The organism is Streptomyces sp. SCSIO ZS0520 (assembly GCF_025643355.1).
Taxonomy (GTDB): domain Bacteria; phylum Actinomycetota; class Actinomycetes; order Streptomycetales; family Streptomycetaceae; genus Streptomyces; species Streptomyces physcomitrii.
Genome location: NZ_CP092644.1, coordinates 2,403,252 through 2,518,594, shown reverse-complemented (window position 1 = coordinate 2,518,594; position 115,343 = coordinate 2,403,252). Strand labels below are relative to the sequence as shown.

Below are 115,343 nucleotides of genomic sequence, written 5' to 3'. Positions count from 1 at the left end.
GGGCAATTGTTAATTACGGGGCATGGGCGGGTAAAAGCCGCCTAGCGGTATAGACATGTGCATGCCAGGCGTTGCAGGGTCTGTGCGGGACCGACCGGGTCCCCGCGGCCCCCAGGGCGCCGCGCGTACGAGTGGCTGGTGCCCCCGCCACCACGCAGCGCAAAGGAAGTGCACGTGCGTAGACCCCACATACGCCGTCTGTCCATAGCCGTCGCCGTGACCACGGCCGCGACGCTCACCGCCGGAGCGGCGGGCTCCGCGCTCGCCTCTCCCGCCTCCCCGGCCGAGTCCGCCGCCTCGGCCGGTGCGCGGGGCGGGCTCTCGCAGCAGGCCGCCAAGTCGGCGGTCGCGGCCGCCACCAAGGCCGCCGTCGCCCACGCCGCCGCGACCGGGGTCGGCAAGAAGGACAAGCTCAAGGCCGTCGACGCCCTGGTGGACGCGAACGGCAAGCAGCACGTCCGCTTCGTCCGCACCCACCAGGGGCTGCCGGTGCTCGGCGGCGACCTCGTCGTCCACCTCAGCGCCAAGTCCGCGTACCTGGGCGTGACCCGCGCCTACGCGCACAAGGTCGGCGTGAAGTCGACCAGGCCCGGGCTGACCGAGGGCCAGGCCCGGCAGAAGGCGGCCGAGGCCGCGAAGGGCGAGGCGGGCGAGGCCGAACTCGTCCTCAGCGCACGGGAGTCGGGCACCGCGCTCGCCTACCGGGTGCAGGTCGGCGGCAGCGGCAGCGCCGAGGGCGGGCTGAGCGAGGTCGTCCTCGACGCCGCCACCGGCAGGATCCTCAGCAACGCCCCGGTCGACGAGGCCTTCCTCTCGCCCGCGGTGAAGGAGAAGCTGCGCGCGCAGGGCGACACCGTCGACCCGCAGACCGTGCCCGCCAAGGGCGCCCCGACCGGTGCGGCGAGCGTCAGCCCCCGTACCCCGGCCGACTTCCCCTCGGCCGCCAAGGGCGAGGGGACCTCCTTCTTCGTCGGCAAGGTGCAGCTGTCCACCACGCAGACCGCCGCGAACTCGTACACGCTGAAGGACAGCACCCGCGGTGGCACCGAGACCCGCGACGCGGGCGGCGCCGAGCTGGAGGACTTCGCCAAGGCCAAGGCCTTCACGGACAAGGACAACAAGTGGGGTGACGGCTCGGTCAAGGACCCGGCCACCGCCGCCGTCGACGCCCAGTACGGCATCACCAACACCCTGGACTTCTACCGGAAGACCCTCGGCCGCAAGGGCATCAAGAACGACGGCAAGGGCGCGCACGCGCTCGTCCACTACGGCGACAAGGTCGGCAACGCCTTCTGGTCACCGGACTGCGCCTGCATGCTCTACGGGGACGGCGACGGCAAGGACTTCACCAAGCCGCTGGTCGTCCTCGACGTCACCGGCCACGAGCTGACCCACGGCGTCGTCGAGGCCACCGCCGCCCTGGAGCCCACCCGCGTCGACGGCGCGGGCACCCAGTACGGCGAACCCGGCGCCCTCAACGAGTCGCTCGCCGACATCTTCGGCGCCAACGTCGAGTTCTCCACCGGCAACAAGAGCACCCCGCCCAACTACCTGATCGGCGAACAGCTCGGCCTGGAGCAGAAGTTCCTCCGCCGCCTCGACAAGCCCTCCCTCGACAAGCTCGAAGGCACCATCGACTACTGGTCGAAGGACGCCTACGACACCGAGGTGCACGCCGGTTCCGGGGTCTCCTCGCTGGCGTACTACCTGCTCGCCGAGGGCAGCGGCAAGAAGACCATCGGGACGGTGGACTACGACGCGGCCACCCACGACGGCTCCCAGGTCACCGGCATCGGCCGGGACAAGGCGACCAAGATCTTCTACCAGGCGCTGACCCGCTACATGGTCTCCACGACCGACTTCCACCAGGCCCGCAAGGCGACCCTCAGCGCCGCCGCCGACCTGTACGGGAAGGACAGCACCGAGTACAAGACGGTCGACGCGGCCTGGTCCGGCGTCAACGTCACCGCGGCCAACACCCCCAAGGCCCCCAAGGCTTCCAAGGCCCCCAAGTCCCGTACGTCCCCCTGACGTTCACCCGAACCGGGCCCGGTCGGCCCACCCCCTCCGGCCGGTCCGCCCCGGCGCCCCCTCGCGACCCCCGTGCGCGAGGGGGCGCCGCTTTCGTGAGCGCGGGGGTTCGAGTGGCGATGCGGTGGCATACGTCTCTCCGACGCCGGCCGCGTTCCTGTGCGGAGCGCCGCCGCTGTCCGTGCCGTTGTACGTGCCGTTCGTGGGGAGTTGCCGGTGGAGAGGCTGACCGACTGGGTGCTCAGGCGCCGGTTGCTGGTGGCCGGGATCTGGCTGGTGACGGCCCTGGCCGGGGCGCTGCTCGCCCCGGCCACCACGGACCGGCTGAGCTATACCTTCGCGCTGCCGGGGCAGCCCGGGTACGAGACCAATGTGCGGATCGCCGAGACCTACCGCGGCGGGGGCTCCACCGACCCGCTCGCGGCGGTCGTCGAGGGGGCGGACGCCCCGCGGCGGGCCGCGGCGCTCGGCCGGGCGGTGCGCGAGGCGGTGCCGGGGACCCGGGTGGTCACGGCCGCGGAACCGGGGGCCGGGGCGCTGACCGCGAAGGACGGCCGGACCTCGGTGGCCCTGCTGTATCCGCCGGTGACGCCCGGTGCCGAACCGTATGCCGCCGCCCAGCCGCGGGTGGAGGCCGTGGTCGAACGGGCCGGTGCGGGCGTCGAGTTGACCGGATTCCTGCTGCTGGCCGAGGGCGGGAACGGCGAGGACGACCGGGGCGTGCTCATCGAGGTCGTCCTCGGGGCCGCCGGGGCACTGGTGGTCCTGGCGCTCGTCTTCGGCTCGCTGCTCGCCGGGGTGCCGCTGCTCGTGGCGGCCGTGTCCATCCTCGCCACCTTCCTCGCGCTCCTCGGGCTGACCACCCTCACCGATGTCTCCTTCGTGGTGCAGTACCTGGTCGGCCTGATCGGTCTCGGCGTCGCCATCGACTACTCCCTCCTCGTGGTGACCCGCTGGCGCGAGGAGCGCGCGGAGGGCCGCGAGAACGACGCGGCGGTACGGGAGGCCATGCGCACCGCGGGGCGCTCGGTCCTCTTCAGCGGGGTGACGGTGGCCGTCTCGCTGGCGGCGCTGGTCCTGGTCCCGCTGCCGTTCCTGCGCAGCATCGGGCTCGGCGGCCTGCTCATCCCCCTGCTCAGCGTGGCCACTTCGCTCACCCTGGTGCCCGCCCTGCTCAGCGCCTGGGGGCCGCGCTTGCAGTGGCCGCGCCGCAAGCCCGCGGACGGCTGGTCCCGCTTCTGGGCGGCGATCGCCCGCGGGGTGCTGCGGCGGCGGCTGCGTACCGTCCTCGGCTGCGCCGCGCTCCTGCTCGCGCTGGGCGTCCCGGTCCTCGGCCTCTCGCTCGGCTCGCCGCAGCTCAGCGGGCTCAGCTCGGACAGCCCCGCCTCACGCGCGGCGACGGCGGCGGTCGAGGGCGGGGTGCCCGAGGGGTTCCTGCGGCCGGTCGAGGTGCTGGCGCCGTGCGGCGCGGGTGGTCAACTGACGGGCGAGCTACGGGAGGTGCCGGGGGTCGCCGCGGCGGCGGCCCCGCGCGCGGGGGGCTGGTCGGCGGACGGCGACTGCCTGCTCCAGGTCTATCTGGAGCGCGATCCGGCGAGCGGAGCGGGCAAGGCCGCACTGGACCGGATCCGCGAGGCGGTCGACGAGCACGGCGGCGGCGCGCGGGTGGGCGGCAGCCCCGCCGAGGACGCGGACTTCGTGCACGCCGTCTACCGGGACGTCGTCTGGGTGGTGCTCGCCGTGGTCGTGGTGACCTTCCTGCTCCTGGCGAAGGCCCTGCGCTCGCTGTGGCTCCCGGTGAAGGCGCTGGTGCTCAACGCGGTCTCGCTCGCCGCGGCCTACGGCGTCACCGTACTGATCTGGCAGCACGGCTGGGGCTCCGAACTGCTCTTCGGGCAGCAGGCCAGCGGGGCGGTGACCACCTGGGTGCCGATCGCCGTCTTCGCCTTCCTCTTCGGGCTGTCGATGGACTACGAGGTGTTCATCCTGGCCCGGATGCGCGAGTCCTACGACGCGCACGGGGACACCGGCCGCGCCGTGGTCGACGGCATCGCGCGCACCGGCAGGCTGGTCACCAGCGCCGCGCTGATCCTCTTCCTGGCGTTCGTCGCCCTGGCCACCGTGCCGGCCGTGGAGGTCAAGATCCTCGCCACGGCCCTCGCCCTCGGCATCGTCATCGACGCCGTGATCGTCCGCGGCCTGCTCGCCCCCGCGCTCGTCGGCCTCTTCGGACGGATCAACTGGACGCTGCCCGGCCGGCTGGCCCGGCTGCTGCGCATCGGCGGGACCACCGGCTCACCGGGGCGCCCGGGGTGACCGGGGACCGGGGACTGCTCGCTGACGACCGGTGACCGCTGACCGGTGGGCCGCTGACCGTCGCCGAGTGCGGCCCCGCCGACTGCCGCGTACGCCCCGGCGGGGCCGTGAACCTCAGCCGCAGTGGCCCTCGTTGAGGATCCAGGTGTCCTCGATCCGGGCGCGCCAGGTGACGCACTCGCCCCGGGCGGGGAGGTACACCGGTCCCGCGTACGCGGCTACCATCCCCCGATGAGCGCGATGATCCGGGGAGCCAGCCTGCGCGGTTTCGCGGCCCTCGTCGAGCAACTCGGCGGCGATCCGGGGGAGTTCCTGGCGCGGTTCGCGATCCCGGCCGAGGCGCTGACCTCCGAGGAGGGGCTGATCCCGATCACCGGCCACGACCTGATGCTGGACGCGGTCGCCCGGGACCTCGGCTGCCCCGACTTCGGCCTCCGGCTCGCCGACGACCAGGATCTGAGCATCCTCGGCCGGCTGGCGGTGGCGATCCAGGCCTCCTCCACGGTGGCCGAGGCGCTGGAGTGCGCCTCGCGCTTCCTGTTCGTGCACAGCCCGGCGCTGAGCATCGCCGTGGAGGCGGATCCGCGCGGGCGCCGCGAGGTCGTCGCGCTGACCTACCGCAAGGATCTGCGCGAGTCGCCGTACTCCCCGCAGGCCATGGAGCTGGGGCTCGGACTCTTCCACCGGGTGGCGGTGGCGCTGGTCGGGAGCCTGTCCGGGCTCCGGTCGGTGGAGCTGCCGCACCAGCCGCTGTCGCCGGTCGCGCGCTATACGGAGTTCTTCGGCGCCCAGGTGCGGTTCGGGTGCCCGAGCGCCGCGCTGCGGGTGGAACGGCGGGTCCTCGACGAGGAGTTCCGGGGCGCGGACGCGGCGATCCGGCGGCTCGCCGTCGACTACCTGGCCGGGCACCACACCGACCCGGAAGGCCTGGTCGCCACCCATGTCCGCCGGGCGCTGACCGCGAGCGTCGGCACCACCCCGCCGGTGCTCGCCCATATCGCCCGGCTCCTGCGGATGCATCCGCGCACGCTGCAACGCAGGCTCGCCGCGGAGTCGACCGGCTTCGAGGAGATCCTTCAGGACGTACGGCGGGACCTCGCGCTGCGGTATCTGACCACCACCGATCTGCCGCTCGGGCAGGTGGCCGCGATGGCGGGCTTCGCCGACCAGTCCGCACTGAGCCATGCGGTACGGCGCTGGCGGGGGACCAGCCCCGGCGAGGTACGACGCCGGACGCGCGGCGGGGCTTGAGGGCGGTGACCCAGGAGGCCGCCCCCGCTGCGCAGCCGCTCCGGAGATTGTCGCGCTGGAACAAGTACCGCCCCGCCCGGGCGGGCATCCTGCTGGCCCGACGAGGAGAGCGAGGAGCGGCTCATGGCGACCACCGGCACCGACCGCCCGACCGGGAGCGACCGTCCGACCGGCACCGGTCACCCGCCAGGTACCGGTCACCCGACCGACACCAGCCGTCGGACCGACACCAGCCACCCGACCGGAACCGACCAACTCACCGCGATCGGTGCCCGCCCGATCCCCGAGTTCGACGGCGTCCACGAGGTGTGGCCGCGTGGCGAACGGCTGCGGGCGGTCCGCGAAGCCGCCGCGGCGTACAAGGAGCGCTTCACGGCGCAGGGCCGGGTGCGCGCGGTGCGGTCGGTGGACATCGCCGCGGCGCCCTATCCGGTCAAGTACGCCTTCCACAACGCCGTTTCGGTGCCCACGCTGCCGCTGATCTCGATGATCAACCGGATGATCGTCGTGCAGTACGAGGACTTCGGCGGCCGGGCCCGCACCCTGGTCTTCGAGCCGACGGTGCCGGACGGCTCCGCGGAGGCGCCCTTCTACCGCAACCTGCAGAAGCTCACCGACCGGGTCCCCGGCGGCAAGCTGATCGAGCGCGCCCTCGTCCGCTACTACGCCGAACCCGGCGACGTACTGCGGAAGTTGAAGCTGACCCCGGAGGACATCGACTTCTGCACCTTCGACCATCTGCATGTCCAGGACCCGCGGATGATCCTGGGCTCCACCGAGGTCGTCGAGGGCGAAACCGCCCCGCGCAAGCCGCTGTTCGGCGAGGCGAGGATGCTGGTGCAGCGCCGCGAGCTGGCGACCCTGGAGTCGCTGCACCCGATGCAGTGGGCCTGGTACGTCGAGGGCGGGCTCGGCGGCGTCGACCGGGAGAGGTTCGCCGTCCTCGACGGGGATGTCGAACTCGGCCCGGGCGTCGCGCTGTTGTGGACCCCCGGGCACACCGACGGCAACCACTCGCTGCTGCTGAACACGCCCGACGGGGTGTGGGTCTCCTCCGAGAACGGCATCGCGCTGGACAACTGGCAGCCGGAGCTGTCGAAGATCCCCGGCGTGCGCCGCTACCACGAGGACTTCGGCCGCGAGATCTGCCCCAACGCCAACACGCTTGAGGACTCGCTCGACCAGTACGACTCGATGGTCAAGGAGAAGACCCTCGCCGACCGGTGCGCGGCGGACCCGCGCTGGCTGCAGATCCTGCCCTCCACCGAACTCGCCCCGTGGAAGCGGTTCTGGCCGGTGGTGCCCACCTACGTCCACGGCGGGATCGCCTACGGCGAGATCCAGGGCGGCCGCCGGTGAGCCGCGACCCCGCCGGAGCGGTGGTCACCGGGGCGGGCCGCGGCCTCGGGGGGCTGATCGCCGGTGCCCTGGTCGAGCGCGGCCACCGGGTCCTGGTCACCGACCTCGACGCGGAGGCGGCCCGTGCCACGGCGGCCGCGCTCGGCCCCGAGGTCGGCTGGGCCGCCGTCGACGTACGGGACGAGGCCCAGGTCACCGCGGCACGGGACCGCGCCCTGGCGGAAGCAGGCCGCCTCGACGTCTGGGTCAACAACGCCGGGGTGCTCGCCACCGGGCCCGCCTGGGAGCAACCCCCGGACGTACGCCGCCTGATGATCGAGGTCAACGCGCTCGGCACCGTCAACGGCACGGTCGCCGCGATCGGGGCCATGCGGGAGACCGGCGGCCACATCGTGAACGTGGTCTCGCTGGCGGGGCTGACCGCGGTGCCGGGTGAGGCGGTGTACGCGGCGTCCAAGCACGCCGCCCTCGGCTTCAGCCTGAGCACCCTCGCCGATCTGCGGCTCGCCGGGATCAAGGGGATCGACATCTCCTGCGTCTGCCCGGACGGCATCTGGACCCCGATGCTCCACGACAAGCTCGACGACCCCGCCTCGGCGCTGTCCTTCTCCGGCAAGCTGCTCCGGCCCGAGGAGGTCGTCGCGGCGGTACGCGGGGTCCTCGACCGCCCGCGCCCGGTCACCGCCGTCCCGCGCCGGCGGGGACTCCAGGTGCGGCTCGCGGACGCCCTGCCCTCGCTCGGGCTGCGCGCCCTTCCGCTGGCGGTCGCGCGGGGACGGCGGGTGCAGCGGAGGATGCTGGCGCGGCGCCGGGCGGGGTAGGGGGCCGGTCGCACTTCGCCGCCTCGCCGCACCGGGGGCCCACTCGGCCCGCGCGGACCGGTCTCCGTCCCACCCCTTGTCGATACACGAACGTATTGGATACATTCCCGTATCGGATCCGGGCCTCCAGCTGTCCATCTGTCCATTCATCCATCTGTTCAGCTGTCCGGGTCCGCGCATCGGGCCCGGTCACCGGGTTCGGAGACCGGCTCCGGGGCCACCGCTCCGGGGCACGGCGGCGACGACGGCGGCGGAGAGCGGCACGTATGACATCCCTGACCCGCGGTGAGCGGCCCAAGCGGGTCACCCGGCGCCGCGCCCTGACCCGGCAGCGGCTGCTCGACGCGGCCCTGCACGTCTTCGCCGAGGAGGGCTTCGGGCGCTCCACGGTCGACCGGGTCTGCGAGCGCGCGGGCTTCACCCGCGGTGCCTTCTACTCGAACTTCACCTCCCTCGACGAGCTGTTCCTCGCCATGTGGGAGGAGCGCGCGGCGGCGATGCGGGAGGGCCTGCGCGAGGCGATCGCGGCCACCGAGGGCTCCGGCGCGCTGGACGCGGACGATCCCGAGCGGGTGCTGCGCGCCGTGCTCGACGTGATCCCGGTCGACGACGCCTGGTACCGGGTGACGGCCGAGTTCACCGCGCACGCGCTGCGCAATCCGCCGCTGCGGCGCGTGATGGCGGCCCGCGAGGCGGCGATCCTGGACGCCCTGCTGCCCCTGGTCGAAGGGGCCCTGGCGCGGATCGGCCGCAGCGTCACCGACCGCACCGCACTCGGGCAGGCGCTGATCGCCGTGCACGACGGCACCAGCGTGCAGGTGCTCCTCGAACCCGCGGACCCGGCCGTACGCGCCCGCCGCGAAGAGCTCTTCCGCCACGTACTGATGGCGTACTCCACCGAAGGTCCCGGCGAAGGCGAGGCAGACCAGTGAGCGAGCGGGCAGACGTCGCGGACGTCATCGTGGTGGGGGCCGGGCTCGCCGGTCTCGTCGCGACGTACGAACTCGTCCGGGCCGGGCGCAAGGTCCTCGTCCTCGACCAGGAGAACGAGGCCAACCTCGGCGGCCAGGCCTTCTGGTCGCTCGGCGGCCTCTTCCTCGTCGACAGCGAGGAGCAGCGCCGGATGAAGATCAAGGACTCCTACGAACTGGCCCTCCAGGACTGGCTCGGCTCGGCCGCCTTCGACCACGAGCGCGAGGACCACTGGCCGCGCAAGTGGGCCCAGGCGTATGTGGAGTTCGCGGCCGGACCCAAGCGGAGCTACCTGAACGGCCTCGGGCTGCGGTTCATGCCCAACGTGGGCTGGGCCGAGCGCGGCGACGGACTCGCCTCCGGCCACGGCAACTCGGTACCCCGCTTCCATCTGACCTGGGGCACCGGACCCGAGGTGGTCCGGGTCTTCCTCGAACCGGTCAAGAGGGCAGAGCAGGAAGGGCTTGTGACGTTCCGTCACCGGCACCAGGTCGACGAGCTGGTGGTGGAGAACGGCGCCGCGGTGGGCGTGCGCGGGACGGTGCTCGAAGACTCCGCGGCGCCGCGGGGCGTCAAGTCCTCGCGTGACAAGGTGAGTTCGTTCGAGCTGCGGGCGCAGGCCGTGGTCGTCACCTCCGGCGGTATCGGCGGCAACCCCGAACTGGTGCGCAGGAACTGGCCGGAGCGGCTCGGCCCCGCGCCCGCCCGCATGATCTGCGGGGTCCCCGCGCACGTGGACGGGCGGATGCTGGAGATCACCGAGCGGGCGGGCGGCAACATCGTCAACCGCGACCGGATGTGGCACTACACCGAGGGCATCAAGAACTGGGACCCGATCTGGCCCGACCACGCGATCCGGATCATCCCCGGCCCCTCCCCGCTCTGGCTGGACGCGACCGGTCAGCGGCTGCCCCCGCCCTACTTCCCCGGCTTCGACACCCTCGGCACGCTGAAGCACATCCAGCGCACGGGCCACGCCCACACCTGGTTCCTGCTCACCCAGACCATCATCGAGAAGGAGTTCGCGCTCTCCGGCTCCGAGCAGAACCCGGACTTCACCGGGAAGGACCTGAAGCTGACCCTGAACCGGGTCAAGAAGGGCCCGACCGGTCCGGTCGCCGCCTTCATGGAGCACGGCGAGGACTTCGTCGTACGCCGCACTCTGCGCGATCTGGTCGACGGCATGAACTCCCTCGGCAGCACACCGGAGTTGGACTACGCCCAGGTCGAACGGGAGGTCCTGGCCCGCGACCGGGAGGTGGACCTCGCCTACTCCAAGGACATGCAGCTGATGGCGGTGCGCAACGCGCGCGCCTACTTCCCCGACCGGCTCGCCCGCGTCGCCAAGCCGCACCGGCTGCTCGACCCGGCGCACGGCCCGCTGATCGCGGTGCGCCTGAACCTGCTCACCCGCAAGACCCTCGGCGGCCTGGAGACCGACCTCGACGCGCGCGTCATCCGGCCGGACGGCGAGGTCTTCGAGGGCCTGTACGCGGCCGGGGAGGTCGCCGGATTCGGCGGCGGGGGAGTGCACGGCTACAACGCCCTGGAGGGCACCTTCCTCGGCGGCTGCATCTTCTCCGGCCGCGCGGCCGGCCGCGCCCTCGCCCGGTCGCTCGCGTGAACTTGCGCCCATCGCACGGCACTTCCCCCGCACCTGAGGCGAACCCCCGCCCACCCACAGCCACGTGGCACCTGAGGGAGACGGCATGACCCAGCGGACCGCACTGATCACCGGCGCCTCCTCGGGCATCGGCGGCGCCGTCGCCGCCGCCCTGGCCGCCCGCGGCCACCGGGTGCTCGGCACCAGCCGCAAGCCCGAACTCCTCGACGAGGAAGCCCGGTTGCCCGGAGTGGAGTACCTGCCCCTCGACCTCACCGACGAGGCGTCCATCCTCGCCTGCGCCGAGGCGGCGGGCCCGGTCGACATCCTGGTCAACAACGCGGGCGAGAGCCAGCTCGGCGCCCTCGAAGAGCTGCCGATGGACGCCCTGCGGCGGCTGTTCGAGCTGAACGTCTTCGGCGCGGTGCGGCTCACCCAGCTCCTGCTGCCCGGCATGCGGGAACGGCGCCACGGCCGGGTGGTGATGGTCGGCTCGATGCTGGCCAGCTTCCCGCTCGCCTTCCGCTCCTCCTACGTCGCCTCCAAGGCGGCACTCAAGGGCTTCGGCCTCGCCGCCCGGCGCGAACTCACCCCGTACGGCGTCTATGTGAGCACCGTCGAACCGGGCTCGATCCGCACCGGTATCAGCGAGCGCCGCACCCGCTACCAGGCCCCGGGCTCCCCCTACGCGGCCGAGTACGGCACGGTCGCCGCCAAACTCGACGCCAACGAGGCGATCGGCATCCCCGCCGAGAAGGTCGCCCACACCATCCTCACCGCGATCGAGGCCCAACGCCCCAAGGCCTTCTACGCCGTGGGCAGCAACGCCCCGCTGGTCTTCACCCTGCGCCGCCTGCTCAGCCACGGGGCGGCCGAACGGCTGGTGACGCGCAAGCACGGGCTGTCGTAGGGCTTTTCCGCCGGATCGGGCAGGGCCCGCGCGGGCCGGTGCGCAAGACCGGTGCGCAAGAAAGGAAACGCCCTGGACGGGCGCGGGTCAGTCGGCGGGGGCGCGCAGCAGGGCCTCCTGGGCGGCGGTGGCGACGAGTTCGCCGTCCCGGGTGAAGAACTCGCCCTGGCACAGGGCGCGTCCGTCCGCCGCGATCCGGCTGCGCTGCGCGAAGAGCAGCCACGCGTCGGCGCGCACCGGCCGGTGGAACCAGAGCGCGTGGTCGAGGGAGACGAGCCGTACCGGCGAACCCCCGCTGCGCGGGAAGACGCGGTGGAAGGCCCGGGTCGCGGTCGGCGCCAGCGTCACATCGCTCAGATACGCGAGCGCGCAGGCGTGCGCGGCGGACTCGGGCGGCAGCGGCAGCCGGGTACGGGACCAGGTGTGCAGGGTGAACTCGCCCTCGGGCCCGCCGACTTGGACCTCCTCCTCGGGTACGTACCGCAGGTCGAGCACCTCGCGCAGCGCCGGTGAGCGGTGGCCGTCCAGGGCGTCGGCCAGACCCTCGGGGCCGGGCACCCCGGGCGCCTCCACCTGGCTGCGATGGCCGTCCGGCTCCGGCGACTTGAAGGAGGCGTGCAGGCTCAGCACCTCCCCGGCGGACTGCCGGGCGAGCACCTGGCGCAGCGAGTACGAGCGGCCGTCCCGCATCCGCAGCGCCCGGTAGGCGACCTTCTCCTCGCAGGAGACCGGCCGCAGGAAGTAGGCGTGCAGCGAGTGCACCGGCCGCTGCCCCGACACGGTCCGGCAGGCCGCCGCGAGCGCCTGCGCCAGCACCGATCCGCCGAAGCCCGCACCCTTGCGCCCCTCGTGGCACAGGCCGAGGTACTGGTCTTCGCCGTCCGCCTCAAGGCGCACCTGGTCCGCGAAGGGGGCCGGGGGCGGCTGCTTCGCCGGGGACGCCGGGCCCGCCGGGACGGGCGATGTGGTCGAGGCCGCCGGGCGGGACGGTTCGGGGCCGGGGCGGGGGAGCGGCGGCAGAGCCGAGCCGGGGTCGTGCACCGAGGTCACCGCGGCCTCCCGGGAGGGGGTTGCTGAGCGGTCGCTCAGCGGGGTCGGTAGGTGTAGGAGGCAATCAGGTACGGGGCGCGACGTCAACGGGGCCTGGGGGCCTGGGGGCGCGGGGGTGGCGGTGGGCGGGGTGAGGCCGATGGCGTCCGCCCGCCGCCTGCCCGCCGCCCGTTCGCCAGTCCGGCCCGGTGTCGGTGGCGCGTGGCAGGATGCGGCGCAGTGGTCCGGACGGGAGCGGAGAAGACGAAGCCTGAGAGGGCGAAGAAGCCGGAGAAGGGCTGAGGAGACGGGGAGAACGAAGAGCGCGGAGCGAGCCGAGAGCACGAGAAGAACGACAGAGTGCAGAAGCGCAGAAGTACAGAAGTAACGAGAGAAGGAAGAACGAAGAGGCAGCGGTGGTCCGGGGCGAGCAGGTCCCGGCGGTACGGGTGACGGATCCGGGTGGGTGCACGAGGGGCGTGATGGCGGAAGGCGGCGGGGGCGCAGCGGCGGAGGGGCTCGGGTGGGCCGGTCCCGCCGGAGGGGCCGAGGCGCCCGGACCCGGCGGTGAGCGCCCCGGGCGCGCGGTGGCCGGGCTGCTCGCCGAGGCCCGCGCCCTGGACACCGCCGCCCGGCAGCTGCTCGCCGACCACGCCCGCGCGCAGGAGGCCGTACGCGCCGCGCTCGCCCCCGTCCTCGACGAGTTGATCGCCGCCGAACTGGACCAGATCGCGGTGACCCGGTTGCGCGAGGTCACCGGCGGACGGCTGCGGCTCGGCGCCCTGGAGGACGCCGGGTACACCACGGTCGGCGCGGTGCACGCCGCCAGCCGCCATGCCCTGCGGCAGGTACCGGGCGTCGGCCAGCAGACCGCCGACCAGGCCCTGGCCGCCGCGAAACAGCTCGCCCAGGCGGTCTCCGAGACGGTCTCGGTACGTATCGACGCCGACGCGCCGGACGCCCGCGCCACCGCCCTGCTCCAAGCCCTGCACCGCCTGGTCGAGGCAGGCCCCGAACTGCGCCGCGCCACCGAGTCCGCCACCCGCGCCGCCCGCGAACTCGGCGCCCTGCTCCCGCTCGCCGCCCCCGCCGCGGGCCGGCTGCGGATGCTCTTCGCCCGGCGCCGCACCCGCGAGGCGGCCCTCGGCGCGGCCGCCCGGCTGCGCGCCCTCACCGGTGAGCTGCACCGCGCCGGGACCCCGGGACTGCTCGCCCAGTCCAGCGTCGACCTGCTGCGCGAGGACGCCGAACCGCTCGCCGCGCTGGTCGACTTCGAGCTGCGCTCCGCCGAGTACTACAGCCTGCTCGCCGAGTACACCGGTGGCGGGACCGATGTGGCGGCGGCCGAGGGCTTCCTGCCGGACGAGGTCGCCGGGCGGGTACGCGAGCAGCGCCTCGACGAGGGCCTGCTGCGGGTCTCGCTGCGCGGCTACCAGTCCTTCGGCGCCCGGTTCGCGCTCGCGCAGCGGCGGGTGGTGCTCGGTGACGAGATGGGCCTCGGCAAGACGGTGCAGGCCCTCGCCGTCCTCGCCCATCTCGCGGCCCGCGGCGAGAGCCACTTCCTGGTCGTCTGCCCGGCGAGCGTCCTGATCAACTGGACCCGCGAGATCCGCTCCCGCAGCGCCCTGCGCCCCGTACTGGTACACGGCCCCGCCCGCGCCGAGGCCTTCGCCGAATGGCAGACCGGTGGCGGCGTCGCGCTCACCACCTTCGACGTCCTGCACGCGCTCACCGACGCGGCGCCGGGCAACTCCGCCTCGCGGTCGGCGACTTCCGGCTCGGGGTTGGCTGCCTCCGGCACCTGTCCCGGGGTCTCCGGCACCCCCGGCACCCTCGATACCGCCTTCGCGACCCCGGGCGTTTGGCCCGCGCTCCTGGTCGTGGACGAGGCGCACTACGTCAAGAACCCGGCGGCGCGCCGCTCCCGGGCCGTCGCCCGCTGGGCCGAACGCAGCGAGCGGGTGCTGTTCCTGACCGGCACCCCCATGGAGAACCGGGTCGAGGAGTTCCGGAACCTGGTGCGCCATCTCCAGCCCGCCCTGGTGGACGGCATCGAGCAGGGCGCCGGGGCGGCGGGCTCCCAGGCCTTCCGCAGGGCCGTCGCGCCCGCGTATCTGCGCCGCAACCAGCAGGACGTACTGACCGAACTGCCCGCCCTGCTCAAGGTCGACGAGTGGGAGGAGTTCAGCGCCGCCGACAAGGAGGAGTACGCCGAGGCCGTCGCCGCGGGCAATTTCATGGCCATGCGCCGGGCCGCCTACGCCGCGCCCGCCGACTCCGCGAAGCTGGAGCGGCTGCGCGAACTCCTCGCCGAGGCCGCCGGCAACGGGCTCAAGGCCGTGGTCTTCTCCTACTTCCGCGAGGTCCTCGCCACCGTGCACGCGGCCCTCGGCGAGGACGTCTTCGGGCCGCTCACCGGCGAGTTGGCGGCGGGGCGGCGCCAGCAACTCGTGGACGACTTCGCCGCCGCCCCCGGCCACGCCGTACTCCTGAGCCAGATCCAGGCGGGCGGCGTCGGCCTCAACATGCAGGCCGCCTCGGTCGTCATCCTCTGCGAACCCCAGGTCAAGCCCACCATGGAGCACCAGGCCATCGCCCGCGCCCACCGGATGGGCCAGGTCCGCCCGGTCCAGGTGCACCGCCTGCTCGCCACCGACAGCGTCGACGAACGCCTCCTCGACATCCTCCGCAACAAGGACCGCCTCTTCGACGCCTACGCCCGCCGCAGCGACACCGCCGAATCCGACCCCGAGGCCGTCGACGTCTCGGACCGCTCCCTGGCCCGCCGCATCGTGGAGGACGAACAGCGGCGGCTGGCGGGGGAGTTGGGGCGGGGGGAGGCTTCTGCGCCGGAGGGGTCTTCGGAGACGGCTGCTGCCTCGGCCGAGTCCGCGCCGGTGGAGTCAGCCGCGCCCAGGGAGCCCGAGGACGAGCGGCGCGCCACCTGACACCCGGGGCGGGCACGCCCGGGGCTGCACCCGGGCAGGCTGGGTACGGGTCCCTCCGGGTTGCTCAGCTCGCCTCGACGCCCTCCTCGGCGGCGCGACGCATCAGCTGCTGCACCTGCTCCTCGGACCACCCGGTGATCCGGGCGACCTCGGCGTGGTCGCCGGGCTCGCCGCTCCCCTTCTGCAACGCGGCAATCGCCTCGACTTGCAGATCGGCAAAGGCCCCGTCCAGGGCAGCCTTGGCCTCGCGGTAGCGCTGAGCGGCGAGTTCGAGCTTTCCGGTGTCCATAGGGGGATCTTTCCGTAGGGAGCGGAGGGGGTGGGTTGATTGTGACGTATGGGAGGGGGATCCCCGCTTGCGCGGGGAGCACGCCAAGACCCGCGCCCGCCGCGGATACACGCAGGGACCACCCCCGCACCCGCGGGGAGCACACCAACTGACCCGGGGCTTCAGTACGCCGCACCCCTGGTTCTCGCTACCAGCTTCGCATCCGGCACCACTCGCAAACCGCATTCTTCACGTCACGTGACGTGCCCTCGCAGAATGGCAAGAACTGCCTCGTGGGCTCAGGCCAAGAAGCAGTGAGGCCGGGGGAGGAAGCCCAGCCCCGCCCCCCTACACCCCCCCACCCCCGTCTTCACCCCCGCCCCGCACAGCGGCACCACCGTGCTCGCCCCTGCTTCCTCCTCCCGTACCGCGGCCCAGCAGGCCACGCCGGTCGTCTCGACGTAGAAGCCGCGGGTCGCGAGGTCGCGTTGGGCGGTGCGGATCTGGGGTTCGGTCACCGTCCGGAATTCGCCGCCGGACTCCCGTACCGCGCGGAGGATCTGGCGGGCCCGCGGTGGACGCGGGATCGCGATGCCCTCGGCGAGGGTGGGGGACGCGGGGGTGTCGTCGAGGAGGTCTTCGGCGCCCTCCTGCCAGGCGCGGGCGAGGGGGGCCACCGCCGCGGACTGGACGGCGATCAGGCGGGGGCGGCGGGGGAGCAGGCCCGCGGTGTGGAGTTCGGTGAGGGCCAGGGCGGCGCCGAGGAGGAGGGTGCCGTTGCCGACGGGGACCACGAGGCGCTCGGGGAGGTGGCCGCCGAGGTCCTCCCAGAGTTCGTGGACGTAGGTCTTGGTGCCGTGCAGGAAGTACGGGTTGTGGACGTGGCTGGCGTAGAAGGTGCCCGGGGCGTCCGCCGCCGCGCGGGCCGCGAGGGCGGTGGCCTGGCGGTCGCCGTCGACCGTTTCCAGCCGTGCGCCGTGGGCGGCGATCTGCTCCAGCTTCTTCGGGGAGGTCGCGGCGGGGACGTACACCGTGCAGGGCAGTCCGGCCCGGGCGCAGTACGCGGCGATGGCGGTACCGGCGTTGCCGCTGCTGTCGGCGAGGACGCGTTCCGGGCCGAGGCGGCGGGCGAGTTCGGCGAGCAGGACGGCGCCGCGGTCCTTGAAGGAGAGGGTGGGCATCAGGAAGTCGAGCTTGGCCGAAACCGTGTCGGTGAGCGCGACCAGCGGGGTCCGGCCCTCGCCGAGGGAGACCGCGGGCGCGGCGAGCGGCAGCGTTTCCGCGTACCGCCAGAGGGAGTTGACCCTGCCGGTGAGGGCGTCGAGGTCCGCGGGCCTGCCGTGGAAGTCGAGGTCGAGCGGGCCGCGGCAGCGCGGGCAGCACCAGTCGAGGGAGGCCGCCGGCACCCGGGTTCCGTCCACCGGGCAGACCGAGTCGGGCAGCGGGCCGGGCAGGGCGTCGGGCCCTCGGCCGGGCGGAGGCGGGGAGGGCAGCCGGCCGGAAGTGGCGGGTGCGGGGGGATCGGCCGCGGACGGTGAATTGCTCATGAGGGGAGGCTAGGCCGCGCGCCCACACCTGTCCCGGCACGGCCCCCGCGTCCGCGCTCCTCCTCCGGCTCCCGCACACTTCCCCCGGGCTCCCGCGCTCCTCCTCCGGGCCGCCGCACTCCTCGTCCGGCTCCGCTCCCGACCGGCAGCCCCCGAAACCGAAGTGTCACCAGTGACAACTCACCAGTACGCGGCCAGGGTTCCCGTTCACCCTGTGACATTCCCCCGACCCTCCGAACCTTTCCGCCGGACCTGTCACCTGCGCATACTCCAGGACCGCCGCGCCGTGCACGGTCGGACGGCGAGGGCCGATCGAGAGGGAGCCGATGGAACAGACGACGCCTCATCCGGTCTCCGCGGCAGCCGCCGGTACGTGGCTGCTCGGTGATCTGGAGGTCAACCGGATCGGTTTCGGCGCCATGCGTCTGACCGGCAGTGCCGCCTTCCACCAGGGCACTCCGCGGGACCGCGGCCAGGCGATCGCCACGCTGCGCCGCGCGGTCGAGCTCGGCGTGAACCACATCGACACCGCGGCGTTCTACTTCTCCCGGCTGCGCTCGGCCAATGAGCTGATCAACTCGGCGCTGGCGCCCTACGCCGACGATCTCGTCATCGCCACCAAGGTCGGACCGGCCAGGGACGCCGACGGCGAGTGGGCCACCTCGGCGAGGCCCGAGCAGCTGCGCGGCCAGGTCGAGGAGAATCTGCGGCAGCTCGGTCGCGACCACCTCGACCTGGTCAACCTCCGCCTCATGGGCCAGGACTCGATCAGCGAGCATTTCGGGGCTCTCGCCGCACTGCGCGACGCCGGGCTCGTGCGCCACCTCGGCATCTCCCACGCCCGCAGGGAACACCTGGCCCAAGCCGAGGAGATCGCTCCGGTGGTCTGCGTGCAGAACCGCTACGGCGTCGACGCCCCCGGTGGGCAGGAGATGGTCCGGGCCTGCGCCGAGCGCGGCATCGCCTTCGTGCCCTTCTTCTCCCTCGCCGGGCAGGGGCGCGAGGCCGGAGCCGTCCGGGCCGAGCACGACGAGATCCGGGCCGTGGCCCGCGCGCACGGCGTCTCACCTGCCCGGATCCGCCTGGCCTGGACCCTGGCGCAGGGCGCCCATGTGCTGGCCATCCCCGGGACAGGCGACCCGGAACACCTCGTCGACAACGTGGCGGCGGGTGCGCTGCGCCTCACCGCGGACGAACTCCGGTCCCTCGATTCCCTCGGACGTTCCGCAGGATGAGGCCGGCCACGTCATCCGCGCGCGAGCGAGCCCTCGGAAGCCGCACCTGAGCGAAGAGAGAGGGTCGGGTCAACTCCCTTACGCCCCTTATGCGCCGCTCTTCATGGAGAGAGTGTGGCGGCGGTGTTACGTCCGTGCACGCCACTTGTGGAATTCCTGTGACCGCGCCAATCTTTGGTCAAGGCAGGGTCAATTGTCATGGCCCTGACCTGTTTCGTGTGTCCTTGCACTACCCCCCACCAGGCAACTTCTCCCTCAGAAGGGCCCCACACCATGGCAGTGAAGCGTCACACCCGGCGAAGAGTCGCCCGCCCCGCAGCCCTCGGCGCCACCGGCGGCACGGTCGCCGCGCTCGCGGCGGCGGCACTCACCCTCGGACTCGTCTCGGCACTCCCCGCAAGCGCCTCGGCGCCCGCGGGCGAGGGCCGCATCCAGTACGCCGACGCCCCCAACGCGGTCGCCGGAAGCTATCTCGTCACCCTCAAGGACGGTGCGGCCAAGGCCCGTTCGGAGCGGGGCAAGGCGGTCGCCGAGGCGTACGGGGCGAAGATCCGGCGCACTTACGGCAAGGTGCTCAACGGCTACTCCATCGCCCTCTCCGAGGCCAAGGCCAAGAAGCTCGCCGCCGACCCGGCCGTGGCCTCGGTCGTGCAGAACCGGACCTTCCACGCCGACGCGACCCAGAACAACCCGCCCTCCTGGGGCCTGGACCGCATCGACCAGAAGAACCTGCCGCTCGACAACAAGTACACCTACCCGGACTCGGCCGGGCAGGGCGTCACCGCGTACGTCATCGACACCGGCGTACGCATCTCGCACAGCGACTTCGGCGGCCGGGCGGTCAACGGCTACGACGCCATCGACAACGACAACACCGCGCAGGACGGGCACGGCCACGGCACCCATGTCGCCGGTACGGTCGCGGGCACCCTGCACGGCGTCGCCAAGAAGGCCAGGATCGTCGCGGTCCGGGTGCTCGACAACCAGGGCTCCGGCACCACCGAGCAGGTCGTCGCGGGCATCGACTGGGTCGCCCAGAACCACTCGGGCCCCTCGGTCGCCAACATGAGCCTCGGCGGCGGTGCCGACAGCGTCCTGGACACCGCGGTGCGCAACGCCATCGCCTCCGGGGTGACCTTCGCGGTCGCCGCGGGCAACGACGGCGCCAACGCGGCCAACTACTCGCCCGCCCGCGTCGCGGAGGCCATCACCGTCGGCTCGACCACCAGCACCGACGCCCGCTCCAGCTTCTCCAACTACGGCTCCTCGGTGGACATCTTCGCCCCGGGCTCCTCGATCACCTCGGCCTGGAACTCCAGCGACACGGCGACGAACACCATCTCCGGTACGTCGATGGCCACCCCGCACGTCGCGGGCGCCGCGGCGCTCTACCTCGCCGACAACCCGACGGCCACCCCCGCCCAGGTCGGCACCGCGCTCAACAACGCCGCCAGCTCCGGCGTGGTGGGCAACCCGGGCTCCGGCTCGCCCAACCGGCTCCTGAACGTCGGCGGCGGCACCACCACCCCGCCCGGCAAGTTCTTCGAGAACACCGCCGACTACCCGATCGACGACAACGCGAGCGTGGACTCCCCGCTGGCCGTCAGCGGGGTCACCGGCCGCGCCCCGGCCTCGCTCAGCGTCAAGGTCGCCATCCAGCACACCTACATCGGCGACCTGCGCGTCCAGCTCCTCGCCCCCGACGGCACCGCCTACACGCTGAAGGACTACGGCACCGGCGGCAGCACCGACAACATCAACGCCACGTACGCGGTGGACGCCTCCGCGGAGACCGCCGACGGCGGCTGGAAGCTGCGGGTCAGCGACAACGCCCGCTACGACACCGGGAAGATCGACTCCTGGGGCCTGCAGTTCTGAGCCCGGGGTCCGCGGTTCCGGGCCGGGGCTCATGGCTCCGGGCCCGGGGCCCGCGGTTCCGCGGCGCCGCCGCCCCGCGGTGATCCGCCGGGACCGTACACCGGGGAGCCGAACCCGCCCGGGCCGAGGGCCGGTCGAGGACCGTTCGCGGTCCGTCTCCGGCACGGGGGCCTCGCCCGCGGTGTCCGGCTCCCCTCCGAGTCCCAGGGGGTGTCGTCACCGTCCCGCACGGCGCCCGGCACACACGCTCGCCGCACCGAGCGCACGCACCGAACACCGCGGACACCACACAGGACGGTGACGACACCCCCTAGCCCCCGCGGCGCTCCGGGTCCGCCCGGCCGCCGCGGGGGGCGAGGCGCGTGCGCGGCCCCGCGGCCGTCCCGCACGGGGCGCTGTCGGCGGCTCGGCATACGATGCGGGCTGCCGGAGCCGCGCAGGCGGCGGCGCACCGTGACCCCGCACCAGGAGCCAGCACCCCGTGGACATACCGCCCCCGCCCGGCCCGCAGCAGCCCCCGCCGGGCGGCGCCCCGCAGCCGGGCCCGTACCAGCCCTACGAGACGTACCCGGGGTCGTACGCGCAGCCGGGCGGCTATCCCGGCGGTCCGGCCGGGCCGCCGTACCAGGCCTGGCCCGGCGGCTACCAGCCGTACGTCCAGCCGCCGGTCAACGGGCTCGCCATCGCCTCGCTCGTGCTCGGCATCCTGTGCTTCGTGCCCGGACTCGGCCTGGTGCTCGGCGCGGTGGGGCTCTCCCAGATCAACCGGCGGGGCGAGCGCGGCCGGGGCATGGCGATCGCCGGGATCGTGCTGTCCTCGCTCGGGCTGATGGTGCTCGCGCTCGGCCTGATCGGCATCCTCGTGGGGGACGACCGGGACGGCGGCGGCAGCGCGGGCGGCGGCCCCGGCGGCGAGGAGGTCACCTTCTCGCTGGACGTCGGCGAGTGCTTCGACACCCAGGGCCGTTCCCTCGAAGGGCTCGCCTACGACGTGGACCGGGTGCCCTGCTCCGGGGCGCACGACGGCGAGGTCTTCGCCAACTTCACGCTGCCCGGCGGCTCCTGGCCCGGCGAGAAGCGCCTCGACGCGACCGCCGACGACAAGTGCTTCGCGCTGCGCCGCGGTTACGCGATGGACAGCTGGGCGCTGCCCGCGGACAGTGATGTCTACCACTTCTCGCCGAGCCGGGAGAGCTGGGACTACGGCGACCGTGAGATCACCTGCCTGTTCGGCAACGCCGACGCCACCGGGCGGCTCACCGGCCCGCTGCGCAACGACGAGGGCAGCCTCGACGCCGACCAGACCGCCTATCTGAAGGCGCTCCGGGCGACCGAGGAGGCCCTGGAGAACCCTCCGGAGGAGGAGTACGTCGAGGACGACCTGCCCGGGCACCGGCGCTGGGCCCGCGAGGTCGCCTCCGCCCTCGGCGACCAGGAGCGCGCCCTGCGGGACCACCGCTGGCCGACCCGGGCCGCCGATGCGATCGCCGCCGAACTGCGCGCCGTCAAGGCCGCCCGCACCCAGTGGGACAAGGCGGCGGAGGCCACCGACGCGGACACCTTCTACGAGGCCTACGGCGCCGCCGACGAGGCCTACGCCGACCGCGAGCAGATCCCCGCGCGCAAGGCCCTCGGCCTGGTCGTCACCCCGCCCGAGCGGGAGGACGGCGGCGAGGGCGAGGAGGGCGGCTCCGGTGGTACGGGCGGCTCGGGCTCCGGCTCCGGCGGGGCGGGCACCGCGATCTGAGCGCCGGGGCAGGTGTTCGAGGTGCCGTCCGCGGGGCGGTTCCGGCCCGGGCCGGTGTAGGAAGGCCGGGCGCTGGACAGTGATCAACTCGGCACGCGCTGCCGCCCGTTGGGGACGGTCCACGAGGAAGGTCCTTTACCGTTCGCAATATGGCCGGGTAAAGGCATGTCATCACATCGAGTGATTCCCAGGCCTTGACTTGCGGTCAACAACCCACGGTTGTCAGTCTGTTGCCGTCTGTTAAACGGAGGGGAGTGGCCAGTGGTATTCGGTGGGCAGCCGGCGTATCTCCGCGTCGCGGGTGATCTGCGCAAGAAGATCGTCGATGGCTCACTGCCGCCGCACACCCGCCTCCCCTCGCAGGCGCGAATCCGCGAGGAGTACGGGGTCTCGGACACCGTCGCCCTGGAGGCGCGCAAGGTCCTGATGGCCGAGGGCCTCGTGGAGGGCCGCTCCGGCTCGGGGACGTACGTCCGCGAGCGACCGGTGCCGCGCCGGGTCGCGCGCTCCGGGTACCGGCCCGCGGGCGGCGCCACCTCCTTCCGCCAGGAGCAGGCCGAGGACGGCGCCTACGGCAGCTGGGAGTCGCGCAGCGAGCAGGTGCCGGCCGGGGCCGCCGTCGCGCAGCGGCTCGGCATCGAGGCGGGGGAGCGCGTGATGTGCACCAGCTACCTCTACCGGGACGCGGGCGAGGCCATGATGCTCTCCACCTCCTGGGAACCGCTCTCGCTGACCGGCCGCACCCCGGTGATGCTGCCCGAGGAGGGCCCGCTCGGCGGGATGGGCGTGGTCGAGCGGATGGCCGCCATCGACGTGATCGTGGACAACGTCACCGAGGAGGTCGGCGCCCGCCCCGGCCTCGCCGAGGAACTCCTCGCCCTCGGCGGGGTGCCCGGCCATGTGGTCCTGGTGATCCAGCGGACGTACTACGCCTCCGGCCGCCCGGTGGAGACGGCCGATGTCGTCGTCCCGGCCGACCGCTACCAGATCGCGTACCACCTGCCGGTGCGCTGACGGTCCGTGAGCCCTGCCTCCGTGCGCTGACGGTCCGTGGGTTCACGCTCTGTGTGCGGACCGCCATGAGTCGACCGTTTGCACGCCGACCGTTTGCACGCCGACCGTTTGCGCGTCGGCTGTCTGCGCGTCGGCTGTTTGTGCGCCGAGGTCTCCGCTCGCCGGGGGCTGTCCCGGCCCGGCCCGGGACCGGGCGGATCCTCGGTGCATCTCCGCGGCCTGCCCGGTGCATTTCGGACTGATCCGGTGGCTGTGTCCCGCGCCGGGTCCTATGTGGGCCGGTGCCGGATCCGTGGAGTCCGGCGGAAGGGGCGGAATCACCGTTCCGTCCCAGCGTGCGGCGCCCGCGGCCCTGCTCGGCCCCAGGGTCCCCCGATGCGCCGGGCGGGAGCCTCGCGCGCCTCTCAGGGGGCGCGCGGCCTCGCGTGCGCCCCCTCGGGAGGTGCAGGTCAGGGGGAAAACTGTCCGGAAGAGTACCTCTTCGTAAAAAACCGTATCCGTACAGTGAAGGCCGGGCGTAGGGTCAGGCATATGCGGGATGCGGTTTCCGCTGGGGGCGGAGCCGGGCCGCGTACCGGGGGATGTGCAGGGGGAAGGGACGCGTGATGAGTGAAGGTACGGCCACGCTCACCTGGGTCGTGGTGCGCCAGGACGACAACGGCAACCGCTACCGGGTGGCCCGCTACGCGACGAAGGCGGAGGCGCAGCGCGTCGCCGAGCGCCTCGACTCCCGCGGTCACCAGCAGCTCTACTGGGTCGAGTCGACCACGGGCGGCGCCTGAGCGGTCCCGGGCGGCGGGGCGCCCGGCGGCTGTCCGGCGGTCGGTCCGGCTCCCGTAGGCTCCCGCGCATGACCGCACCCGTCCTGGTCGTCGGCGCCGCCCTCTGCGACGGCGGACGGCTGCTCGCCGCCCGCCGCAGCGCCCCGCCCGAGCTGGCCGGAGGCTGGGAGCTGCCCGGCGGCAAGGTCGAGCCGGGGGAGCGGCCCGAGCAGGCGCTCGTCCGCGAGCTGCGCGAGGAGCTGGGCGTCGAGGCCGAGGTCCGCACCCGGGTCCCCGGCAGCTTCCCGCTCAGGCCGGGATACGTCCTGGAGGTCTGGACGGCCCGCCTGTGCGCGGGCGAGCCCCGGCCGCTCCAGGACCACGACGCGCTGCGCTGGCTGACCCCCGGCGAGATCTGGTCGGTCGACTGGCTCGATGTCGACCGCCCGGCCGTCACCGCGGTCCGGCACCACCTGGCCGGGGAGTGGCTCCCCGCACCGTGAGCCCCGCGGTCTCCACGGGTCGCCGCGGGACTCCGTACGACCGCGCGGGATGCCTACGCGGCGTCACCGCGCCTGCGCCATTCGTGCCGAGAGGTCCCCGTGACCCGGTAACGGGAACCGTACAAGGGGTATGTGCCTCTTATCCGTTATAGAGGAATTGCCCCCTTTGCTGGTCTGTTGGTCTGGGAAGTGGTCGGCTTGATCGACACCGAGAGCACGTGCGCCGAGTGGAGCTTCCCCGCGGACCCGACGGCGGTGCGCACCGCCCGGCTCCGCGTCCGGCAGCAGCTTCACGACTGGGGTCTCGAAGGCCTCGCCGACCTCGCTGAACTGCTCGTCAGCGAACTGGTCACCAACTCGCTCTGCTACGCCTCCGCCCCCATCGGCGTACGGTTGATGCGTCCCGCCACAGCGCCGGGCGCCCTGCTCGTGGAGGTCTCGGACCCGCTTCCCGACCCGCCGTGCGAGCGGAGCGCGGACCCAGGGGACGAGCACGGCCGCGGCATCCAGCTGGTGGCACGTGCCTCCCGGCGCTGGGGGATCCGGCAGGCCGGCACCGGCAAGACCGTGTGGTTCGAGCTGGCCCCGCCGGGTTAGAAGACAGGCGAGTAGCGGTCCGGACGGTACCGATTGCGTCGAGACCGTGCTGTGATCGTGTACGCCGTGTTGCCGGGAGCCCGGGTGCTGGATACTTCGGGATGCCGGTTCCGGTGGTGGACACGGTGAGCTGGAGGGGACGGTTCGCGTGAGCGAGACACCGGCGAAGGCCTCGGTCTCCGAGGGGCCGTCGCGAGGCAATGCCATGTGGCACCACACCACGCCCGGCTCCATGTACGAGTACATCCAGGTCGCGTCCTTCTCGATCGGCCCGGACGGGCTCGTGGAGCAGTGGAGTTCGCGCGCGGAGGAGCTCTTCGGCGTGCCCGCCGCCGACATCCTGGGCAAGGACCCGGTCGAGGAGTTCGTCCCCGAGCACCTGCGCCCGCGCGGCCACCGCAAGATGGCGGAGATCCTCGACGGCCGCGAGTGGACCGGGATCGTCCCCTTCCACGCGCCGGTGCGCCCGGGCCAGGCCGCCAAGGACGGCATCGCCGAGATCTATGTGATGCCCACCGGCACCGCCGCCGGGGAGCAGGCCGCCGTCTGCATCGTCGTCGACGTCCGCACCCTGCGCCGCATCGAGAGCGACCTCGCCGCCTCCCAGGCCATCTTCGGCGACTCCCCCTTCGGCTTCCTGCTCTTCGGCACCGACCTGCGGGTGCAGCGCGCCAACGAGCGCCTCGCCGCCGCCTTCGGCGGGAGCCTGGACACCCACCGCGGCCGCACCGTCCACGACTACCTGCCGCCCAACGAGGCCGACCGCGTCACCGCCGTGCTCCAGCGCGTCCTGGACACCGGGGAGTCCGTCACCGACATGCAGATCGTCGGTACGCCGCCCGGCTCCGACGAGCGCCGCCACTGGTCGATCAACCTCTACCGGGTGCACAGCCCCTCCGGCCGCCCGCTCGGCGTCGCCGGACTCGGCGTGGACGTCACCCGCCGCCACGCCGCCGCCCGCGAGGCCGCGCACGCCCGGCGCAACCTCGCCCTGCTCAACGAGGCCGGCGCCCGGATCGGCAACTCCCTCGACCTGGAGACCACCGCCCGCGAACTCCTCGACGTGACGGTGCCCGGCTTCTGCGACGTCGCCACCGTCGACCTCTACCAAGGGCTGCTGCTCGGCGACGAGAACCCGCACGGCGGCGGCTCGGGCAGCCGGTCCGGCACCGCCGGTGCCGAGATGCGCCGGGTCGGCTTCGCCAGCGCGGTCTCGGACGCCCCGCTCACCGGCGGCCCCACGCCCGTCACCGTCGGCGCCGTGCACCGCTACGCCCTGGACTCGCCCTGCGCCGAGGCCCTGCGCAGCGCCCGGCCCCAGCTCGTACCGGCCCAGGGGCCCGGGCTGGTGCAGTCCACCCTGGTGGTGCCGATGGTCGCGCACGACACCGTGGTCGGCCTCGCCCAGTTCGCCCGGGCCAAGGGCAGCGAGCCCTTCGGCGAACGCGACCGCGCGCTCGCCGTCGAACTGGCCGCCCGCGCCGCCGTCTGCATCGACAACGCCCGCCTGTACCGGCGTGAACACGAGCGCGCGCTCATCCTCCAGCGCTCCCTGCTGCCGCCCGGCGACCCCGAGGCCGCCGGTCTCGACATCGCCTGCCGCTATCTGCCGGGCACCGCCGCCACCGAGGTCGGCGGCGACTGGTTCGACGTCATCGAACTCCCCGGCCACCGCACCGCCCTGGTGGTCGGCGACGTCATGGGCCGCGGACTGCGCGCCGCCGTCGCCATGGGCGAACTGCGCACCGCCGTACGGACCTTGGCCCTGCTCGACCTGGAACCGGCCGAGGTGCTCACCGCCCTGGACGAGACCGCCCGCGGACTCGGCACCCCCGGCGGGCCCTCCGCCGCCTTCGGCCCCGGCAGCGGCGCCCGCAAGTCCGGCCGCCGCGGCGCCCGCGGCGCCCAGGACGAGAACCTCTCCGAGGTCTACCTCGCCACCTGCGTCTACGCCGTCTACGACTCGGTCACCCGGCGCTGCACCTTCGCCAACGCCGGGCACCTGCCCCCGGTCCTCGTCGACCCCGCCGAGGAGCGGGCCGTCATGCTCGACGTACCGCCCGGGCTGCCGCTCGGCGTCGGTGACGAGCCCTTCGAGGACGTGGAGATAGAACTGCCGGAGGGCGCCGTGCTCGCCCTCTACACCGACGGACTCGTCGAGTCCCGGGACCACCCCCTCGACGAGGGACTCGAAGCCCTCCGCGCCTCCCTCGACGTGCCGGTGCCCCCGCCCGGCGGCGAGGAGAAGGCCGCGCAGCCGCCCGCCGCCTCCGGGACGCCCGCCCGCTCCCTGGAGGACCTCTGCGACCACGTCCTGGAGTCCCTCGACACCCACCACGGGGAGGACGACATCGCCCTGCTCATGGCGCGGGTGCAGGGGCTGCCCGCCGAGTCGGTGGGTGACTGGGCGCTGCCCCGCGAGCCGCGCAGCGTGGGCCGCGCCCGGGAGCTGGCACGCGCCCAGCTGGAGTCCTGGGACCTCGAACTCCTCGTCGACACCACCGAGTTGCTGGTGAGCGAGCTGGTCACCAACGCGCTGCGCTACGGCGAGGGCGACATCCGGCTGCGGCTGCTGCTCGACCGCACCCTGGTCTGCGAGGTCTGGGACGGCGGCCTGGTCCAGCCGCGCAGGCGCCGGGCCCGGGACACCGACGAGGGCGGCCGGGGCCTCCAACTCGTCGGCCTGCTCAGCACGGGCTGGGGCTCGCGCCGCACCCCCCGCGGCAAGACCGTCTGGTTCGAACTCGACCTGCCGAAGAACGGCGGCGGCACCACGGACCCGACCGAGGCGCTGCTCAGCTTGTTCTGACCGCGGGCTGTTCCGACCGCGGGCTGTTCTGACATCGACTGTTCCGACCGCGGGCCGTTCTGACCACGGGCCGTTCTGGCCACCGGGCTGCTGCCTGCCCGGCTTCTTCCCTCGCCCGCGCGGCCCCGCCCCTCGCCCACCGGGCCCCGCTCCCTCGCCCGCCCGGCTCCTGCCGCCCGCCCGGCCCCCGTACGCCCGCCCGTCCTCCGCACGCCCCCCGCTGCCCGGGTTCGGCCGCCCGGGTGGCCTTCGAAGGGTGCGGCGCCGTGGCTCCCACTCGCCCCCGGGGCGCTCGCCTTCAGTAGGGGATCACGTCTGATCAGCTGCTGATTCCCCCGAACGGGAGCAGTCCCGCACCAGCTCCCCGGCCCGCGGGCCGGCGGGCGAGCCCCGGAGGTCCACAGATGTCGCACGAAGGCGCCGGCCGGCGCTCGGTGATGCGTTCGGTCGCGTTCCTGACGACGGGTGTCCTCGCGGTGCCCGCCCTCGCCGCCTGCAGTTCCGAGGAGAAGGAGGCGCCGCCCACCGCGCGCCAGGACCTCGGCTCCGCCTCCCGGGCGAAGCTCGCCGACGGCGCCACCGCGCGCTGGGCGGTCGACGCCCTGCCCAAGACCCTCAACGCCTACCAGTCCGACGCCGACGAGGTCACCTCGCGGGTGGCCGGGGCCGTACTGCCCTCGATGTTCCGCCTCGACAAGCAGGGGCGGCCCGCCCGGGACGCCGACTTCCTGGAGTCGGCCAAGGTCGTCGAGACCGACCCCCAGGTCGTCCTCTACAAGCTCGACCAGCGGGCGGTGTGGAGCGACGGCCGGGAGATCGGCGCCGCCGACTTCGTGGCCCAGTGGCACGCCCTCTCCGGGAAGAACAGCGCGTACTGGACCGCGCGCAACGCGGGCTACAACCGCATCGCCGAGATCGAGCGCGGCGACAACGACCTCCAGGTCCGGGTCACCTTCAAGAAGAAGTACGCGGACTGGCGGTCGCTCTTCTCGCCGCTCTACCCGAAGCAGGTGATGGGCAGCCCGGACGCCTTCAACGAGGACGCTCGCAAGGCCCTGAAGATCACCGCGGGCCCCTTCGCCCCCGAGCAGCGCAAGAAGGGCGCCAAGGCTTCCGAGGACCGGCTCACGCTGGTGCGCAACCCGCGCTGGTGGGGCGAGCGCGCCAAGCTCGACAAGCTGGTGCTGCGCGCGGTCCCGGCCGGTCGGCGGCTGGACGCCCTGCGCAAGGGCGAGGTCGACATCGCCGCCCTCGAACCCGGCGACGCCCGGCGGATCTCCGGCGCCGCCGAGGGGCAGGCCGCCGGTGGCGCCCCCGCCGCGGGCCCCGGCGCGGCCCGCGGCCCGGCCCAGGCACTGCGCTCCTGGGCGGTGGTCCACGGCTCCGACGAGGAGGCCGCCGACAAGGAGAAGGAGGTCCGGGCCAAGGCCGAACGCGCCCGGCAGGCCTTCGCCAAGGAGCAGCAGGGCCTCGGCCGCTACGAGATCCGCAAGTCCCTGGAACCCGCCTTCACCCAGCTCGCCCTGAACGGCGCCTCCGGACCGCTCACCGACGACCGGGTGCGCCGGGCCGTCGCCCGCGCGATCGACCGGGGGCGGATCGCCCGCTCGGTGCTCGGCCCGCTCGGGCTGCCCGCCAAGCCGGTGGGCAGCCACCTCGCGCTCGCCGGTCAGCTCGGCTACGCGGACGGCAGCGGCGCCCTCGGCGCCCAGGACACCGACGAGGCGCAGGCGCTGCTCGCCGACGCCGGATGGGTGCCCGGCGGGCCGCTGCGCAAGGGCGGCAAGAAGGACGAGGAGACTGACGCCCGCGCCGGGACCGAGAAGGAGGGTACGAAGAGCGGGAAGAAGAGCGAGGCCGAGGCCCCCGGCTCGGACGGCGGGGACGAGGGGAAGAAGACCGCGAAGCCCAGCGGCGAGGCGGGCGCCCCGGACGACGGCAAGGCCGCCCAGGACAAGCCGCACTCCCAGCCCGGCGGCGCACCCGGCGCCTACGCCCCCAAGGGCACCGCGGCCCCCGGCGGCTCGGCGGCCGGGCTGCTCGCCAAGGACGGCAAGGCGCTCACCCTCCGCTTCGTCCTGCCCTCCGGGCCCGGCTCCCAGTCGCTGCGCGAGGTCGGGGCGGACATCTCGAAGATGCTCGGCCGGATCGGCATCCGTACCGAGCTGGTGAAGGTCGCCGACGAGGACTACTTCAAGGACCACATCGCCGCCGGTGAGTACGACATGGCGCTCTACTCCTGGCCCGCCACCGCCTTCCCGGCCACCGACGCCCGCCCGATCTACGCGAAGCCGGTCCCGGCGGCCGACGGCTCGCTCAATGTCGAGCAGAACTACACCCGGGTCGGCACCGACTACATCGACCAGCTCTTCGACAAGGCGACCACCGAGCTGGACTCCGGTGACGTGGCGGGCCTGATGCGCAAGGCCGACGCCCGCATCTGGGCCGCCGCCGGATCCCTCCCGCTCTACCAGCGCCCCCAGCTCGTCGCGGTGCGCAAGGACCTCGCGAACGTCGGCGCCTACGGCTTCGAGTCCCCGCGGTACGAGGACATCGGCTTCCTGAAGTCCGCAGGTCACGGCGGTCCCGCCGCGCACCGGGGTACGCCGGGCGGCGGGGACAAGGACTCCGGCCGGGAGTCGGGGAAGCCGTCCGCCGAACCCTTTGCCGAGGAGTCCGGCAGGAAGTCCGGCAAGGACGCGGAGAAGAGCGGCAAGGGACCGGACAAGGCGTCGGGGAAGCCCTCGGCCGAGGAGTCCCGCAAGCCCTCGGACAAGGAGTCCCGCAAGCCCTCGGCCGAGGAGTCCCGCAAGGCCTCGGACAAGGAGTCCGGCGCGGCCGACGGCCGGGAGTCGGACAAGGAGTGAAGGTTTGGCGCCCTGATGGGGAACTTGTGGCGAGGGCGGGCGGGGGCCTTGCCGCCGGGCGGCCCGGGCGGGCAGTCTCCTGACTGCCCCGTGATCCCCGGGCCCGCCGACCCCCTCGGGCCCCGCCGACCCGGCCTTCCGTCCCTGCGCAGCGACCCCGTGCACCGCCCCCGACCCCGCCCCTGAGACCCGACATCCCGGCGCCTGCCCGGCGCCCGGCACCGCCCCCGCGGTGGTGCCCGAGAGCACCGTCCCCCCGGCGCCCCGACCGGAGCGCCGGGGGCTCCGCCTGCCCCGCGGAGGCCGGTGCCCGCAGCGCCCCGTACGATGGGGTGAGGCCGTGGCGTGTCCAGCCCGGCAGGGCCGCGTACGGATCTGTACGCGCAGCCGTCCACTCATCCCGGGAGAAGCGCCGCACGTTATGGCTGCAACTGTTGAGCGTCACGACATCCGCAATGTCGCCATCGTCGCCCATGTCGACCATGGCAAGACCACCCTCGTCGACGCCATGCTGAAGCAGGCCGGCGCCTTCGCGGCCCACCAGCTCGAGTCGGTCGACGACCGGGTCATGGACTCGAACGACCTGGAGCGTGAGAAGGGCATCACGATCCTCGCCAAGAACACGGCGGTGAAGTACCACCCCAAGGCGGGCGGCGACCCGATCACCATCAACATCATCGACACCCCCGGCCACGCCGACTTCGGCGGCGAGGTCGAGCGCGGCCTGTCGATGGTGGACGCCGTGGTCCTCCTGGTCGACGCCTCCGAGGGCCCGCTGCCGCAGACCCGCTTCGTGCTGCGCAAGGCGCTCCAGGCCCGGCTGCCCGTCATCCTGTGCATCAACAAGACGGACCGCCCGGACTCGCGTATCGACGAGGTCGTCAACGAGGCCTACGACCTCTTCCTCGACCTGGACGCCGACGAGGACCAGATCGAGTTCCCGATCGTCTACGCCTGCGCGCGCGACGGCGTCGCCTCGCTGACCAAGCCGGAGGACGGCACCGTCCCGGCCGACAGCGACAGCCTGGAACCTTTCTTCACCACGCTCCTGGAGAGCGTCCCGGCTCCCTCCTACGAGGAGGACGCCCCGCTCCAGGCGCATGTGACCAACCTGGACGCGGACAACTTCCTCGGCCGTATCGCGCTGCTCCGCGTCGAGCAGGGCGAGCTGCGCAAGGGCCAGACCGTCGCCTGGATCAAGCGGGACGGCACCATCGCCAACGTCCGCATCAGCGAGCTGATGATGACCGAGGCGCTCACCCGCAAGCCCGCGGAGATGGCGGGCCCCGGTGACATCTGCGCGGTCGCCGGTATCCCGGACATCATGATCGGCGAGACCCTCGCCGACCCCGAGAACCCGATCGCGCTGCCGCTGATCACGGTCGACGAGCCCGCGATCTCCATGGTCATCGGAACCAACACCTCGCCGCTGGTCGGCCGCGGCGGCACCGGCAAGGGCGCGGACGCCAAGTCCGCCGTCAAGGACCGCAAGGTCACCGCCCGCCAGGTGAAGGACCGCCTCGACCGCGAGCTGGTCGGCAATGTCTCGCTGCGGGTCCTGGACACCGAGCGCCCCGACGCCTGGGAGGTGCAGGGCCGCGGTGAGCTGGCGCTGGCGATCCTGGTGGAGACCATGCGCCGGGAGGGCTTCGAGCTGACCATCGGCAAGCCGCAGGTGGTCACCAAGGAGATCGACGGCAAGGTGCACGAGCCGGTCGAGCGCATGACGATCGACGTGCCCGAGGAGCACATGGGCGCGGTCACGCAGCTGATGGGCGTCCGCAAGGGCCGGATGGACAACATGTCCAACCACGGCTCCGGCTGGGTGCGCATGGAGTTCGTGGTGCCCTCGCGCGGCCTGATCGGCTTCCGTACGGAGTTCCTCACCAGCACCCGCGGCACCGGCATCGGGCACTCGATCCACGAGGGCCACGAGCCGTGGTTCGGCACCCTGACGACCCGCAACAACGGCTCGCTGGTGGCGGACCGTTCGGGCGCGGTGACCGCCTTCGCGATGACCAACCTGCAGGAGCGCGGGGTGCTCTTCACCGAGCCCGGCACCGAGGTCTACGAGGGCATGATCGTCGGCGAGAACTCCCGCTCGGACGACATGGACGTGAACATCACCAAGGAGAAGAAGCTCACCAACATGCGCTCCTCCACGGCCGATGTCGCGGAGTCGATCGTTCCGCCGCGCAAGCTCTCCCTGGAGCAGTCCCTGGAGTTCTGCCGCGACGACGAGTGCGTCGAGGTCACCCCGGAGGCCGTCCGCATCCGCAAGGTGAACCTGGACGCCCGCGAGCGCGCCCGCGCCGCCTCCCGCGCCAAGCACGGCTGAGGCGCCGCGAGGGCGGCCTCTGGGGCCCTCAACTGCCCCTGACCGCCCGCCACTTGAGCCTCAGGACCGGGCCCGTACCCCCTGCCGCACGGGGGATACGGGCCCGGTCCCGTTTTCCCGAAGCTCTGCCGGATACTTTTCGGAATCGTGACGCACAGCTGTAACAAGCTGCTGTCACGATGCTGTTCTACGCGCGGAGCTCATTGGATACGCTCCAGGGGCGAGCCCATGATGTGCGGGTGCCGAGCGCACGCGTGCACGGTCTTCGGCGCGGCCCCGGACGAACGCTCCCGCGGGCCCCGGAGGGGGCGTCATGCCGGGGCGCCCGGCGCAAGCGAATTCTCTGGTCCAAGGGTCCGTTATGCGGACGTTGTTGACCGATAGATAGGTAACAAGTCCGTTTCGCGAGCATCTATCTCGGATCGCTTTGTCCGGATTTCGGAAGAAGTGAGCGAGAGGTGTGATCGAATCGAGACCAAAAGACGGTGGTCGGGCAGAACCCCATGGCTGATAGTTGTCCGCGTAGAGCTCGGGTCAATGGGTTTACGCGCTGTGGGGAGCGCGGGCTCACGAGCACACTGGGGCACACGGACTTCGCCGTCAGGGGTGGCGGTGAATCCTCCTGTGCCCTCCTTCGTAGTGGACGAGTGGACTCATGAGGAGGACCCCATGCGCGGTGCCACACGCACCAGATGGGTCGCGTCACCCCAGATGCACGCCATCCGGGCCCACGGGCCCAGCGCTGCGGCCGGTGAACTGAGGAGCGGTGTCTCCGGCCGGACCGGCATCCCCCTGTAGTAGCCCAGACCTGCATGCCGGGCCGGAAGCCCGCACTCGTGCTCTCCGGCCGTCCGGCGCCGTACTCCCGTACCCAGGCGGTGTTCGTGGAGACCGTGCGACGGCCAGCTGTCAGGCGAAGTCCCCGCCAGGGGGCGCCGCTTCGGCTGTCGGCCACCGATACCTGTGAAATGGACGAATCATGACGAGTCCAATCGAGATCAAGGGCACCGAGGCCCCCGTCTTGGACAAAGCCCCCGATCCGAAGGCCGCTCCGGAGGAGAAGAAGCTGGAAGGGCGCTCGCCCGGCCAGCTGATGTGGCGCCGCTTCAAGCGGGACAAGGCCGGCGTCATATCGGCCTGCATAGTCCTCTTCTTCTTCGTGGTCGCCGCGGCCGCTCCCTTGATCGCGAAGGTGTACGGCAAGAACCCGTACACCCTCTACGCGCAGGACGACCCGACGCTCTTCGACGAGTTCAACTTCCCTGCCGGGGCCAACGGCGGTATCTCCGGGGACTTCTGGTTCGGCATCGAGCCCAAGCTCGGGCGCGACGTCTTCACCCAGCTCCTCTACGGCATGCGGACCTCGCTGTACACGGCCCTGCTCGCCACCCTGCTCATGGTGCTCACCGGTGTCCTCATCGGCATCGTCGGCGGCTACATGGGCGGCAAGGTCGACTACTGGCTCGGCCGGATCACCGACTTCCTGCTCGCCTTCCCGAGCCAGCTCTTCTTCGTGGCCTCGATGCCGGTCATCACGACCATCTTCGTCGCCCCGGACGAGGCCACCCCGACCTACGTCAAGGCCTGCGCCATCATGGGCGTGCTCTGGTTCCTCGGCTGGATGGGCCTCGCCCGGCTGATCCGCGCCGTGACCCTCTCCCTGCGCGAGCGGGAGTTCGTCGAGGCGGCGAAGGTCGCGGGCGCCTCCCCCTGGCGGATCATCCGCAAGGAGCTGCTGCCCAACCTGGTCACGCCGATCCTGGTCCAGGGCACCTACATGCTTCCCAGCACCATCCTCTCGGTCGCCTTCCTCTCGTTCGTGGGCGTCGGTTACGACGCGACCACCCCGGACTGGGGGCGCATGTTCGCCACCGGTTCGGAGATCTACGAGCAGGACCCGACCTTCATGCTCTTCCCGGGTGTCGCCATGGTCGTCTTCGTCGTGGCGTTCAACCTCCTCGGTGACTCCGTACGGGATGCCTTCGATCCCAAGACGGGGCGCTGACCCCCACACGAGGGGGGCCGCTGCCACACCCGGGCGCCGGCTGATACCGGATGTGCCAGGCAGCACCCATCACTACTCACAGGCAGGTGGACTGAACTCCATGAGCATCTTCCGATCACGCTCGGCTCAGGCCGCGGTCGTGGCGGTGACCGCGGGCGCCCTTGCGCTCACCGGTTGCGGCGGCGGCGGTGGCAAGTCCAAGGACAACAGCAAGACCAAGAAGGACGCCGCCGCCCAGTCGGTCTCCGTCAAGCTCGGCGACGAGAAGGCGTCCACCGGTCCGGCCGAGCCGGTTCCCGGCGCGAAGCCCGGCGGCACCATGAAGGTGTACAACGCCACCGACTTCTCGCACCTCGACCCGGGCCAGATCTACGTCTCCGACGCGGGCATGCTCGGCAAGCTCCTCTTCCGTGGTCTGACCACGAACAAGGAGGACGAGAAGGGCAACCAGACCGTCGTCGGCGACCTCGCCACGGACTCCGGCACCACCGAGGACGGCGGCAAGACCTGGAAGTACACGCTCAAGGACGGCATCAAGGACGAGAAGGGCCATGTCATCGACTCGGCCGACGTCCGCCACACCATCGAGCGGATGTACGACACGTACATCACCGACGGCCCGAGCTACATCCAGCAGTGGCTGTCCGGTTCGGGCACCAGCTACCGCAAGGCCTACGCCGGTCCCTCCGGGGGCAAGCACCTGCCCGACTCGGTGCTCGAGACCCCGGACAAGAAGACCGTCATCTTCAAGTTCAAGGAGGCCAAGCCGGACCTGCCGCAGGCGCTGGCGATGGTCGGCTACAACATCGTGCCCAAGGGCACGGACACCAAGAAGAAGTACGACAAGGCCCCGGTCGCGGTCGGTCCGTACAAGATCGGCGAGTACAAGCCGGGCAAGAGCATGAAGCTCGTCAAGAACCCGAACTGGGACCCGAAGACCGACGCCATGCGCCACGCGTACGTCGACGGCTTCGACATCGAGTTCAACCACAACGACGACGACCAGACCAAGACCATCCTCGCCGACCGCGGTGAGGCCAAGGACGCGGTCATGTTCACCGGCCAGGTCTCCACGACCCAGCTGCAGAAGGTCGTCGGCGACGCCTCCGCCATGAAGCGCACGATCCAGGGCTACGCCCCGTACGTGTGGCAGATGAACTTCAACCTGGACCGGATCAAGGACAAGAAGATCCGCGACGCCATCTCCTACGCGATGCCGGCGAACGCGGTCTTCAAGGCCGACGGCGGCGCCTACGGCGGTGAGGTCGCGAACAACCTGCTCTCGCCGACCACTCCGGGCTACGACGACTCCTTCGACCCCTTCAACCGCAAGGGCAAGCCGAACGGTGACATCGCCAAGGCCAAGAAGCTGATCGAAGAGGCCGGCGCCAAGGGCAAGAAGATCGTCTACGCGCACGGCAGCGAGCAGATGCGCCAGGAGCAGGCCGTCCTCGTCGAGGACGCCCTGAAGAAGATCGGCCTGAGCCCGCAGAAGAAGCAGATCGACTCCGCGACCTTCTACGAGCAGGTCGGCAAGGTCAAGAACGACTACGACATCTACATGACCGGCTGGGGCCAGGACTGGGCCTCCGGCGCCACGGTCATCCCGCCGGTCTACGACGGCACCCAGATCCAGGACGGTGCCTCGAACTACTCGCACATCAACGACAAGCACGTGAACGCGGAGATCGTGCGGATCCAGAAGATCGTGGACCCGAAGGAAGCCGCGAAGGCCTGGAACGAGCTGAACAAGTACATCGTCACCAAGGTCAACCCGGCCGCCCCGGTGTACTACACCAAGGTGTTCCAGATCGCCGGTTCCAACATCGGTGGCCTGCGCTACTCGACCACCACCAGCTACACCGACGTCACCCGGGTGTACCTGAAGAAGTAAGGACCGGGTCCCGGGGGCGTGTGCGCGGCGGAGCGCACGCCCCCGGGACCGGACCTGCCACTCCCCTCGATCCGCCGCCGTCCTGAGAGCAGCGATCTGCCATGCTTCGATTTCTTCTTCGCCGGACGCTCGGCGCCAGCCTGATCCTCTTGTTGATCAGCGCCTTCACGTTCTTCATGTTCTTCGCCATCCCCCAGGACCCGGCGATGCTGGCGTGCGGCAAGAACTGCACACCGGACGCGCTGGCGATCATCCACAAGAACCTGGGCCTCGACGATCCGGTACCGGTGCAGTACTGGAACTTCCTGATCGGCATCTTCCAGGGCCGCGACTTCGCGGTCGGCCACTGCTCGGCCCCCTGCTTCGGCGTCTCCTTCCGTACCGACGAGATGGTCTGGGACACGATCGTCGACCGCTTCCCGACCACGCTCTCGCTGACCATCGGCGGACTCGTCGTCTTCCTCTTCGTCGGACTCGGCACCGGTCTGCTCGCCGCCGCGAAGCGCGGCACCTGGCTGGACAAGGGCTTCTCCTCCGCCTCGCTGGTCCTCAGCTCGATGCAGATCTACTTCCTCGGCCCGGTCTGCCTCGGCCTGTTCGTCTACAGCACCGGCTGGCTGGACAAGCCCAAGTACGTGCCCTTCACCGACAACGTGGGGGAGTGGTTCATGGGCCTGCTGATCCCCTGGGTCGTGATGTCGGTGATCTTCACCGCCAACTACACCCGTATGTCGCGCTCGACGATGATCGAGCAGCTCCAGGAGGAGCACGTACGGGCCGCCAGAGCCAAGGGCATGCCCAAGCGGTACGTCTTCTTCCGCTACGCCTGGCGGGGCTCGCTGATCCCGATCGTCACCATCCTCGGCATGGACATCTCCGCCCTGCTCGGCGGCGGCATGGTCACCGAACTCACCTTCGGGCTCTCCGGGATCGGACGCCTCGCGATCGACTCCGTCAACTTCAAGGACCTCCCGCTGACCATGGGCGTGATGCTCGTCAGCGCGGCCTTCATCATCGTCTGCAACATCATCGTGGACGCGCTCTACGCCGTGATCGACCCGCGCGTGCGCCTGTCCTAGGAGACCGACCGTGACCACACTCACCAAAACCGAGGGCTCCCCGGCCACGACGGGGTCGGACTCCTTCCTCTCCGTGCGCGACCTCTTCGTCCACTTCACCACCGAGGACGGCATCGTCAAGGCCGTCGACGGGCTCTCCTTCGACCTGGAGCGCGGCCAGACGCTGGGCATCGTCGGCGAGTCCGGCTCCGGCAAGTCCGTGACGAACCTGTCCATCCTCGGGCTGCACAACAAGAAGTCGACCAGCATCGACGGCGAGATCCTGCTCGACGGCAAGGAACTGGTCAACGCCACCGAGTCGGAGATGGAACGGCTCCGCGGCAACAAGATGGCGATGATCTTCCAGGACTCGCTGACCGCGCTCTCGCCGTACTACACGGTCGGCCGGCAGATCTCCGAGCCCTTCCGCAAACACACCGGCGCGAGCAAGAAGGAGGCCCGCGACCGCGCCGTCGAGATGCTGACCAAGGTCGGCATCCCGCACGCCAAGCAGCGGGTCGACGACTATCCGCACCAGTTCTCCGGCGGTATGCGCCAGCGCGCGATGATCGCCATGTCGCTGGTGTGCAACCCCTCGCTGCTCATCGCGGACGAGCCCACCACCGCGCTCGACGTCACCGTGCAGGCGCAGATCCTCGACCTGCTCAAGGACCTCCAGCAGGAGTTCGGCTCCGCGATCGTCATGATCACGCACGACCTGGGCGTCGTCGCCAACATGGCCGACGACATCCTGGTGATGTACGCGGGCCGCGCCGTGGAGCGCGGTTCGGTGCGCGAGGTGCTCAAGGCCCCGCAGCACCCGTACACCTGGGGCCTGCTCGGCTCGATGCCGCGGCTCTCCGGCGACGTGGACGAACCGCTGCTGCCCATCCCCGGCTCGCCGCCCTCGCTGCTCAACCCGCCCACCGGCTGCGCCTTCCACCCGCGCTGCGCCTTCACCGACAAGGTGCCGGGCGACGCCTGCGTGACGGAACGCCCCGTCCTGCCGACCGGACGCGCGGCCGCCTGCCACCTGTCGGCGGAGCAGAAGCAGCAGGTGTTCATCGAGACGATTCAGCCCCGGCTGGGCTGACCGACCAGCGACTGGGGACGAGGACCATGACCGAGAAATCCACCACACCGACGGCGGTCGCCGACACGGTGCCCGAGCCGCGCGACGCCGCGGAGCCCGGTACGCCGCTGATGAGCGTCCGCGGCCTGAAGAAGCACTTCCCCATCAAGGGCGGCTTCCCGATCAAGCGCACCGTCGGTGCCGTGAAGGCCGTCGACGGGCTCGACTTCGACGTGTTCGCGGGCGAGAGCCTCGGCCTCGTCGGCGAGTCGGGCTGCGGGAAGTCGACCACCGGCCGCCTGCTCACCCGGCTCCACGAGCCGAGCGCGGGCACCATCGCCTACCGCGGCAAGGACATCTCCAAGGCCAACCGCAAGCAGCTGGCGCCGATCCGGTCCGAGATCCAGATGATCTTCCAGGACCCGTACGCCTCGCTCAACCCGCGGCAGACGGTCGGCAAGATCATCTCCGGGCCGATGGAGATCAACGACATCGACCCGCCCGGCGGCCGCGAGGCCCGGGTCCGCGAGCTCCTGGAGATCGTCGGCCTCAACCCGGAGCACTACAACCGCTTCCCGCACGAGTTCTCCGGCGGTCAGCGCCAGCGCATCGGGGTGGCCCGCGCGGTCGCCCTCCAGCCGAAGCTGATCATCGCGGACGAGCCGGTGTCCGCGCTGGACGTCTCCATCCAGGCGCAGGTCGTGAACCTGCTCCAGGAGGTCCAGCGGGAGATGGGCATCGCCTTCGTCTTCATCGCCCACGACCTCGCGGTGGTACGCCACTTCTCGCAGCGCGTCGCGGTGATGTACCTGGGCAAGATCGTGGAGATCGCCGACCGCGACTCGCTCTACACCCGCCCGCGCCACCCGTACACGCACGCGCTGCTCTCGGCCGTGCCGGACGCGGACATCGACGCGGACAAGAAGGAGCGCATCCGCCTGGAGGGCGACGTGCCCTCGCCGATCTCGCCGCCGTCCGGCTGCCGCTTCCGCACCCGCTGCTGGAAGGCCCAGGACAAGTGCGCGACCGAGGAGCCCCCGCTCGTGCACATCGAGGGCAACCTCCAGGGCCACCTGACGGCCTGCCACTTCCCGGAGGACCCCACGGTCGAGCGGGACAAGGAGATCGTCATGGACCCGGCGCTCGCCGCCCTGGAGGAGGCCCACCAGGCCACCGCCGAGGGCCAGGAGACCGGTAAGTCCCAGGGCTGAACGGCGCTCGCCCGCCCCGAAGGGCCCGTGGAAGGCACCCGCCTGCCACGGGCCCTTCGGCGTGCGCGCGCCCGTGAGCAGGCCCTTGTGTCCCGCCGAAATCCTTCTGAAGCAGACCCTAAAGATTCCCGAAGCGCTTCCGAAGGGCCATACCGCACAGTGAGTCGGTGTCCCTGTGGGCTCACTGGTGACGGCAGGCCCCGAGGAGGATCGATGGACGACCGCGACCGGCTGCGGCTGGTGATCCTCGTCGGCGCCACCAGGCAGGGGCGCTTCGGCCTGACCGCCGCGGAGTGGCTGGCCGCGCACGCCCGTTCCGGGGCGGACTTCGAGGTCGACGTGATCGACCTCGCCACGGCCTGGCTGCCGGACCTGGCGACCGCGGACACGGTCGTCTCCCGGCCCTCCGCGGTGCGCGACCTCGCACCCTGGCTGGACGCCGCGGACGCCTTCGCCGTGGTGACGACGGAGTACCGGCACAGCTATCCGGCCTCGCTGAAGAACACGATCGACTGGTACGACCGGGAGTGGCAGGCCAAGCCCGTCGCCTTCCTGTCCTTCGGGGGCGCCTCGGGCGGGCACTGCGCGGTCTCCCAACTGCGGCAGGTCTTCGCCGAGGTGGACGCCGTGACGGTGCGCGAGACGGTCAGCTTCCCGGAGTGTCCGGGCGAGGACCACGCGGGCGGGCAGGCCCTCGATCCCGCCGAGGGCCGCGAGGGCGCCCTGCACATGCTGGACCGGCTCGGCTGGTGGGCCCGCGCCCTGCGGGAGGCACGCGCACGCGAACCGTACGAGAGCACGAAGCACTCCGGATTGGAGGACTGAGAGCTTGTCCACGTCAACTGCCGCCACGACCAGCGCCCTTCGGATCCACCCGCGTCTGCCCGGGTGTACGGCCGCCGCCGTTCTGCCGAGCGCCCGGCCGCCCCGGCGCACGCCCGCCGGGACCATAGCCCGGGGCGACCGGGGGAGCGGCTGACCGAGCTGCCGCCACCGGGCCCGCGGAGCACGCCGGGCCCGGCTCCGGCGCGGGCACCCCGCACGCCCGGCGAGGAGAGGGCACCGGAGCCGAGGGCACTCCCCGGCGCATCCGGCACGGCGGAGGGGGCCCGGCCCGGTCCCGCGGCGTCCGGCAGCGCTCCCGCTCCCGCGCCCGGCGGCGGCCTGCCGCGCGGGTCCCGGCCGCCTGACCGAAGGGAGCGGTCCACCGTGCCGGACGACGCCGTCCGGCACGTACCCGAAAGCGCACCGACCGACCATCGGCACTCGCCCCGTCCGGGCGCGAGGGCTTCGTCCGGCTGAAACACTTCATGGGGGATGACGTGGAATTCAGAGTTCTTGGTCCGCTGGCCGCTACCGCGGGGGGACGCAGCCTGCCGCTGGGGGGATTCAAGCAGCGCGCCGTACTCGGCCTCCTGCTGCTCCGCGCGAACCGGGTGGTCGCGACGAGCGAGCTGCTGACCGCCCTGTGGCCCGAGGAGCAGCGCCCGGCCACCGCACGGAAGATCGTGCAGAACGCGGTCTGGGGCCTGCGGGCGCTGCTCGCGGGCCCGGCCCAGGGTCCCGCGGCGGCCGAACTGCTCACCCAGACACCGGGATACATGCTGCGGGTGGACCCCGACCGGATCGATGTGCACCGCTTCCACCGGCGGGTGGCCGAGGGCCGCCGCCGGATCGGCGCCGGGGACTTCGGCGAGGCCGCCCGGTTCCTGGAGCAGGCGCTCGGCGAGTGGCACGGCCCCGCCCTCTCCGACCTCGCGGAGGAGGGCATCGACTGGCCGGAGCTGACCGCCCTGCGCCAGCTGCGCCTGGACGTGATGGAGGACCGCTTCGAGGCCGAACTCCGCAGCGGGCAGCACCATTCGATCCTCGGCGAACTCGTCTCGCTGGCCGACGAGGAGCCGCTGCGCGAGCGGCTGTGCGGCCAGCTGATGCTGGCCCTGTACCGCTGCGGGCGGCAGGCCGAGGCGCTGAGCGTCTTCAGCCGGGTGCGGCAGGCCCTCGTCGAGGAGTACGGCCTGGAGCCCTCGCGCGAGCTGCAGCTGCTCCAGCAGAACATCCTCACCCACGACGCCTCGCTCGCCCCCGAGCGCTTCCGTACCGAGAGTGCTCCCGCGGCTTCCCGTACCGAAGACGTCCCCGCGGATCCCCGTACCGAGGGCGCTCCGACCGGTTCCCGTACCGAAGACGCTCCGACCGGTTCCCGCGCCGACGGCGGCACCCCCGGTGGGGTGGTCGCCCGCGAGGTGGCCGGTCCGCAGGAGTCCGGGCCGGAAGAGGCCGGGCCGCAGGGGGCCGCGCGTCCCGGGAGCGCCCCGGGACCGTCCGCCGCCCTGCGGGACCGTCCGCCCACGGCCCGGGGGACCGTGCCCGCAGGGGCAGGGGCAGGGGCAGGGGCAGGGGCAGGGGCAGCGGCAGCGGCAGGGGCAGGGGCCGGGGAGGCCGCCCGGGGCCCGGCCGCCGAACGCCGCGCGGTCGCGGTGCTCCTGGTGCGGGCGCGGGCCGCCGCCGTCCCGGCGAGGTCGCCGGGGGAGGCGGAGGGGCCGCTCTCGCCGCACGAGACGGTACGCGCGGTCGCCTCCTGCGTACGGGAGTTCGGCGGCACCATGGCGGGCTCGGTCGGCCATGTCTGCGTGGCCCTCTTCGGTCCGGACCGGGCCGCCTCCTCGCTGGACGCCATCCGCGCCTCGCTCGCCGTACGGGAGCGGCTCGCGGCCTTCCCCGGTGCCACCTGCCACCTGGTGGTGACCGCGGGGGACGCGGTGGTCCGGATCGACGCCCGGCACCCCGCGCGGGGCGCCTCCGTCTCGGGGCGCCTGGTCGACCAGGCCCGCGCGCTGCTCACCGAGGTGCCGCAGGGCGAGATCCATCTGTGCGGGGAGGCGGCCCGCGCCGCGCTCGGGCCGACCCGGCACACCGTGCTCACGCACCCGGTGGGGCGGGACGGGGTGCTGCGCCTGGACGGCATGTATCCGCTGGGCGGCATGCCGACGCCCCGGCGCCCCGAGCCCTCCCGGCACTCCTTCGAACTCACCCTCCTCCAGTCCCTGTTGGAGCGCTCGCGCCGCCACGAGGCGCCGCATCTGGTCACCCTGCTCGGCGACCCGGGCGCCGGGAAGACCCGGTTCCTGACGGAGCTGGCGCAGAGCATCGCGGCCGAGCCGCTGCTCGTGGTCCGCCTCGGCCCCACCGCCCCGGGCACCCGCGCGGGGGACAGCGGCACCGTCCTCGCCCCGGCCCCCGGCGGCTCCTCCGACTACCGGCTGCACGAGGCCGTACGGCGGGTCGCGGGCCGCGGCGAGACCGCCGAACGGCTGCTGACGCGACTGCGCTTCCCGTACGGCGAGGCCGGCGCCCGGGGCGGCACCTCCCGCGAGTTCGTGGACGCCTGGTGCGGCTCGCTGCTGCTGCTCGCCCGGGAGCAGCCGGTGGTGGTCTTCCTGGACGACGCGCACGGGGTGCCCGACGCCGTCCTGGACAGCGTGGAGCGGCTGGCGGCGACGGCCCGGGACGTACCGCTGTTCCTGGTCGTCTCGGCCCGCCCCGAGCTCCTGGAGCGGCGCCCCCTGTGGGGCTGCGGGCTGCGGCACGGCGTCACCCTGACCCTGGCGCCCGCCCGCGGCCGGGGACCCGACGAGGAACTGGCCCTGACCGCCCGGGACCCGGAGGTCACCCGGGCCTGAGAGCGGCGCCCGCAGGGGGACTTGGGGGCGGCGGCCGCAGGCGGACTCGGGGAGCTCGCGGAGGTCCTGCGGCTCCGATCCGGCGGGAGGACGGGGGCTGCCGAGACACGGCGGCCCCCGTCCCGCTGTGCCGGGTCGGGGATCCTCCGGGGGAGCGGGAGAGCGGAGAGCAGGGAGAACGGATCCGGGCGTGGCAGAGGTCGTGGCAGGGGCAGGGGCAGGGGCAGGGGCAGGGGCAGGGGTCGGGGCAGGGGTCGGGGTCGGTGTCGGGGCAGGCCCGGGCCCGGACCCGGGTTCCGGTCCGGTGATGACCGCGGACCGGTCCGGCAGTGACCGCCGAATGGCGCGGCTGAGTGAGGGACTTGGTTCGCTGTCCGGTATGGATGACTCTCCCGCTCTCGCACCGGACCCGGGTTCGCAGGTCACTCCCGAACCCGCGCTCACCTACACCGAACTGGTCGGCAGAAGGTTCGCCGAGGCCCTGGACGCCGGACTGCGGCGCTCGGTGCTCACCGGATTCCGCCCGGCCGCCCGGCCCGCGGACCCGGCGGCCGGGCCCCGGCTCCCCGCAACGGCCCCGCAGCAGACCGGCCCCGGCCCCGCGCGCACCGCCGCGGAGCCCGCCTACGAGCAGATCGTCGCCTCCAGCAGGCTCCTCGAAACGGCGGTCGCCACCCTGCCGCCGGGCCACCCGGCCGGTGCCGAGGCCCTGCGCGCCCTGACCGAGGCGACCCGTGCGCTGCGGGCGCATCTGCTGGTCCAGCAGGGCGGCTGACGGCCGGTGCTCAGACCCCTCCGCCCTCCTGCGTGAACAGGTCCCGCAGGAGCTGGTCGAGGGCGTCCCCGGTCCTCGGCGTGAGCCGCAGGGTCATGGCGTGCTGGTGGCCGCCGGACCAGGCGGGGCGGCGGCTGACCAGGGCGAGATGGGCGCCGACCACATTGAGGAAGGGCGCGCCGGGGCAGGAACCGGGGAGCTGCTCGACGGTGTCGAGCAGCGCCTCCTCGGCCCGGTGCAGGTCGTCCCAGACGAGGACCAGGGGCTGGGCGTGCGCGGCCCGGGTCACGAACTCCCGCCAGGCGGCGAGGATCCGGCGGATCTCCGCGGCGGTCCCCGGCGGGCGCCCGCCGGTCACCAGCGGGCCGAGCGCGGCCAGCAGCGGATCGGGACCGGCTCCGCGCGCCTGCCCGGTCAGCTCCGTCAGCGATCCGGCGACCTTGCGGTACGCGCCGTCCGCGCTGTCCTGGTCGGTGACCCCGCAGTACCCGGCGAGCATCTCGGCGGGCGCGGCGAGCGGGTCGCCGGAGCCGGAGACGGCGCCCGTGAGCACCTTGAGCCCGTCCGGGCCCCCGGCCGTGATCCGCCGCTGGAACTCCATGAGCAGCCGGGTCCTGCCGAGCCCGGAGTCGCCGAGGACGGTGATCATATGGGCGGCCGAGCGGCTCGCCGTGCGGCCGAGGAGGGCGGTCATCAGGGCGAGTTCGCACTCCCGCTCGTCGGCGGCCGAGGCGCAGCCCGCCGCCCGCTCGGGGACCGTACGGACCTGCCACTTCGCGGGGGCGCCCGGGAGCCGGTGGTAGGTGATGCGGCACTCGGTGCGGCGGCGGGTCTCGTCGCAGACGTGGATCTCCCCGGGCGGCGTCCCCAGCAGCATCGTCTCGCAGAGGTCCACCGTCTCGCCGCCTATCCACGGCTGCCCGCAGGAGCCGGACCGCGCGTCGGGCCAGTGGCAGACCACCTCGGCCCCGGTGGCCACCGCGGCGTGCACGGAGAGTCCGCCGACCGCCGGTGCCGGCGGGGTGAGCGGCCCCGCGGGGATGGTGAGGCAGTCGCGTACGGCCGCGCCGGTGCGCACCGCGCGGTCCGCGCTGTCCGGCCGGGAGGGGTCGGGCTCGAAGAGGCCGAGCAGGACCGAGCCGACCGAGGCCGCGGCCTGGCCGCCGGCCCGGGTGATCTCCTCGCGGGCGAGTTCGCAGACGGTGTCGAGCGCCCGGTCGATGTCCTCGGCCGGGAGGTCGTCGAACTCGGGGCCGAGACCGAAGCGCAGCATCAGGACGCTGCTGTGCCGGTTCGCCTGGACCTGCGGGGCAGGGGTCCCGCTCTCCCGGGGTTCCCCGGCCGCCGCGGCGACCCGCCCGTGCGGCGCGGGCGGTTCCGGTGCCGTGAACTCCCGTGTCGCTGCCGGGACATGGCCCTCCGGGGCGGGGGACCAGGCGCGGGCCGCCGCGGGTGCGGGGGCGGGCAGGCCCTGCCAGAGGGGGGTTTCCGCGCCCGAGGCGGGCTCCGGGGCGAGGTCGAGGTCCGGGTCGTGGCCGAGGATGGACTGCTGCAGCCGCTGCATCTGGCGGCCGGGCTCCAGGCCGAGCCCCTCCACCAGGGCCGCCCGGGTACGCGCATAGACCCCGAGCGCGTCGGCCTGGCGCCCGGAGCGGTAGAGGGCGAGCATCAGCTGCTGGGCGGCCCGCTCACGCAGCGGCTCGGCGGCGACGAAGGCCTCCAGGTCCCGCAGCGCCGACTGGTGCGCCCCGCAGACGAGTTCGGCCTCGAAGTGGTCCTCCGTCAGATCGAGGCGCTTCTGCTCCAGGGCGGTCAACTCCGGCCAGAGCAGGCCCTCTTCGGCGAGATCGGCGAGGGCGGGCCCGCGCCACATGCCGAGCGCCTCGCGCAGGATCGCCCCCGCCCCGCGCGCGTCACCCGCCGAGAGGGCGGCCCGGCCGCGGGAGGCCAACTGCTGGAAGCAGAGCAGGTCCACGTGTTCGGCGGGCACCCGCACCATGTAGCCCGGCGGCCGGGTCAGCAGCTCGGCCGCCTCGCCGGTGCCGGTCCTGCGGCCGAGCATCCTGCGCAGCCGCCAGACGGCGTTCTGCAGGATCTTGCGCGCGGTCAGCGGTACCCCGTCGACGGGGTACATGGCGTTCAGGAGCTGGCTGGTCGGCACCACCTGGTTGGTGTGCAGCAGCAGGAAGGCCAGGGCGGCGCGCTGCCGGGTGCCGCCCAGCGTCACCAGGCCGCGCCCGTCCTCCACTTCCAGTGGTCCCAGGAGCCGGAATTCCATGTATCCCCCCGCATCGGCTTCGGCCAGTTCGCTGACCACGTGTGACGGTTGCCAGGACCCGCGCCCCGAGGGCCGCGGTTCGAGCGGTGTGACGTCCCGGGGCGGCCGGAGCCGCCCCGGGGGGCGCGTGCGGGGGAAACGCGCGTAGAGCAGGCGGTACGGAACGGACGGGCGGCGGACGGGGAGGGCGGGGACGCGCCGGCCGGGCAGGGGTCAGGAGGCGGCCGGGACGGTGAGCCGCGCTCCGTCCTGGGCGCGCAGCACCCGGCACAGTTCGCGCAGTCCCGCCCCGAGTTGGGCGATCTCGGCGTCGGCGAGCTGGAGCGAGGGTTCGAACCGCAGGGTGTTCACCGCGCTGGCGGTCGGGAAGGTCCGTACCCGGTGCTCGCGCAGCAGCAGTCCGGCCAGGAAGTAGCCGAAGAGTCCGCTGGCGGCGAGCTCCCGCAGGATCTCCGAATCCGCCTGGGACTGGTCCCGGAACTCCATACCGAGCATCAGCCCCTTGCCGCGTACGGCGAGGACCTGGTCCGGGAACTGCGCCTGCACGGACTCCAGTTCGGCCCGCAGCGCCCGGCCGCGTTCGGTGGCCCGGCGGTAGGCCGCCTGGCCGTCCGCCTCCAGGAGCGCGAGGACCGTGCGCGCGATCTCGCAGGAGAAGCTGTCCTTGGCGAAGGTGGAGCTGTGCACGATCTCGAACTCGCGGCGGTAGCGCGCCTCGCGCACCAGCATCACCGAGGTCTTCGCGATCCCGCCGCCCAGCGCCTTGGCCAGGGTGTAGTAGTCGCCGCGCAGTCCCACCTGGGAGGAGGAGAGCAGCGCGCCGGTGCGGCCCATGCCGCTCTGGATCTCGTCGACGACGACCGGGCAGTCGATCTCCGCGCAGAACCGCTGGATCTCCTGCGCGAATTCGGCGCCGAGCACATGGATCCCGCCCTCGCCCTGCACCGGCTCGACGAGGAAGGCGCAGAAGACCGGGAACTCGCGCTCCACCACTTCGACTTGACCGTCCGTCAGCTCCAGGGAGAGCAGTACGCCCCGCTCCTGCGCGTAGACCTCCTTGAGCACGTCCGGCCTGCCGTGCGGGACGAACCGGGCCTGGGCGCCGAGGGACTTGAAGGGCGTGCGGTAGTGCTCGTTGTGGGTGAGCTGCACGCTGGCGCCGAGCTTGCCGTGGAAGCCCCGCTCCAGGGCGAGGAAGAGCGGGGGCCGTTCGAGCTGCCCGGCGTTGGCGCGTTCGAGTCCGGCCAGCACGGTGTCCAGGGCCGTGGGCCGCCCCTCCCCGGCCGCCGCGCCGAACCGCGCCCGGGTCCGCGCGGACAGGGCCACCGTCCCCTCGGCCACGGCCGCGCGCGCCGCCTCGATCTCCTCGGCCACCTGCGCGCCGAGCGCGGCCACGCGCAGGCCCCGGTCCAGCTCGGCGTGTTTGATCGCGGCCTCGACGGCCTCCGCCCCGGTGTTCGCGAAGATCGCGAAATAGGGCTCCTCGTCGCCGAGTTCACGGTGGATGATCCGGTTGAGCTCTGCCGCCAGTTCATTGGCGTACGGGTGCCGGGAGAACTGCGCGTGCACGGGGGAGCCCGCGGCGAGCAGTTCCTGCGCCCGGGCGACGATCGCGGGGTGGTTGTGCCCGAGCAGCACGGAACCGTAGCCCCCGGCGAAGTCGGCGACCGGGATTTCGCCGCCGTCCTCGCCTCGCTGGAACAGGGTGTTGCCCTCGGCGCGTACGTACTCGACGGCGAGTCCCGCGGTGTCCAGGACGGCACGGAGGTACGGCTCGGCGAGTTCCGGTGCGTCAGGTGCAGAGTTCTTGGTCTCCATGGCGCACAGATTGCTCCACCGTGGTCAATACCGGGTCACTGGAGGTTCATGGGCGAAGGGCCCGTACGCGGGAAAAGGCGGTTACCGGAAGATGGGTAGGGCCCGGAAAGGCGGCGGTAGGTTGAGGAAGATCGCTCTTCCGCGCGGCTGGCACCTGTGAGCGCGCGCCCCGCGAAATAGATCGGAGAATTCCGCATGAATTCCGCGCCCGCTGAAATCGATTCCGACTCCGTGAACGCCGCCGCGCGCGAGCCGGTGAAGCCTGCCGAACTGAGGGAGGTGATGGCCCGCTTCGCCACCGGCGTCACGGTGCTCACGGTCGGCGGGGAGCACCCGCACGCCATGACCGCCAACGCCTTCAGCTCGGTCTCCCTGGAGCCGGCCTCGGTGCTGTGCGGCGTCGGCCACTCCGCCGTCATGCACGGGGCGCTGACCTCGGCCGGACGCTTCGCCGTCAACATACTCGGCACCGAACAGGAGTCGCTCGCACGCCATTTCGCCGACAAGAAGCGCGTGCTCGGGGCCGCGCAGTTCGAGCGGGTCGCCTGGCGCCCTGGCGAGCTGACCGGAGCCCCGCTGCTCGGCGGCTCGCTCGGCTGGCTGGAATGTGAACTGTCCGCCGCCCATTCCTTCGGTGATCACACCATCTTCATCGGCACCGTGATCGGGGCGCACCGGAACACGGCCGGAAGCGGCCTTCTCTATGTCGACGGCAAGTTCGGAAAGCCGGAGGTTCCCCGGGGGTGACCCGGTGATTACCCGTCGATTACCGGCGGGTTCCGCGGCTGCGGAGCGATTACGGTGCCGCTTGGTCTAATGGGCTCTGCCAGACCGAGAAGCGAGAACAATTGGAGTTTCCATGGCGGGCACCGACCGTACCCCGGTAACAGTCATCGGCCTGGGGCTGATGGGACAGGCACTTGCCTCCGCGTTCGTCGCGGCGGGGCATCCGACCACCGTCTGGAACCGTTCGGCGGACAAGGCCGCCGCCGTGGTGGAGCAGGGCGCGGTGCTCGCGGACACCCCGGCCGAGGCGGTGGCCGCGAGCGAGCTGCTCGTGGTCTGCCTCCTCGACAACGACGCGGTGCACGCCGTGCTCGACCCGGTCGCCGGCTCCCTCGCGGGCCGGGTGGTGGCCAATCTGACCTCCGGCTCCTCGGACCAGGCCCGGGAGAACGCCGCCTGGGCCGAGGAGGTGGGCTTCCGCTATCTGGACGCCGCCATCATGACGGTGCCCGCGGCGGTCGGCGCCCCCGAGTCGGTGGTCTTCTACAGCGGGCCCCGGGAGGCCTACGACCGGCACAGCGACACCCTGCGCCTGCTCGGCGGCGGCACCACCCACCTCGGCGAGGACCACGCCCTGTCCGCCCTCTACGACGTCTCGCTGCTCGGCGTCATGTGGGGCACCCTCAACAGCTTCCTCCAGGGCGCCGCGCTGCTCTCCACCGCCGAGGTCAAGGCCGCCGACTTCCTGCCGCTGGCGCTGAAGTGGATCGACACGGTCAAGCTCTTCGCCACCGACTACGCGGCCCAGATCGACCAGAAGGACGGCGCCTTCCCGGCCAACGACGCGACCATGGAGGTGCACCTGGGCGCCGTGCGGCACCTGCTCCACGAGAGCGAGGCCCAGGGCGTCAACGCCGAACTGCCGCGCTTCGTGCACGCACTCATGGAGCGGACCGTCGCCAAGGGCTTCGGGCAGAACAGCTACGCCAGCATGAGCGAGCTGTTCCGCACCCCGGAGAAGTAGCCCCCGCGCCGCCGCCGCACCCACGCGCCGGGCCCGGACCGTCTCACGGTCCGGGCCCGGCGTCCGCGCGTGCGGGACTCTGAAGACACCCCCTACGGCGGTGAGTCAGAGGAAGTACGTGCCGGGCTCCAGGCCCATCAGGACGCGGCCCTGCACCTCCAGGTTGGCGCCGAGCTGGACCAGCGCGTGCAGCGAGAAGCCCTGGATGTCGCGGTGGAAGCGCTGCAGGTCCACATCGGAGCGGATGACCGAGCCGCCGCTCTCGCTGTAGAGCAGCTCGACGGCCTCCTTGGCGAGCTGCCCCGCGTAGGCCGTCTGGCCGCGGATGACCGCCTTCTGCTCGTCGGTCGGCTGCTCACCGGCGTCCGCGGCCCGCTGCAGGACCTCCAGCCACTGGCCCGACAGGGCGATCGCCGCGTCGATCTTGTTGGCGGCCGTGGCGACATGCTGCTGGGTGACCGGGTGCAGCCGCTGCTCGGTCCAGTCCGTGTACGTGATGCCGCGACCCGGGAGCCGCTCCAGGAACAGCTCGTGGGCGCCGCGGGCGATCCCGGTCAGCGCCGCGGCCACCGAGGACAGGATGTAGCCGAGCAGCCCGTAATTACGGCCGGTGGCACCGGTGTTGGAGCGTCGGCCGGTGCCGCTGACCATCGCCTCCTCCAGGGCGACGGTGCGGTGGGCGGGGACGAACAGATCCGTGGCGGTGACCGTGGAGCTGCCGGTGCCGGCGCCCGCGGAGACATGCCAGTCGTCCGCGACGGCGAGGTCGGTGGTGGGCACCAGGGTGACCAGCTCCTCGTGCTCGCCGTCCTCCCGCTCCACAGCCGCCGCGAGCATGTCCCAATCGGCCCCGCGGACACCGGAGTTGAAGCGCCAGGTGCCGTTGAGCCGGTAGCCGCCGTCGACCCGCTTCAGGGTGCCGGTCGGCGCGAAGACGATCGACACCCGGGTGGAGCCCGAGGCGAACAGCTCGTCCTGGGTCTCGTCCGGGTAGAGGGTCCCGGCCCAGGCGCTGGTCAGCCACACCATGGTCAGCCAGCCCGTGGAGGGGCAGCCGCGGGCCACCTCGGAGATGACCTCCGCCTGCTGGGCGGCGTCCAGGTCGAGCCCGCCGTACTTGCGCGGCACGGCCGCACGGAACACGCCCGCCTTCTCCAGGAGTTGGATGTTCTCCTCGACGATCCAGCGCTGCTCCTCGCTCTGCTTTCCATTGCGGCGCAGTACGGGAACAGCGCTCCGCACGCCGTCCAGTACCGCATCAAGCTCTTCTCGGGTGGCCATGAACCTTCTCTTTCCTCGCGTGCGAAACCGCGCTCACGTCCTGCGCTACGGTCGGTAATTCAACCCCGGGAAACCCGCGCACTCCCGCCGGTGATCGGGACGGTTCCCCGGTGATTACCGGGAAATTACTGCCGAGTTGGCGCCGCATTCCGGAAGGTCGCCGAAGCGGTCGCCGGAGGGTGCGGGAGACCCCGTTTCCGGGATCTCCCGCACACCCTCAGTCCGCCACCAGGCCCGAGGAGGCCACCGGACGGTCGATCGCCATCAGCCACCGGCCGTCGTCGCCGCGCCGCAGCACATCCGTGCAGACGCCTTCGAGGTGGACCGGCTCCCCGTCGGGCCCCGTGGTGTCGATGGAGTACTCGACGCCGACCAGGGCCACGTCACCGGCGACGTAGGAGTGCGTCACGGCGGCGTGCAGCGAGGGCTTGGCGCTCAGGAACTCCTTGAAGAAGGCCAGCCGGTCGGCGCCGGTCAGGGGCTCGCCGGAGAAGTTCGAGATGGAGTCCTCCCGGTAGAGGCTGTCGAACACCGCGCCGTCGCCGGTGTTGAAGGCCTGCAGGAAGACCTCGTTCTGGATCTCGGTGTCGTCGGTGAGGTCCGGCTTCGCCGGGTCGAAGTCGACGCTGAAGTTGTAGGCCATGGTGATCCGGCCCGCCTTTCCGTGAAGAGGACTTGTCGGTTGGGGACGTGCGTTGAGGACGCGCGCTGAGGTCGTGCGTCGGGAAGTGCTGCTGCCGGGACGGGAGGGGCCGCTCACCGTGCCGCCGCGACCTGTGCGGCCGCGCGCAGCCCGGACTCGACCGCTCCGTCGAGGAAGCCGGACCAGCCGTCGGCGAGATCGCCGCTGGCGAAGAACAGCCGCCCGCTGGGCTCGTGGACGGCCGGGTACAGCGAGGTGAGCTGGCGCGGGCGCCGAAAGGCCCAGCCGCCGCGCGCGTACGGGTCCCGGCCCCAGTCGTGCGCGTACACACCGAGGACGTCCAGCTCCGCGCCGAGCGCGCGCACGGCCTGGGCGACCTGCGCCGTGTCGGTCGGATCGAGGGCGGTGTCGGTGCTGAAGGCCATGTAGAGCAGGCCTTCGGGGGTCTCCTCGAACGGCATCATCATCGGTATCGCCGTGCCGCCCTCGGCGCCCTGCCCGTAGAAGCGGCCTGCGGCGCTCCCCCGGGCGTGGATGTAGAGCTTGGTCGCGTTCGGGACGGCGATGCCCTGGCTCGCCGCCGTGGTGAGCGCGGCGGGCAGCGCGGGTGTGAAGGCGATGGTGGACAGGACGTTGACCGGCACCGTCACCACCGCGTGCGGGGCGCTGAACTGCTCGCCCGTGCGCAGGGTGACATGCACCCGGGTCCCCGTGTCGGTGACCGAGGTGACCGGGGAGTTGAGGCGCACGGTGGGTTGCGCCTCGTCGAGCATGCGGTGCAGCAGGCCGACCGTGCCGGTCTTCATGCGGTAGCGCTGGGTGTCGTTCCACCCCTCGTTGCTCCAGCCGGCCAGCGACCACCAGTGCGCCAGCATGGTCAGGGCGCCCCGGCTGCTGGAGCCGCCCGAGTACACCGAGGTCTGCCCGTTGATCAGCAGCTCCTCGGCCTCGGTCAGGCCGAGTTCGTCCAGCCGGTCGCGCAGCGAGAGGGTGTCGAGGCGCTGCAGCAGATCCGCGCGGTGCAGCGGCTCGAAGGGCTTGGCGAAGTACTCCTCGGACCCCTCGAACAGCCGCTCCAGGAGGGTGCCGATCCGTCCGAAGCCGTCCTCGGGAGTGAACTCCCCGGGGCCCTCGGGAGTCGGCAGGAACACCCGGTCGACCGGCCGCTCCTCCTCCAGGGCGATGCCGTAGCGCTTCAACTCCGCGCCGATGTGCGGCTGCGCGGGCTCGACCCAGGTGCCGCCCATCTCCACCTGGTGCCCGGCGAAGGCGGTCCCCCAGGTGCGGCCGCCGATCCGGTCGCGGGCCTCCAGGACGAGGACCCGCTTGCCCCGGGCGCGCAGCTCCCGCGCCGCCGTGACGCCCGTATAACCGGCGCCGACGACGAGGACGTCGTACTCCTCCTCGGTGGCGCGGTCCCCGGACGGTGCCGCGACCGCCGCGCTCCCGGCCGCCGCCGGTCCCGCGGCCAGCGCCGTGGCACCCGCCGCCTTGAGCAGGGTCCGCCGGCTGGGCCGACGGGCCCCCACCGCCTCCGTGTGCGTGCCGTGCTGGGTGTTCATGTGCTTCTTCCGGATCTCTGCGACGACGGGTGACTGTGGGGGAGGGGACGCGCGGGGTACGAGGGTGAGCGGCCGGGCCGCTCAGTCCTTCTGGCCGTACGGGTCGTCGACGGCGTAGCGCCAGATGCCGTCCTCGCCCAGGCGCAGCACGTCGACGCCGATGCCCTCCAGGCGCTCGGGCTCGCCCTGCTCGTCGACGGTGTCGATCACCCAGTCGACGATCAGCAGCGCGGTGTCACCGGTGACGAAGCGCTGGCGCTGCTTGGCGGTGATCTTCGGCTTGCTCGCCAGGAAGGCCCGCTGGTACTCCCGGCGGGCCTCGCCGGTGAGCGGCTTGCCCGGCTCCCAGACGGCGACCGCCTCTTCGGTGTAGAAGGCGTCGAGTGCGTCGAAGTCGCCCGCGTTGAACGCCTCGACATAAAGATCGGTGTGCTTTTCCAGGCTCTCGATGAGCTGTGACATGGGTGGCCTCAACCTGCCTTCTGCTGCTCTGGTGTCGGTCGGAATTCCGAGGCGAACGCTATTCGGTGCGGTGCAACACCCCATCCATCGCACGGTAATTGGATGCTCTCCGCGGAGAGTGCTCTTCAATTACCGATTCAAGGCCGGGCGCTGGGGTGTGCAAGAGAAACGCCTGCCTACTATCGGGGCACAGGTTCGCCCAAATACTCAGGAGTCTTGGGTAATTCGGCCGGAAAGGCACTCGAGCGCGATGACGAATCAGAACCAGTCCGAGGAAGCCGTGACGCACGAGGGTCACCACGAGGCGATCGCGGTCGTCGGGATGTCCTGCCGGCTGCCGGGCGCGGACGGTCCGGCCGCGTTCTGGGAGCTGCTGCGCACCGGGAAGGACGCGATCACCGGTGTGCCGCGGGGGCGTTGGGAGCCCGCGACCGGTGAGCCGCTGCCCGAGAGCGCCGAGCCGGGCATGCGCCGCGGCGGCTTCCTCGACCGGGTCGACACCTTCGACGCCGCCTTCTTCGGCATCTCCCCGCGCGAGGCCCAGACCATGGACCCGCAGCAGCGGCTGGTGCTCGAACTCGCCTGGGAGGCCCTGGAGGACGCCGGGATCCTGCCCGCCGCCCTGCGCGGCAGCTCCACCGCCGTCTTCGTGGGCGCCCTGCGCGACGACTACACCGCGCTGCTCTACCAGCACGGCGCTGCCGCCGTCACCCAGCACACCATGGCCGGGCTCAACCGGGGTGTGCTGGCGAACCGGGTCTCCTACCACCTCGGCCTGCACGGGCCGAGCCTGACGGTGGACTCCGCCCAGTCCTCCTCCCTGGTGGCCGTCCACCTCGCCTGCGAATCGCTGCGCACCGGGGAGTCCCGGTCCGCGATCGCGGCGGGCGTCAACCTGAACATCCTCGCCGAGGGTGCCGTCACCGAGGAGCGCTTCGGTGGCCTGTCACCGGACGGCACCACCTACACCTTCGACGCCCGCGCCAACGGCTTCGTACGCGGCGAGGGCGGCGTCGCCCTCCTCCTCAAGCCCCTGTCGTACGCCCGGGCCGACGGCGACCGCGTCTACGGGGTGATCCGCGGCAGCGCCGTGAACAACGACGGCGCCACTCCCTCCCTCACCGTCCCCGGCCGGGACTCCCAGGAGCGGGTCCTCCGGGAGGCGTACGAGAAGGCCGGGGTCGCCCCCGAGGCGGTGCAGTACGTGGAACTGCACGGCACCGGTACGCCCGTCGGCGACCCCGTCGAGGCGGCGGCGCTCGGTGCCGTGCTCGGGGCGGCCCGGGTCGGGGGCCGCCCGCTGCGGGTCGGCTCGGCGAAGACCAACGTGGGCCACCTGGAGGGCGCGGCCGGTGCCGTCGGCCTGCTCAAGACCCTGCTCGCGCTGTGGCACCGCCGGATACCGGCGACCCTCAACTTCAGCGGGGCGGGGCCCTCGATTCCCCTGGCCGACCTGGGACTTGAGGTGCAGCGGGAGCTCACCGACTGGCCCGAGCCGGACCGCGAACTGCTCGCCGGGGTCTCCTCCTTCGGCATGGGCGGCACCAACGCCCATGTCGTCCTCGCCGAGGGCCCGGCGGCCACCGGGGAGCAGGCGCGGCAGGCGGAGCCCGGCCAGGACGGCACGGCGGACCGGGGCCCGCTGATGCCCTGGGTGGTCTCCGGCCACGGCGCGCAGGCGCTGCGGGCCCAGGCCGCGCGGCTGCACACGGCCCTGACGGCGGACCCGGACCTGGACACGGACCCGGGCGCGGACGCGGGACCCGAGGCGGACACGGACGCGGAGCCCGAGGCGGACCCGGCGGCACCGCACGGCGCGACGGCGGGCCGGACTCCCCGCGCACAGGACGTCGGCTGGTCGCTGGCCGCCACCCGTACCGTCTTCCCGCACCGGGCCGTGGTCCTCGCCGAGGACCGGGAGGCCATGGTGGCCGGGCTCGGCGCCCTGGCCCGGGGCGAGCGCGCCGGGGGCCTGGTCACCGGAGTGGCGCGCCCCGCGCGGCTCGCCCTCTTCTTCACCGGCCAGGGCGCGCAGCGGATCGCCATGGGACGCGGACTCCGCGCCGATTTCCCGGTGTTCGCCCAGGCCTTCGCCGAGGTCTGCTCCCACCTCGACCCGTTCCTCGACCGCCCGCTGAGCGAGGTGATCGACTCCGGGGAGGGCCTGGACGAGACCGCGTACACCCAACCCGCCCTGTTCGCGGTCGAGGTGGCGCTGTACCGGCTCGTCACCTCCTGGGGCGTGGTGGCCGACCGGGTCGGCGGGCACTCCATCGGGGAGATCGCCGCCGCCCATGCCGCGGGCGTGCTCTCGCTCCCGGACGCCGCCCGGCTGGTCGCGGCCCGGGGGCGGCTGATGCAGCAACTCCCCTCCGGCGGTGCGATGTTCGCCGTGGAGGCGACCGAGGAGGAGGTGCTCGCCTCGCTCGGCGGCACCGGCCGGGTCGCGATCGCGGCGGTCAACGGGCCCCGGGCGACCGTGGTCTCCGGCGAGGAGGCCGAAGTCGCCGCGCTCGCCGGGCAGTTCGCCGAGCAGGGCCGCAAGACCCGCCGTCTCACCGTCTCGCACGCCTTCCACTCCCCGCTGATGGACCCGATGCTCGCGGACTTCCGCGCGGTCCTGGCCGAACTGCGCTTCGCCGAGCCGGCGATCGCCGCGGTCTCCACGGTGACCGGTCAGCCGGTCGCCGACGGCCAGTGGTCCTCGCCCGAGTACTGGGTGGAGCAGGTCCGCCGCCCCGTCCGGTTCCTGGACGCCGTACGCGCCCTGGAGGCCGAGGGCACCACCACGCTCTGGGAACTCGGCCCCGACGGTGTCTGCGCCGCCATGGCCGCCGACTGCCTCAGCGACCCGGAGGCCCTGCTGCCGCTGGCCTCGCTGCGGTCCGACCGGCCGGAGACCGCCCGGCTGCTCGCCTCCCTCGCCACCGTCTTCGTCCGCGGCACGGACCTCGACTGGGCGGCCGTGCACGCCGGGCGCGGGGGCGCGCGGATCCCACTGCCCACCTACGCCTTCCAGCGCGAGCGCCACTGGATCGGCGGCACCGCCCGCACCGCGGCCCCGCTCGCGCGTGACACGGACGCCCCGCCCGCGGTGCCGCTGCCGACCACCGGGGGCGACACCACCGCCCTCGTCCTGGACAGCGTCGCCGCCGTCCTGGGGCTCGACGGCGCCCACCGGGTGGAACCGCACGCCACCTTCAAGGACCTCGGCTACGACTCCCTGATGTCGGTCGAACTGCGCAACACCCTCGCCGAGGCCACCGGTCTGCGGCTGGCCGGCGGGCTGCTCTTCGACCACCCGACCCCGGCCGCGCTCCGGGACCACCTCAACTCCCTGCTCGCGGGCTCCCCGGCCGAGAACCGGGGTGCGCCCGGGGCGGACGGGCGCCGCGCGGAGCCGGACGAGCCGATCGCGATCGTGGGCATGGCCTGCCGCTACCCCGGCCGGGCCGACACCCCCGAGGAGCTGTGGCGCCTGGTCGCCGAGGGCACCGACGCCATCTCCGGCTTCCCCGCCGACCGCGGCTGGGACCTCGACCTCTTCGACAGCGACCCCGCAAGCAGCGGTCGCAGCGCGGTCCGCGAGGGCGGGTTCCTCACCGGCGCCGCCCTCTTCGACAACGGCTTCTTCGGCATCTCGCCGCGCGAGGCGCTCGCCATGGATCCGCAGCAGCGGCTGCTCCTGGAGACCGCCTGGGAGGCCGTCGAGGACGCCGGGCTGAGCGTCACCGAACTCAAGGGCACCCGCACCGGCGTCTTCGTCGGAGCCACCACCCTCGACTACGGGCCCCGGATGCACGAGGCCCCGGACAGCGTCGAGGGACACGTCCTCACGGGCACCACCCCGAGCGTCCTCTCCGGCCGGATCGCCTACCAGCTGGGCCTGCTGGGCCCCGCGGTCTCCGTCGACACGGCCTGCTCCTCCTCGCTGGTCGCCCTGCACCTCGCGGTGCAGTCGCTGCGCTCCGGCGAGACCACGCTCGCCCTCGCGGGCGGCGCCACCGTGATGTCCTCGCCCGGCATGTTCGTGGAGTTCTCGCGGCAGCGGGGTCTTGCTCCCGACGGGCGGATCAAGTCCTTCGGGGCGGGTGCGGACGGTACGTCGTGGTCGGAGGGTGTGGGGCTGCTGCTGGTGGAGCGGTTGTCGGATGCGCGGCGTCGTGGGCATCGGGTGCTGGCGGTGGTACGCGGCAGTGCGATCAACCAGGACGGCGCGTCGAATGGTCTGACAGCGCCGAACGGTCCTGCCCAAGAGCGGGTGATCCGGCAGGCGTTGGCGACCGCGGGGCTGTCTCCCTCCGAGGTGGACGCCGTGGAGGCGCACGGCACCGGTACGAAGCTGGGCGATCCGATCGAGGCGCAGGCGCTGCTTGCGACGTATGGCCAGGAGCGTGAACGGCCGTTGTGGCTGGGCTCGTTGAAGTCGAACATCGGGCATGCGCAGGCGGCGGCGGGTGTCGGCGGTGTGATCAAGATGGTGCAGGCGATGCGACATGGTGTGCTGCCGAGGACGCTGCATGTGGAGGAGCCGACGCCGATGGTGGACTGGTCGGCGGGTGCGGTGGAGTTGCTGATCGAGGAGCGGGAGTGGGAGCGGGGTGAGCGTCCGCGCCGTGCGGGTGTGTCCTCCTTCGGGATCAGCGGGACGAACGCGCACGTCATCATCGAGGAAGGCGAGCCGGAAGAACTGCCCGCTACGGATGGTGAGTTGACGGGTCCGGCGCCGTGGGTGCTCTCCGCCGCCGACGAGGACGCCCTGCGCGCCCAGGCCGAGCGGCTGCGCCGGTTCGTCGCGGACACCGGGGCGCGCCCCGCCGATGTCGGGGTCTCCCTCGCCGCCCGTACCGGACTCGGCCACCGCGCCGTGGTCACCGGCACCACCACCGAGGACTTCCGCACCGGGCTCGACGCGCTCGCCCGCGGCGAAGCGGCCCCGCACCTGACCACCGGACGCGCCCCCGCGGGCGGACGGACCGCCTTCCTGTTCACCGGGCAGGGGGCCCAGCGCTCCGGCATGGGCCGGGAACTGTACGGGAGTTCACCGGTCTTCGCCGCCGCGCTCGACGAGGTCTGCGCCGCCCTCGACCCGCACCTCGAACGCCCGCTGCGCACCGTCCTGTTCGCCGCCGAGGACAGCGAGGACGGGCGGCTGCTGCACCGTACGGCCTACACCCAGCCCGCCCTCTTCGCCCTGGAGACCGCGCTCTTCCGGCTGCTCGAACACCACGGCGCGGCACCGGAGTTGCTGGCCGGGCACTCCATCGGCGAGCTGTCCGCCGCACACGCGGCGGGGGTGCTCTCGCTGGGCGACGCGGCCCGGCTGGTCGCCGCCCGCGGACGGCTGATGGAGTCCGCCCGGGACGGCGGCGCGATGATCGCGGTGGAGGCGGAGGAGTCCGAGCTGACCGCCGAACTGGCCGCGTACGAGGGCAGGTTGTCGCTCGCCGCGGTCAACGGCCCCACCTCGGTGGTGCTCTCCGGGGACGCGGACGCCGCCGAGGAACTCGCCGGACGCTGGCGGGAACGCGGGCGGCGCACCCGGCGGCTCCAGGTCAGCCACGCCTTCCACTCCCCGCACATGGACGACGTCCTGGACGACTTCCGTGCCGTCGCGGCCTCGCTCACCTACCACGCGCCGCGCATCCCCCTCGTCTCCACGGTCACCGGCGAAGCGGCCACCACCGCCGAACTCACCTCCCCCGACTACTGGGTGGGGCAGATCAGGGCGACGGTCCGCTTCCTCGACGCCGCCCGGGCCCTGGCACGGCACGGCGCCACCGTCCTCGTCGAACTCGGCCCGGACGCGGTGCTGACCGCGCTGGCCCGCGCCGCGCTCGGCGAGGACCTCGCCGCCGTACCGCTGCTGCGGGCCGGGCGCCCCGAGGCCGAGACGCTCACCGCGCAGCTGGCCGCGGCGCTGGCCCACGGCGCCGCCCTCGACGCCGCCTCCTTCCACCCCGGCGGGCGCCGGATCACCCTGCCCCCGTACGCCTTCCAGCGCGAGCACTACTGGCTGTCCCCGGCACGTCCCTCGGACGCCCAGGGCCTCGGTCTCGACCCGGCCGGGCACCCGCTGCTCGGGACCGCGGTGGAGCTGGCCGGGCGCGAGGACCTGGTGTTCACCGGGCGGCTGTCCCTGGCCGGGCACCCGTGGCTGGCCGACCACGCCATCGGCGGCACCGTCCTCGTCCCCGCCACCGCCTTCCTGGAGCTGGCGCTCACCGCCGGTGCCCACTTCGGCGGCACCACCGTCGAGGAACTCACCCTGGAGGCGCCGCTGGTGCTGCCCGAGGAGCGCGCGGTGCGGGTGCAGGTGGCCGTGGGGGCGCCGGAGGCCGACGGCTCCCGGAGCTTCGGCATCCACGCCCGCCCCGAGGAGGACGGCCAGGAGGAGACCTGGACCCGGCATGCCTCCGGCGTCCTCTCCGGCGCCGCCTTGCCCACCGGCGCGGACCTGTCCGTGCCCCGGCAGTGGCCCCCCGCCGGGGCCGAGACCCAGCCCCTCGACGGGGTCTACGAGCAACTCGCCGCCCTCGGCTACCAGTACGGCCCCGCCTTCCGTGCCCTGACCGGGCTCTGGCGACAGGACGGCGAGCTGTACGCCGAGGTCGTGCTGCCCGAGGCCCTGGGCACCGAGGCCGCCGGATTCGGCCTGCACCCCGCGCTCTTCGACGCGCTGCTGCACCCGGTGGTGCTGCACGCCGCCGCTGCCGCGGGGGAGGCCGCCGGGGAGGAGCCCGCCGGGGAGGTCATCCGGCTTCCGTTCGCCTGGGGCGGCCTCTCCCTGCACGCCCGGGGCGCGACCTCGCTGCGGGTGCGCATCGCGGCCACCGGTGAGGACACGTTCCGCCTGACCGCCGTGGACCCGGGCGGCGAGACGGTCGTCCACGTGGACGCGCTCACGCTGCGTCCGGTCGCCGCGGACCGGCTCGCCCCGGCCGCCGAGGGCCACCCGCAGCACCTGTACACGGTGGAGTGGACGCCGGTTCCCGCTGCTCCGGGGGCCGCCGCCCCGGCCCGTATCGCGGAGGCCGTGGACGGCCAACTCCCCCTCGGCGAAGGCCTGGAGGAGGGCTTGGACGCGGTCCTCGTACGGGCGGAGCTGCTGGCCGGGAGTACGAGCGCGACGGCGGCCGGGTTCGAGGCGGCGGCCGGTGGCGCGGCAGCGGCCGGCAAGGAGACCCCGGTCGGCAAGGAGACCCTGGCCGGGATCGAGGCGGCGGCCGGGACCGGGACACCCGCCGGTACCGAGACCCCCGCCGGTACCGAGGCCGGTACCGAGGCCGGGACCGAGGCCGGGACCGGGGTCGAGACCGCGACCGGTACCGATGCCGGAGTGGTGACCCGCGCCCACGCCGCAGCCGCCGCCTTCCTCGGCCTCGTCCAGCGCTTCCTGGCCGAGGAGCGCTTCGCCGGGACCAGGCTGCTGCTGCTCACCCGGGGCGCCGTGGCCACCGCACCCGGACAGGCGCTGCCCTCGCCCGAGACCGCCCCGCTGCTCGGCCTCGCCCGGACCGTGCAGTCCGAGCACCCCGGGCGCCTGGTCCTGCTCGACGTCGCCGGGTCCGACCCGGGCGGGGAGCCGGACGCCACCACGGCGCCCGGCACCGCCCTGCTCACCACCGCCCTCGCCCTCGGCGAGCCCCAACTCGCCTTACGGGAAGGCCAGTTCAGCGCCCCCAGGCTGGCGCGCGCGGTGCCCACCGAGAAGACGACCGAGAGGACGACCGAGAGGACGGCGGGGGAGACGGCGGAGGAGACGGCGGAGGAGACGGCGGAGGACTCCGCCCCGAGCCCCTTCACCGGAGAGAACGCATCCGTACTGATCACCGGCGGCACCGGCGGACTCGGCGCGCTCTTCGCGCGGCATCTGGTGGTGGAGCACGGGGTGCGGGGTCTGGTGCTGGTGAGTCGGCGGGGTGAACAGGCGCCGGGTGCGGGGGAGTTGAGGGCGGAGTTGGAGGAGTTGGGCGCCACTGTGTGGGTGGAGGCCTGTGATGTCGCGGATCGGGGTGAACTGGCCGCGTTGTTGGGCCGGTTGGAGTGGCCGCTGTCGGGTGTGGTGCATACGGCGGGTGTGTTGGACGACGCGACGGTGGAGGGGTTGTCGGGGGAGCGTCTTGCGGGGGTGTTGCGTCCGAAGGTGGATGCGGCGTGGCATCTGCATGAGTTGACGCGTGGTCTCGGTCTGAAGGCGTTTGTGTTGTATTCGTCGGTGGCGGGTCTGCTGGGTACGGCGGGTCAGGGCAACTACGCGGCGGGCAATGCGTTCTTGGATGCCTTGGCCGCACATCGCCGGGCGGAGGGCCTGCCTGGGCTCTCCCTCGCCTGGGGACTCTGGGACGCGACCCACGGCATGGGCGGCACCCTCGGCGACACCGACCTCGCCCGCTGGGCCCGGGCCGGACTCCGGCCGCTCACCCCCGCCCAGGGGCTCGCCCTCTTCGACGCCTCGCTGGCCGCCGAAGCGGAGTTGAGCGTCCCCGCCGCCTTCGACCTGCCGTCCCTGCGCGCCGCCGACCGCGACCCGCACGCCCTGCTGCGCGGACTGGTCAGGCCCCGCGCCCGGCGCGCCGCGAGCGGCACCGCGCGCACCGCGGAGGGCGGCACCGGGTGGGCGGAGCGGATCGCCGAACTGCCCGAGGAGGAGCGCCGCGAGACGGTGCTCGGCCTGGTGCGCACCACGGTCGCCTCGGTGCTCGGCCACGCCGACCCCCACCGCCTCGACCCCGCCCGCGCCTTCAAGGAGATCGGCTTCGACTCCCTGGCCGGGGTCGAACTGCGCAACCGCCTCAACGCGGCCACCGGCCTGCGCCTGCCGACCACCGTGGTCTTCGACCACCCCTCGCCCGTCGCCGTCGCCGAGTACCTGCTCTCCCGGCTGGCCCCGGCCACCGCCAGGACCGAGGGCACCCGGGTCACCGTCGCCCCCGACGAGCCGATCGCGATCGTGGGGATGGCCTGCCGCTTTCCGGGGGGTGTGTCTTCGCCGGAGGAGTTGTGGGAGTTGGTGGCGGAGGGGCGGGATGCGATCAGTGGTTTTCCGGTGAATCGGGGGTGGGATCTGGAGGCTCTGTACGATCCGGATCCTTCGCGGGCGGGGACGTCGTATGTGCGGGAGGGTGGTTTCCTGCATGAGGCCGACCGCTTTGATCCCGGCTTCTTCGGTATTTCGCCGCGTGAGGCGATGGCGATCGATCCGCAGCAGCGTCTTCTTCTGGAGACGGCGTGGGAGGCCTTCGAGAGTGCGGGGGTGGACCCGGCCGGGTTGCGTGGTTCGCGTACGGGTGTCTTCACCGGCGCCATGTACGACGACTATGTCTCCCGGCTGGCGGCCAGCCCCGAGGAGTACGAGGGCATGCTGCTCGCGGGCAACCTCTCCAGCGTCGTCTCCGGGCGGCTCTCGTACACGTACGGCTTCGAGGGCCCGGCCGTCACGGTCGACACCGCCTGCTCCTCCTCCCTGGTGGCCCTGCACCTGGCGGCGAACGCGCTGCGCAACGGCGAGTGCGACCTGGCCCTCGCCGGTGGCGTCGCCGTGATGGCCGGACCCCATGTCTTCGTGGAGTTCTCGCGGCAGCGGGGTCTTGCTCCCGACGGGCGGATCAAGTCCTTCGGGGCGGGTGCGGACGGTACGTCCTGGTCCGAGGGCGCGGGATTGCTGCTGGTGGAGCGACTGTCGGACGCGCGGCGTCATGGGCATCGGGTGCTGGCGGTGGTGCGGGGCAGTGCGGTGAACCAGGACGGTGCGAGCAATGGTCTGACGGCGCCGAATGGTCCCGCTCAAGAGCGGGTGATCCAGCAGGCGTTGGCGACGGCGGGGCTGTCTCCCTCCGAGGTGGACGCCGTGGAGGCGCATGGCACCGGTACGAAGCTGGGTGACCCCATCGAGGCGCAGGCGCTCCTGGCGACGTATGGCCAGGAGCGTGAACGGCCGTTGTGGCTGGGTTCGTTGAAGTCGAACATCGGGCATGCGCAGGCCGCCGCAGGTGTCGGCGGTGTGATCAAGATGGTGCAGGCGATGCGGCACGGTGTGCTGCCGAGGACGCTGCATGTGGAGGAGCCGACGCCGATGGTGGACTGGTCGGCGGGTGCGGTGGAGTTGCTGACCGAGGAGCGGGAGTGGGCGCGGGGTGAGCGTCCGCGCCGCGCCGGGGTCTCTTCCTTCGGGATCAGCGGGACGAACGCGCACGTCATCATCGAGGAGGGCGAGCCGGAGGAACAGCCGTCCGCCGAGGGCGAGTTGACCGGCCCGGCACCTTGGGTGCTCTCCGCTGCCGACGAGGACGCCCTGCGCGACCAGGCCGGGAGACTGCACGCGCACCTGAACGCCCATCCCGAGCAGAGCCTCACCGGCACCGGCTGGTCGCTGGCGACCACCCGTGCCCGGCACGACCACCGCGCCGTCCTGGTGGCCGAGGACCGCCCGGCACTCCTGGCATCCCTCGCAGCCCTTGCGGGCGGTGAACCGGCGCCCGCGGTGTTCCCGGCGGGATCCGCGCCGCGCGGCAAGAGCGCCGTACTGCTCACCGGTCAGGGCTCGCAGCGGCTCGGCATGGGCCGTGAGCTGTACGGGAGTTCACCGGTCTTCGCCGCCGCGCTCGACGAGGTCTGCACCCATCTGGACCGGGAACTCGTCCGCCCCCTCAAGACCATCCTCTTCGCCCCCGAGGGCTCCGCCGACTCGGCGCTGATCGACCAGACGGCCTTCACCCAGGCGGCGCTGTTCGCCCTGGAGACCGCGCTGTTCCGCCTCGCCGAGCACCACGGCTTCACCCCCGACTACCTCCTCGGCCACTCCATCGGCGAGGTCACCGCGGCCCATCTCTCCGGGGTGCTCGACCTGCCGGACGCCTGCGTGCTGGTCGCCGAACGCGGACGGCTGATGCAGTCCGCCCGGGAGAACGGCGCGATGGCGGCGATCGAGGCCACCGAGGACGAGGTACGCGAAAGCCTCGCCGACCACCTCGGCCGGGTGGGCGTCGCCGGGGTCAACGGCCCCCGCTCCACGGTGATTTCGGGCGACGCGGAGGTCGTCGACGCCCTCGGCGCGCACTGGCGCGAACGCGGTCGCAGGACCAAGCGGCTGCCGGTCAGCCACGCCTTCCACTCCCCGCACATGGAAGAGGTCCTGGAGGAGTTCCAGGCCCTCGCCGCCGAACTCACCTACCACGCACCGCGGATCCCGGTGGTCTCCAACCTCACCGGCGAACTGGCGACCCCCGGCGAACTCGCCTCGCCCGCCTACTGGGCCTCGCACATCCGGGAGGCCGTCCGCTTCCTCGACGGGGTACGGCTCCTGGAGGCCCGGGGCGTCACCGAATGGGTGGAGCTCGGCCCCGACGGGGTACTGACCGCGCTGGTCCGGGAGTCCCTCACCGAAGATGCCGGGCTCGTCGTCCCCGCGCTGCGCAGGAACCGCCCGGAGGCCCAGACCTTCACCGCCGCCCTCGGCCTGCTCGGCGCCCGCGGCGCGGCACTGCGCTGGGAGACCTTCTTCCCCGGCGGCCGCAGGACCGACCTGCCCACCTACGCCTTCCAGCGGCAGGGCTACTGGCTGGAGGGACCGGCCACGGTCGGGGACGCCGCGGGCTTCGGCCTGGCCGCCGCGGACCATCCGCTGCTCGGCGCCGCGGTCAGCCTGGCCGACCGGGACGAGCAGGTGCTCACCGGGCGGATCGGCCGCCGCAGCCACCCCTGGATCGAGGACCACACCGTCGCGGACACCGTCCTGCTGCCCGGCACCGGCATGCTCGAACTCGCCCTGCGCGCGGGCCGGGAGCTGGGTGCCACCGAGGTCGCCGACCTCACCCTCGCCGCACCCCTGGCCCTGCCGGAAGGGGGCAGCCGTCAGATACAGGTCGCCGTCGGCCCCGGCGAGGACGGCACGCGCACCCTGCGGATCCACTCCCGCGCCGGGCACGGCCCGGAGGACACCGGGGAGTGGACCCTGCACGCCCACGGCACGCTGCGCGAGGACGACGGCGCCCCGGCGGGCGGTGACCTCACCGTCTGGCCGCCCGCCGCGGCCGAGACCGAACTGACCGGTTTCTACGAGCGGTTGGCCGAGGAGGGCTACGACTACGGTCCCCGGTTCCGCGGTCTGCGCCGGATGTGGACCGCCGGCCGGGACATCTGGGCCGAGGTGTCGCTGCCCGAGGAACTCCGCGCCCAGGCAGGCCAGTTCGCCCTGCACCCGGCGCTGCTCGACGCCGCCCTGCACCCGCTGCTGCACCCCCTCCTCGACGGGAGCGGCCCCGCGGTGCTCCCCTTCTCCTGGTCCGGCGCCACGGTGCGCACCCCCGGCGCGGGCGCCCTGCGGGTGCGGCTCTCGGTCACCGGGACCCAGCCGGACGCCCCCGCGGTCTCCCTGACCGTGGCCGACAGCACCGGCGCGCCCGTCGCCTCGGTGGCGGAACTCGCCCTGCGGCCGATGTCCGCCGCGGCCCTGCGCGCCGCCGGGGGCGAGAGCGCGGACGGGCTGCTGCGCGTCGACTGGACCACGCTGCCCGAGGAGGAGACCGCCGCCGACCTCACCGGCTGGGCCGTCCTGGGCGCCCCGGAACCGGGTCCCCTCAGGGCGGACCTCCCGGCGTACGCGGACCGGGCCGCCCTGACCCGGGCCCTCGACGCGGGCGAGGCACCGCCGCGGGTGCTGCTCGTCCCGTACGGCCACCTCGACGACGGGCTGCCCGGCACCGGCACCCCGGGGGCGGCGCACACCGTGCTGGGCCGGGCTCTCGCGGACGTCCAGTTCTGGCTGGCCGAGGAGCGGTTGGCGGACACCCGTCTGGTCGCCCTCACCCGGCGGGCCGTCGCCACGGCCCCGGGCGAGGACGTACCCGGCCTCGCCCAGGCGGCGCTGTGGGGACTGCTGCGCTCGGCACAGACCGAGAACCCGGGGCGCCTTGTCCTCGTGGACACCGACACGGACACCGGCATCGGCATCGGCATCGACACGGACGGGGACACGGACGGGGACACGTATACGGGCACGTGGGCGGGGGCGGGCACAGCCGCGGACCCGGACCCGGATGTGGCAGGCGGCACCGGCCCCGGCGTGAACTCCCGTACCCCGTCCGGGAATTCCCTCTCCGGCGCCCCGCTGCCGCTCCTCGCCCGCGCCGTGGACAGCGGTGAACCCCAGTCCGCGCTACGGGAGTCGGCACTCCTGGTGCCCCGGCTCGCCACCCACCGCCCCTCCGAGGAGCCCTTGCCCGGCGGTGAGCAGCAGTGGGGCGACGGCGCCGTGCTCCTCACCGGAGCCACCGGCGCCCTGGGTGCCGTGCTCGCGCGGCATCTGGTGGTGGAGCACGGGGTGCGGGGTCTGGTGCTGGTGAGTCGGCGGGGTGAACAGGCGCCGGGTGCCGGGGAGTTGAGGGCCGAGTTGGAGGGGTTGGGCGCCACGGTGTGGGTGGAGGCCTGTGATGTCACGGACCGGGGTGAACTGGCGGGTCTGCTGGGTCGGTTGGAGTGGCCGCTGTCGGGTGTGGTGCATACGGCGGGTGTGCTGGACGACGCGACGGTGGAGGGGTTGTCGGGGGAGCGTCTTGCGGGGGTGTTGCGTCCGAAGGTGGATGCGGCGTGGCATCTGCATGAGTTGACGCGTGATCTCGGCCTGAAAGCCTTCGTGTTGTATTCGTCGGTGGCGGGTCTGCTGGGTACGGCGGGTCAGGGCAACTACGCGGCGGGGAACGCGTTCCTGGATGCCTTGGCCGCGCATCGCCGGGCGGAGGGCCTGCCTGGGCTCTCCCTCGCCTGGGGACTCTGGGAGCAGGCGAGCGCCCTCTCCGCGCGGCTGGACGAGACGGATCTGCGGCGGCTCGCCCGCTCCGGACTGCTCCCGCTCGCCACCGGCGACGCCATGGCACTCTTCGACGCCGCCCTCGGCGCGCCCGAGAGCGTGCTCGCCGTGACCCGGCTCGACCTGCGCGCGCTCCGCTCTCCCGAGGCTCAAGTGCCGCCCCTGCTGCGGGCCTTGGTGCCGGGCGGCACCCGGCGGCGCGAACCGGTCCGCGCCCGGCGGGAGAGCGGCCCCGGTCTCGCCGAACGCCTCGCCCCGCTCTCCGCGGCCGAACGCGGCACCTTCCTGGTCGACTTCGTACGCGCCCGGGTCGCCGCCGTCCTCGGCCACGCCGACCACACCGCGATCGACGCGGGGCGGCCGCTGCAGGAACTCGGCTTCGACTCGCTCACCGCGGTCGAACTCCGCAACCAGCTCGGCACCGGCACCGGACTGCGGCTGCCGACCACCCTGGTCTTCGACCACCCGACACCGGTGGCGCTCGCCGCCTATCTCTCGGAGCACCTCAGCGTCGAGGAGAAGGACCCCGACGAGCAGCTCCTCGCCGAACTCGCCCGGCTCAAGGCGGACATCGTGGCCAGGTCCGCGGACGAGGACTCCCGCGGACGTATCGCCGCCCGGCTCCAGGAACTGCTCACCGCCGCCGAGGAGGCGGCCGGTGTCCCCGGCACGGAGGAAGAGGCGGAGGACCTGACCGCCGCCACCGACGAGGAACTCTTCGCCCTCGTCGACGAATTCGACTGATCCGGCCCCGTCCCGGCCGACCTCGGCCGTCGAGGCCGTCACCACACGATACCCAGGAGTTGACACCACCATGGCGGGCGAGGACAAGCTGCGCGATTACCTCAAGAAGGCGGTCACGGACGCCCGGGAGGCACGCCGGCAACTGCGCGAGATCCAGGAGAAGCGACGCGAGCCGATCGCGATCGTGGGGATGGCCTGCCGCTATCCGGGGGGTGTGTCTTCGCCGGAGGAGTTGTGGGAGTTGGTGGCGGAGGGGCGGGATGCGATCAGTGGTTTTCCGGTGAATCGGGGGTGGGATCTGGAGGCTCTGTACGATCCGGATCCTTCGCGGGCGGGGACCTCGTATGTGCGGGAGGGCGGTTTCCTGCATGAGGCCGACCGTTTCGATCCGGGGTTCTTCGGTATTTCGCCGCGTGAGGCGATGGCGATCGATCCGCAGCAGCGTCTTCTTCTGGAGACGGCGTGGGAGGCCTTCGAGAGTGCCGGGGTGGACCCGGCCGGGCTGCGCGGTTCGCGTACGGGTGTCTTCACCGGCGCCATGTACAACGACTACGGCTCCCGCCCCCAACTCCCCCCGGAACCCGAGGGTTTCCTCTTCAGCGGCAGCGCGGGAAGCGTGGCCTCCGGGCGGCTCTCGTACACGTACGGCTTCGAGGGCCCGGCCGTCACGGTCGACACGGCCTGCTCCTCCTCCCTGGTGGCCCTGCACCTGGCGGTGAACGCGCTGCGGGGCGGCGAGTGCGACCTCGCCCTCGCGGGCGGCGTCACCGTGATGTCCACCCCCGTCGCCTTCATCGAGTTCTCGCGGCAGCGCGGACTCGCCGAGGACGGCCGCTGCAAGTCCTTCGGGGCGGGTGCGGACGGTACGTCGTGGTCGGAGGGTGTGGGGCTGCTGCTGGTGGAGCGGTTGTCGGACGCGCGGCGTCATGGGCATCGGGTGCTGGCGGTGGTGCGGGGCAGTGCGGTGAACCAGGACGGTGCGAGCAATGGTCTGACGGCGCCCAACGGTCCCGCCCAAGAGCGGGTGATCCGGCAGGCGTTGGCGACGGCAGGGCTCTCGTCGGCGGATGTGGACGCGGTGGAGGCGCACGGGACGGGTACGCGGCTCGGGGACCCGATCGAGGCGCAGGCCTTACTGGCTACGTATGGCCAGGAGCGTGAACGGCCGTTGTGGCTGGGCTCGTTGAAGTCGAACATCGGGCACGCGCAGGCCGCCGCAGGTGTCGGCGGTGTCATCAAGATGGTGCAGGCGATGAAGCACGGCGTACTGCCGCGGACGCTGCACGCGGGGGAGCGCTCGCCGCATGTGGACTGGTCGGCGGGCGCGGTGGAGCTGCTGACCGAGGAGCGGGAGTGGACGCGGGGTGAGCGCCCCCGCCGCGCCGGGGTCTCCTCCTTCGGCTTCGGCGGCACCAACGCCCATGTGATCGTCGAGGAACCGCCCCTGCCCACCGAGGGCCCCGAGCACGCCGAGGCCCCCGAGCGGGACACCGCCGAGCCCGGCGCCGGGACGGCCGCCGCCGAGGTGACCCACCCGGTGCTGCCCTGGGTGCTCTCCGGACGCACCCGCGCCGCTCTCGCCGCCCAGGCCGAACGCCTCGCCGCCTACGCCGCCGCCGAGGACGCCCCCGATCCCCTCGACATCGCCTCTTCGCTGGCCTCGGGGCGCGGGGTGTTCGAGGTGCGGGGTGTGGTCTCGGGCGGCTCGCGGGAGGAGTTGGTCGCCGGGCTGGGAGCCCTGACGGCCGGCTCCGCGGGTGCCGGTGTGCGGTCGGTGGGTTCGGTGGGGTTGGTGTTCTCGGGTCAGGGGGCGCAGCGGTTGGGGATGGGGCGGGAGTTGTATGCCGCGTATCCGGTGTTCGCGGCTGCGTGGGATGAGGTGTGCGCGGTGGTGGATCCGTTGCTGGGCCGGTCGCTGGGGGAGGTGGTGTGGGCCGAAGTGGGTTCGGCGGGTGCGGGGTTGGTGGACGAGACGGAGTTTGTGCAGCCGGGGTTGTTCGCTTTTGAGGTGGCGTTGTTCCGGTTGGTGGAGTCGTGGGGTGTGGTGCCGGGGTTTGTGGCGGGGCATTCGGTGGGGGAGTTGGTGGCGGCGTATGTCTCGGGTGTGCTGAGCCTGGAGGATGCGGCGCGGTTGGTGGTGGCGCGCGGGGCCTTGATGCAGTCCCTGCCGTCGGGCGGGGTGATGGTCGCGGTGGAGGCGTCGGAGGCGGAGGTCGCGGCGTCTCTGGGGGACGGCGAGGGCCGGGTGGGGGTGGCGGCGGTCAACGGGGCGTCGTCGGTGGTGGTTTCGGGTGAGCGGGTCGCGGTGGAGGAGGTGGTGGAGCGGTTCGTGGCCCAGGGGCGCCGGGTGCGGCGGTTGTCGGTCTCGCACGCCTTCCATTCGCCCTTGATGGAGCCGGTGTTGGAGGAGTTCCGTTCGGTGGCGAAGGGGGTGTCGTACGGGGCGGTGGGTGTGCCGGTGGTGTCGACGGTGACCGGGCGGCTCGCGGAAGGCGAGGAGTTGAGGTCGGCGGACTACTGGGTGCGGCAGATCCGGCAGCCGGTCCGCTTCGCCGACGCGGTCGCCACCATGGAGGCCGCGGGCGTCACCGCGCTCCTGGAGATCGGGCCCCGGGGCGTGCTCACCGCCGTCGCCGCGAGCGCCCTGCGCGACCCGGACGCGGTCGCCGTCGTCCCCGCGGGCCGCGAGGACCGCACCGAAGCCGCGGCGCTCGTCGCCGCCCTGGGCGAACTGCACACCCGTGGTGTGCCGGTCGACTGGGAGCGCTTCTTCGCCGGTACCGGGGCCCGTCAGGTCCCGCTGCCCACCTACGCCTTCCAGCGCAAGCGCTACTGGCTCGACCCGCGGGCCGCCGCCGAGGGCACGGCAGGCGGCAGGTACGCGCTCACCGCGGCGAGCGCCGAGGAGCCGGAGGAGGAGAGCCCCGCGGTGCGGCCGCTGGCCGAGCTGCTCGCCCCGCTCGCCCCCGCCCGGCGGGAGCAGCAGCTGCTCGCCGAGGTGACCGCCCTGGTCGCCGAGGTCCTGGGGCACGCCGAAGAGGAGGAGGTCGAGCCCGAACGCCCCTTCCAGGAGCTGGGCCTGACCTCACTGACCGGCGTCGAACTCCGCAACCGCCTGGTCGCCGCGGTGGGCAGTCCGCTGCCCGCCACCGTCGTCTTCGACCATCCGACACCGGCCGCCCTCGCCGCGTATGTGCACTCCGCCGCCTTCCCGGCGCGGGCATCCGCGGCCGACGACTCCTGGCGCGCCGAACTCGACCGCCTGGAGTCCTCCGCCGCCTCCCTCACCGCGCTCTGGGCCGGACGGGAACCGGGCAGCGCCGACTCGGCCCGCCTCGCCGGGCTCCTCGCGCAACTGACCGAGCTGGCCGGGCCCGCCCGGCGGTCCCCCGGCGCCGACGACGGGACCCAAGTGCCGCCGCAGGTAACGGCGTTCGACGCGTCCACCTCGGCCGACGAGATCTTCGACTTCATCGACACCCAGCTCGGCCGGACCGCCGACTGACCCGTCCGGCCCGGCGCCGGGCGGGAGCCCTGCGGCCCCGCCCGTTGTGCCCCCTGCCCGCCGCACCTCCTGCCCACCGGGCCCCTTCGCTCTGAGGAGAGACTGATTCCGCATGTCCGCTGAGACTTCTTCCGCGCAGCAGCCGGCCCAGTCCCGGGAACAGAAGCTGGTCGACTATCTGAAGTGGGTGACCGAGGACCTGCAGAAGGCGCGCGCCCGCATCGGCGAGCTGGAGTCGGCCGGTGGCGAGCCGATCGCCATCGTGGGCATGGCCTGCCGCTTCCCCGGCGGGGTCGCCTCCCCGGACGACCTGTGGCAGCTCGTCGCGGACGGCCGGGACGCCATCACCCCCTTCCCCACCGACCGCGGCTGGGACCTCGACGCGCTCTACAGCTCCGACCCCGCCGACCCGGGCACCTCCTACACCCGTGAGGGCGGCTTCCTCCACGACGCGGCCCTCTTCGACGCCGACTTCTTCGGCATCTCGCCCCGCGAGGCCCAGGCCATGGACTCGCAGCAGCGCGTCCTCCTGGAGACCGCGTGGGAGGCCCTGGAGGACGCGGGGCTCGACCCGGCCACCCTCAAGGGCAGCCGTACGGGTGTTTTCGCCGGGGTCGTGGAGCAGAGCTACCTCGGTCTCGAAGGCCCCGAGGAGTTCGAGGGCTATCTGATGACCGGCAAGCTCAGCAGCGTCGCCTCCGGCCGTATCGCCTACACCCTCGGCCTCGAAGGCCCCGCGGTCTCCGTCGACACGGCCTGCTCCTCCTCCCTGGTGGCCCTGCACCTGGCGGTGAACGCGCTGCGCGGCGGCGAGTGCGACCTCGCGCTCGCGGGCGGCGCCACCGTCACCGCCACCCCCGGCGGTTTCGTGGACTTCTCCCGCCAGAAGGGCCTGGCCCCCGACGGCCGCATCAAGTCCTTCGCGGCGGCGGCCGACGGTACGTCGTGGTCGGAGGGTGTGGGGCTGCTGCTGGTGGAGCGGTTGTCGGACGCGCGGCGCCGCGGGCACCGGGTGCTGGCGGTGGTGCGTGGTAGTGCGGTGAACCAGGACGGTGCGAGCAATGGTCTGACGGCGCCCAACGGTCCTGCCCAAGAGCGGGTGATCCAGCAGGCGTTGGCGGCCGCAGGGTTGTCCGCCTCCGAGGTGGACGCGGTGGAGGCGCACGGGACCGGTACGCGGCTCGGGGACCCGATCGAGGCGCAGGCGCTGCTTGCGACGTATGGCCAGGAGCGTGAACGGCCGATGTGGCTGGGCTCGTTGAAGTCCAACATCGGGCACACCGTGGCCGCCGCCGGGGTGGGCGGCGTCATCAAGATGGTGCAGGCGATGCGGCACGGCGTACTGCCGAGGACGCTGCATGTGGACGAGCCGACGCCGATGGTGGACTGGTCGGCGGGCGCGGTGGAGCTGCTGACCGAGGCCCGCCCCTGGCCCGAGCGCCCCTCGGGCCCGCGCCGCGCCGCCGTCTCCGCCTTCGGCGTGAGCGGCACCAATGCCCATGTCGTCCTCGAAGCACCCGAGGAGACCCCGGCCCCCGTCACGGCGGATGCCTCGGCCCCCGCCACGTCGGGCATCCCGGCTCCCGCCACGTCGGACACCCGGGACGCGGCCGGGACCGGCGCGCTCCCGGTCATCCCCTGGTTCCTCTCCGCCCGGGGCGAGGAGGCGCTGCGCGCACAGGCCCGGCGGCTGCTCGACCACCTCGCCGCCCATCCCGCGCTGGACCCCGCCGATGTCGCCTACTCGCTGCTGTCGGGGCGCGGGGTGTTCGAGGTGCGGGGTGTGGTCTCGGGCAGTTCGGGCGCGGAGTTGGCCGAGGGCTTGGCAGCGCTGGCTGCCGCCGCATCGCCGGTCGGTGTGTCCGGCGGTGTGCGGTCGGTGGGTTCGGTGGGGTTGGTGTTCTCGGGTCAGGGGGCGCAGCGGTTGGGGATGGGGCGGGAGTTGTATGCCGCGTATCCGGTGTTCGCGGCTGCGTGGGATGAGGTGTGTGCGGTGGTGGATCCGTTGCTGGGCCGGTCGTTGGGGGAGGTGGTGTGGGCCGAAGTGGGGTCGGTGGGTGCGGGGTTGGTGGATGAGACGGAGTTTGTGCAGCCGGGGTTGTTCGCTTTTGAGGTGGCGTTGTTCCGGTTGGTGGAGTCGTGGGGTGTGGTGCCGGGGTTTGTGGCGGGGCATTCGGTGGGGGAGTTGGTGGCGGCGTATGTGTCGGGTGTGCTGAGCCTGGAGGATGCGGCGCGGTTGGTGGTGGCGCGCGGGGCCTTGATGCAGTCCTTGCCCGCGGGCGGCGCGATGGTGTCGGTACAGGCGAGTGAGGCTGAAGTCCGGTCCCGTATGCGGGAGTTCGAGGGCCGGGTGGACATCGCGGCCGTGAACGGGCCCGAGTCGGTGGTGGTCTCCGGTGAGGAGGCGGCCGTCCTCGCCCTCACGGACGCGCTCGCGGAGTCGGGCCACCGGACCAAGCGGTTGTCGGTCTCGCACGCCTTCCATTCGCCGTTGATGGAGCCGGTGTTGGAGGAGTTCCGTTCGGTGGCGAAGGGGGTGTCGTACGGGTCGGTGGGTGTGCCGGTGGTGTCGACGGTGACCGGGCGGCTTGCCGAGGGGGAGGAGTTGAGGTCGGCGGACTACTGGGTGCGGCAGATCCGGCAACCGGTCCGCTTCGCCGACGCGGTCACCGGCCTGTACGAGCAGGGCGTACGCGACTTCGTCGAGATCGGCCCGGACAGCACCCTGACGGCGCTCGCCCGCGCGGTGCTCGCCGGACGCCCGGTCAACACCCACCTCGCCCTCCAGCGGCGCGGCCGAGCCGAGGCCGCCACCCTGGTCGAGGGGCTCACCGCACTGCACCACAAGGGCGTCCGGGTGGACTGGGAGCGCTTCTTCGCCGGGGCCCGTCAAGTCCCGCTGCCCACCTACGCCTTCCAGCGCAGCCGGTACTGGGTGGACCCGGCCGCCACCACGGCGCCCGACGCCGCCGGGCTCGGGCTCACCGAGGCCGGACACCCGCTGCTCGGCACCGCACTGCTGCTCGGCGACGGCGACGAGGCACTGCTGACCGGACGGCTCTCCCCGCACACCCACCCCTGGCTGGGCGCGAGCGGGCCGGACTCCCCGGTGCCGCACTCCGTCCTCGCCGAGCTGGCGATCCGGGCCGGTGACGAGCTGGGCTGCACCGCGCTCGACGAACTCACCGTCCAGGAACCGCTGTTGCTGCCCGCCAAGGGCGCGCTCCAACTCCAGGTCAGAGTCGGCGCACCCGGCGAGGACGGGCGGCGCGGACTCACCCTGCACGCCCGTCCGGAGGAGGGCGACGCCCCCTGGACCCGCCACGCCCGCGGCCTGCTGAGCATCGCCGCGCTCGGGGAGCGGCCGGCCGCCACCGAGGCCAACTGGCCTCCGGTCGATGTCGAGTTGGTGTCTCCGGAGACCTCGGCCGGTATCCCGGACGACGCCCCGGAACCGGACCCCGAGGTCCGTACCCGCTGGTGGCAACGCGGCGGGGAACTCTTCGCGGAGCTGAGCCTGAGCGGTGAACTCGCCGCCTCCGCCGAGCGGTTCGGGATCCACCCGCTCCTCCTCGAAGCGGCGCTCAGCCCCCTCCTCGCCCCCGAAGCCCCCGAGCCGCCCGCGGAGGTCTCCGCCTGGCGCGGCCTGCGGCTGTACGCGAGCGGGGCCGCCGCGGTCCGCGCCCACCTCGGCCCGCGGCGCGACGGCGGCCGGACCCTGCGCCTCACCGACCCGGCGGGCCGCCCGGTGGCCGAGGCCGAGGCGGTCGCGCTGCGCCCCGCCGACGCCGCCGCCCGGGCCGCGGCGGGCGCCCGGGGCCAGGACGCCCAGTTCCGCCTGGACTGGACGGCCCGGCCGCTCGCCCCCGCCGAGCCGCTGCGCTGGGCGGTGCTCGGCACGCCGGACCACCCCGACCTGCCCGCCGTCGCCGCCGCCCATGCGCGCGAGCCGCTCGGCGCGGTCCGCTGCGACCTGGCCGCCCGGCCCGGCACCGAGGGCCCCGAGGCGCTGCGCGAGACCCTCGGACGCGCCCTGGAACTGGCCGGGCGGTGGCTGGAGCGGGAGGAACTCGCCGATGTCCCGCTGGTGTTCGCCACCTCCGGCGCGGTCGGCGCCGAGGAGGGCGAGGACCCGGCCGACCTCGCCGCGGCGGCGGCCTGGGGGCTGCTGCGCTCCGCCCAGTCCGAGTCCCCCGGCCGCTTCGTCCTGGCCGACGTCCCCTCCTTCGCGGACCCGGCGCTCACCGCCACCCTGGGCGCGCTGGTGCGCTCCGGGGAGCCTCAGGCCGCGATCCGTACCGGAGCGGGCGGCGCGCACACCGTGCTGCTGCCCGCCCTCGCCCGGCCGTCCGGAGCCCCGGCGGCCACCGGCCCGGTGTGGGACCCCGGGGGCACCGTCCTGGTCACCGGCGGCACCGGCTCCCTGGGCGCCCTGTTCGCCCGGCACCTGGTACGCACGCACGGGATCCGCCACCTGCTCCTGGTCAGCAGGCGCGGGGCCGCGGCCCAGGGCGCCGACGCCCTGCGGGAGGAACTCACCGCGCTCGGCGCCTCGGTGACCCTCGCCGCCTGCGACGTCTCCGACCCGGCGGCGCTCGCGGACCTGCTCGGCTCGGTGGACGCCGCGCATCCGCTGCGCGGGGTCGTGCACACCGCCGGTGTCCTCGACGACGGGCTCATCGGCTCGCAGACCCCCGGACGCCTCGCCGGTGTCCTCGCCCCGAAGGCGGACGCGGCCTGGCATCTGCACCGCCTCACCGAGGACGCGGAGCTGACGGCCTTCGTCCTGTTCTCCTCGGTCGCCGCCGTGGTGGGCGGCCCCGGCCAGTCCACCTACGCCGCCGCCAACTCCTACCTGGACGCGCTGGCCCGGCACCGCGCCGCCCGCGGGCTGCCCGCCGCCTCGCTGGCCTGGGGACTGTGGGCCCAGGCCTCCGGGCTGACGGGCGGGCTCACCGAGACCGACCTGCGGCGCATCGCCCGCAGCGGCTTCCGCGCGGTCGCCTCCGACCGGGGCCCGGCCCTCTTCGACCTGGCCCTCGCCTCCGGCGACCCGTACCGCGTCCTGACCCCGCTGGATCTGCCGGTCCTGCGCCGGCAGCCGGGGATCCCCGCGGTGCTGCGCCCGCTCGCCCGGGTCACCCGCCGCGCCCGCGCCCAGGGGGCCGAGGACGCGGCGGCCCCGCTCGCCGAGAGCCTGGCCGGGCTCGGCGAGGAGGAGCGGTACGAGACGGTCCTCGCGGCGGTGCGCACGGAGATCGCGCGGGTGCTCGGCAGGGGCGGCACCGAGGACATCGACGGCGACCGCGCCTTCCCGCAGCTCGGCTTCGACTCGCTGACCTCGGTGGAGCTGCGCAACCGCCTCGCGGCGCTGACCGGCCGCAAGCTCTCGGCCACCCTGGTCTTCGACCACCCCACCCCGCACACCCTGGCCCGCCGCCTGACCGACGAACTCGGGCCCGGTGCCGCCGAGTCCGCGCCGGAGGCCACCGACTACGCGGCCGACATCCGCCTCGCCGAGGACATCCGCCCGGCGGCCGAGGTCGTCCGCACCGCGGTGGACCCGCGGCAGGTGCTGCTCACCGGCGCCAGCGGCTTCCTCGGCGCCTTCCTGCTGCGCGACCTGATGCGCGGCACCGGGGCCACCGTGCACTGCCTGGTCCGCGGCGCCGACGAGCAGGCGGCGTACGCGCGGCTGCGGGAGAGCCTGAGCTGGTACCGGGTCTGGGACGAGATCGACGAGGACCGGCTCACCGTGCACGTCGGCGACCTTGCCGAGGAACGCCTCGGCCTGACCGAGGAGGCCTTCGACTCCCTCGCCCGCACCGTGGACGTGGTCTACCACGCGGGCGCCACCGTCCACTGGCTGCACCCGTACGAGGCGCTGCGCGCGGCCAATGTGGGCGGTACCGAGGAGGTGCTGCGGCTCGCCGCCCGGCACCGCACCGTCCCCGTCCACCACGTCTCCACGGTCGGCGTCTTCGCCGGGCCGGTCACCGAGGGCGTACCGCTGAAGGTCACCGACCCGACCGGCCCCGCCGAGGTGCTGCCGAGCGGCTATCTGCGCAGCAAGTGGGTGGCGGAGCAGAACATCGCGCTCGCCCGTGACCGGGGGCTGCCGGTCTCCGTCTACCGGGTGGACGTGATCTCCGGCGACCAGGTCAACGGCGCCTGCCAGACACGGGACTTCGTCTGGCTGAGCCTCAAGGGGCTGATCCAGGCCGGGGCCGCGCCCGCCGGAACCGGGGGTCGCTTCCATCTGCTGCCGGTGGACTACGTCAGCGCCGCCGTCCTCGGCATCGCGGCCCGGCCCGCGGCGGCCGGGGGCACCTTCCACCTGTTCAACCGCAGTTCCCTCGGCCTCGACGACTGCGTGCGCTCTCTGCGGGCCCGCGGCTACACCCTGGAGGAGACCGACCGGTCCGGCTGGCGCGCCGCCGTCCAGGCGGACAAGGAGAACGCCCTGCTGCCGCTGCTGCACGCCTTCGAGATGATGACCGGGGACACCGACGCCTTCTACCCGGCCCTCGACACCTCCGAGACCGAGGCGGCCCTGGCGGGCACCGGCGTGGTCTGCCCGCCCCTGACCGAGGAACTCTTCGCCACCTACGTCGACTTCTTCGTCCAGGAGGGTCATTTCCCGCCCAGCTAGGGGCCGTTGAGGTGGCCGCCCCGTGGCGGCGGCGGCCACCGCGACGTCCCCCGAGAGGACAGCCGGCTGCCCCGGTGCGGAGGGGCAGCCGGCTGTCGAGTCCGGTGCGGCGTACGGGAGTTCAGAGGATGTCGGTGCCCGGGGTGAGTCCGAGCAGTACCCGGCCCTGGATCTCCATATTGGTGTCGATCTGGCCGAGGGCGTGCAGCGAGAAGGCCAGCATGTCCCGGTGGAAGCGCTGCAGCGGCACCGAGCGCTTGATGACGGAGGCCCCGCTCGCGGAGTGGAGCACCTCCACGGCCTCCTTGGCGAGCGAGGCGGCGAACGCGGCCCTGCCGCGCACCAGGGCCTTCTCCTCGGTGGACGGCTGCTCGCCCGCGTCCGCCCGCCGCTGGAGCAGGGCGAGCACCTCCCCGGTGAGCGCCGCACCCGCCGTGATCTTGTTCGCGGCGAGGGCGACCTGCCGCTGCGTCAGCGGGTGGGCGCGCTGGTCCTCCCAGTCGGTGTAGGTGATGCCGCGCCCCGGCAGCCGCTCCAGGAAGAGCTCCTGGGCGCCCCGCGCCAGCCCGAGCGCCATGGAGGCGTACAGCCCCATGACGAAGGCGACCACGCCGTAGTTGCGGCCCGCGGTCCCCGCGTTCCACCGGCCGCCGGTGGTGCCGAGGGTGACCTCCTCGTAGGAGGCGACCCGCTCCGCCGGTACGAAGACGTCCTCGGCGACGGCCGTCACGCTTCCGGTGCCGCGGGCGGCGGAGACGTCCCAGTCCTCGACGAGGGACAGCTCCCGGGTCGGCACCAGGACGAAGAACTCCTCCTCGGTGCCGTCCGGCCCCGGGCGTACGGCGGCCAGGCAGTCCCAATCGGCCGCGTGCACACCGGAGTTGTAGTTCCATCGGCCGCTCAGCAGCCGGCCGCCGGCCGTCTCGCGCACGGTGCCGGTCGGCGCGAAGCCCACCGACACCCGTACCGAGCCGCCCGCGAAGACCTCCTCCTGCACGGCGTCCGGGTAGAGCCCGGCCATCACCGTGCCGGTGAGCCAGCCGGTCAGGTTCCAGCCCGAGGCAGGGCAGCCGCGGGCGATCTCGCCCACCACCCGCGCCTGTTCGGCCAGCGGCAGCCCGAGTCCGCCGAAGCGCTCGGGCACCGCCATGCGGAAGACCCCGGCCCGCTCCAGGGCCCGCAGGCTCTCCCGCGGGATCCGCCCCTGCTCCTCCGCCGCGCGCCCGTGCTCCCTGAGCAGGGGCACCACCTCCCGCACGGTCCGCAGGAGGCCCGGTGAATCCTGGAGAGCGGGAGCCATGTATTTCCTCCGAACGTGCTTTCTGTCCGAATGAACACCGGACCGTCAGTTCGGAAAATTACCGAGCAGTGACCATCGGCTGCCCACTGCCCGGTAATCGGCGGGTAATTCCCACGGTTATCGCGGTCAGGAGGCGGACACCTCCCGTTCCGCCTTGGCGTCGTACTGGGCGCGGGCGGCGGCGATCTCGTTCTGGTGTTCCTCCGTCCACACGACCAGGCTGCGGATGGTGTCGTGGAGGGTCACGCCCAGCTGGGTCAGCTCGTAGTCCACGCGGGGCGGGACCACCGGGTAGACCGTGCGCAGGACGAGGCCGTCGCGCTCCAGTTGACGGAGCGTCACGGTCAGCATGCGCTGGCTGATCCCCTCGATCTGCCTGCGCAGTTCGGAGAAGCGCAGGGTGCGCCGGTCCAGGAGCGCGATGACGAGCAGTGACCACTTGTCGGCCACCCGGTCGAGGATCTGCCGGACCTCACAGCCCTGGCGGGTGTCCCACTGCATCACCTCGTAGTCGTCGTCGGTACCCGTGCAGTGAGTCGGTGACTTTAAAGTGCCTTCTTCCATAAGCATTCAGCCTGCCGGAAGATGCACGTGGTTACAAGTGGGAACCACCCCTTAGCGCCCTCCCCTTTTTCTGTCGCGCCGAACGCCGTACGGCGTTTACCGGTGTTCCCTTCTCCGTTCTCCGACAAGGAGCCATTCCCGTGTCCACACCGCAATCTCCATCGAGCAGCGGCACCGAACGCATGAGTGGGCGCGCCTGGGGCGTGCTGTTCGTGCTCTGCGGTGCGATCTTCCTCGAAGGCGTCGACGTCGCCATGCTCAACGTGGCGCTGCCCTCGATCCGTGCCGACCTCGACCTGTCGACCGGCACCCTCCAGTGGGTCATGAGCGCCTACGTCCTCGGCTACGGCGGCTTCATGCTGCTCGGCGGACGCGCGGCGGACCTCTTCGGCCGCCGTCAGATGTTCGTCTTCTGGCTGACCGTCTTCCTGCTCTTCTCCGGACTCGGCGGTATCGCCACCGAGGGCTGGATGCTCCTGGTCGCCCGCTTCGTGACCGGTGTCGCGGCGGCGTTCATGACGCCCGCGGGCCTGTCCATCATCACCACCAGCTTCGCGGAGGGCCCGCAGCGCAACAAGGCGCTCCTGGTCTACTCCGGCACCGCGGCCGGCGGCTTCTCCATCGGCCTGGTCCTCGGCGGTCTGCTGGCCGCGGTCGACTGGCGCTGGGTCTTCTTCGCCCCGGTCATCCTCTCGGTGATCATCCTCATCGCCGCGCTCGCCCTCATCCCCAAGTCCCCGCGCCCCGGGCGCGACGGCCAGCCGGTGGACGTCACCGGCGCGGTCACCGTCACCGCGGCCATCGTGCTCATGGTCCTCGCCGTCGAGCGCGCCGCGCACGCGGACCTGTGGCAGACCCTGCTCTGCGTCGCCGCCAGCCTCGTCTTCTTCGTGGCCTTCACCCTGACCGAGCGCAAGTCCGCGGCGCCGCTGGTGCGCCTCGGCATCCTGCGCACCGGTTCGCTGCTGCGCGCCAACCTCGCGGGGCTGCTCTTCGCCGCGGGCTTCTTCGGCTTCCAGTTCGTCGCCGTCCTCTACCTCCAGGAACTGCGCGGCTGGTCCACCCTGGAGACCAGCTTCGCGATGATGGTCATCGGCATCGACGCGGTGCTCTCGCCGACCCTGACCCCGAAGCTGGTGGAGAAGTTCGGCAACGCCCGCGTCATCTTCGGCGGCCTGGTCCTCGCGGCCCTGTCCTACGCCCTGTTCCTGCCGCTGCAGCTGGACTGGACGTACATGATGATGTTCCCGAGCCTGCTCATCCTCGGCCTCGCCTTCTCGCTGGCCTACGGTCCGCTGACCATCGTCGCCACCGAGGGCATCGCGGAGGAGGAGCAGGGCGTCGCGGGCGGACTCCTCTACACCTGCTTCCAGTTCGGTGCCGCGCTCGGCCTGTCCTCCGTCACCGCGGTCAGCGAGGCGGCCACCGACGGCGCCTCGCCGGACGCCCTCCTCGACGGCTACCGCATCGGCCTGATCGTGCCGCTCGGCGCGGCCCTGCTCGCCGCCTTCATCAGCGCCTTCGGCCTGCGGAACAAGTCCACCACCACGCCCGACGCCCCGGTGGCGGACGGCGGCCCGGTCATGGAGTCGGTCAAGACCACCTCCTGACGCCCCGCCCGCCGCGCGGGCACCGCGGACGCATTGCCCCAGGTGCACATCCCCCGTGCCTGGGGCGATGCCCGTTCTGCCGATGTCGTCCTTCTCCGAAATGGCCGGGCCCACCGCCCGGTCATTTTTCGTCATCCGGCCCTGAGATTTTCGGATTACCGGCGTGAGAGTGCCGCTCGCAAGAATGTGAGCCGCACATCCCACGATTCGTGAATCCGTTCCGGAAATACGCCCGGACGTAAATCTCTGAGGAGGCAGGATGACCACGACCGACAGCGCGGTTGCTGCGGTATTCGAGGAAGTCAAGGCCCTCGCCACCCGGTTCCGGGACAGTGCGAAGGAGTCCGAGGAGCGCCGCTGGCTCCCGGACGAGAACATCGAACTCCTCGAAAAGAGCGGGGTGTTCCGCCTGGGCGTGCCGAAGCGCTTCGGCGGTCTGGAGGCCCCCGTCGCCGACCAGGTCCGGGTGCTGAGCGAGATCTCCCGCGCCGACACGGCCACCGGCTGGGTCGCCATGATCTGGGTGTCCAGCTCCTGGGTGCCGAGCCTCTTCCCCGACGAGACCCAGCAGGAGGTCTACGCCCGGGGGACGGCCCGGGTCTCCACCGGCTTCTCCCCGACCGGCGTACTGACCCCCGAGGACGGCGGCTTCTCGCTGAGCGGCAGCTGGAAGTGGATGTCGGGCTGCCGCGGCGCGGGCTGGGCCCTGCTCGCCTCCGTCCTCCCCGCCGAGGACGGCACCCCGGTGCCGCACGCCGCCCTGGTGCCCCTCTCCGAGCTGGAGATCGCCGACGACTGGCATGCCGCCGCCGCCTCGGGCACCGGCAGCTCCACGGTGACCGCCACCGGGGTGAAGGTCCCCGCCCGACGGGTGGTCAGCCTGCTCGACGTCCTCGGCGGCACCACCGGCGACCGCAGCAACACCGGTGCCACCGGCCGCAATTACGCCTTCATCCCGTTCTTCATGGCCCAGGGCGCCTCCGCCTACCTCGGTATCGCCCGCGGCGCCTTCGAACTGTTCCTGGAGCGGCTGCCGGGACGCGGCATCACGTACACCTCCTGGGCCGACCAGAGCCAGTCGCCGCTCACCCAGATCCAGGTCGCCACGGCCGCCAACAAGATCTCCGCGGCCGAGGCGCTCCAGTCGACCTGGCTGGAGCTGATCCAGCGGCACGCCGACGCGGGCACCCAGCCCTCGATCGAGGAGCGCGCGGCGGTCCGCGGCAAGGCCGGTTACGCGATCCAGCTCGCCAAGGAGGCGGTGGACGAGCTGTTCGAGGCGAGCGGCGCCTCGGTGATCATGCGGGACGTGCCCTTCCAGCGCTTCCACCGGGACCTGCGCGGACTCGCGCTGCACGCGCTGTTCGCCTTCACCACCAACCAGGAAGTGCACGGGCGGGCCCTCCTCGGCCTGGCTCCGGACACGCCCTTCCTCTGAGCCGCGGCAGCCGGGGGCACCCGATCTCGGGTGCCCCCGGGCCATTTCGAGACGGGAAGAACGCACATGGCCAATAACGGGATCCTGGTTCTGGGCGGTACGGGCAAGACCGGCCGGCGGCTCGTCGGCGCGCTGCGCGCCAGGGGCGCCGAGGTCCGCGCGGCCAGCCGCTCCGGGGAGGTCCGCTTCGACTGGGACGACCGGAGCACCTGGGCGCCGGCCTTCACCGGCGTGCGCGCCGCCTATGTGGTGGACCTGCAGGACAAGCCGGGTCAGTGGGACGCCGAGACCCAGATCCGGGCGCTCGCCGAGCAGGCCGTGGCACAGGGCGTCGAACGCCTGGTCCTGCTGCAGGCGCGGGTGCACGGACTGGTGGGCGGCAAGGACCTGAAGGCGGGGGAGGGCGCGGTCCGGGAGTCCGGCGCCGAGTGGACCATCCTGCGCCCCAACTGGTTCTTCCAGAACTTCGACGAGGGCGTCCTGTTCGACGCCGTACTCGCCGGGGAGCTGCGGCTGCCCGCCGGTCAGGGCCGCGAGCCCTTCGTCGACGCGGGCGACGTGGCGGAGGTGGCGGCGGCCGCCCTCCTGGAGGACGGCCACCAGGGGCAGATCCTCGAACTGAGCGGCCCCGCCGCGCTCAGCCTCACCGAGGCGGCGGCCCTGCTCTCCGAGGCGAGCGGCCGCGAGATCCGCTACGTGCCCGTGGACCACCAGGAGTACGTGGACGAACTCGTCTCCTACGAGGTCCCGGCGGACTACGCGCTCTTCGTGGCCGACCTGGTCGCCCAGATCCGGGACAACCGCAACACCGCCACCACCCCGACGGTCGAGCGGATTCTCGGCCGCCCGCCGCGCGATTTCGCCGACTTCGCGAAGTCCGCCGCCGCGGACGGTGCCTGGCAGGAGTGAGCAGCCGGGCCGCCGGGGCGTGCCTCGCGGTTTCTCCGCAGTGAGTCGGTGACTTCAAAGTGCCTTCTTCTGAACGGGGAAACCGTGAGGCATGCTGGAGCGCGCGGGCAGGAAGTGCGCCTTTTTATCCACCTGATTTTCGAGGTATCGCGATGGCTGCTGCAAAAGTGAGAACATTCGCCGAGATCGAGGACAAGTTCGTCCAGTACATTCAGGAGATCGTCTACTGCACGATGATCACCGTGGACAAGAAGAACCGTCCCCGCGCACGCGTGCTGCTGCCCATCTGGGAGACGGTCGACGGAAAGCCGGTCGGCTGGCTCGCGGCGTACAAGACCCCGGTCAAGGTGGCGCACCTCGCGAACAATCCGCACACCACCTATTCGTACTGGAGCCCCAACCAGAACGCCGTGTTCGTCGACAGCGTCTCGCGCTGGGTCGACGACCCGGAGACCAAGCGCTACTCCTGGGACCTCTACCGCAAGGGCAGCCCCGCGGGCGTCGGCTACAACCCGCTCAACTTCTGGCGCGGGGGCCCCGAGGACCCCAAGTACGACGTGCTGCGCATCGAGCCCTGGCGCGTCCAGGTGCTGCGCGGCACCGACCTGAGCAGCCGCATCTGGACCGACGAGTCGGCGGCCTGATCCCCCCGCGGGACGGGCGCGGGCTCACCTCGGCCGAGGTGCCCGCGCCGCTCCCGCCCCCTCCTCGACCAGAGCGGCGGAGGGCTCCTGTTCGGCGCGCGCGGCGGTGAGATGGTCCACCGCCGCGCCCGCGGCGAACTCGGCGGCGTAGACCGCGCCCAGCTCCGCCTCGGCGCGGGCGCCGATCCGCTCGACGTCCCGGCGCTCCGCCGGGGGCAGCGGCGCCCCGGCCCGCGCCCGGGTCGAGGAGGCGGTGCCGAGCAGGCGGGCCGCGCGCCGCGGCCGTCCGGCCAGGGCGTGGGCGCCCGCGAGTCCCTCCAGGGCCAGGGCCACCGCCCGCGCGTCCTCGGTGGCCAGGGCGGCGGTCAGGCCCTCGCGGTGCAGGGTGAGCGCGGCGTCCGCGTCCCCGCGCAGCTCGGCGGCGAAGCCGAGTTCGGCCAGCACCAGCGCGAGCCCGTTGCTGGCTCCGCGGCTGGCGTTCCACTCGCGCCAGGGCGTCAGATGGGTCTCGGCGGTCTCCAGTTCACCCTGGCGGCGGGCGCCGAGGGCCAGGCCCAGCTCGGCCATCTGCGCCGCGGGCTGGTTCCCCTGCTCCACGGCGAGACGCAGCGCCCGCCGGTGGAACTCCTCCGCCGCCGCGTGCCGCCCCGACAGCAGGGCGATCCGGCCGAGACCGGACAGCTGGCGGGAGACCTCCGACCAGAGCTCCAGGGACTGCGCCATCCGCAGGCCCTCCCGGTGCAGGGCGGCGGCCCGCTCGTAGTCCGCGGTGATCTCGGCGTGCACGCCCAGCGCCTCGGCCGCCTTCAACTGCCCCCAGACGTCGCCGAGTCGGTCGAACTGGGCCCGCGCCTCCAGGGCGTTGTCCCGCAGCGCCGCCAGATCCCCGCGCGCCATGGCGAGGGCGGCCCTGCTGTTCAGCGCGGCGGCCACCCCCCAGGGGTCCTGCAGGGCGCGGAAGTCGAGCAGGGCGCGGTTCACATGCTCCTCGCTCGCCGCCGAGTTGCCGACCTCCCACTGGGCGAAGCCGAGGAACCACTCCGCCCTGGCCCGCCCCACCGTGCGCTCCGCGGAGCCGGTGCGGCCCGCCCGGTCGCACTCCTCGTCCGGTTCGCCCTCGCCGAGCAGCAGCCGGAAGCCCTCGCCCCAGGTCGCCGCCTCGGCCGTGGCGACGGCCGGAGCCGGTCCCTCGGTCTCCAGCGCGCAGGCCAGGAAGCGGCAGGCCTCGCCGAGCTGCCCGCTCAAGAACCAGTACCAGGCGAGGGCGTTGACGATCCGCAGGGCGAGCGGGGCGGCGCCGGTGCGCTTGGCGGTCTCCAGGGCCTGCCGGAAGTTGGCCGCCTCCGCGGCGAGCAGGCGCAGCCGGTTCTGCTGTCCGGGTCCGTGCAGCCGCGGGCGGGCGCGTTCGGCCAGCTCCGTGTAGTACCGGGCGTGGCAGGCGGCGATCTCCTCGGCCTCCCCCGACTCCTGGAGCCTGCGCTGCGCGTACACCCATACGGATTCCAGGAGCCGGAAGCGGGCCACCGTCGGCCCGTCGGAGCGGACCACCAGCGAGCGGTCCACCAGCCGGGCCAGGATGTCGACGACCTCCGCGCGGGGCACCCCGCCGCCCGCGGAGAGCTCCTCGGCGGCGGTCAGCGCGCAGCCCTCGGCGTGCACCGCGAGACGGCGGAGCACCACCTGCTCCTGCGGGCCGAGCAGGCTCCAGCTCCAGTCGATGGTGGCCTGGAGGGTCTGCTGGCGCGGCGGGGCGCCGCGGTAGCCGCTGTTGAGGATCTGGAAGCGGTCGTCGAGGCGGGCGAGCAGTTCGTGGACGCCGAGGGCGCGCACCCGGGTCGCCGCCAGTTCCAGGGCGAGCGGGATGCCGTCGAGGCGGCGGCAGACGGCCGCCACGCTGGGGGCGGACTCGGCGTCCAGGACGAAGGAGGGGTCGGCCGCCGCGGCGCGGGCCACGAACAGCTGCACGGCGCTGGAGCGCTCCAGGTGGGCCGGTTCGTCCCGGTCGGGGAGTTCGAGCGGCGGCACCGCCCAGACCGTCTCGCCGCTGACCCGCAGCGGCTCCTGACTGGTCGCCAGGACCTTCACCCCGCGGCCGCTCGCGAGCAGCCGGTCGACGAGCCCGGCCACCGCGTCCACCACGTGCTCGCAGTTGTCGAGCACCAGGAGCAGCCTGCGCGGGGCGACGGTCTGCGCCAGCCGCTCGGCCGGGCCCTGTAAGGAGGCGACCGGACCGGCGCCCTCGGACTCCTCGCGGATGCCGAGGACCGTCATCACCCGCCGCGCGAGGTCCTCGGCGGTGACCGGATCGTCCGCCGAGCCCGCCCCCGCCAGCTCCACCAGCCAGACGCCGTCGGGGAATTCGGCGGTCAGCCCGCCCGCCACGGCGAGCGCGAGCCGAGTCTTGCCCACCCCGCCGGCGCCGGTGAGGGTGACCAGCCGGTGCGGCCGGATGAGCCGCCTGCCGTCGGCGAGCGCCTGCTCCCGGCCGACCAGGGGGTTCACCGGATCGGGGAGGTTGGTACGGGCGCGGACCGCCGGTTCGGGGGCGGGCGCGCTGTCCTGGAGCCCGGGATCCTGCCTCAGGATGGCCTGCTGCAGGGCGTCGATCGCGGCGCCGGGCACCAGGCCCAGTTCCTCGCGGAGCCGGCGGCGCAGATCGGTGTAGCTGTCCAGCGCCTCGACGGAGCGCCCGGCCCGGTGCAGGGCGTGCATCTGCGCTCTGCGCAGCCGTTCGCGCAGCGGGTGCGCGGTCACCACCGGGGTGAGCTCCTCCACCACCAGGCTGTGCTCGCCGAGTTCGAGCCGGGCCTCCGCGTGCTCCTCGATCGCGGTGAGCCGCGCCTCGTCGAGGCTCGCCACGGCGGTCCGTACGAAGGAGTCCCGGGTGAAGTCGGCGAAGGCGGGCCCCCGCCACAGCGCCAGCGCGTCCGCGAGCACCGCCGCCTTGCCGCGCGGGTCGGCGGCCGTACGCGAGCGGGCCAGCAGCGCGCGGAACTGGCCGGCGTCCACCGCCTCGTCCGGGGCGCGCAGGACGTAGCCGGGGGGCCGGTGCTGGACGAGTTCGCGCGCGCCGGGCTCGGCGTCCTCCAGGGCGCGCCGCAGCTGGGAGACCTTCGCCTGGAGGGAGGCGGTCGGATTGGCGGGCAGGGCGGCCCCGCCCCACAGCGCCTCGATCAGCCGGTCGGCGGAGACCACATGCCCCTGATGGGCGAGCAGACCGGCGAGCAGGGTGCGGACCTTGACCTCGGGGACCCGAACCGGCCGCCCCAGATCGGTCCGCACCTCCAATGGGCCCAGCACCCCGAATCGCATGCTTCACAGTAACTCGCTGGTTACCCGGGAAGTGCGCCCGTTCGCCGGGCGTGACGTGACTGACAATTTCCTGTGCGGGAAGGGTATTTATTGCAGGTGGCACGATTTCCACTTGGCTAATGCGCTGGGTTCCGGCCATTGCCCGGATGTGCACTCCGGAACACATTTCCGTGTGCACGCAGGTCTTCTCCCCTTACCCCGGCGCGACCGTTGCCGTGAGCAAGTGGCCGGAATACGAGAACTCCGCCACCCCGTTCCCCCTCCGAACGAGCCGACGCAGCCCTGCGCCTTCCTCGCCTTCCTCGCGCGCGACCACCTCCGCCCTCCCTCTCTCCGTCCTGGACGAGGGCTCCGGCGCCGTCGTCCGGAGCGGGCCACCCCCTTCTCGGAGCCGGGCCCGCTGGGGGCCGCCCGGGTCCCCCCACCGCCCATCCGGACCGCCCGGGAATGCGCGAAAGCTGACGTACCGCAATATTTGCCCTAAGCAGCAGTGGGACTTCCGAGGAGGCACTCCATGCGTGGAGCGAGTCACGCCAAGTGGGCCGCGGGTGCGGTGGCTGTCGCGCTCGCCGCGACCGCCTGTGGTGGCGGTGATGACAGTGGCGGCGGCGGGGGAGGGGGCGGCGGGGACGGTGTGGTGCGGTCCTCCTGGGGTGACCCGCAGAATCCGCTGGAGCCCGCCAACACCAACGAGGTGCAGGGCGGCAAGGTCATGGACATGATCTTCCGGGGGCTCAAGCGCTACAACCCGAAGACGGGCAAGGCCGAGGACATGCTCGCGGAGAAGTTCGCGACCAAGGACTCGACCACCTTCACGGTCACCGTCAAGGACGGCTGGACCTTCTCCAACGGCGAGAAGGTCACCGCGAAGTCCTTCGTCGACGCCTGGAACTACGGCGCCAGCCTGAAGAACAACCAGAAGAACGCGTACTTCTTCGGCTATATCGAGGGCTACGAGAAGGTGCACCCGGAGTCCGGCAAGCAGAGCGCCGACACCCTCTCCGGGCTCAAGGCGACCGGGCCGCGCACCTTCACCGTCAAGCTCAACCAGAAGTTCTCCACCTGGCCGGAGACCCTCGGCTACGCCGCCTTCGCCCCGCTGCCGCAGGCCTTCTTCAAGAACCACGCGGCCTGGGTGAAGAAGCCGGTCGGCAACGGCCCGTACACCGTGCGGTCCTACCGCAAGGGCTCGCAGATGTCGCTGCGCAAGTGGGCGAAGTACCCGGGCTCGGACAAGGCGCAGAACAACGGCGTGGACCTCAAGGTCTACACCGACAACAACACCGCCTACACCGACCTGACGGCGGGCAACCTCGACCTCGTCGACGACGTGCCCGCGGCCCAGCTGCGCAATGTCCGGGCCGACCTCGGCGACCGGTACCTGAACACCCCCGCGGGCATCATCCAGACCCTGGCCTTCCCCTTCTACGACAAGGACTGGCCGGACGACGCCAAGGGCGCCAAGCTCCGCAAGGGCCTGTCGATGGCGATCAACCGCAAGCAGATCACCGAGACCATCTTCCAGAAGACCCGCACCCCGGCCACCGACTGGACCTCCCCGGTGCTCGGCGAGGACGGCGGCTACAAGCCCGGCCTGTGCGGGGACGCCTGCGACTACAAGCCCGCCGAGGCCAGGAAGCTGGTCAAGGAGGGCGGCGGACTCCCCGGCGGCCAGGTCAAGATCGGCTACAACGCCGACACCGGCAGCCACAAGGACTGGGTCGACGCGGTCTGCAACAGCATCAACAAGGCGCTCGGCCAGTCCAAGGCCTGCGTCGGCAACCCGACCGGCACCTTCGCCGACTTCCGCAACAAGACCTCGCAGCAGAAGATGGACGGCCCCTTCCGGGCGGGCTGGCAGATGGACTACCCGCTGATCCAGAACTTCCTGCAGCCGCTGTACTACACCAACGCCTCCTCCAACGACGGCAAGTGGTCCAACAAGGAGTTCGACAAGCTCGTCAACGAGGCCAACGCCGAGTCCGACACCGCCGCCGCGGTGAAGAAGTTCCAGCAGGCCGAAGAGGTCGTACGGGACAACATGGCCGCCATCCCGCTCTGGTACCAGAACGGCAGCGCGGGCTTCTCGGACCGGGTCTCCAACGTCGCCCTCAACCCGTTCAGCGTGCCGGTCTACAACGAGATCAAGGTCGGCTGACCCCCGGCGGCCCCCGGCCCGGCGCCCACCCGCGCCGGGCCGCGGCCACCTCCGCGGCCCCGAGAACCGACAGCCGCGGCCACCAAAACCGGAGCCCTCATGGGACGTTATGTGATCCGGCGCCTGCTGCAGATGATCCCGGTCTTCATCGGCGCCACCCTGCTGATCTTCCTCATGGTCAACGTGATGGGCGACCCCATCGCGGGACTCTGCGGCGACCGGCAGTGCGATCCGGCGACCGCCGCCCAGCTGCGCAAGGAGTTCGGGCTCGACAAGCCGGTCTGGCAGCAATACCTGACGTACATGGGCAACGTCTTCACCGGCGACCTCGGCACCGCCTTCAACGGGCAGCAGGTCACCGAGCTGATGGCGGACTCCTGGCCGATCACCGCCCGGCTGACCCTGGTCGCGATCCTCTTCGAGCTGGTCGTCGGGATCACCCTCGGCGTGGTCACCGGGCTGCGCCGCGGCCGGCCGGTGGACACCGGGGTGCTGCTCGCCACCCTGGTGGTGATCTCCATCCCGACCTTCGTCACCGGGCTCCTGCTGCAACTCCTGCTCGGCGTCAAATGGGGCTGGATCAAACCGGCCGTCTCCACCGACGCCGAGTTCTCCGAACTGCTCGTCCCCGGCCTGGTGCTCGCCTCCCTCTCCCTGGCCTACGTCACCCGCCTCACCCGCACCTCGATCGCCGAGAACCGCCGCGCGGACTACATCCGCACCGCCATCGCCAAGGGGGTGCCCCGCCGCCGGGTGGTCGTCCGGCACCTGCTGCGCAACTCGCTGATCCCGGTGGTCACCTTCATCGGCACCGACATCGGCGCCCTGATGGGCGGGGCCATCGTCACCGAGCGCATCTTCAACATCCACGGCGTCGGCTACCAGCTCTACCAGGGCATCCTGCGGCAGAACACCCAGACCGTGGTCGGCTTCGTGACCGTCCTGGTCCTGGTCTTCCTGGTGGCGAATCTGCTCGTGGACCTCCTGTACGCCGTACTCGACCCGAGGATCCGCTATGTCTGAACACGGACCGGCGGGCGGCGCGCCCGAGGACTCCGCGATGGCGCCCACCGGCATGGGCGGCGCCATGGACCTGGCCGCCGAGGAGGGCGCCTCACTGGAGAAGGGACCCGGCCACGACGGCACCGGCCCGGAGGCCAAGCCGCGCAGCCTGTGGTCGGACGCCTGGCGGGACCTGCGCCGCAACCCGGTCTTCCTGATCTCGGCGCTGATCATCCTCTTCCTGGTCGTCATCTCGCTGTGGCCCTCGCTGATCGCTTCCCGCGACCCCCTCGACTGCGACCTCGCCAACGCGCAGAAGGGCTCGGCGCCCGGCCACCCCTTCGGCTTCGACGGCCAGGGCTGCGATGTGTACACCCGTACCGTCTACGGGGCCCGCGCCTCGGTGACCGTCGGCGTCTGCGCCACCCTCGGGGTCGCCCTCCTCGGCTCGGTGCTCGGCGGGCTCGCCGGGTTCTTCGGCGGCTTCTGGGACGCGATCCTCTCCCGGGTCACCGACATCTTCTTCGCCATCCCGGTGGTCCTCGGCGGCCTGGTGCTGCTCTCGGTGGTGACCAGCTCGACGGTCTGGCCCGTGATCGGCTTCATCGTGCTGCTCGGCTGGCCGCAGATCTCCCGCATCGCCCGCGGCGCGGTGATCACCGCCAAGCAGAACGACTACGTCCAGGCGGCGCGGGCGCTCGGCGCCTCCAACTCCCGGATGCTGCTGCGGCACATCACCCCGAACGCCGTCGCCCCGGTCATCGTGGTGGCGACCATCGCGCTCGGCACGTACATCGCCCTGGAGGCCACGCTCTCCTACCTCGGTGTCGGGCTGAAGCCGCCGACCGTCAGCTGGGGCATCGACATCTCCTCGGCCTCCCAGATCATCCGTACCGCCCCGCACGCCCTGCTCTGGCCCGCCGGCGCGCTCGCGATCACCGTGCTCGCCTTCATCATGCTCGGCGACGCGGTGCGCGACGCCCTCGACCCCAAGCTGCGCTGAGGAGCGGGCCATGCTGCTGGAAGTACGCGATCTGCAGGTGCAGTTCCGGATGCGGGAGGGGATCTCGCGGGCCGTCAACGGCGTCAGCTACGCGGTCGACAAGGGCGAGACGCTCGCGGTGCTCGGCGAGTCCGGCTCCGGCAAGTCGGTGACCGCGCAGGCCGTGATGGGCATCCTGGACAGCCCGCCCGGGCGCATCACCGGCGGCGAGATCCTCTTCCAGGGCGAGAACCTGCTGACCATGCCGGAGAAGAAGCGGCGTACGGTGCGCGGCGCGCAGATGGCGATGATCTTCCAGGACGCGCTCTCCTCGCTCAACCCGGTGCTGACCGTGGGCGACCAGCTCGGCGAGATGTTCGTGGTGCACCGCGGCATGTCGAAGAAGGACGCCCGGGCCCGCGCCGTCGAGCTGATGGACCGGGTGCGCATCCCGGCGGCCAAGGAGCGCGTACGGCAGTACCCGCACCAGTTCTCCGGCGGCATGCGCCAGCGGATCATGATCGCCATGGCGCTCGCCCTGGAACCCGCGCTGATCATCGCGGACGAGCCGACCACCGCCCTCGACGTCACCGTGCAGGCCCAGGTGATGGAACTCCTCGCCGAACTCCAGCGCGAGCTGCGGATGGGCCTCATCCTCATCACCCACGACCTCGGGGTGGTCGCCGACGTCGCCGACCGCATCGCGGTGATGTACGCGGGCCGCATCGTCGAGTCCGCCCCGGTCCACGACATCTACCGGGCGCCCGCCCACCCGTACACCAAGGGCCTGCTCGAATCGATCCCCCGCCTCGACCAGAAGGGGCAGGAGCTCTACGCGATCAAGGGGCTGCCGCCGAACCTCATGCACATCCCGCCCGGCTGCGCCTTCCACCCGCGCTGCCCGAGGGCCCAGGAGGTCTGCGTCCGCGAGGAGCCGCCGCTGCACCGGGTCTCCGCCGAGCGGGGCAGCGCCTGCCACTTCTGGAAGGAGACCCTCGATGACGCCGCACGGTGACGCGCACCCCCGCGAGAGCGCCCCGGCCACCGGCGCCACCGCCGGGGACCTCCTCGACAAGGTCCCCGTCGAGGCCGACCGGGGCGCCCGGCGCAGCGGGCCCGACCGGGAGCCGATCCTCGAAGTCCGCGGACTGGTCAAGCACTTCCCGCTGACCCAGGGCATCCTCTTCAAGCGCCAGATCGGCGCGGTCAAGGCGGTGGACGGGGTCGACTTCGACCTCGGGCACGGCGAGACCCTCGGCATCGTCGGCGAATCGGGCTGCGGCAAGTCCACCGTCGCCCGGATGCTGGTCCACCTGGAGGAGCCCACCCGAGGCACCATCCGCTACAAGGGCGAGGACGTCACCAAGCTCTCCGGCCGTGCCCTCAGGGCGGTCCGCCGCAACATCCAGATGGTCTTCCAGGACCCCTACACCTCGCTCAACCCCCGGATGACGGTCGGCGACATCATCGGCGAGCCCTACGAGATCCACCCCGAGGCGGCGCCCAAGGGCTCCCGGCGCCGGCGGGTGCGCGAACTCCTCGACGTGGTCGGCCTCAACCCGGAGTACCTGAACCGCTATCCGCACCAGTTCTCCGGCGGCCAGCGCCAGCGCATCGGCATCGCCCGCGGGCTCGCCCTGCGCCCGGAGATCATCGTCGCCGACGAACCGGTCTCCGCCCTCGACGTCTCCGTACAGGCCCAGGTCATCAACCTGATGGAACGCCTCCAGGACGAATTCGACCTCTCCTACGTCTTCATCGCCCACGACCTGTCCATCGTGCGCCACATCTCCGAGCGGGTGGCCGTGATGTACCTCGGCCGCATCGTCGAGACCGGCACCGACACCGAGATCTACGAGCACCCCACGCATCCGTACACCCAGGCGCTGCTCTCCGCGGTGCCGGTGCCCGACCCGGGGATGCGGGAGGCCCGGGCGCGCATCCTGCTCTCCGGGGACGTGCCCTCGCCCGCCCATCCGCCCTCCGGCTGCCGCTTCCGCACCCGCTGCTGGAAGGCCCAGGAGCGCTGCGCCCTGGAGGTCCCGGCGCTCGCGGTGCCCGCCGAGTTCCGCGATGTCAGGGGCCCGGCCGCGCACGACTCGGCCTGCCACTTCGCGGAGGAGCGGCAGATCGTGCCGCGGGATGCCGAGAGCACGGGGGACGCCGCGGACACCGGAGGCACGGGGGGCACAGGGGGCACAGGGGGCGCCGAGGAGGGCGGCACCGAGGAGGGCGGCGCCGAGGGTGAGGGCGGCGGCCGTATCCCTTAACACGGGTGCAACCGCCGCGTCGCGGCTCCGATATACCCGCCGTCCACGCTGCTGGGTGTACGGCCGTGCGGGTGCCGTAGACCGGCCGGGGCGTGATCACGCCCCGGCCGGTCGCCTTTCGTACGGTCGCGGATACGGCCGTCGACAGAGCGGCGGCTACCGGATACGGACTACGCCCTGCCGCCCAAGGACCGCTTGAGGAAGTCCACTTGGAGGAGGAGCAGGTTCTCCGCCACCTGCTCCTGCGGGGTCATGTGGGTGACCCCGGAGAGCGGCAGCACCTCGTGCGGGCGGCCCTGGGCGAGCAGCGCGGAGGAGAGCCGCAGGCTGTGCGCGACCACCACGTTGTCGTCGGCGAGACCGTGCACGATCATCATCGGGCAGTGCTCCGCGGCGGCGCCGACCAGGCCCTCGTCGCCGATGAGCGAGTTGGCGGTGTACACCTCGGGCTGCTCGCCGGGGTCGCCGAGGTAGCGCTCCTGGTAGTGGGTGTCGTACAGGCGCAGATCGGTGACCGGGGCGCCGACCACCGCGGCGTGGAAGACATCGGGGCGCCGGAGCGCGGCCAGGCCCGCCAGATAGCCGCCGAAGGACCAGCCGCGGATCGCCACCCGCCCCAGGTCGAAGGGGAACTCCCCGGCCAGCGCGTGCAGCGCGTCCACCTGGTCCTGGAGCACCACCTCCGCGAGCCGGTCGCGGACCGACTTCTCCCAGGCGGGGTTGCGGCCCGGGGTGCCCCGGCCGTCCGCGACCAGCACCGCGAAGCCCTGGTCGGCGAACCACTGGGAGGTCAGATAGGCGTTGTGCGCCGCCTGGACGCGCTGGCCGTGCGGACCGCCGTAGGGATCGAGCAGCACCGGCAGCGGTCCGTCGCCCTCGCGGTAGTCGGAGGGCAGCAGCACGGCGCACGGGATCTTCCGCGCGCCGGCGTGCAGCAGCCGCACCCGCGGGCTGAGCACCGGACGGTCCGGGTACGAGGAGATGCCCGCCGTGCGCTTGCCGTCCCGCAGGATCCGCACCTCGGCGCCGGGCTCCGCGAGCCGCGCCGAGACAAGGACGGTGACCGCGCCGGAGCGCACCGCCGAGTGCACCCCCGGCTCCTGGGAGAGGCGCTCCACGCCGAGTTCGCTGACCCGGTAGACGTGCACCTCGCCGATCTCCGGCTCCGGTGCCTCCTCGCCTGCCGAGGCGCTCACCAGTACGTCGTCCGCGCCGACGTCGAGCACCGCGCGCACGTGCAACTGGGCGCCGGTCAGGGCGCGTTCGCCGACGGTGAGCACCCGCGCCCCGCCCTCGTCCGCGATCCGGACCAACTGCCCGCTCGGGGACCAGCAGGGCACCCCGGGGAGCAATTCCAGCCAATCCGCGTCCTCGTCCGCGTGCACCATCCGGGTCGAACCCCCGTCCGGGTCCACCGCCAGGTGCAGTTGACTGCGCTGGTCACGGGCCTGGACCAGGAGCAGCGGCGCTCCGGCCGCCGACCAGTGCACCCGGGCGAGATACGGGTAGCGCCCGCGGTCCCAGTCCACCTCGGTGCGGCTGCCGTCCAGTCCAGTGACGAAGAGGCGGACCTCGGCGTTGGGGGTGCCGGCCGCCGGGTAGCGCACGCTCACCGGCTCCTTGTCCGGGTGCGCGGGGTCGGCGATCCACCAGCGCTGTACCGGGGACTCGTCGACCCGGGCGACCAGCAGCCGGGTGGAGTCGGGGGACCACCAGAAGCCCCGGGTGCGCCCCATCTCCTCGGCGGCGATGAACTCCGCGAGCCCGTGGGTGACTTGCTCCGCCTCCGGCTCGGCGAGCGCCCGGTCGGCGGGGGCGTCCTCGGCGCCGGTGAGCGGGGCCACCCGCAGGGCGCCGCCGCTGACGTAGGCCACGTGCCTGCCGTCCGGGGAGGGGCGCGGGTCGATCACCGGTCCCGGGGCGGGGAGTTCACGGGCCGTACCGGCGCGCAGCTCCGCCACGAAGAGGCGACCGGAGAGCGCGAAGGCGGCGATCTCGGCGGCGGCGTCGGTGGCGTAGCCGACGATCCCGGCGCTCGACTCGCGGCTGCGCTCCCGGCGCGCACGCTCCTCGGCGGAGAGCTCCTCGGCCGCGGTGCCGAGCAGCGCCACCGGATCGGCGGCGATGCGCTCCTCACCGGTCGCGGTGTCCACGACCCAGAGCAACTGGGCCCGGTCGGTGCCGGACCGGGAGCGGAGGAAGGCGACATGGCCGCCGTCCGGAGCCACCGTGAAGGCCCGGGGCGCCCCGAGTGAGAAACGCAGGGTACGGGCATGCTGACGAGGAAAAGTCGGCGGAACCGGCTGCGGAGCTGAGGTCATCCTCCGAGCCTAGGAGATCTCCATGAGCGACGGCACCCGAAAGCTGGACGGGGCCGACACGGCATGCGCCCCCATCGTGCTGCCGTGCACCGGACCTGTTCCGATCCATGCACCTGCGCGGAAAGTTATGATCCATCTCGCCGAACGGGTCCTCCCGGGCGGCAACTCCGTTGACACACAAGGACTTTGGAGGTGAACCGCCGTGGCACTCTCGATTTCGGCGGTGGTGCTGCTGGCGGTCATCGTCTTCCTGCTGGTGAAGAAATCAGGGCTCAAGGGCGGGCACGCCCTGGTCTGTGTGCTGCTCGGTTTCTACCTGGCCAGCTCCTCCGTGGCGCCGACCATCGACGACATCACCACCAACGTCGCCGGGATGATCGGCGACATCAAGCTGTAGGCGCCGCGCTCCGCCTCCGGGCGTGAGTACGCGGTGAGGGTCGGCGGCCGCTCGTAGGGTGGCCGCCATGACCGAACTTCCCGCGCGCCGGCTGCTGCTCGTCCACGCGCACCCCGACGACGAGTCGATCAACAACGGCGCCACCATGGCCAAGTACGCGGCCGAGGGCGCCCTCGTCACCCTGGTGACCTGCACCCTCGGCGAGGAGGGCGAGGTGATCCCGCCGGGGCTCGCCTCCCTCGCCGCGGGTTCCGAGGACCGGCTCGGTCCGCATCGCGTCGGCGAACTCGCCGCCGCCATGCGCGAGTTGGGCGTACGGGACCACCGCTTCCTCGGCGGCGAGGGCCGCTACCGCGACTCCGGGATGCGCGGCGCCGAGCAGAACCGGCGCCCCGGGGCCTTCTGGGGGGCCGACCTCGACGAGGCCGCCGCGCATCTCGTGGAGGTCATCCGCGACGTGCGCCCCCAGGTGCTCGTCACCTACGACCCGGACGGCGGCTACGGCCACCCCGACCACATCCAGGCGCACCGGGTCGCCATGCGCGCCGCGGACCTGGCCGCCGAACGCGCCTTCCGCCGCGACCTCGGTGAACCGCACGGCATCGGTAAGATCTACTGGAACCGGCTGCCCCGCAAGGCCGCCGAGGAGGCCTTCGCCCCGCTGCCGGCCGCCCTGCCGGGGCTCCCCTTCCCGGCCGCCGCCGCGGTCGAGGACGTACCCGGACTCTGCGACGACGACGCCGTCACCACGGTGATCGACGGGCGCGCGTACGCGGGCGCCAAGGCCGCCGCGATGGCCGCGCACGCCACCCAGGTCGAGGTCGAGGGCGTCTGGTTCGCGCTCTCCAACAAGCTCGCCCAGCCGCTCTTCCCCGTCGAGTTCTACGAGCTCGTCCGCGGCCGGGCCGAGGGCACCCCGGAGACGGACCTCTTCGCCGGGGTCGCCTGACCGCCTGGCCGCCTGGCTGCCCGGTTGCCCGACCGCCCGACTGCGGGATCGCCTCCTCGCCCGACCGGCTGCCCGTGACCGCACCCGGTCGCCCGGGATACGTACCACCCCCGCGTACGTGCCCGCGTGCGGAGGTGCCCGCCCGCGGGCACGCACGCGGGCGCACGGGCGGGGAGTGTGCGCCCGCGCGGGCGCCGAGGGGGGAGCGGGTGTGCGCCCGCGGGCCTCGACGTGAAGGCGGGCGCGCTCTCGTGGCAGTCTGGCCCGGACACGAAAGGCGGCCAGACGATGAGTACGACGGACCGGCGCAACGCGGCACCCGCCCCCGGGAGCGGGATGTTCCTCACACAGCCGCTCAGGCCCGGGCGGGTGGCGGCCCACGTCCTGCTGCTCGTCCTCGGCGCGGTCGTCGGCGCCGCGGGGTCGCTGGTGCAGGCGGCCTGGTTCCCCGGCGGGCTGCTGCTCGCGCTGCTCGGCGCGGGCGGGCTCTTCCTGGGCGGGGCGATCGCCATGCGGGCGCGGGCCGGGGCGGGTTCGCCCGCGGCGGGCTGGCTGGTCGCGGTCGTACTGCTCACCGCCACCCGCCCGGAGGGCGACTTCGTCTTCGCCGCGACCACCGGCACCTATCTCTTCCTGCTCGGCGGGCTGGTCGTCGCTGTGATCTGTGCCACCCTCCCGGGGGCCGGACCGGGGGCCGCCTCGGGTGCCCGACTTGGGAAATGACTCCTGGTATGGCCTAGCACGTCCCCCCGTGTCTGCGCAGGATTTCCCCAGCCGTCCCAGGTTTCGCCGCCGGGGTGGCCAGTATGGTGGTGCGCGCCGCCGAGCAACCCGCCACAGGTCGAGACGGGCGGCGGAGCCAACCGGGAGAACCTGCCTTGAGTCGTGAAACTGACACTTCGTCCTCCGGAGCCCAGGGCCGCGGGCCGACCGCGTACCCCTCGGGGACACAGCCGTACGGGCCCGCGGAGGACGAGGCACCCGAGGAGAGCACCGGGGCCGAGGCCTCCGGCACGCCGACCGAGGACCGCAAGACCGAGACGACGCTGACCACGCGGATCCGGATCAACATCCCGGGTTCGCGGCCGATTCCGCCGGTCGTGGTGCGCACTCCGGTCACCGAGAGCACCGACGAGGCGGAGCCCGGGGGGAGTCGGCCCGGCACGGACGCCCCGCAGCAGGCGGCCGCGCCGAGTTCACCCCTTCCGGTGAGGCCGAAGCGCCCCAAGTCGGGGCCCGCGCCCGCCGAGCCGGTGACCGCCGCCAAGGAGCGCACGAGCGACTGGTTCGCGCCCCGCAAGGCCGCGCGTGGTGGCGCGGCGAGCCCGGACGGCGCGGCACAGGGCGTGCCCGGCGCCCGGAGCGCCCCCGGCGAGCCGGACACCGGTGGTTTCCCGGCCGGTTCGGGCATCCCCACCGCCGAGGCCTCCGCCGGCTACGGCTCCGGCGGGCCCGGCCCCGGCGAGCAGGACACCGGCGGCTTCCCCGCCCCGGGCGACACCGGCGGTTTCCCCGCCCCGGGCGACACCGGCGGTTTCCCCGGCCCGGGTGACACCGCGAGCTTCCCCGCGGTCGGCGACACCGGCGGCTTCCCCGTGCCGGGGGAGGGCGCGAACCCCTCCGACACCGGCGAGTTCGCCGCCCCCGGCGACTTCGGCACCGGCGGGACCGGCGGCTACGAGGTCCCCGGACCGCTCGGCGGGCCCCGGATGTCCGCGGGCGGCCCCGAGGGCGAGGCGCACCGCGGCGACCTCCCGTTCTTCGGCCCCGAGGGCGGTCCCGCGGGACCCACCGGCGGCCCGGTCACCGGCGAAGGACCGCTCGGCGACGACGGGCCCGAGGTGCGGCTGCCCGGAGGTCCCGGTGGCCCCGGAGGTCCCGGCCCCGCGCGGCCGTTGGGCGACGACACCGCCGTCCTCACCCCGCAGCAGCCGGGCCCGGAGCCCGGGCGCCCCGAAGGCAATGTCTCCGGGCACACGCTCAACAGCGGCATCCCGGTGGTGCCGCCCGCCGGACCCCAGGGGCCCTTCCCGCCCGGCGGCGGCCAGGACGGTCCCGCCCCGCAGTCCGAACCGCGGCTCCCGGAACCCGTACAGGAGAACGTCCCCGCCTCCCGGCCGCCCAAGAAGAAGGGCCGCAGCAAGCTCGTCCTGCTGTGCGTCGCCGTGGTCGGCGCCGCCGGAATCGCCTACGGCGCGGGCCTGCTGCTCAACCACTCCGACGTGCCCTCCGGGACGACCGTGCTCGGCGTCGACATCGGCGGCGGCACCCGGGACGACGCGGTGCAGAAGCTGGACGGCGCGCTCGGCAGCCGTACCACCAAGCCGCTCCGGCTCTCGGTGGACGGGGAGAACGTCGAACTCCGCCCCGACCAGGCCGGTCTGGCGCTGGACACCGACGCCACCGTGCGCGGGGCCTCGGGCAGCGACTACAACCCGGTCTCGGTGATCGGCTCGCTCTTCGGCGGCGAACGCGTCGTCGAACCGGTGATGCCGGTGGACGAGGAGAAGCTGCGGGTCGCCCTGGAGCGCGCCGCGGGCGGTGCCGGTTCGGCGACCGAGGGCACCATCAAGTTCACCCCCGGCAAGGCCACCGCCGTCTACGGCAAGCCCGGCAAGGGCATCGACGTCGACGCCGCGGTCACCGCCGTGGAGGAGGCCTACCGCACCCAGGTGGAGAAGGGCTCCGCGGGCACGGTCAAGCTGCCGACCACCACCCGTACGCCCAAGGTGCCCGACGCCGAGGTGGACCGGATGATGAAGTCCTTCGGGAAGCCCGCGATGTCCGGACTGGTCACCGTGCAGACGGACGCCGCGCACACCGTCTCCTTCAGCCCGGAGCGCTCGATCTTCAAGTTTCTCTCGGTCCGCGCGGTCGACGGGAAGCTGACCGAGTACTACGACCTCAAGGCCCTGGAGGGGCTCTACGGCAGCGCCTTCGAGGGCGTCACGATCACCAAGGGCGACGGCAGCAAGAAGCCGGTCTCCCCGCAGGACGTGGCCTCCGCCCTCGGCAGGGCGCTGCGCGGCGCCACCCCCGCCGAGCGGCTCGTCACCATCCCGACCGAGCCCAACTAGCGCGTACGGAAAGGGGTGTGCCGGTGCCGTACGGGCACCGGCACACCCCTTTTCCGAGGGGTCAGCCGCCGAAGTAGCCGTCGAAGTTCTTCGCGAACTCGCCCTGGTGGAAGAGGTCCCAGTTGACGGACCAGGCCATCAGTCCGCGCAGCGCGGGCCAGCTGCCGTGCGGCTGGTAGCCGCCGCAGTCGCCGCCCTTGGTGAGGCAGTCCAGGGCCTTGTTCACCTCGGCGGGCGGGGTGTGCCCGTTGCCCGCCTCGGTGCTGGCGGGCAGGCCGATGGCGACCTTCTCGGGCGGGAGCGCCGGGAAGACGTTGCCGGTGTCGCCGCCGACCGGGAAGCCGGTGAGCAGCATGTCCGTCATCGCGATGTGGAAGTCGGCGCCGCCCATCTGGTGGTACTGGTCGTCGAGCCCCATGATCGGGCCCGAGTTGTAGTCCTGGACGTGCAGCAGCGTGAGGTCGTCCCGCAAGGCGTGCAGCACGGGGAGGTAGGCGCCGGCGCGCGGGTCGCCCTGGGAGGTGCCCGGTCCGTAGCGCTGGTAGCCGAGCTGGACGAAGAAGGTCTCGGGGGCCATGGTGAGGGTGAAGTCCTCGCCGTACTTCGCCTTCAGGGACTTGACGGCCGAGATGAGGTTGACGATCACCGGTGTGGTGGGGTTCTTGAAGTCGGTGTCGCCCTCGTCCAGGGAGAGGGAGTTGCCCTCGAAGTCGATGTCCAGGCCGTCCAGGCCGTAGCGGTCGATGATCGCGGAGACGGAGGAGACGAAGGTGTCCCGGGCCTCCTCGGTGGTGAGGCGCACCTGCCCGTTCTGGCCGCCGATGGACAGCTGGACCTTCTTGCCCTGGGCCTGCTTCTCCGCAACGGCCGCCTTGAACTCCTCCTCGGACTCGACCCCGGGGCACTCCGCCTGGGGGCAGAGCTCGAAGCGGATGTCACCGGAGGTGGGGGAGGTCGGTTCGCCGAAGGCGAGGTCGATGATGTCCCAGGAGTCGGGGACGTCCGCGAGCCGGGTGTAGCCGGAGCCGTTGGCGAAGCTGCTGTGCAGATAGCCGACCAGGGCGTGTTCGGGCAGGTCCTTCGCGGCGGCGGCGGCGGGGGCCGGGGCGTCCGGGGCCGCGGTGGCCTGCGCGGCGAGCACTCCGGTGAGCGCGAGGGCCAGCGGCAGTGCCGCGGTGCGCAGCCACGATCTGCGGTGGGGGCGAGGGGCGTGGGGCACGGCTGCCTCCAGTGTGGGGGACGAGACGGTGCCCACACATTGGTCCAGACCAAAATGGGTGTCAAGACATCGCGCAGGCCGCGCAGGGCTCCTGCCGGAAGGGGGGCGAGGCGGCGGGGAGCGCGTCAACTGGTGGGTGGGCGGGCTCGGTTGCCGAGAGGGGGAGGCCGCCCGCCCGCCGTGCGGCATGACATCTGTCATGCCGCACCCACGACCGGCGACACTGCCGCGGCCGCCCCCGGCCCGGCCACGATGGCCCTATGACGACGACATCCCAGCCCGCCGCGCGCACCCCGGTGGTGCGCCTGGAGGCGGTGGCGAAGCACTTCGGCGAGGTCCGCGCCGTGGACGGGCTCAGCCTCGACCTGTACCCGGGTCAGACCGTGGCCCTGCTCGGACCCAACGGGGCGGGCAAGTCCACCACCCTCGACCTGCTGCTCGGACTGCGCGGCCCGGACCGCGGCAGCGTCCGGCTCTTCGGTGCCGAGCCGCGGGAGGCGATCGTCGCGGGCCGGGTCGGCGCCGTACTGCAGAGCGGCGGGCTGATGGGCGAGGTCACCGTCGCCGAACTGGTCCGGCTCGCCTGCCAGTTGCACCCGAAGCCGCACCCGCCGGCCGAGGTGCTCGCCGGGGCGGGCCTCGACCGGCTCGCCGACCGCCGGGTCGACAAGCTCTCCGGCGGGCAGCGGCAAAGGGTGCGCTTCGCACTCGCGACCGCCGGGGCGAACGACCTCCTCGTCCTGGACGAGCCCACCACCGGCATGGACGTCTCGGCCCGCGGCGCCTTCTGGGCGACCGTACGCCAGCAGGCCGAGTCCGGGCGTACGGTGCTCTTCGCCACCCACTACCTCGAAGAGGCCGACGCGGTCGCCGACCGGGTCCTCGTCCTGCACCGCGGGCGCCTCCTCGCCGACGGCACCGCCGCCGAGATCAAGGCACGCGCGGGCGCCCGCCGGATCTCCTTCGACCTCGCCGAGCTGACCGGCGCCGAGGGCGGCCCGGAGCGCGCCGCCGCGGCCGAACAGCGGCTGCGCGCACTGCCGTTCCTCGCCGGGATCGAGGTGCACGGCCCGACCGTACGGCTGCGCTCCACCGACGCCGACGCCACCGTGTACGCCCTCTACGGCACCGGCCTTCGCCCCCGCAACCTCGAAGTGCGCGGCCTCGGCCTGGAGCAGGCCTTCCTCGCGCTCACCACCGCCGAGGAGGCGAGGCAGGCATGAACAGCCTCCTGGCCGCGCGCGGACTGATCCGGCTCGAAGTCGTCCGGGCCCTGCGCAACCGCAAGTTCCTGTTCTTCTCGATGCTCTACCCGGCCGGCCTGTTCCTGCTGATCGCGGGCGGCGCCGGTGCGGGGACCAAGGCCGCGGGCAGCCGACTGGACCTGTCCGCCTTCATGATGGTCTCGATGGCCTCCTTCGGCGCCCTGACCGCCGTACTGCTCGGCAACAGCGAGCGCATCGCCAAGGAGCGCGAGAGCGGCTGGGTGCGCCAGCTGCGGCTGACCCCGCTGCCCGGCCGCGGCTATGTCCTCGCCAAGTCCGCGAGCGCCACCGCGGTGAGCCTGCCCGCCATCCTGGTCGTCTTCCTGGTCGCCGCCGCCACCAAGGACGTACGCCTCGCGGCCTGGCAGTGGCTCGCGCTGACCGCGGCCCTGTGGGCGGGCAGCCTCTGCTTCGCCGCCCTCGGCGTGGCGATCGGCTACCTCGCCACCGGCGACACGGTCCGCCCGGTCAGCATGCTGGTCTACTTCGGCCTCTCGGTCCTCGGCGGACTGTGGATGCCCACCGCCACCTTCCCCGGCTGGCTCCGGCGGATCGCCGACTGGGTGCCCACCCACGCCTACGCCGGGCTCGGCCGCTCCCTGGTCCTCGGCGAGGCCCCCGCACCGCGCGACCTCGCCGTCCTCGCCCTCTCCTTCGCGCTCTTCGTGGCCGGGGCGGCCTGGCTGTACCGGAAGGACACACTGAAGACGTGAACGTACTCTCCGAGCCGCCCGCGGCCACCGCGGACACCCCCGGCATCGGCCGCCCGCCCCGGGGCCGCCGCGAAGCCCTGCGCAAGCTGCTGTGGATCGGCATCTGGCTGGCCTTCCTGAGCGCGCCGGTGCACGACCTGCTCGACGGCTCGCACCCGACCGCCGGGCGGGTCTACGGCTGGCTCGGCCTCGCCCTCTTCGTCGTCGCCTATCTGGTGCTGGTCTTCCGGCACACCGGGCATCCGCTGGAGCGGCGGCTGGTCGGCTCGGGCCTCGCCTTCCTCGCGCTCTGGGCCACCGCGCTCACCCTCGGCCTCGGCGCGCCCTGGCTGGTCCTGTTCGTGTACGTGTCGGTGGCCGTCGGCTCCACCCTCCCGCTCCCCCTCGCGCGCTGGCTCATCCCGCTGACCACGCTCTACATGGTGCTCCTGGGGCTGCCGCTCGGTCAGGGCTGGGACCTGTCCCTGGTGGTGCCCGCCCTGCTCGGCGGCTTCGCGCTGACCGGCGTACGCCAGCTGATCCGCACCACGGTCGAACTGCGCGAGGCCCGGGCCACCGTCGCCCAGCTCGCCGCCAGCGAGGAGCGGCTGCGGCTCGCCCGCGACCTGCACGACCTGCTCGGCCACTCCCTCTCCCTGATCACCCTCAAGAGCGAACTGGCCGGCCGCATGCTGCCCGCCCACCCCGAGGGCGCCGCCAAGGAGGTCGCCGACATCCAGCAGGTCGGCCGCCAGGCCCTGGCCGATGTACGGGAGGCGGTCACCGGCTACCGGCGCCCCCGCCTCGCGGCCGAACTCGCCCTGGTCCCGGGCACCTTGAGAGCCGCCGGGATCACCGCCACGATGCCGCCGGGACCGCCGCCCGAGGGCCTGGGCGAGGAGGCCGAGGCCGCGCTCGCCTGGGTGCTGCGGGAGGCGGTGACCAATGTCGTACGGCACAGCGGCGCCCGGCACTGCACCGTGGAACTGCTCCGCCGGGAGACCCTCGACGGCCCCCGCGCGGAGCTGACCGTGCGGGACGACGGCGAGGGCGCGACCGCGCCCTTCCCGGCCCCGGAGACCGCTGCCCCCGGCAACGGACTCACCGGCCTGCGCGAACGCTTGGACGCGGTCGGCGGCACCCTGGCGGCCGGGCCCGGGAAGGGGCGCGGCTTCCGGGTGGTGGCGCGGGTTCCGGTGGGGGACTGAGGTTACGGGAGCGGGGGAGCGGCCCGCGGTCCGGCCGTCGCGGCGGCGCCGCCCGCGACCGAGGCGTCGCCGCCCGCATAGGATCCCGCCAAGCCCCACCCGAGCAGGCCCGAGCCGGAGACCTCCCATGAGCCGCACGATCCGGGTCCTCCTCGCCGAGGACCAGTCCATGGTCCGCGAGGCGCTCGCCGCCCTGCTCGGCCTCGAACCCGATATCGAGGTCGTCGCCCAGGCCGCCCGCGGCGACGAGGTCCTGGCGGCGGCCTGTGCCCACCGGGTGGACGTGGCACTGCTCGACATCGAGATGCCCGGCATGACCGGCCTGGACGCCGCGGCCCAGCTCCGCGCCGAGCTGCCCGAGGTGCACGTCCTGGTCCTCACCACCTTCGGCCGCCCCGGCTATCTGCGCCGCGCGATGGAGTCGGGCGCCGCCGCCTTCCTGGTCAAGGACGCCCCCGCGGCCGAACTCGCCGCCGCCGTACGCAAGGTGCTCGCCGGGGAGCGCGTCATCGACCCCACCCTCGCGGCGGCGGCCCTGGCCGAAGGCGCCGACCCGCTGACCGCCCGGGAGCGCGAGGTCCTGCGCGCCGCGGCCGACGGCGCCACCAACGCCGAACTCGCCCGTACCCTGCACCTCTCCCCGGGCACGGTGCGCAACTACCTCTCCACCGCGATCCAGAAGCTCGCGGTACGCAACCGGGCCGAGGCGGTCCGCACCGCCCGAGAGAAGGGCTGGCTGTGAGACGGACGCCGGACCGGCCTGCGGAGAGGGGCAGTTGAGCAGGTTCAGTCGAGCGGGCGTACCGAACTTGTCAGCCGCAGCGCCGAGTTGAGCAAGGCACCGGCAGCCGCACGACCCGTACGGCTGCAACCGCCCGACTCGCCTGGTCAGTTGAGCAGCGCCCGGGCGGCCCGTGCCTCTCGGCGGACCTTCGCCGCAGCCTCCTCGTCGACCGCCTCGACCACCTCGGCGTAGGCGTCCATCTCCCGGGCGCCGGTGAGGAAGTCGCCGCGGCGGACCAGGAGTCGGGCGCGTTCGTAGCGCAGGTTGGCGGGGTGGGAGGGCAGCAGCAGGCTCAGTTCGAGGGCCCACAGGGCGACGTCGGCGTGCTCGGGGTGGGCTGCCGCCCAGGCGCGGATGTTGTTGAGGATCCGCAGCACCAGGTCCCGCGGGTCGGCGGGGGCCAGCATCGACGGGTCCAGCGGCTCGCCGGTCGCCCCGGCCACCAGGAGCCCGGCCTCGCCCCGGGTGAGCACCCGGCCGCCGTCGAAGGGGTCGGCGAGCACCTGCTCCCCGGTCCCGGTGTCCCCGGGGCCCGGCGGCCTGCCGAAGCCGACCACGAAGTGGCCCGGCAGCGCCACCCCGTACACCTGCCCGCCCGCGCGCCGGGCGACCTCCAGCCAGACCACGGAGAGCAGGATCGGCAGGCCCTTGCGGCGCCGGAGCACGTGGTGCAGGAGGGAGGAGTCGAGGAGTTCGTAGTCGGGGCCGCTGCCGCGGAAACCCTCCCGGCCGCCGAGGCGGGTGGCCAGCGCCTCGGCCCAGTCGGCGGGACCGCCGGGCCGGTGCGGCAGTTCCCCGGCCAGCCGGTCGAGGGCGATCTGCGCCTCGTCCATGCCGCGCTCGTCGAGGGTGCCGTCCGCCACGGCGCCGATGAGCAGGCAGAGCACCGACAGATCGGGCCGTTCGGCACGGGCTTCCTCGGCGAACCGGGCCCGCAGTTCGGCGGCGCGCTCGGGCTCGGGCGGGTGCATGACGCTGGCCTCTCGGTGGATTCTGGTGGGTTGCTGGGTTGCTGGGTTGCTGGGTTGGTGGGTTTCTCGGGTGCCGGGGTGCCGGGGTGCCGGGGTGCCGGGGTGCCGGGGTGCCGGGGGCCGCACCTGTGGGACGACGGCTGGCCGGGCGGGGGGACGGATCAGGTGGAGCGGTCCTCGTCGTCCGGTGCCCGGTAGTGGTGGTAGCTGTGGTGCAGGTGGAAGCCGAGGCCTTCGTAGAGGGCGAGGGCGGCCGTGTTGTCGGACTCGACCTGGAGCCAGGCGGCCGAGGCGCCCTCGTCGAGCGCGCGCCGGGCGAGCACGGTCATCACCGCGGTGCCCAGGCCCCGCCGCCGCAGCCGGGGGTCGACCTCCACCGCCATGAAACCGGCCCAGCGGCCGTCCACCACACAGCGCCCGATGGCGGCCGGAGCCGCACCCGGCTCACCGGGCACGGTCGCGAACCAGACCGAGGGGCCGCCGCGCAGCACCGCGAGTTCCCGCTCGTCCGCCGCCCCGGCCGAGCGCTGGTAGCGGGACAGCCAGGAAGCGTCCGGATCGCGTGCCAGGCGCACCTCCGCCGCCTCGGTGTCCCGGTCGTCCAGCGGGGCCAGCCGCCCGATCCGCACCTGCGCGCTCACCTCCCGCCGCCAGCCGTGCTCCTCCAGTGTCGCGCAGAGGAGTTCCTGGGTGCCCTCGGCCCCGGTCGCGGTCTGCACATAGGCGGGCAGGCCGCGCTCCGCGTACCACCGGGTGACGTGTTCCAGGGCCTCGGCCACCGGTATGCCGGGGTCGCCGGAGGGGAGCACCGAGTTGGCGCGGCGGGTGAAGCCGCCCGCGGCGCGCAGTTCCCAGCCACCGAGCCGGGCGCGCTCCACCGGCGGCCAGGCGCGGGCGAGCACCGGGGACAGTTCCTCGAAGGAAGCGGCCGGTCCCCTTCCGCGCGCCGGGGCGGGCGGCACCACTTTTCCCGCCACCAGCGCAGATTCCGCGATACGGACACTCTCCCCGGACTTGCGCGTGAGGTGGAGCACCCCCTCGTCCCACGAAGTGAGAACGCCTACGGTGTCGGTGAACCTCTCGGGGCCCTCCGAGAGATCCTTGAGGGACCGCACCGAGACGCGTTTTCCCACATCAGCACGGGTGATCCTGACGACGAGCCGTCCGCTCGTGGCGAATCCCACAGTTGTTGCCACCCCTCCTGTTCGGATCTTGGCCGGGAACGGAGATACTAGGGGCGGGCATCGACGACGCCGCGCTTCCGCGCGCCAGGTGGCGGGGCCTGTGGAGCCCGCCAGCGCCCTACCGAGGAGGAACGAGAGCGTGACTTACGTCATTGCGCAGCCTTGTGTCGACGTAAAGGACAAGGCGTGCATCGAGGAGTGCCCGGTCGACTGCATCTACGAGGGCTCCAGGTCCTTGTACATCCACCCGGACGAGTGCGTCGACTGCGGAGCCTGTGAGCCGGTGTGCCCGGTCGAGGCGATCTTCTACGAAGACGACACTCCGGAGGAGTGGAAGGACTACTACAAGGCGAACGTCGAGTTCTTCGACGAGCTCGGGTCCCCGGGAGGCGCCAGCAAGCTGGGCCTCATCGAGCGGGACCACCCCTTCGTGGCCGAGCTTCCGCCGCAGAACCAGTAGGCGCGTACGCGCAGCCGGTCCCGTACGGAGCTCGTGCCGTACGGGACCGTGGCATTTCCACGAGCCAGTTCCACGCGTCAGTTTTGCAAGTCAGGGTCCGAGACCGGTCCCCGTGGTGCCGTGCCCGGGGCGACCGGAGAAGAAAGTGAGCGCCGTGTCCGCCTCCCGAGCCCCCTACGCCACCCTCCGCGGGCGGCTGCCCGACTTCCCCTGGGACAAGCTCGCGCCCTACAAGGCCACGGCCGCCGCCCACCCGGACGGCATCGTGGACCTGTCCGTGGGCACCCCGGTCGACCCGGTGCCCGCGCTGGTGCAGCAGGCGCTGACCGAGGCCGCCGACTCCCCGGGCTACCCGACGGTCTGGGGCACGGCCGCCCTGCGGGACGCGATCACCGGCTGGGCCGCCCGCCGGCTCGGCGCCCAGGGCCTGGGCCACGAGAACGTGCTGCCGGTGGTCGGCTCCAAGGAGTTCGTCGCCTGGCTGCCCACCCAGCTCGGGCTCGGCCCCGGTGACCGCGTCGCCTATCCGCGCCTGGCCTACCCGACGTACGAGGTCGGCGCGCGCCTGGCCGGTGCCGCCTACGAGGCCTACGACGATCCGACCGCCCTGGACCCCGAGGGCCTGCGCCTGCTCTGGCTGAACACGCCCTCGAACCCGACCGGCCAGGTGCTTCCCGAGGAGGAGCTGGCCCGCATCGTGGCCTGGGCCCGCGCGCACGGCATCCTCGTGGTCAGCGACGAGTGCTACCTCGAACTCGGCTGGGAGGCCGAGCCCGTCTCGGTCCTGCACCCGGAGGTCAGCGGCGGCTCCTTCGAGGGACTGCTCAGCGTCCACTCGCTGTCCAAGCGCTCCAACCTCGCCGGATACCGCGCCGCCTTCGTGCTCGGCGACGGCACCCTGCTCGGGGACCTGCTCCAGATCCGCAAGCACGGCGGGATGATGATCCCCGCCACCACGCAGGCCGCCGCGGTGGCCGCGCTCGGCGACGACCAGCACGTCGAGGAGCAGCGCCGCCGGTACGCCACCCGCCGCACCGCCCTGCGCACCGCGCTCCTCGCCCACGGCTTCCGCATCGAGCACAGCGAGGCGAGCCTGTATCTGTGGGCCGGCCGCGGGGAGTCCTGCTGGGACACCGTCTCCCACCTCGCCGACCTGGGCATCCTGGTCGCCCCCGGCGACTTCTACGGCCCCGCGGGCGAGAACTTCGTCCGGGTGGCGCTGACCGCGAGCGACGAGCGCATCGCCGCGGCGGTGGCCCGCCTGACGTAGGGCCGCAGGCGCCGCACAAGCCGCACAAGCCGCACAAGCCGCACAAGCCGCACAAGCCGCACAAGCCGCGCACGCCGCACACGCCACAGCGGCGCGGACTGCCGGAGAGGCGGTCCGCACCGCTGTGGCGTGGGGCGTCGTGCGTTGTGCGTTGGGCGTCGGCGTCGGGCATCGTCCGCATCGGCGGCGAAGGGATGTGCCGTACCCGTCCGGTCAACTGCCGTACGGGTACGGTCAGCTTCCGTGCCGAGCCGGTCAACTGCCGTACTCGCCCGGTCAGTTTCCGTACCGGCCCGGTCAACTGCCTTACGGGCTGGGGTGGTTCATCTGCCCCGTCGACCGCGGTGGCCGGGGCTCAGCCCAGCGGGAGGCCCTTGCCGAGGGTGCTGTCGGTGGCGGTCTTCGCGGTGCTGCTGACCAGGGGGCCGGTGCCGGGGGCGACCTTCTCGGCGACCTGTCCGGCGGCCGGGGCCGCGGCTCCGGCCACCTGCTTGGTCGCGCCGTCCACCGAGTCGCCAAGGCCCTCGCTGTCGGTCCGGCTGACGCCGCCCTGGGCGGGCTGATCGGCGGCGACGGCGCTCCCGGCGGCCACGACGGGCACCGCGCCCGCGGCCACGATCAGCGCGACGCGGGCGATACGGCGGGTCAGGGGGAGAGACATGGTGCTCCTAGCTGAACGGGGACGGGGTGTCCGCGCCCGCGGCCCGGCAGCGAGTGCGAGCGGCGCGGGCGCCTGATGTGCTTACCGACCCGGACGCCGGGAAGGTTGCGGCGCACCGGCGTAAAGAGTGGGCAATACGCGCGCCCCACCGCCCGGCTTCCCGCCTCGGGGTGGCCTGCCGAACTCCTGCGCGGATACCGGGTGGAGCCGTCGGCCGGAGGTCGGCGCGGGCGCGAACTCCCGCCCGGAGGACCGGTGAAGGCGCCTGCTGAACTGAGGGGCGGACCCCGACTCCCGCGCGTACGCCCGGTGGAGGCGCTTACCGGACTCCCGCGCGTACGCCCGGTGGAGATGCCTACCGGACTCCTGCGCGTTCCTCCCCGGCCTACTCCGTGACCCCTATCAGCACCTCGTCCGCGCCCTCCCGGCCGTTGGCCGCCTCGGGGCCGCCCGCGCCCGCGGCCTTGCGCCAGGGGCTGCGGCCCTCGTCCGAGGCGGTCCACTCGCGGCCCGCGTACGTCACCTTGTCGATGTGCAGGGCGGAGGAGTTGGCCACCGCCCAGTGCGCCAGGGCCCAGCCGCGCCGGTCCGCCGCGACCGCCCGGGACTCGGCGCCGGTGCCGGGCACCGGGACGGCCACCGTGCGCGGGGCCTCGCCGCCCCGGGAGCCGGAGGCCTCGGCCCCCGCCGCGGAGAGCACGCCGGGCCCGAAGTCGCGTTCCAGGGCGGCCCGTACCTTCGCCGGGTCCCCGGGCTCGGGGCCGGGCCTGCCCTCGCAGCTGAGGGTCCCGGCGGCGCGGCCGGTCAGCGCCGCGGCGAGCAGGGCGGCGTCCGGTTCGTGCTTCGCGTACGCCTGGGGGAAGCCGCTGCGCTGGACGCGCTGCGCGGCGACGGTGAGCGGCAGCGCGGCGTAGTCCGGCACCTCGGCGAGGTGCTGGTAGAACTTCCCGGCCGCGTACACCGGGTCCATGACCTGCTTCTTGGAGCCCCAGCCCTGCGAGGGGCGCTGCTGGAAGAGGCCCAGCGAATCCCGGTCGCCGTAGGTGAGGTTGCGCAGCCCGGACTCCTGGAGGGCGGTGGCGAGCGCGATGGTCACCGCCCGCTCCGGCATCCCGCGGGCGCCGCCCACCGCGGAGACGGTCGCGGCGTTGGTGGCCTGCTCGGCGGTGAACTCGTACCCCGAGCCGTCCGCCGAGGCCACCCGGCAGCGGGGGGCGGTCCGGCCGCCGGTCAGATACTGCGCCGCGAAGTAACCCGCGAGGGCGAGCAGCAGCGCCACGGCCGCACCGGCGCGCAGCAGCCGGCCGCGGGAGGGGCGAGCGGTCTTCTCGGGCACCCGACCAAGGTACTTCAGGGCACCGACAGCACCCCTCCGTCCGGACCCGAGGCCGCAGCGGCCCAGCTCGGGGGCTGGTCTAGGGTCGGTCGCATGGCCCAGGAAGCACACGTACTCGATCTCCGTCTCGACGCCGCGCGGCTCACCGCGCAGCTCGTCGACTTCCCCTCCGAGAGCGGCTCGGAGAAACCGCTCGCCGACGCGGTGGAGGCGGCCCTGCGCACGCTGCCGCACCTGCGGGTGGACCGGTACGGCAACAACGTCGTCGCGCGCACCTTCCTCGGCCGCCCCGAGCGGGTCCTCCTCGCGGGCCATGTCGACACCGTGCCGATCGCGGAGAACGTCCCCTCCCGCCTCGACGAGGACGGCGTCCTGTGGGGCTGCGGCACCTGCGATATGAAGTCCGGGGTCGCCGTCCAGCTGCGGATCGCCGCCACCGTGCCCGAACCCAACCGCGACCTGACCTTCGTCTTCTACGACAACGAGGAGGTCGAGGCCCACCTCAACGGGCTCGGGCACGTCGCCGAGGCGCACCCCGACTGGCTGGCCGGCGACTTCGCGGTGCTCCTGGAACCCTCCGACGGGCAGGTCGAGGGCGGCTGCCAGGGCACCCTGCGCGTCCAGCTGCACACCAGCGGTGAACGCGCCCACTCCGCCCGCAGCTGGATGGGCTCCAACGCCATCCACGCCGCCGCCCCGATCCTGGCGCGGCTCGCCGCCTACCAGCCCCGCTACCCCCTGATCGACGGCCTCGAATACCGCGAGGGCCTCAACGCGGTCGGCATCTCGGGCGGCGTGGCGGGCAACGTCATCCCGGACGCCTGCACGGTCACCGTCAACTTCCGCTACGCGCCCGACCGCACCGAGGCCGAGGCGCTCGCCCACGTACGGGAGGTCTTCGCGGACTGCGGGGTGACCGACTTCGTGGTGACCGACCACAGCGGGGCCGCGCTGCCCGGGCTCTCCCACCCGGCGGCGGCCGCCTTCACCGAGGCGGTCGGCGGGACCCCGCAGCCCAAGTACGGCTGGACGGACGTCTCCCGGTTCAGCGCGCTCGGCGTGCCCGCGGTCAACTTCGGCCCGGGCAACCCGCATCTGGCGCACAAGCGGGACGAACGCGTCGAGACGGCGAAGATCCTCGCGGGCGAGGAGAAACTGCGCGCCTGGCTGACCTCCTGACCAGGGCGTGAGCGGGCGGATGAGCAGGGCCGACCACCGCTGTCATGCCGTGTTACCCGTGCCGCAACCCCGGCCGTCCTAGGCTGAAGGGGCAAGGGCCAGCGGAAGGGGATCTTCATGGAGAGTCGTGAACCACAGGGACCGCCCGAGGAGCGGCGGCTCGGGCCGGTGGTGCGGCGCCGTCAGCAGATCCAGCCGGGCACCACGGATCAGCGCCTGCTCGACACCACCGGCGACTCGGACTGGGTGCACACCGACCCCTGGCGGGTGCTGCGGATCCAGTCGGAGTTCGTCGACGGCTTCGGCGCGCTCGCCGAACTGCCCAGCGCCATCAGCGTGTTCGGCTCCGCCCGGACGCCGGTGGACAGCCCCGACTACGAGGCGGGGGTGCAGCTCGGCAAGGCGCTGGTGCAGGCCGGGTTCGCGGTGATCACCGGGGGCGGCCCCGGCGCCATGGAGGCGGCGAACAAGGGCGCCCGGGAGGCGGGCGGGGTCTCGGTCGGCCTCGGCATCGAGCTGCCCTTCGAGCAGGGCCTCAACCCGCACGTCGACATCGGCGTCAACTTCCGCTACTTCTTCGTCCGCAAGACGATGTTCGTGAAGTACGCCCAGGGCTTCGTGGTGCTGCCCGGCGGGCTGGGCACCCTCGACGAGTTCTTCGAGGCGCTCACCCTGGTGCAGACCCGCAAGGTCACCCAGTTCCCGATCGTCCTCTTCGGCACGGCGTACTGGGGCGGTCTGATCGACTGGCTCCGGGACACCGTGATCGCCCAGGGCAAGGCGGCCGAGCGCGATCTGCTGCTCTTCCACGTCACGGACGACGTCGACGAGGCGGTCGCCCTGGTCACCAAGGAGACCGGGCTGTAGGCACTGCCTTCCGGAAGAGCGCCGCCGCCCTCCCGGGGGCGGACGGAAGCAAAGGGGCGCGTACGTCAGGACGTACGCGCCCCCTGGTCTGTCCGGTGCCTCAGGCCAGGCCCCGGCGGGCCACCGCGGGCGGCCGGTGCCCCGCGAGGGAGGCCACCATGTCGAGGACCTGGCGGGTCTCGGCGACCTCGTGCACCCGGTAGACCTGCGCGCCGAGCCAGGCGGAGACGGCGGTGGTCGCCAGGGTGCCGATCAGCCGCTCCTTGACCGGGCGGTCCAGGGTCTCGCCGACGAAGTCCTTGTTGGACAG

Annotated in this window: 72 protein-coding genes (1 of these 72 only partly in view); 53 read left to right on the top strand and 19 right to left on the bottom strand. The window is 73.0% G+C overall.

Going from position 1 to position 115,343, the window contains the following annotated elements; all coding sequences use genetic code 11:
* Window positions 1–174 precede the first annotated feature (174 nt).
* The 8 genes from MID12_RS09245 to MID12_RS09210 all read left to right on the top strand — a co-directional run bounded on the left by MID12_RS09245 (window position 175) and on the right by MID12_RS09210 (window position 11,263).
* Window positions 175–2,031 (top strand): M4 family metallopeptidase, encoded by a 1,857-nt coding sequence (locus MID12_RS09245; protein WP_263166038.1) that lies wholly within the window; start codon window positions 175–177, stop codon window positions 2,029–2,031.
* Between the two features lie 216 nt (window positions 2,032–2,247).
* The gene (locus tag MID12_RS09240; RefSeq protein WP_263166035.1) at window positions 2,248–4,347 is read left to right on the top strand and encodes an MMPL family transporter; all 2,100 of its coding nucleotides are present in this window, start codon (window positions 2,248–2,250) and stop codon (window positions 4,345–4,347) included.
* 231 nt (window positions 4,348–4,578) lie between these two features.
* Complete coding sequence (locus tag MID12_RS09235; RefSeq protein WP_263166033.1) at window positions 4,579–5,598, top strand: AraC family transcriptional regulator; 1,020 nt, start codon at window positions 4,579–4,581, stop codon at window positions 5,596–5,598.
* Window positions 5,599–5,721: 123 nt separating this feature from the next.
* Entirely contained in the window at window positions 5,722–6,957 is a 1,236-nt protein-coding gene (locus MID12_RS09230; protein ID WP_263166031.1) for a hypothetical protein, read from the top strand.
* On the top strand, window positions 6,954–7,778 hold the full coding sequence (locus tag MID12_RS09225; protein WP_263166029.1) for an SDR family oxidoreductase: 825 nt from the start codon (window positions 6,954–6,956) through the stop codon (window positions 7,776–7,778). The genes MID12_RS09230 and MID12_RS09225 overlap by 4 nt, the downstream gene beginning before the upstream one ends.
* Before the next feature lie 266 nt (window positions 7,779–8,044).
* Window positions 8,045–8,710: a TetR/AcrR family transcriptional regulator gene (locus tag MID12_RS09220; protein ID WP_040248794.1), complete on the top strand. Its 666-nt coding sequence runs from the start codon at window positions 8,045–8,047 to the stop codon at window positions 8,708–8,710.
* Window positions 8,707–10,374 carry an FAD-binding dehydrogenase gene (locus tag MID12_RS09215; RefSeq protein WP_263166027.1) on the top strand — a complete coding sequence of 556 codons (1,668 nt, stop codon included), beginning with the start codon at window positions 8,707–8,709 and terminating at the stop codon, window positions 10,372–10,374. The genes MID12_RS09220 and MID12_RS09215 overlap by 4 nt, the downstream gene beginning before the upstream one ends.
* A gap of 85 nt (window positions 10,375–10,459) precedes the next feature.
* A complete protein-coding gene (locus MID12_RS09210; protein WP_263166025.1) occupies window positions 10,460–11,263 on the top strand; it encodes an SDR family oxidoreductase in 804 nt (267 codons plus the stop codon).
* An 87-nt stretch (window positions 11,264–11,350) separates the two neighbouring features.
* Here MID12_RS09210 and MID12_RS09205 read toward each other — a convergent pair whose 3' ends face one another.
* Window positions 11,351–12,313, bottom strand: a complete 963-nt coding sequence (locus tag MID12_RS09205) for an acyl-CoA thioesterase (RefSeq protein WP_263166023.1) — start codon at window positions 12,311–12,313, stop codon at window positions 11,351–11,353.
* A 461-nt stretch (window positions 12,314–12,774) separates the two neighbouring features.
* Between MID12_RS09205 and MID12_RS09200 the strand changes: the two genes are divergently transcribed.
* Window positions 12,775–15,240 (top strand): DEAD/DEAH box helicase, encoded by a 2,466-nt coding sequence (locus tag MID12_RS09200; protein WP_263166021.1) that lies wholly within the window; start codon window positions 12,775–12,777, stop codon window positions 15,238–15,240.
* A 64-nt stretch (window positions 15,241–15,304) separates the two neighbouring features.
* Here the strand turns inward: MID12_RS09200 and MID12_RS09195 are convergent, their stop codons facing one another.
* Window positions 15,305–15,529, bottom strand: coding sequence for a hypothetical protein (locus MID12_RS09195; RefSeq protein WP_040248789.1), 225 nt, complete (start codon window positions 15,527–15,529; stop codon window positions 15,305–15,307).
* Window positions 15,530–15,807: 278 nt separating this feature from the next.
* Window positions 15,808–17,055, bottom strand: a complete 1,248-nt coding sequence (locus MID12_RS09190; RefSeq protein WP_263166019.1) for a threonine synthase — start codon at window positions 17,053–17,055, stop codon at window positions 15,808–15,810.
* A 326-nt stretch (window positions 17,056–17,381) separates the two neighbouring features.
* On the opposite strand from MID12_RS09190, the gene MID12_RS09185 reads away from it, so the two are divergent.
* The 18 genes from MID12_RS09185 to MID12_RS09100 all read left to right on the top strand — a co-directional run bounded on the left by MID12_RS09185 (window position 17,382) and on the right by MID12_RS09100 (window position 44,502).
* On the top strand, window positions 17,382–18,290 hold the full coding sequence (locus MID12_RS09185) for an aldo/keto reductase (RefSeq protein ID WP_263166016.1): 909 nt from the start codon (window positions 17,382–17,384) through the stop codon (window positions 18,288–18,290).
* 273 nt (window positions 18,291–18,563) lie between these two features.
* Complete coding sequence (locus tag MID12_RS09180) at window positions 18,564–20,168, top strand: S8 family peptidase (protein WP_263166014.1); 1,605 nt, start codon at window positions 18,564–18,566, stop codon at window positions 20,166–20,168.
* A 481-nt stretch (window positions 20,169–20,649) separates the two neighbouring features.
* Window positions 20,650–21,915 (top strand): DUF4190 domain-containing protein, encoded by a 1,266-nt coding sequence (locus MID12_RS09175; RefSeq protein ID WP_263166012.1) that lies wholly within the window; start codon window positions 20,650–20,652, stop codon window positions 21,913–21,915.
* A gap of 261 nt (window positions 21,916–22,176) precedes the next feature.
* Complete coding sequence (locus MID12_RS09170) at window positions 22,177–22,929, top strand: GntR family transcriptional regulator (RefSeq protein ID WP_040248777.1); 753 nt, start codon at window positions 22,177–22,179, stop codon at window positions 22,927–22,929.
* 605 nt (window positions 22,930–23,534) lie between these two features.
* Window positions 23,535–23,711: an SPOR domain-containing protein gene (locus MID12_RS09165; protein WP_263166009.1), complete on the top strand. Its 177-nt coding sequence runs from the start codon at window positions 23,535–23,537 to the stop codon at window positions 23,709–23,711.
* A gap of 68 nt (window positions 23,712–23,779) precedes the next feature.
* Window positions 23,780–24,193 carry a (deoxy)nucleoside triphosphate pyrophosphohydrolase gene (locus MID12_RS09160; protein WP_263166007.1) on the top strand — a complete coding sequence of 138 codons (414 nt, stop codon included), beginning with the start codon at window positions 23,780–23,782 and terminating at the stop codon, window positions 24,191–24,193.
* A gap of 189 nt (window positions 24,194–24,382) precedes the next feature.
* The gene (locus MID12_RS09155) at window positions 24,383–24,790 is read left to right on the top strand and encodes an ATP-binding protein (protein WP_107071296.1); all 408 of its coding nucleotides are present in this window, start codon (window positions 24,383–24,385) and stop codon (window positions 24,788–24,790) included.
* 148 nt (window positions 24,791–24,938) lie between these two features.
* Window positions 24,939–27,599 (top strand): SpoIIE family protein phosphatase, encoded by a 2,661-nt coding sequence (locus tag MID12_RS09150; protein WP_040248774.1) that lies wholly within the window; start codon window positions 24,939–24,941, stop codon window positions 27,597–27,599.
* Window positions 27,600–28,003: 404 nt separating this feature from the next.
* The gene (locus tag MID12_RS09145; RefSeq protein ID WP_263166004.1) at window positions 28,004–30,466 is read left to right on the top strand and encodes an ABC transporter family substrate-binding protein; all 2,463 of its coding nucleotides are present in this window, start codon (window positions 28,004–28,006) and stop codon (window positions 30,464–30,466) included.
* 421 nt (window positions 30,467–30,887) lie between these two features.
* Window positions 30,888–32,804, top strand: a complete 1,917-nt coding sequence (gene typA / locus MID12_RS09140; protein ID WP_040248772.1) for a translational GTPase TypA — start codon at window positions 30,888–30,890, stop codon at window positions 32,802–32,804.
* A 979-nt stretch (window positions 32,805–33,783) separates the two neighbouring features.
* Window positions 33,784–34,809, top strand: coding sequence for an ABC transporter permease (locus tag MID12_RS09135; protein WP_040248769.1), 1,026 nt, complete (start codon window positions 33,784–33,786; stop codon window positions 34,807–34,809).
* A 100-nt stretch (window positions 34,810–34,909) separates the two neighbouring features.
* Window positions 34,910–36,703: an ABC transporter substrate-binding protein gene (locus MID12_RS09130; protein ID WP_263165999.1), complete on the top strand. Its 1,794-nt coding sequence runs from the start codon at window positions 34,910–34,912 to the stop codon at window positions 36,701–36,703.
* A 101-nt stretch (window positions 36,704–36,804) separates the two neighbouring features.
* Window positions 36,805–37,782: an ABC transporter permease gene (locus MID12_RS09125; RefSeq protein WP_040248764.1), complete on the top strand. Its 978-nt coding sequence runs from the start codon at window positions 36,805–36,807 to the stop codon at window positions 37,780–37,782.
* A gap of 10 nt (window positions 37,783–37,792) precedes the next feature.
* Window positions 37,793–38,854, top strand: a complete 1,062-nt coding sequence (locus MID12_RS09120; protein ID WP_040248762.1) for an ABC transporter ATP-binding protein — start codon at window positions 37,793–37,795, stop codon at window positions 38,852–38,854.
* Between the two features lie 26 nt (window positions 38,855–38,880).
* Window positions 38,881–40,044 (top strand): ABC transporter ATP-binding protein, encoded by a 1,164-nt coding sequence (locus MID12_RS09115; protein ID WP_040248760.1) that lies wholly within the window; start codon window positions 38,881–38,883, stop codon window positions 40,042–40,044.
* Between the two features lie 213 nt (window positions 40,045–40,257).
* Window positions 40,258–40,869, top strand: coding sequence for an NADPH-dependent FMN reductase (locus MID12_RS09110; RefSeq protein ID WP_040248758.1), 612 nt, complete (start codon window positions 40,258–40,260; stop codon window positions 40,867–40,869).
* Between the two features lie 497 nt (window positions 40,870–41,366).
* Window positions 41,367–43,727 carry a BTAD domain-containing putative transcriptional regulator gene (locus tag MID12_RS09105; RefSeq protein WP_263165992.1) on the top strand — a complete coding sequence of 787 codons (2,361 nt, stop codon included), beginning with the start codon at window positions 41,367–41,369 and terminating at the stop codon, window positions 43,725–43,727.
* Between the two features lie 379 nt (window positions 43,728–44,106).
* Window positions 44,107–44,502 carry a hypothetical protein gene (locus MID12_RS09100; protein WP_263165990.1) on the top strand — a complete coding sequence of 132 codons (396 nt, stop codon included), beginning with the start codon at window positions 44,107–44,109 and terminating at the stop codon, window positions 44,500–44,502.
* Window positions 44,503–44,512: 10 nt separating this feature from the next.
* Here the strand turns inward: MID12_RS09100 and MID12_RS09095 are convergent, their stop codons facing one another.
* Entirely contained in the window at window positions 44,513–46,780 is a 2,268-nt protein-coding gene (locus tag MID12_RS09095; RefSeq protein WP_263165987.1) for a BTAD domain-containing putative transcriptional regulator, read from the bottom strand.
* Window positions 46,781–46,993: 213 nt separating this feature from the next.
* Window positions 46,994–48,598 carry an aspartate aminotransferase family protein gene (locus tag MID12_RS09090; RefSeq protein ID WP_263165984.1) on the bottom strand — a complete coding sequence of 535 codons (1,605 nt, stop codon included), beginning with the start codon at window positions 48,596–48,598 and terminating at the stop codon, window positions 46,994–46,996.
* Between the two features lie 195 nt (window positions 48,599–48,793).
* Between MID12_RS09090 and MID12_RS09085 the strand changes: the two genes are divergently transcribed.
* Window positions 48,794–49,345 carry a flavin reductase family protein gene (locus MID12_RS09085; protein ID WP_052482209.1) on the top strand — a complete coding sequence of 184 codons (552 nt, stop codon included), beginning with the start codon at window positions 48,794–48,796 and terminating at the stop codon, window positions 49,343–49,345.
* 112 nt (window positions 49,346–49,457) lie between these two features.
* Complete coding sequence (locus MID12_RS09080; protein ID WP_263165981.1) at window positions 49,458–50,348, top strand: NAD(P)-dependent oxidoreductase; 891 nt, start codon at window positions 49,458–49,460, stop codon at window positions 50,346–50,348.
* 105 nt (window positions 50,349–50,453) lie between these two features.
* Here the strand turns inward: MID12_RS09080 and MID12_RS09075 are convergent, their stop codons facing one another.
* The 4 genes from MID12_RS09075 to MID12_RS09060 form a co-directional block, all read right to left on the bottom strand.
* Window positions 50,454–51,629, bottom strand: coding sequence for an acyl-CoA dehydrogenase family protein (locus MID12_RS09075; protein WP_263165978.1), 1,176 nt, complete (start codon window positions 51,627–51,629; stop codon window positions 50,454–50,456).
* Window positions 51,630–51,846: 217 nt separating this feature from the next.
* Window positions 51,847–52,272, bottom strand: a complete 426-nt coding sequence (locus MID12_RS09070; protein ID WP_040248740.1) for a YybH family protein — start codon at window positions 52,270–52,272, stop codon at window positions 51,847–51,849.
* A gap of 113 nt (window positions 52,273–52,385) precedes the next feature.
* Window positions 52,386–53,834 (bottom strand): flavin monoamine oxidase family protein, encoded by a 1,449-nt coding sequence (locus tag MID12_RS09065; protein ID WP_263165974.1) that lies wholly within the window; start codon window positions 53,832–53,834, stop codon window positions 52,386–52,388.
* A gap of 81 nt (window positions 53,835–53,915) precedes the next feature.
* Window positions 53,916–54,296: a YybH family protein gene (locus tag MID12_RS09060; RefSeq protein WP_040248736.1), complete on the bottom strand. Its 381-nt coding sequence runs from the start codon at window positions 54,294–54,296 to the stop codon at window positions 53,916–53,918.
* Window positions 54,297–54,546: 250 nt separating this feature from the next.
* Between MID12_RS09060 and MID12_RS09055 the strand changes: the two genes are divergently transcribed.
* The 3 genes from MID12_RS09055 to MID12_RS09045 all read left to right on the top strand — a co-directional run bounded on the left by MID12_RS09055 (window position 54,547) and on the right by MID12_RS09045 (window position 79,004).
* Window positions 54,547–68,847, top strand: coding sequence for a type I polyketide synthase (locus MID12_RS09055; RefSeq protein WP_263165973.1), 14,301 nt, complete (start codon window positions 54,547–54,549; stop codon window positions 68,845–68,847).
* A gap of 88 nt (window positions 68,848–68,935) precedes the next feature.
* Window positions 68,936–72,352 carry a type I polyketide synthase gene (locus tag MID12_RS09050; RefSeq protein WP_411577047.1) on the top strand — a complete coding sequence of 1,139 codons (3,417 nt, stop codon included), beginning with the start codon at window positions 68,936–68,938 and terminating at the stop codon, window positions 72,350–72,352.
* A gap of 112 nt (window positions 72,353–72,464) precedes the next feature.
* A complete protein-coding gene (locus MID12_RS09045) occupies window positions 72,465–79,004 on the top strand; it encodes a type I polyketide synthase (protein ID WP_263165967.1) in 6,540 nt (2,179 codons plus the stop codon).
* A gap of 121 nt (window positions 79,005–79,125) precedes the next feature.
* On the opposite strand, the gene MID12_RS09040 is transcribed toward MID12_RS09045, so the two are convergent.
* Complete coding sequence (locus MID12_RS09040; protein WP_263165964.1) at window positions 79,126–80,304, bottom strand: acyl-CoA dehydrogenase family protein; 1,179 nt, start codon at window positions 80,302–80,304, stop codon at window positions 79,126–79,128.
* A gap of 126 nt (window positions 80,305–80,430) precedes the next feature.
* Complete coding sequence (locus MID12_RS09035; RefSeq protein ID WP_040248725.1) at window positions 80,431–80,868, bottom strand: winged helix-turn-helix transcriptional regulator; 438 nt, start codon at window positions 80,866–80,868, stop codon at window positions 80,431–80,433.
* A 182-nt stretch (window positions 80,869–81,050) separates the two neighbouring features.
* On the opposite strand from MID12_RS09035, the gene MID12_RS09030 reads away from it, so the two are divergent.
* From MID12_RS09030 to MID12_RS09015, 4 genes are all read left to right on the top strand, one after another.
* Window positions 81,051–82,478 (top strand): MFS transporter, encoded by a 1,428-nt coding sequence (locus tag MID12_RS09030; RefSeq protein ID WP_040248722.1) that lies wholly within the window; start codon window positions 81,051–81,053, stop codon window positions 82,476–82,478.
* A 259-nt stretch (window positions 82,479–82,737) separates the two neighbouring features.
* Entirely contained in the window at window positions 82,738–83,916 is a 1,179-nt protein-coding gene (locus MID12_RS09025) for an acyl-CoA dehydrogenase family protein (RefSeq protein WP_040248719.1), read from the top strand.
* Between the two features lie 66 nt (window positions 83,917–83,982).
* Window positions 83,983–84,825, top strand: a complete 843-nt coding sequence (locus tag MID12_RS09020) for an NAD(P)H-binding protein (RefSeq protein ID WP_263165962.1) — start codon at window positions 83,983–83,985, stop codon at window positions 84,823–84,825.
* 152 nt (window positions 84,826–84,977) lie between these two features.
* A complete protein-coding gene (locus tag MID12_RS09015; RefSeq protein ID WP_040248713.1) occupies window positions 84,978–85,469 on the top strand; it encodes a pyridoxamine 5'-phosphate oxidase family protein in 492 nt (163 codons plus the stop codon).
* 24 nt (window positions 85,470–85,493) lie between these two features.
* Here the strand turns inward: MID12_RS09015 and MID12_RS09010 are convergent, their stop codons facing one another.
* Window positions 85,494–88,781 carry a BTAD domain-containing putative transcriptional regulator gene (locus tag MID12_RS09010; protein WP_078844842.1) on the bottom strand — a complete coding sequence of 1,096 codons (3,288 nt, stop codon included), beginning with the start codon at window positions 88,779–88,781 and terminating at the stop codon, window positions 85,494–85,496.
* A 514-nt stretch (window positions 88,782–89,295) separates the two neighbouring features.
* Between MID12_RS09010 and MID12_RS09005 the strand changes: the two genes are divergently transcribed.
* The 5 genes from MID12_RS09005 to MID12_RS08985 all read left to right on the top strand — a co-directional run bounded on the left by MID12_RS09005 (window position 89,296) and on the right by MID12_RS08985 (window position 95,193).
* Complete coding sequence (locus MID12_RS09005; RefSeq protein WP_040248710.1) at window positions 89,296–90,939, top strand: ABC transporter substrate-binding protein; 1,644 nt, start codon at window positions 89,296–89,298, stop codon at window positions 90,937–90,939.
* A gap of 99 nt (window positions 90,940–91,038) precedes the next feature.
* Window positions 91,039–91,962 (top strand): ABC transporter permease, encoded by a 924-nt coding sequence (locus MID12_RS09000; RefSeq protein ID WP_263165958.1) that lies wholly within the window; start codon window positions 91,039–91,041, stop codon window positions 91,960–91,962.
* Window positions 91,955–92,944, top strand: a complete 990-nt coding sequence (locus MID12_RS08995; RefSeq protein ID WP_040248703.1) for an ABC transporter permease — start codon at window positions 91,955–91,957, stop codon at window positions 92,942–92,944. Before MID12_RS09000 ends, MID12_RS08995 begins: the two co-directional genes overlap by 8 nt.
* A gap of 10 nt (window positions 92,945–92,954) precedes the next feature.
* A complete protein-coding gene (locus MID12_RS08990) occupies window positions 92,955–93,938 on the top strand; it encodes an ABC transporter ATP-binding protein (RefSeq protein ID WP_040248699.1) in 984 nt (327 codons plus the stop codon).
* Window positions 93,922–95,193 carry a dipeptide ABC transporter ATP-binding protein gene (locus MID12_RS08985; RefSeq protein ID WP_317633368.1) on the top strand — a complete coding sequence of 424 codons (1,272 nt, stop codon included), beginning with the start codon at window positions 93,922–93,924 and terminating at the stop codon, window positions 95,191–95,193. The genes MID12_RS08990 and MID12_RS08985 overlap by 17 nt, the downstream gene beginning before the upstream one ends.
* Window positions 95,194–95,363: 170 nt before the next feature.
* Here the strand turns inward: MID12_RS08985 and MID12_RS08980 are convergent, their stop codons facing one another.
* Window positions 95,364–97,514 carry a S9 family peptidase gene (locus MID12_RS08980; RefSeq protein WP_263165955.1) on the bottom strand — a complete coding sequence of 717 codons (2,151 nt, stop codon included), beginning with the start codon at window positions 97,512–97,514 and terminating at the stop codon, window positions 95,364–95,366.
* Window positions 97,515–97,716: 202 nt separating this feature from the next.
* Here MID12_RS08980 and MID12_RS08975 point away from each other — a divergent pair, with 202 nt between their 5' ends.
* The 4 genes from MID12_RS08975 to MID12_RS08960 all read left to right on the top strand — a co-directional run bounded on the left by MID12_RS08975 (window position 97,717) and on the right by MID12_RS08960 (window position 101,937).
* Window positions 97,717–97,911: a hypothetical protein gene (locus tag MID12_RS08975; RefSeq protein WP_040248694.1), complete on the top strand. Its 195-nt coding sequence runs from the start codon at window positions 97,717–97,719 to the stop codon at window positions 97,909–97,911.
* A 67-nt stretch (window positions 97,912–97,978) separates the two neighbouring features.
* Window positions 97,979–98,860 carry an N-acetyl-1-D-myo-inositol-2-amino-2-deoxy-alpha-D-glucopyranoside deacetylase gene (gene mshB, locus MID12_RS08970; protein ID WP_263165952.1) on the top strand — a complete coding sequence of 294 codons (882 nt, stop codon included), beginning with the start codon at window positions 97,979–97,981 and terminating at the stop codon, window positions 98,858–98,860.
* A gap of 288 nt (window positions 98,861–99,148) precedes the next feature.
* Window positions 99,149–99,583: a DUF6113 family protein gene (locus MID12_RS08965; protein WP_411576929.1), complete on the top strand. Its 435-nt coding sequence runs from the start codon at window positions 99,149–99,151 to the stop codon at window positions 99,581–99,583.
* 155 nt (window positions 99,584–99,738) lie between these two features.
* Entirely contained in the window at window positions 99,739–101,937 is a 2,199-nt protein-coding gene (locus MID12_RS08960) for a hypothetical protein (RefSeq protein WP_263165950.1), read from the top strand.
* Between the two features lie 61 nt (window positions 101,938–101,998).
* Here MID12_RS08960 and MID12_RS08955 read toward each other — a convergent pair whose 3' ends face one another.
* The gene (locus MID12_RS08955) at window positions 101,999–103,156 is read right to left on the bottom strand and encodes a chitinase (protein ID WP_411576928.1); all 1,158 of its coding nucleotides are present in this window, start codon (window positions 103,154–103,156) and stop codon (window positions 101,999–102,001) included.
* A 260-nt stretch (window positions 103,157–103,416) separates the two neighbouring features.
* Between MID12_RS08955 and MID12_RS08950 the strand changes: the two genes are divergently transcribed.
* From MID12_RS08950 to MID12_RS08935, 4 genes are all read left to right on the top strand, one after another.
* On the top strand, window positions 103,417–104,379 hold the full coding sequence (locus MID12_RS08950) for an ABC transporter ATP-binding protein (protein ID WP_263165947.1): 963 nt from the start codon (window positions 103,417–103,419) through the stop codon (window positions 104,377–104,379).
* Window positions 104,376–105,134 (top strand): ABC transporter permease, encoded by a 759-nt coding sequence (locus MID12_RS08945; RefSeq protein ID WP_263165944.1) that lies wholly within the window; start codon window positions 104,376–104,378, stop codon window positions 105,132–105,134. The genes MID12_RS08950 and MID12_RS08945 overlap by 4 nt, the downstream gene beginning before the upstream one ends.
* Complete coding sequence (locus MID12_RS08940) at window positions 105,131–106,321, top strand: sensor histidine kinase (protein WP_052482207.1); 1,191 nt, start codon at window positions 105,131–105,133, stop codon at window positions 106,319–106,321. The genes MID12_RS08945 and MID12_RS08940 overlap by 4 nt, the downstream gene beginning before the upstream one ends.
* A 127-nt stretch (window positions 106,322–106,448) precedes the next feature.
* On the top strand, window positions 106,449–107,063 hold the full coding sequence (locus MID12_RS08935; protein ID WP_263165940.1) for a response regulator transcription factor: 615 nt from the start codon (window positions 106,449–106,451) through the stop codon (window positions 107,061–107,063).
* A gap of 146 nt (window positions 107,064–107,209) precedes the next feature.
* Here MID12_RS08935 and MID12_RS08930 read toward each other — a convergent pair whose 3' ends face one another.
* A complete protein-coding gene (locus MID12_RS08930) occupies window positions 107,210–108,076 on the bottom strand; it encodes a transglutaminase-like domain-containing protein (RefSeq protein WP_040248674.1) in 867 nt (288 codons plus the stop codon).
* A 161-nt stretch (window positions 108,077–108,237) separates the two neighbouring features.
* Window positions 108,238–109,260, bottom strand: a complete 1,023-nt coding sequence (locus MID12_RS08925; RefSeq protein ID WP_263173001.1) for a GNAT family N-acetyltransferase — start codon at window positions 109,258–109,260, stop codon at window positions 108,238–108,240.
* Window positions 109,261–109,399: 139 nt separating this feature from the next.
* Between MID12_RS08925 and fdxA the strand changes: the two genes are divergently transcribed.
* Both fdxA and dapC read left to right on the top strand, forming a co-directional pair.
* Window positions 109,400–109,720 carry a ferredoxin gene (fdxA, locus tag MID12_RS08920; RefSeq protein ID WP_040248668.1) on the top strand — a complete coding sequence of 107 codons (321 nt, stop codon included), beginning with the start codon at window positions 109,400–109,402 and terminating at the stop codon, window positions 109,718–109,720.
* A gap of 154 nt (window positions 109,721–109,874) precedes the next feature.
* Window positions 109,875–110,990, top strand: coding sequence for a succinyldiaminopimelate transaminase (gene dapC, locus MID12_RS08915; RefSeq protein WP_263165935.1), 1,116 nt, complete (start codon window positions 109,875–109,877; stop codon window positions 110,988–110,990).
* 355 nt (window positions 110,991–111,345) lie between these two features.
* On the opposite strand, the gene MID12_RS32400 is transcribed toward dapC, so the two are convergent.
* Both MID12_RS32400 and MID12_RS08905 read right to left on the bottom strand, forming a co-directional pair.
* Window positions 111,346–111,651, bottom strand: a complete 306-nt coding sequence (locus MID12_RS32400; protein WP_052482206.1) for a hypothetical protein — start codon at window positions 111,649–111,651, stop codon at window positions 111,346–111,348.
* 385 nt (window positions 111,652–112,036) lie between these two features.
* Complete coding sequence (locus tag MID12_RS08905; RefSeq protein ID WP_263165932.1) at window positions 112,037–112,987, bottom strand: heavy metal transporter; 951 nt, start codon at window positions 112,985–112,987, stop codon at window positions 112,037–112,039.
* A 93-nt stretch (window positions 112,988–113,080) separates the two neighbouring features.
* Here MID12_RS08905 and dapE point away from each other — a divergent pair, with 93 nt between their 5' ends.
* Both dapE and MID12_RS08895 read left to right on the top strand, forming a co-directional pair.
* The gene (dapE, locus tag MID12_RS08900; RefSeq protein WP_263165929.1) at window positions 113,081–114,166 is read left to right on the top strand and encodes a succinyl-diaminopimelate desuccinylase; all 1,086 of its coding nucleotides are present in this window, start codon (window positions 113,081–113,083) and stop codon (window positions 114,164–114,166) included.
* 117 nt (window positions 114,167–114,283) lie between these two features.
* The gene (locus MID12_RS08895) at window positions 114,284–115,033 is read left to right on the top strand and encodes a TIGR00730 family Rossman fold protein (RefSeq protein ID WP_052482205.1); all 750 of its coding nucleotides are present in this window, start codon (window positions 114,284–114,286) and stop codon (window positions 115,031–115,033) included.
* 100 nt (window positions 115,034–115,133) lie between these two features.
* Here the strand turns inward: MID12_RS08895 and folP are convergent, their stop codons facing one another.
* Window positions 115,134–115,343, bottom strand: partial view of a dihydropteroate synthase gene (gene folP / locus MID12_RS08890; RefSeq protein ID WP_040248657.1) — the end only. 651 nt of this gene lie beyond the right edge of the window; the window shows 210 of its 861 coding nt (coding positions 652–861); its start codon lies off the right edge, out of view; the stop codon is at window positions 115,134–115,136.

Bases quoted from the DNA above. Each gene is read 5' to 3' on its own strand.
- MID12_RS09145 (WP_263166004.1), top strand. From the start codon at position 28,004: ATGTCGCACGAAGGCGCCGGCCGGCGCTCGGTGATGCGTTCGGTCGCG.
- typA (WP_040248772.1), top strand. From the start codon at position 30,888: ATGGCTGCAACTGTTGAGCGTCACGACATCCGCAATGTCGCCATCGTC.
- MID12_RS08895 (WP_052482205.1), top strand. From the start codon at position 114,284: ATGGAGAGTCGTGAACCACAGGGACCGCCCGAGGAGCGGCGGCTCGGG.
- MID12_RS08995 (WP_040248703.1), top strand. From the start codon at position 91,955: ATGTCTGAACACGGACCGGCGGGCGGCGCGCCCGAGGACTCCGCGATG.
- MID12_RS09230 (WP_263166031.1), top strand. From the start codon at position 5,722: ATGGCGACCACCGGCACCGACCGCCCGACCGGGAGCGACCGTCCGACC.
- MID12_RS09000 (WP_263165958.1), top strand. From the start codon at position 91,039: ATGGGACGTTATGTGATCCGGCGCCTGCTGCAGATGATCCCGGTCTTC.
- MID12_RS09135 (WP_040248769.1), top strand. From the start codon at position 33,784: ATGACGAGTCCAATCGAGATCAAGGGCACCGAGGCCCCCGTCTTGGAC.
- MID12_RS09060 (WP_040248736.1), bottom strand. From the start codon at position 54,296: ATGTCACAGCTCATCGAGAGCCTGGAAAAGCACACCGATCTTTATGTC.
- MID12_RS09065 (WP_263165974.1), bottom strand. From the start codon at position 53,834: ATGAACACCCAGCACGGCACGCACACGGAGGCGGTGGGGGCCCGTCGG.
- MID12_RS09095 (WP_263165987.1), bottom strand. From the start codon at position 46,780: ATGGAATTCCGGCTCCTGGGACCACTGGAAGTGGAGGACGGGCGCGGC.
- MID12_RS08985 (WP_317633368.1), top strand. From the start codon at position 93,922: ATGACGCCGCACGGTGACGCGCACCCCCGCGAGAGCGCCCCGGCCACC.
- MID12_RS08930 (WP_040248674.1), bottom strand. From the start codon at position 108,076: ATGCACCCGCCCGAGCCCGAGCGCGCCGCCGAACTGCGGGCCCGGTTC.
- MID12_RS08945 (WP_263165944.1), top strand. From the start codon at position 104,376: ATGAACAGCCTCCTGGCCGCGCGCGGACTGATCCGGCTCGAAGTCGTC.
- MID12_RS09045 (WP_263165967.1), top strand. From the start codon at position 72,465: ATGTCCGCTGAGACTTCTTCCGCGCAGCAGCCGGCCCAGTCCCGGGAA.
- MID12_RS09025 (WP_040248719.1), top strand. From the start codon at position 82,738: ATGACCACGACCGACAGCGCGGTTGCTGCGGTATTCGAGGAAGTCAAG.
- MID12_RS32400 (WP_052482206.1), bottom strand. From the start codon at position 111,651: ATGTCTCTCCCCCTGACCCGCCGTATCGCCCGCGTCGCGCTGATCGTG.
- MID12_RS09030 (WP_040248722.1), top strand. From the start codon at position 81,051: ATGAGTGGGCGCGCCTGGGGCGTGCTGTTCGTGCTCTGCGGTGCGATC.
- MID12_RS09035 (WP_040248725.1), bottom strand. From the start codon at position 80,868: ATGGAAGAAGGCACTTTAAAGTCACCGACTCACTGCACGGGTACCGAC.
- MID12_RS09010 (WP_078844842.1), bottom strand. From the start codon at position 88,781: ATGCGATTCGGGGTGCTGGGCCCATTGGAGGTGCGGACCGATCTGGGG.
- MID12_RS09055 (WP_263165973.1), top strand. From the start codon at position 54,547: ATGACGAATCAGAACCAGTCCGAGGAAGCCGTGACGCACGAGGGTCAC.
- MID12_RS09195 (WP_040248789.1), bottom strand. From the start codon at position 15,529: ATGGACACCGGAAAGCTCGAACTCGCCGCTCAGCGCTACCGCGAGGCC.
- MID12_RS09070 (WP_040248740.1), bottom strand. From the start codon at position 52,272: ATGGCCTACAACTTCAGCGTCGACTTCGACCCGGCGAAGCCGGACCTC.
- MID12_RS09185 (WP_263166016.1), top strand. From the start codon at position 17,382: ATGGAACAGACGACGCCTCATCCGGTCTCCGCGGCAGCCGCCGGTACG.
- MID12_RS09125 (WP_040248764.1), top strand. From the start codon at position 36,805: ATGCTTCGATTTCTTCTTCGCCGGACGCTCGGCGCCAGCCTGATCCTC.
- MID12_RS09190 (WP_263166019.1), bottom strand. From the start codon at position 17,055: ATGAGCAATTCACCGTCCGCGGCCGATCCCCCCGCACCCGCCACTTCC.
- mshB (WP_263165952.1), top strand. From the start codon at position 97,979: ATGACCGAACTTCCCGCGCGCCGGCTGCTGCTCGTCCACGCGCACCCC.
- dapE (WP_263165929.1), top strand. From the start codon at position 113,081: ATGGCCCAGGAAGCACACGTACTCGATCTCCGTCTCGACGCCGCGCGG.
- MID12_RS09220 (WP_040248794.1), top strand. From the start codon at position 8,045: ATGACATCCCTGACCCGCGGTGAGCGGCCCAAGCGGGTCACCCGGCGC.
- MID12_RS08990 (WP_040248699.1), top strand. From the start codon at position 92,955: ATGCTGCTGGAAGTACGCGATCTGCAGGTGCAGTTCCGGATGCGGGAG.
- MID12_RS09075 (WP_263165978.1), bottom strand. From the start codon at position 51,629: ATGGCCACCCGAGAAGAGCTTGATGCGGTACTGGACGGCGTGCGGAGC.
- MID12_RS09015 (WP_040248713.1), top strand. From the start codon at position 84,978: ATGGCTGCTGCAAAAGTGAGAACATTCGCCGAGATCGAGGACAAGTTC.
- MID12_RS08950 (WP_263165947.1), top strand. From the start codon at position 103,417: ATGACGACGACATCCCAGCCCGCCGCGCGCACCCCGGTGGTGCGCCTG.
- MID12_RS09130 (WP_263165999.1), top strand. From the start codon at position 34,910: ATGAGCATCTTCCGATCACGCTCGGCTCAGGCCGCGGTCGTGGCGGTG.
- MID12_RS08965 (WP_411576929.1), top strand. From the start codon at position 99,149: ATGAGTACGACGGACCGGCGCAACGCGGCACCCGCCCCCGGGAGCGGG.
- MID12_RS08980 (WP_263165955.1), bottom strand. From the start codon at position 97,514: ATGACCTCAGCTCCGCAGCCGGTTCCGCCGACTTTTCCTCGTCAGCAT.
- MID12_RS09090 (WP_263165984.1), bottom strand. From the start codon at position 48,598: ATGGAGACCAAGAACTCTGCACCTGACGCACCGGAACTCGCCGAGCCG.
- MID12_RS09235 (WP_263166033.1), top strand. From the start codon at position 4,579: ATGAGCGCGATGATCCGGGGAGCCAGCCTGCGCGGTTTCGCGGCCCTC.
- MID12_RS09100 (WP_263165990.1), top strand. From the start codon at position 44,107: ATGGATGACTCTCCCGCTCTCGCACCGGACCCGGGTTCGCAGGTCACT.
- MID12_RS09110 (WP_040248758.1), top strand. From the start codon at position 40,258: ATGGACGACCGCGACCGGCTGCGGCTGGTGATCCTCGTCGGCGCCACC.
- MID12_RS09200 (WP_263166021.1), top strand. From the start codon at position 12,775: ATGGCGGAAGGCGGCGGGGGCGCAGCGGCGGAGGGGCTCGGGTGGGCC.
- MID12_RS09115 (WP_040248760.1), top strand. From the start codon at position 38,881: ATGACCGAGAAATCCACCACACCGACGGCGGTCGCCGACACGGTGCCC.
- MID12_RS09210 (WP_263166025.1), top strand. From the start codon at position 10,460: ATGACCCAGCGGACCGCACTGATCACCGGCGCCTCCTCGGGCATCGGC.
- MID12_RS09040 (WP_263165964.1), bottom strand. From the start codon at position 80,304: ATGGCTCCCGCTCTCCAGGATTCACCGGGCCTCCTGCGGACCGTGCGG.
- MID12_RS09180 (WP_263166014.1), top strand. From the start codon at position 18,564: ATGGCAGTGAAGCGTCACACCCGGCGAAGAGTCGCCCGCCCCGCAGCC.
- MID12_RS09020 (WP_263165962.1), top strand. From the start codon at position 83,983: ATGGCCAATAACGGGATCCTGGTTCTGGGCGGTACGGGCAAGACCGGC.
- MID12_RS09160 (WP_263166007.1), top strand. From the start codon at position 23,780: ATGACCGCACCCGTCCTGGTCGTCGGCGCCGCCCTCTGCGACGGCGGA.
- MID12_RS09085 (WP_052482209.1), top strand. From the start codon at position 48,794: ATGAATTCCGCGCCCGCTGAAATCGATTCCGACTCCGTGAACGCCGCC.
- MID12_RS09165 (WP_263166009.1), top strand. From the start codon at position 23,535: ATGAGTGAAGGTACGGCCACGCTCACCTGGGTCGTGGTGCGCCAGGAC.
- MID12_RS09005 (WP_040248710.1), top strand. From the start codon at position 89,296: ATGCGTGGAGCGAGTCACGCCAAGTGGGCCGCGGGTGCGGTGGCTGTC.
- MID12_RS09080 (WP_263165981.1), top strand. From the start codon at position 49,458: ATGGCGGGCACCGACCGTACCCCGGTAACAGTCATCGGCCTGGGGCTG.
- MID12_RS08935 (WP_263165940.1), top strand. From the start codon at position 106,449: ATGAGCCGCACGATCCGGGTCCTCCTCGCCGAGGACCAGTCCATGGTC.